We start from the raw sequence: 109,971 nt of genomic DNA on the forward strand, positions 1-109,971 counted from the left end.
AGCCGATCTGGAGGAAGACGACTCCCGCCTTCAGCCAGGGGTGGGCGATCTGCGGGAACCACTTCGCCAGCAGTCGGGTGGAGACGACGCAGGACGCCAGGTGGGCGAGCAGGTAGAGCAGGATGTGCTCGCGCATCCAGGGGGTGTTGGCGTAGTAGGTGTCCAGGTCGTAGATGCGCGGCACGGGGGCGTCGGCCAGTGCGAACGTGGCCCACAGGGCGACGACGACGCCCGCGTACGCGGCGTAGAGGCGGCGGATGGTGCGCTGCCGTCGCGGCGAGGGCGCCTCCCGCCAGCGGATGATCATGGCCAGGCCGGTGGCGCAGGACGCGGTGAGGAAGGAGTACGCCCACGGGGAGGCGATGTTCGGGACGCCGGTGAGCCGGTTGAGGCGGTCGATGTTGGCGGGGGTGATGACGACCAGGACGGCGGTGGCCCACAGCAGCAGCAGTGTGGTGGCCCGCACCTCGGGGTCGCGCCAGGCGCGCAGGAAGGTCGGCGCCCGGGAGAAGAGCGCGATCGCCAGCAGCACGGTCGGGACGGCGTAGGGGATGTGGAAGTGGGGGATCATCCGAGGATGCGTCCTCCGCGGTTGAGGAGCGACAGGTTGATGCGCCCCTCCACGGTGGCCGCGCTGACCGGTCCCGCGGCGTAGCGGCCCGTCATCCAGGTGCGGACCTCGCGGCCGAAGAGCAGGCCGAAGGTCTCGGCCAACGCCTCGTGGTCGTCGGCCGAGTCGGCCCGGGCGGCCGCCGTCACCAGGGCCGCGCGGGGGACCTCCGCCGCGGCCAGGATCTGCTCCGCGGCCCGGCGCACCGCCTCGCGCGACCGGCCGTCCGTCAGCGCCCGGGCCGCCGCCGGTGACGCGACGTCGTGCGCGCCGCAGTGGCCGCACTCCTCGTGCCACAACTCGTGCCCCAGGATGACCAGTTGCGCCTCGGGGACGGTGGCCTCCTCGACGACGATGATCGAGCGGTCACCGCAGTCCAGACGCAGGCCGGAGACGGGGATGTCGGCGGGGAAACTCCGGAAGACCAGTTGCACGGGGTGGCCGACGCGCACGCTCATGGCGCGGCAGAACTCCCGCATGACCGCCATCGGTTCGGCGGGCCGGCGAAGCGACTTCGACGCCTCCCGGGCCAGGGCGGTGAGCAGGGACTTCATCGCCTTGGTGGTCATCGGCCGGTGTCTCCTTCCGGGGGCGGCACCGACCTCGGAACTCACGCCGTATCGGTTCATCGGAGTGCATCTGGCACCTTACGTGCCCCGCCCCCGTTCCGGCGATCGTTTCCTAGCCAAAAACGACCACAGGTGAAGGTGACCGCTCGGCAGGCGGCGGGTAGCAGAGCGGGGTTGAGCCGGAAGCGAAGGCGGGGCCGCTCGTTCCCGGCTCTGGCCCCGAGGACATACCGAGCGGTATACATGCCCCGTCGAACGCGTGAGCGGCCGTGCTGCGGGAGCCGGCGCCGCGCCGCGAGCGGACACGGCCGTGTCCGGTGCAACGGGGAGGATGCCCATGGGGATCGACGCGCGTGCGGGCCGAGTGACGAAAGGCCGCCGCCGGCGGGCCGCCGTGGGGGCCGTGCTCGGCGGCTGCGCCCTGGTCACCGCCTCGGTGACGCCGGCCGCGGCGCACGGCGGCGCCTCCGGCCGCGCCGAGCGGTACGTGGCGCTCGGCGACTCCTACACCTCGGGGCCGCTCATCCCCCGCCAGGTGGACGCGGACTGCGCCCGATCCGACCACGACTACCCCTCGATCGTGGCGGCGCGGCGCGCGACGGCCGGCTTCCGGGACGTGAGCTGCTCGGGCGCGACCACCGACGACATGTGGCGGGCGCAGGGCACGAACGGCCCCCAACTCGACGCGGTACGGCGGGACACGGACCTGGTGACCGTCCAGATCGGCGGCAACGACGTCGGGTTCGGATCCATCATCGCCACCTGCGCCCGGCTCGGCGCGCAGGACCCGGCGGGCGACCCGTGCCGCCGCTTCTACGGCGCCACGGGCCTGGACGAGCTGACGGTGACCGTCGCCCGCACGGCGCCGAAGGTGGACCGGGTGCTGCGGGCCGTGCGGGCCAGGGCGCCGCACGCCCGGGTGCTCGTCGTCGGCTATCCGGACCTGCTGCCCGACGACGGCGGCGGCTGCTTCCCCTCGGTGCCGTTCGCCGCGAAGGACTTCCCGTACCTGCGCGACACCGAGAAGCGGCTGAACCTGATGCTGCGCCTGGTCGCTGCGGTGAACGGCGCCCAGTACGTCGACACGTACGGTCCCACCCTCGGCCACGACATGTGCAAGGCCCCCGCCGACCGCTGGATCGAGCCCCTTCAGCCGGCCTCGCCCGCCGCCCCCGCACACCCCAACGCCCGGGGTGAGCAGGCGATGGCGGACGCGGTGCTGCGCACCCTCGGCAAGGGCCGCGGCCGCCGCTGACGGTGTCGCGGCCACCCCGGTACGCGGAAACGCGGTGTGCGGCGGGCCGGTCGGACCGGCCCGCCGCACACCCTCTCACTCACCGACCCGGGTCAGTGGGCGCGGCTCACGGGAACAGCGTCACCTTGGACGGCACGGTGTCCGTGCCGGAGGTGGGCGCCCCCGTGTCGTTGACGACGTGGGCGTACTGGCCCTTGCCGCCGAGGGAGATCACCTGGATGTCGTGCAGCTTGACACCGGACTTCACCGGCACCTGGAAGCCGTGGTGCTGGACGATCGACGGATCGGCCGTGAAGTTGCAGTAGCTGCCCAGGCCCCAGGCCTCGTGCTGGTTGACGGTGTCGGCGACCTTGTAGGCCGCGTAGCCGACGATGCCGTCGTGGGTGACGGCGGCGGCGTTCGGGACGTCGTAGGCCTTCTCGTTCTGGAAGAAGATGGTCCGGCCGCGCTCGCCGGCCCAGTAGACGTCGTACTTGTTGTAGTGCTCGACGAACAGGCCGGTGGCCAGGACGTCGTTGCCGTTGACGCGCAGGCCGTAGTCGGCGCGGTTGGTCTCCCAGCCGACGCCGTCGCCGTGGTCGGCGCGCCACAGCCAGGTGTGGTCGATGACGACGTTGTTGCTGTTGACGACGACCGAGTTGGTGGCGAGGCCGGGGCCCGCGCCGCCGATGCGCACGAACACGTCCTGCATGGTGGTGGGGTTGGCCGAGTGGTCGGCGGAGGAGCCCGGCGCACCGATCTGCAGGAGGGTGTCGGAGTTGGCGGCGCCCGCGTCGATCAGGAAGCCGGCCAGCTTGACGCCGTCCACGTCGGCGACGTGCATCGCGTCCACGCCGTGGTCGGGCACGATCGTGGCGAGGCCGAGACCGAGCACCACGGTGTTGGCGCGGGTGACGTTGATGGTCTGGTCGAGGTGGTAGACGCCCGGGGTGAACAGCAGGTTGAGGCCCTGGGAGAGCGCCTGGTTGATGGTGGCGGCGGTGGCTCCCGGCTTGACGACGTAGAACTGGTCGAGCGGCAGGGAGGTGCCGGCGTTGGCCGGCCAGGACACGCCGCGCGCGTTGGTGCGCTTGGCGGGCACGAACACCTTGTAGGCATTGCCGTCCAGGTAGAGGAACGGCTTCTCACGCGAGACGGGGGTGTTGTCCAGCGTGGTGTACGGGCCCGTGTCGAAGTTGGTCGCCGGGGCGCCCTGGACGCCGGAGAACGTCATGTTCCACACGCCGTTGGTCCAGCCGCCGACCGAGCTGTCGCGGGTGTACCACTGCTGCTGCGAGTACGGGCCGACCGTGCCGTCGATCTTGGAGTCGGCGATGTAGCCGCCGGAGGCCCAGCCGTAGCCGTTCGGGGCGAGGTTGAGGCCGCCCTTGACGTGGATGCGGCGGAACGGCGCGGCCTGTGCCACGGCCCACCGGTCGGTGCCGTTGGACGGGGTGATGGCCAGGTTCTCCGCCGAACGCCAGAAGTTCTGCGTGGCGTTGCCGTTGAACCAACCCGCGTCCACGGTGACGTCGCCGTTGATCTGGGTGTCGTCGGGGTTGAGACCCAGGCCGGAGATCGAGGTGTAGAAGCCGATCTGGGCGTTGATGCCGTTGTAGGTGCCCGGCTTGAGCAGGAACTGGTAGCGGCCGGAGCCGAACTGGTTGGACTCCTGCTGGGCGAAGACCTGGTCGAACTTCTGCTGGAGGTTGGGGGTGGAGGGGTCGACCACGATCACGTTGGGGCCGAGGTCGCCGCCGCCCTGGACCGGCCCGGTGGTGCCGGACGAGGTCGTGTGGACGGCGACCTCCCACAGCGAGTAGCCGTAAGCGGTGCCGCGGGCGGTGCCGTTGACGCGCACGTAGCGGCCCGAGCCGCTGACGTCGTAGGAGGCGGTGCCGCCCGTCGCGCCGGTGACGCTCTTCAGCGTGGTCCAGCTGCTGCCGTCCGCGGAGGCCTGGATCTGGAAGTCCTTGCCGTAGGCGGCCTCCCAGTTGAGGTCCACCTTGCACAGGTTCTGCACCGAGCCCAGGTCCACCTGCACCCACTGCGGGTCCGAGGCGGCGCTCGACCAGCGGGTGCCGGTGTCACCGTCGAAGGCGGCGGAGGCGGGGGTGCCCGCGTTCTCCGTCGAGGAGGCCGAGGCCGGCCTGCCCTTGGCCGCGTCGGCGCTGTCGCAGGAGCCGGTGGAACCGCCTCCGTTGCTGCCGCCGGCCGTGCCGAAGACCTGGAACTCCCAGAGGGAGTAGCCGTACTGGGTGGCCCGGTGGACGCCGTACATCCTGACGTAGCGGCCCTGGCCGGAGACGTCGAGGGTGTCGATGCCGCCGTCGCCGCCGGTGACGCTCTTCAGGTCGGTCCAGTTGCTGCCGTCCGAGGAGATCTGGACCTTGTAGTCCTTGCCGTACGCGGCCTCCCAGTTGAGGACGACCTTGGTGACCGTGGCCGAGGCGCCGAGGTCCACCTGGAGCCACTGGCTGTCCGTGGCGGCCGAGGACCAGCGGGTGCCCGTGTCACCGTCGACGGCGAACGCGGCCGGGGTCCCGCCGTTCTCGTTCGAGGACGAGGTGGCGGCCCTGCCCTGCGACAGCGGCGTCTCGGCCGCCGCCGCGGACGGGGCGTGGACGGGGAGGGTGATGAGCGCTGCCAGTGCGGCCAGCGCGACACCCAGGGATCTTCTTCTCATGGGGGTCCCTGCGGGTGCGGATGAGAGGGGTCGACGACGGACGCGCAGCCGGTGGGGAGGTACGGCTCAACGACGCGCGCCCGTCGCTTAGTTCACGTCTTGATTTAACTGATGAGACCTGTGGTGCGGCAAGCCTTCGGACAGGGGAATCTTTCAAGCCTTGACGAAGGGAGCCCCGCGCCGACCGTCCGGGGCGTTCAAAAGGTGACGTGAGCGGCGCGAGACGGATGAGTAGGGGTACTCATGACACCTGGCGCGAACACGAGGAACGATCAGGGCATGACGACGCCCAGAAGGACCCGGGCCGCGGCCGGTGCGCTGCCGGCGGCGGTGGTTGTGCTCGCCGCCCTGGCCGCGGGATGCGGGACCCGGCATCCGGACGAGGACGCGGGCGCTCAGGGCCCGTCGCGGACGTCCGTGGCCACGCCGACCCGGCCGGCCGACTTCCCGTGCCCGGGCGAGAGCCCCGCGCCGACGCCGTCGGCCACCGCGGCGGCCGACGCCGGGACGCCCCCGGACCACTACGCCGAGAACCACGGCTTCAGGGTGCCCATCGCCCTGCGCGGCCAGGCACGCTGCGCCGGGCTGGCGGCCGCCGCCCGGATCGAGAGGACCCTCCGACCACTGCGCGAGCGCGGCGACTTCGACCCGGAGCACACCCGCGCGGCGCTCGTCGGCCTCGGCTATCCGGACGGGAAGGTGAAGGCCTACCAGAACGGCGACCGGGCCGTCGGCTTCCTGATCGTCGCCCCCTCGATGTGCCTCGAAGGTTCGATGCGCCGCGAGGCCGCGCAGGCGGACGCGTTCGGCGGCTACCCCGACGGCAGCGACTGCGAACCGCCCCGGGGCGGCCACTGACCGCCGGGCCGTACGCACCACGGAGCGCGTACGGGTGCGGGGAAAGGAGAGTCGGGGGCCGGGCGCCACGGCCCGCCCCCGACCGCTGTGCGATCAGGCCAGGTCGAACCGGTCGAGGTTCATGACCTTGGTCCAGGCCGCGACGAAGTCCGTCACGAACTGCTCCTTGGCGTCGTCGCTCGCGTAGACCTCCGCGACCGCGCGCAGCTCGGAGTTGGAGCCGAAGACGAGGTCGGCGCGACTGCCGGCCCACTTGACCTCGCCGGTGGCCGAGTCGCGGCCCTCGAAGGTGGTCGCGTCGCCGGAGCTGGCCTTCCACTCGGTCCCGAGGTCGAGCAGGTTGACGAAGAAGTCGTTGGTCAGCACGCCGGGCGTCGTGGTGAGCACGCCGAGCTGCGAGCGCTGGTGGGTCGCGCCGAGGACGCGCAGACCGCCGACGAGGACCGTCATCTCGGGGGCGCTGAGGGTGAGCAGGTTGGCCCGGTCGAGCAGCAGGTACTCGGCCGGCAGCCGGTTGCCCTTGCCGAGGTAGTTGCGGAAGCCGTCCGCGGTCGGCTCCAGCGCGGCGAAGGACTCGACGTCCGTCTCCTCCTGCGCGGCGTCGACGCGGCCCGGCGTAAAGGGCACCTCGATCTCGAAGCCCGCCTCCTTCGCGGCCTTCTCGACGCCCACGCCGCCGGCGAGGACGATCAGGTCGGCGAGCGAGACCCGCTTGCCGCCGCTCTGCTCCGCGTTGAAGGACTCCTGGACGCCCTCCAGGGCGCGCAGCACCGTCGCCAGCCGGTCGGGGTCGTTGACCTCCCAGCCGCGCTGCGGCTCCAGCCGGATGCGGGCGCCGTTGGCGCCGCCGCGCTTGTCGCTGCCGCGGAAGGAGGAGGCCGCCGCCCAGGCGGTGGAGACCAGTTCGGTCACCGGCAGGTCCGTGGCGAGGATCTTCGCCTTGAGGGCCGCGACGTCGTCGGCGTCGATCAGCTCGTAGGTGCGCTCCGGCAGCGGGTCCTGCCACAGCAGCGTCTCTGCGGGCACCTCGGGACCGAGGTAGCGGGCGACCGGGCCCATGTCGCGGTGGGTCAGCTTGAACCAGGCGCGGGCGAAGGCGTCCGCGAACTCGTCCGGGTTCTCAAGGAAGCGCCGCGAGATCCGCTCGTAGACCGGGTCGAAGCGGAGCGAGAGGTCGGTCGTCAGCATCGTCGGGGCGTGCCGCCTGGCCGGGTCGTGGGCGTCGGGCACGGTGCCCGCGCCGGCGCCGTCCTTGGGCCGCCACTGGTTCGCCCCGGCGGGGCTCTTGAACAGCTCCCACTCGTAGCCGAACAGGGTCTCGAAGAAGGTGTTGTCCCACTTGGTCGGGGTGGGCGTCCAGGTCACCTCGAGGCCGCTGGTGATCGTGTCGCCGCCCTTGCCGGTGCCGTAGGTGCTGCGCCAGCCGAGGCCCTGCTCCTCCAGCCCGGCCGCCTCGGGGTCGGGGCCGACGTGGTCGGCGGGGCCGGCGCCGTGGGTCTTGCCGAAGGTGTGGCCGCCGGCGATCAGGGCGACCGTCTCCTCGTCGTTCATCGCCATCCGGCGGAACGTCTCACGGATGTCGCAGGCAGCGGCGATCGGGTCGGGATTGCCGTTGGGTCCTTCGGGGTTCACGTAGATCAGGCCCATCTGGACCGCGCCGAGGGGGTTCTCCAGCTCGCGGTCGCCGGTGTAACGCTCGTCGCCCAGCCAGGTCGTCTCGGGGCCCCAGTACACGTCCTCCTCGGGCTCCCACACGTCCTCGCGGCCGCCGGCGTAGCCGAACGTCTCGAAGCCCATCGACTCCAGGGCGACGTTGCCGGCCAGGATCAGCAGGTCGGCCCACGAAATGTTGCGGCCGTACTTCTTCTTGACCGGCCACAGCAGACGGCGGGCCTTGTCGAGGTTGGCGTTGTCCGGCCAGCTGTTGAGGGGGGCGAAGCGCTGCTGGCCGGCACCCGCGCCGCCGCGGCCGTCGCTGATGCGGTAGGTGCCGGCGCTATGCCAGGCCATCCGGATGATCAGCGGGCCGTAGTGGCCGAAGTCGGCCGGCCACCAGTCCTGCGAGGTGGTCAGGACCTCGGCGATGTCCTGTTTCACGGCCGGCAGGTCGAGGGAGCGGAACGCCTCGGCGTAGTCGAAGCCGTCACCGTAGGGATTGGCCACGGCGGGGTTCTTGGCGAGGATCTTCAGGTTGAGCCGCTCCGGCCACCACTGGCGGTTGCCGCCCCCCTGGGTGGGGTGCGGGGCGCGGCCGTGCGCGACCGGGCAGCCGCCCGTCCCCTCCGTCTTGGCGTCGGTGACGATGGCGTCGTGGTTCTCGGACATGTGCATCCTTCCAAGCGGGGCGGATCACGGTGCTGAGGAACTGCCGGCGGTGGCGCATCCGGGGCACAGGCCCCAGTAGATGACCTCGGCCTCGTCGATCGAGAAGCCGTGGTCGTCGGCGGCGGTGAGGCAGGGTGCGTCGCCGGCCGCGCAGTCCACGTCGGCGACGGCGCCGCACGACCGGCACACGAGGTGGTGGTGGTTGTCCCCTACGCGCCCCTCGTACCGGGCCGGACTGCCGGCCGGTTCGATACGGCGGACGAGTCCGGCCGCGGTGAGCGCGCGCAGGGCCTCGTACACGGCCTGCAGGGAGACGTGTCCGACCCGGTCGCGCACCCCGGCGGCGATGGCCTCGGCGTCGAGGTGGTCGCCCTGGCGGACGGTCTCCAGGAGGGCGACGCGGGCGGCCGTCACCCGCAGGCCCGCATCACGCAACTCCTGTGCGGGGGCGGGGCGCTGGGCTGCCGTCATGTGCCTGAACCTACCGTCCCAAACACGAGCTGTTCAAGAAAACGAACGGTGAAAGTCCGGGAAGAGGCCGGGGCGGCGGCAGGGCCCGTCGCGCCCCGGGGAGTTCGCCGGGAAGGGTGGCCGCGCACGAAAGCCGGCCGTGGCAGGTGCCCGCGAGGGGACACGTGCCACGGCCGGCGTGAGGGGCCACGGGGAAGAGGGCGGCGGGACGCCCGGGACCGCGCGGCGAGGGGCCGCGAGGATCGGGCGGCGGGGACGGCCTTACGGACCGCGCGCCGCGTGAAACCCGCATCGCCCGGACTGCAGTCCCGGGCCGCTCCGGAGGTTCCGCGCGGGGCCGTTTTGCGGTTCCGCGGGGGCGGGCCCCCTTCCGTCAGGTGCCGAGCGCCGCCAGCACCACCTGCTTGGCCTCGTCCTGGATCTGCCGGAGGTGGTCCGGGCCGCGGAAGGACTCGGCGTAGATCTTGTAGACGTCCTCGGTGCCCGAGGGGCGGGCGGCGAACCAGGCGTTCTCGGTGGCGACCTTGATGCCGCCGATCGGGGCGCCGTTGCCGGGCGCCTCGGTGAGCACGGCGGTGACCGGTTCGCCGGCGAGTGTGTCGGCGGTGACCTGCGCCGGGGACAGCCTGGCCAGGCGGGCCTTCTCCTCCCGGGTGGCCGGCGCGTCGATACGGGCGTAGGCGGGCTCGCCGAAGCGGGCGGTGAGCGCGGCGTAGTGCTGGGACGGCGTCTTGCCGGTGACGGCCGTGATCTCGGAGGCGAGCAGGGCCAGGATGATGCCGTCCTTGTCGGTGGTCCACACCGAGCCGTCGCGGCGCAGGAAGGAGGCGCCGGCGGACTCCTCGCCGCCGAAGCCGAGCGAGCCGTCGACCAGTCCGTCCACGAACCACTTGAATCCCACCGGCACTTCGACGAGCCGGCGGCCGAGGTCGGCGGCGACCCGGTCGATCATCCCGGAGGAGACCAGGGTCTTGCCCACCCCCGCCTCGGCGGGCCACTGCGTGCGGTGGGCGTAGAGGTAGGCGATGGCGGTGGCGAGATAGTGGTTGGGGTTCATCAGCCCGCCGTCCGGGGTGACGATGCCGTGCCGGTCGGCGTCGGCGTCGTTGCCGGTGGCGATCTGGAAGCGGTCGCGCTGCTCGATGAGCGAGGCCATCGCGTACGGCGAGGAGCAGTCCATGCGGATCTTGCCGTCCCAGTCCAGCGTCATGAACCGCCAGGTGGGGTCGGTGAGCGGGTTGACCACGGTCAGGTCGAGGCGGTGCTGCTCGGCGATACGGCCCCAGTACGCGACGGAGGCCCCGCCCAGCGGGTCGGCGCCGATGCGCACGCCGGCGTCGCGGACCGCGTCCAGGTCGAGCACGTTCGGCAGGTCGCAGACGTAGGCGTCCAGGAAGTCGTGGCGTCCGGTGCCCGGGGCGGCCAGCGCCCTGCCGTAGGGGATGCGGCGCACGTCCTTCAGCCCGGCCGCGATGATCTCGTTGGCGCGGTCCTGGATCCAGGAGGTGGCGTCGGAGCCGGCCGGTCCGCCGCTCGGCGGGTTGTACTTGAAGCCGCCGTCGCCGGGCGGGTTGTGCGAGGGGGTGACCACGACGCCGTCGGCCAGGGCCGAGGTACGGCCACGGTTGTGGGCGAGGATGGCGTGCGAGACCGCCGGGGTGGGGGTGTAGCCGTCCGCGCTGTCGATGAGCACGGTGACGTCGTTGGCGGCGAACACCTCCAGCGCGGTGACCTTCGCCGGCTCGGACAGGGCGTGGGTGTCCGCACCGAGGAACAGGGGCCCGTCGGTGCCCTGTGCGGCGCGGTACTCGCAGATGGCCTGGCTGGTGGCCGCGATGTGGTCCTCGTTGAACGCCGCGTTCAGGGAGGACCCGCGGTGCCCCGAGGTGCCGAACGCCACGCGCTGGCCGGGTTCGGCCGGGTCGGGGTGGAGCGCGTAGTACGCGGTCACCAGCCGGGCCACGTCGATCAGGTCCTCGGGCCCGGCCGGCTTGCCCGCTCGTTCCTGCTGCATGACAGCCACTCCTCGCATTCGATCGTGATTCCGCTCGCGACCTCATCTTCCCCCGGCGCCGGGCGGCAGGCGCACCGGTGGGCGGCTGAGACGAGGCGCACGCACGGTGTCACTGAGGTTCTCGGATCCGGTGGCTGCCCTGGCACCGGCGGACCCTGGTCCTCGACGCCCTGGAACACCTCCACGGCACGGCCCTCGGAACCGGCGCCTGAGCGGGTCGGTCACCCGCCGGTCCCGGCCCCCGTACGAGACCCACGGCGTTTTCCGCCGGGGGCCGAGGGTACGCGGCGGGCATGGTCTCCCCTCCGGCTTCGGCGGACGGCTCCGAGGGCGCCACCGTCACCGTCCGGCCGTACGGCAATCCCCTGCCGCTGGGGCTCTTCTCCTTCGGCATCGGCATGGCGCTGACCGCCGGGGCGGCGCTCGGTGTGATCAGCGGCGACCAGATCCGCCCGATGGGCATCCTGCTGGCGGTCTTCGTCTTCCCGGTGCAGTTCCTCGCCGCGGTGATGGCCTTCCTGACCCGGGACACGGCCGCAGCGGCGGCGCTCGGGCTGTTCGCCACGTCGTGGGCGGGGCTCGGTGTGCTGCACATCGTCGCGCCCGCGCAGCAGACCGGCGTCGCCACCGGCATGTATCTGTGCGCGTTCGCCCTCATGCTGCTGCCTCTCGCCGTCACCGCGTTCCTCGGCAAGACGCTGCTGGGCGTGGTACTGAGCGTGTCGACGGTGCGGGCCACGCTGGCGGCGGCGTACCAGCTCGGCGCGCCGCACACGCTGGAGCTGGCCAACGGCGCCGTCTCGCTGCTGCTGGTGGCGCTGGCCTGTTACGCGGGCATCGCGTTCCTCGTCGAGGATCTGCTGCAGCGGACGGTGCTGCCGATCCGGCGGCGCGGAGAGGCCCGGCGGGCCATCGACAGCGATCTGGGCGACCAGCACAGCCGACTGCCCCGGGAACCCGGCGTCCGCAAGCAGCTGTGAGGCCGCCCGGCGCTCACCGTGCCGGGATCAGGACTGGGTGACCGCCACGGCGAGGAGCGCGGCGGCCGCGACGACGGCCAGGGCGGCGACCAGGAGCGCCAGGCAGCGGGTGCGCAACTGTCGGTAGCGCTCCTCGTACTCGCCGCGCAGCGCCCGGCAGCGGTCCGCGACGCGCTGGAGGTCCGCCTTGGCCCGGTTCAGGCAGTCGCGGACGTAGTGCTCCTCGATCTGCTCGCGCTGCGCGGTGGTCAGCCACTCCAGGGGCTCGGTGAAGGCGCGGGCCCGTTCCTCGGCCTCGGCGATCCGGGTCTGCCACAGCAGATAGCCCTCCACCTGGTTGACCATGTCCCCGGTCGGCTCCGTGCCCTGGCCGGTGCGGCCCGCCGCGTCCGTCATGCCGGCAGGCCCAGGTTCTCCTGCTTGTCCGTGAGCGAGACCTCGGGATGGTTCAGGTCGAACGCCGGGGACTCGCTCCGGATCACGGGCAGGGTGACGAAGTTGTGCCGGGGCGGCGGGCAGGAGGTCGCCCACTCCAGCGAACGGCCGTAGCCCCACGGGTCGTCGACGTCGACCTTGAGGCCGTACTTGGCCGTCTTCCAGATGTTGTAGAAGAACGGCAGCAGGGACATGCCGAGCAGGAAGGAACCGATGGTGGAGACCATGTTCAGCGCGGTGAAGCCGTCGGCGGCCAGGTAGTCGGCGTAGCGGCGCGGCATGCCCTCGGCGCCCAGCCAGTGCTGGACCAGGAAGGTGGTGTGGAAGCCGACGAACAGCAGCCAGAAGGTCGTCTTGCCCAGCCGCTCGTCCAGCATCTTGCCGGTCCACTTGGGCCACCAGAAGTGGAAGCCTGCGAACATCGCGAAGACGACCGTGCCGAACACCACGTAGTGGAAGTGGGCGACCACGAAATAGCTGTCGGTGACGTGGAAGTCGAGCGGCGGCGAGGCGAGCAGGACGCCCGTGAGCCCGCCGAAGAGGAAGGTGACCAGGAACCCGGTGGCCCACAGCATCGGTGTCTCGAAGGACAGCGAGCCCTTCCACATGGTGCCGATCCAGTTGAAGAACTTCACGCCGGTCGGCACCGCGATCAGGAAGCTCATGAAGGAGAAGAACGGCAGCAGCACAGCTCCGGTGGGGAACATGTGGTGCGCCCACACGGTCACCGACAGGCCCGAGATGGCGATCGTGGCGCCGACCAGGCCCATGTAGCCGAAGATGGGCTTGCGGGCGAAGACCGGGATGATCTCGGTGACGATGCCGAAGAACGGCAGCGCGATGATGTACACCTCGGGGTGGCCGAAGAACCAGAACAGGTGCTGCCACAGGATCGCGCCTCCGTTGGCGGGGGCGAACACCTGGGCGCCGAACTTCCGGTCCGCCTCCAGCACCAGCAGGGCGGCCGCCAGCACGGGGAAGGCGAACAGGACCAGGACGCTGGTGAGCATCACGTTCCACACGAAGATCGGCATGCGGAACATCGTCATGCCGGGTGCGCGCATGCTGACGATGGTGGTGATGAAGTTGACGGCGCCGAGGATGGTGCCGAAGCCGGACAGGGCCAGACCCATGATCCACAGGTCGCCGCCGATGTTGGGCGAGTGGTGCGAGTCGTTCAGGGGTGAATACGCGAACCACCCGAAGTCGGCCGCCCCGTCCGGGGTGAGGAAACTGGACACCGCGATCAGCGAGCCGAACAGGTACAGCCAGTAGGCCAGCATGTTCAGCCGGGGGAAGGCGACGTCCGGCGCGCCGATCTGCAGCGGCATGATCCAGTTCGTGAAGCCGGCGAACAGCGGCGTCGCGAACATGAGCAGCATGACCGTGCCGTGCATGGTGAACAGCTGGTTGAACTGCTCGGTCGACATGATCTGCAGACCCGGGCGGGCCAGTTCCGCGCGCATCAGCAGCGCCATGATGCCGCCGATCACGAAGAACGTGAAGGAGGTGATCAGGTAGAGCGAGCCGATCGTCTTGTGATCGGTGGTCGTCACCCATTTCACCACCACGGCCCCGGCCCGCAGGCGGCGACGGGGAGGACCGGCGGTTTCCGGCGCGGAGTGCTGCTGAACGTCTGTCATGCGGCCCGTGACACGCTTTCTCTGAAGTCATGGATGCGTGAGTTCCGCGGGGCTGCCCGCAGGGCTCCGCACCATCCTTGCGCTCCGTGACCTCGAAACAGCGCCGCGCTGTCGCCGAGATGGCCCAACGGCCGGGCGGAATGCACCCGGACGGCCTACTCCCGACGTGCCTTCGCCCGTGCCGCGGGACGTGCCGCATGCTCGGGCCGGACCGAGCAGGACGGGGTGATCCGCGCCCCCGGCACGGGGTTCCACTTCTTCGCCGCGGTCGCGGTGTTCGTCTTCGCCGCCGTGCTGACGCTCCCGCCAGGGGCGCCGCAGCCGGAGGGCTGGCGCTCCCGGCTCCCCGCTCCCGGATGAGGGACCGGACCCTGACGCCGCGTCAGGGTCCGGCCCCGACGTGTTTCGGGGTACACACAGGGATGTCACGGATAGTGACGGACTGATGACACGCGGCACGCTGGAGCCATGTTCGGCACCCACCCCGGCCGACGAGCCGGAACACCACGTCCTGAGATCCCGTCCGCAGCGCGCGAACTTATGATCAGCCGCCTGCGCGGCGCTCCGACCGCAACCACTTGCGCCTTTACGCAGTTGCTTCCCTGTACCCCCTCTGCGACGGAGGCATCCCTTGCGTATCACCGACATCCAGCGCTGCGAGGTCCGGCCCGGACGGCTCGTCGAGTGGACTCTCGATCCGGCGGCCGTCGAGGCCGCCACCGGCCTGCCCGACGACTCCCGGCCTCCCGCCTACATCCAGGAGTCGCACATCCGTACGGCCAGGACCGTGCGGGAGGACGGTCTGTTCGTGCCGACCTGGCTGGGCGCGGCGTTCGACCTTCCGGGCAGAGTCGATCTCGATGTGCTCGGCGAGGCCCTGCGCGGCTGGATGCTCCGCCATGAGACGCTGCGCAGCGGCTTCCGCTGGGCCGGCGACGACATGCGCCGCTTCACGCTGGACGCGCGGGACGTGGCACTGCACCGCGAGTCGGTCGGGGACTTCACCGACGCGGAGGCGCTGGTGCGCCACCTCGAGGACCGCTTCGACGTGACGGCGGACGCGCTGCGCTGGCCGAACTTCCTCTTCGCCGCGGTCGTCAGGGACGACGGCGCGAGCGTGTACATGGCGTTCGACCACAGCAACGTGGACGCGTACTCCGTGTACCGCATCCCGGCCGAGATCCACGAGCTGTACACCGCGGGCCTGGCGGGCGCGAGCGCCGAGCGCGGGCCGGTCGGCAGTTACGTCGACTTCTGCCGGACCGAGCGGGCCAGCGCGGACGAGATGGACGCCACCGACGAGATCGTCGGGCGCTGGCGGGAGTTCATCGGCCGCTGCGACGGCCGGCTGCCGAACTTCCCCCTCGACCTCGGGCTGGACCCGGAGGGGGAGCTGCCCCGGCAGAAGCTGATGCACGAGATGCTCGTGGACGCCGACGACGCGGCTGGCTTCGAGGCATACTGCCGGCCCTTCGGCGGGAGCCTGGTCGGGATCCTGGCGGCCACCAGCATGATCGTCCACGAGATCGGCGGCCAGCCGGTCTACCGGACGGTCGTCCCGTTCCACACCAGGAGGAAATCCCAGTGGATGGATTCCGTCGGCTGGTACGTCGGCGGCGCCCCCGTGGAGATCGAAACGGCCCGGGCGTCCGACTTCCAGTGCCTGCTGCGGGTGGTGAGCGATCAGCTGCGCGCCAACCGGCCCCTGTCCCGGATGCCGCTGGCCCGGGTGCTGCGCCTGCTCGGCGCGGACTTCCGCCCCACCTCGCCCGATCTGTACTCGATCGTCTCCTACGTCGACGCGCGGGCGGTCCCCGGCTCCGAGCGCTGGACCGAGCTGAAGGCGTACGGCCTGATCAGGGTGTCCTACGGCGACCAGGTGTGCGCGTGGGTCAACCGGCTGCACGAGGGACTGCAGTTCGCCAGCCGGTACCCGGACACCGACATCGCGTACAAGAACATGCAGCTGTACGTCGAGCAGCTGCGGGAGGTGATCGTGTCGGTGGCCCGCTCCTAGACCCCGTCGTCCATGGTTTCGTCGAGTGCCAGCAGGGCGTCGAGTCCGGGGAAGGCCCGGTCCGCCGCTCCGCTGGTCCCGGGCAGCGCCAGCTCGGCCCAGATCACCTTGCCCTCGGGGGTGTAGCGGGTGCCCCAGCGTTCGGTCATCCGCGCGACCAGGAACAGACCGCGGCCGCCTTCCTCGGTGGTGGCCGCGTAGCGCAGGTGCGGGGCGGTGCTGCTGCCGTCGGAGACCTCGCAGATGAGGGTGCGGTCGTGGATCAGGCGGACATGGATCGGCTCGGAGCCGTAGCGGATGGCGTTGGTGACGAGTTCGCTCAGGACGAGTTCGATGCTGAAGGCCAGTTCCGACAGGCCCCACTCGTCGAGCTTCGCGCAGGCGGCGGCGCGGGTTCCCGCGACGGCGGCGGGGTCGGGCGACACGTCCCAGTCGGCGATCCGGTCGGCCGGCAGCGCCCGGGTGCGGGCGACGAGGAGGGCGACGTCGTCCTTGGGCCGGGCGGGCAGCAGCGCTTCCAGGACGGCCTGGCAGCTCTGCTCCGGGGGCCGGCCGGGGTGCCCGGCGAGGGCCTGGCGCAGCAGTTCCATGCCTTCGTCCAGGTCGCGGTTGCGGTCCTCGATGAGGCCGTCGGTGTACAGCACGAGCTGGGTGCCCTCCGCCAGCTCCAGTTCGGCGGTGCGGAACGGCATGCCGCCCAGGCCCAGCGGCGGCCCGAAGGGAAGGTCGGGGAAGGTGACCTCGCCGTCGGGGGCGACCAGGGCGGGCGCCAGGTGTCCGGCGCGGGCCATGGCGCAGCGGCGGGTGACCGGGTCGTAGACCGCGTAGAGACAGGTGGCGCCGACGACGGCCGCGGCGGCCTCGGTGCTGGCCTCGTCCTGGTCGATGCGGCCGGCGAGGTCGTCGAGGTGGCTGAGGAGTTCATCGGGGGGCAGGTCGAGGGTCGAGAAGTTGTGCACGGCGGTGCGCAGCCGGCCCATCGTGGCGGCCGCGTGCAGACCGTGGCCGACCACGTCTCCGACGACCAGCGCGACCCGGCCGCCGGGCAGCGGGATCACGTCGAACCAGTCGCCGCTGACGCCGGACTGGGCGGGCAGATAGCGGTAGCCGGCCTCGATGGCGCTCTGCTCGGGCAGGGCGCGGGGCAGCAGGCTGCGCTGGAGGGTGACGGCGAGGGTGTGCTCGCGGGTGTAGCGGCGGGCGTTGTCGATGCTGACCGCGGCGCGGGCCACCAGTTCCTCGGCGAGCGAGAGCTCCTCCTCGTCGAAGGGGCCGTGTTCCTTGGAGCGCCAGAAGTTGGCCATGCCGAGGACGACGCCGCGGGCCTTGATCGGGGCGCAGATGAGGGAGTGGACGCCGTAGTCGATGATCTGCTGGGAGCGTTCGGGGTCCTGGACCTGCCAGCCGGGGGCGGAGGAGAGGTCGGGGACGAGTTCCAGGCGGCCGCTGCCGTAGCCGCGGGCCTGGGGGGTGGAGGGCAGGAAGTCGATGAGCCGGCCCCGCTCGTAGAGCGGGTGGTCCTCGCGGATGCCGTGCACGGCGATGCGGCGCATACCGGTGGCCGTTCCGGCCGGTTCCTCGCCGTGCAGCACGCCGTCGGCGAGGTCCACGGTGACGAAGTCGGCGAAGCGCGGGACGGCGACCTGCGCGAGTTCGTCGGCGGTGCGGACCACGTCGAGGGTGGTGCCGATGCCGAGCCCTGCGTCGTAGAGGAGCTTGAGGCGCTCCCGGGCGACCTCGGCGCGGCCGGAGACGGCCTGCAGCTCGGTGGAGTCGCGCAGGGTGACGACAGTGCCCTCGGGGCCGCCGTCGCGGTCGGTGGGCCGCTGGTTGACGGCGAGCAGCAGACCGCCCGCGAGGTGCACCTCGTCGGTGGCCTCGCGGCCCGAGGTGAGCAGTGCGGCCATCTCGGGTTCGAGGTCCGGCAGCTGGGCCACATGGCCGCCCTCGGCGCCGGCGGGCAGGTCGAGGAGTCGTTTGGCCTCGTCGTTCGCGAGCAGCAGCCGTCCGTCGCCGCCGACGATGAGCACTCCTTCGCGCACGGAGTGCAGCACGGCGTCGTGGTGGTCGTACATGCGGGTCATCTCGTCCGGGGCGAGGCTGTGGGTCTGGCGGCGCAGCCGCCTGCTCACCAGCGCCGTCACGGCGGTGGCCACGCCGAGGGCGCAGGCCCCGGCGGTCAGGATGATCGGTATCTGCCGGTCCACCTGGCTGGTCACGTTCCTGACCTTGAGACCGGCGGAGACCAGGGCGACCACACGGCCCCCGGAGTCCTCGACGGGGACGACGGCCTGCACTTCCTGGCCGAGCGGTCCGTGGACGCTCTCGGTGTAGACCTTCCCGGCGAGGGACGGCCCGATGGTGCCGACGAAGCGCTTTCCGATGCGGTCGGGCAGGGGGTGGGTGTACCGGATGCCGTGGGTGTCCATGACCACGATGAAGTCGACGCCCGCGGACTTGCGGCCCGCCTCGGTCAGCGGCTGGAGCACGCTCGTCGGAGTGGGGGTTCGCAGCGCGCCGAGGATGCCCGGGGAGTGCGCGAAGGTCTCGGCGACGGCTATGGAGCGGCGCTTGGCCTCGTCACTGGTGTCCCGCTCGGACTGCAGAAGGAGGGCGAAAACGGCGCAGGCCACCAGCAGGACCACGAGGGCCACCTGGAGGATGAACACCTGTCCGGCGACACTTCGCGGACTCTTTCCCACCAGCGACCGCCCCGATATCCGTCGAAGACGGTCAAAACGGTCTGCCATCCGGCCTTTCTAGCATCCATATGCCCCCGTCGTCACGGCCTCGGTGAATCCTCGCTGGTAGGAGCGCTTCCGCCGAGAGGTCGACCGGTACGCCTCGGCCCGTCACAGGAAGCACCGGCCGGACGGAGAAGGCATCGCAGACGTCATCGCCGTCGGGCCCTGGCGAGATCAGCGAGAGGCATGCGCCGCAGTGTCGCACGCGGGTCGGACAGGGCCGTCCAGTGCGAAGGGGCCGCCCGCCGCGAAGGCCAGTGCCGCGAAGCGCTCCCCCATGCGGCGGTGGGTGGCGGCGTCCGGGTGGAGTCCGTCGGGCAGCGGCAGTTCGGCGGCGTCGGGTTCGCCGTACAGCTCGCGGCCATCGAGGTGGTGCAGATACGGGTCGTCGACCGCGCGCTGCCGCACGATGCGGGCCAGTTCGTCGCGGATGACGGCGAGGGTGAGTTTGCCCGCCGCGCGCTCGGCCGGATCGCCCGCGGCCCGGAACCGCAGCCGGCCGGCGGCCAGGGCGGTGAGGTCGGGCACGCTGGGGCCGGGGGTGTCCTCGTGCAGGGGGCACAGGATCGGCGAGACGACGAGCAACGGCGTCGTGGGGTGGCCTTCGCGGACGGTGTCGAGGAAGCCGTGGACGGCGGGGCCGAAGGCGCGCAGCCGCATCAGGTCGGTGTTGACCAGATTGATGCCGATCTTGAGGCTGATGAGATCGGCGGGAGTGTCGCGCAGGGCGCGTGCGGTGAACGGGTCGAGCAGGGCGCTGCCGCCCAGGCCGAGGTTGACCAGGTCGACACCGGCGCGGGCGGCGGCGAGCGCGGGCCAGGTGGTGGTCGGGCTCGCCGCGTCGGAGCCGTGGCTGATCGAGCTGCCGTGGTGCAGCCACACCCTGCGACCCCGGTCCGGCACGGGTTCGACGGGGGCGTCGGTGCGCAGGGCGACGAGTTCGGTGGTCTCGTTGTGCGGCAGCCAGATCTCGACGTCCTTCTCCCGCTCGGGCAGGCCGGTGAAGCGGAGGGTGCCCACGGGGCCGGGCCGGTGTTCGGCGCTGCCCGTGGCCATGTCGAGGAGGAGGGTGTTGCCGCCGGTCACGCTGCCCTGGCCGGCCAGGCGGCCGTCGACGAGCAGGTCGTAGATCCCGTCAGGGCGGGGCGGGGCGCCGGTGTAGAGGCGCTTGGTGGGGAGGGTGTCCAGTTCGACGGCGGTGGCGCGGGTGCGCAGGACCAGTCGTACGCCGGAGGGCTGGCTCTCGGCCAGGGCCAGTTGGCCGTCGGCGCACTGGGCGCGGGCCCGGGCGGGCAGCCGGTGCGGCAGGAGGCCGTGCGCGGTGCGTTCCAGGTCGAGGGCGCCGCGCAGCAGGTCGGCGGTGAGGGGGGTGGTGACCCAGTCGGGTCCGGGTCGCGGTGCGCTGGTCATGGTCTTCCTGTTGCGGGTCGGGCGGGTGGGGGCGCGGTCGCACGGGTGGGGCGTGGTCCGTGCGCCGCCGCGGTGGTTCAGGAGGCGGGCGCGCCGCGCAGCAGGGCGTCGAGGCGGTCCAGTATCCAGGTCCAGGTCTCCCCGGGGTCAGGGGCGCTGTGACTGAAGCCGCCTGCCAGTTCCAGGCTGATGTAGCCGTGGAAGACGCTGCCCAGCAGGCGGACGGCGTGGGTCTGGTCGGGTTCTGCCAGGTCGTAGCCGCGCAGGAGCGCCCGGGTCATCTGCGCGTGGCGCACTCCGGCGCTCGCGGCGGCGGTCTCGTGGTCGAGCGGAAGCCGGGCGGCGGCGTAGCGGCCGGGGTGATGCCGGGCGTAGTCGCGCAGGACGTCCGCGTAGGCGCCCAGGGCGTCCTTCCCGGCCCGGCCGGCCAGGGCGTCGGCGGCGCGGTCGGCCAGTTCCTCCAGGGCGAGCAGGGCGATCCTGGTGCGCAGGTCCTGGGAGTTCTTCACGTGGGAGTACAGGCTCGCCACCTTCACGTCGAAACGCCGGGCGAGGGCCGAGACGGTCACCTGGTCGAAGCCGACCTCGTCGGCCAGTTCGGCACCGGCCCGGACCAGACGGTCGGTGGTGAGTCCAGCACGTGGCACGGCGCATCGATCCCTTCTGACTTTCCTGAAGGGATTATGCGCTTTCCTAAAGGTATTAGGCAAGTCGGCCGGTGCGTGCGCGGTCGCGGCCCGCCTCCCGCTCCTCAACGGGCCGTCTCTCGGCGGCCCGCTCCCTCAGCGGGCCGCCTCCCGACGGCCGTCGTCCGGCCGGTCAGGCCGCGGGCGATGCGGGTGGCGGCGAACTCGGCGCCCGCCACGAAGCGCATCATGGGGCCGAACATCGGGGCGGAGAGGGACCCGGCGAAGTACAGGCCGGACACGGACGACTCGAACGAGCCGGACAGGTGCGGCGCTTTCGAGCCCCGTACGAGCCGCAGCGCGCCGCGTACACCCGGCGTAAGGAACGGGACGGCGTCGAGGTCGAGCCGGTAGCCGGTGGCGGCCAGCACATGGTCGGCGGTGACGCTCTCCCGCGCGCCGCCCGGTCCGGCCAGCTCCAGCCGGACGGCGGAGCCGGCCGCCTCGGCCCGGACGACCCGGCACGACGTGCGCACCGCCACGACCCCCTCGACCCGGTCGCGCAGCCACCACCCGCCCGAGGGCCGGAGCGCCCGCCGGAACAGCAGCAGCCGGGCGGCCGCGGGCAGGCGACGTACGCCGCCCGGCGCCCCGCAGACCCCGGCGAGGATCCAGCCCGCGCCCAGCGGCGAGGCGGGCCGTACGACGCGGTAGGGCCAGGGGCGGGCCGGTCCCGGAGTCGTCCCCCACCGCAGGTCGCGTTCCCGCACCAGCACCTGGGTCTCGGCGCCGGCCTCGTGGAGCAGGGCCGCGCTCTCCAGGGCGGACTGGCCACCGCCGACGACGGCGACCCGCCGGCCCGCGTACCGGGACAGGTCGATGTGCTGGCTGGTGTGCGACACCAGGGCGTCGACGCCGGGCCCGTCGGGCGCGAGCCGCCGCAGGCGCCCGGGGATGTGGGCCAGGCCGTTCAGCCCGGTGGCCACGACGACGTCCCGGGCGGCGAACTCCTGCCCGTCGTCCAGCCGTACGGTGAACGCGCGCCCGGCCGCCGCCCGGTCCACGGCCGTCACCCGGGCCGGCTCCACCTCACCGACGTACCGCTTCTGGAACCACTGGCCGTAGCGGACGAACACGTCGCACGGGATCGGAGTCAGCTCGGTCAGCTGCGGTTCGCCGTGCACGCGCAGGAAGTCCGCCAGGCGTCCGCCGGGCTCCGGGACGGACAGGTCGACGGCGTTCGGGGTCGACTTCAGGAACATGCCGGTGGCCATGGCGTGCCGCCAGCTGCCCATGACCTCGCCGAACACCCGGACGTCGAGGCCCGCGGCCCTGAGGTGCGCGGCGATCGACAGTCCGTACGGCCCCGCGCCGACCACCACGACCGGGAGCCGCGACGGCCCGGTGGACGTCTGCTCGCGGGACGTGCGGCGTCCCGGAAGCGGCTGCGTCATGCATCCCCCCGACTGCTCCCCCCACCGCCTTCCCCAAGGCGGCGCGGCACTTCGGGACGGGCACGGCGGAACAGCGCCGCCGCGCGCCTCCCCCCTCCGCCGCTCAGTGTTACCCATCGGGCCCCGCGGGGATGCGATATCGGGCGACGTTGCCAAAAGATGGTCGAAACGTGGAGCGGCGCACGCCTCGGGGCGCTCCCGCGTCACCGCCGGCACGCCCGCCACTCCCCCGCCCGGCGCGATCCGCCGTCAAGGGCAGCACGCACGGGGGGACTTCGGGAGGCGTGCTCGGCTCGATCGCTGTACCGGGCCCGCGCGGGCGCCGGGCGCCGGCCCGGCGGACAGTGGAGAAGGCCTGTCCGTCGCGGACATCGCCCGGACGGACAGGCCTTCACGCCATGGACGGCTAGCGATCCGTGGCGGCGGGAGAACTGACGGCGGGTGGTGCGGTCATCAGCTTCCCGAACTGGGCCATGCAGGTGGAACAATGGCCGGCCCGCTGTGCGCTCGCCCCGTCGACGCGTTGGCCGAGCCGCTGGCCGCACAGCGTCCTGGCCGTGTTCTTGGCCATGACGTGCCACACCAGCGCGCCGCCGGGCTTTTCGACACCAGCACACATTTCATACATGATCGGCTCCCTTGATGGACGCCTCTCTGACTCCAGGAGACACCCGGTCAGCCGCATCCACGCTGCCACGGACAGCCATTCGGGTGACGGCCGTCGGCCCGGCCGACGGCCGAACGGCCCTGGAGCGGTGGAATCATGGGGCCCATGCGAAATAGGGGTGCGATGCGGACAGCGGCTCTGGTGGCCGTGTGCGGTGCGGTCACGATGTCCCTGGCGGGCTGCGGCGGCTCCGGACACAAGGACGTGCGCGGGGCGGGCGACGGCGGGAGCACCGACGACGCGGCGCCGCGCAGCACCGCCCGGAAGCAGGTGCCCGGGATCGGCGGCCGGCTGTGGCGACGCGTCCCGGCCGGCACCCGCCAGATCGTCGCCGTCTACGGCACCGGCCCGGACTCCCCCGTCTCCACCGTCGAACTCTTCGTCAAGCAGGGCTCCACCTGGAAGCGCACCCAGTCCTGGCCGGCGCACAACGGGCGCAAGGGCTGGACGACGAACCACCACGAGGACGACCAGCGCAGCCCGGTGGGGGTGTTCACGCTGAGCGACGCGGGCGGTGTGCTGGCCGATCCGGGCGCCAAGCTGCCGTACACCCATTCCGAGGCGTTCCAGGCGCCGCACTACTGGAACAAGGCCTACTGGCACGACTTCGACTACGTCATCGCCATCGACTACAACCGGGTCAAGGGGACTTCGCCCTATGACCCGACGCGGCCGCAGGGGCAGACCAAGGGCGGGAACATCTGGCTGCACATGGACCACGGCAGCGGCACCTCGGCGTGCGTGTCCGTGTCCAAGTCGGCGATGCGGACCCTGCTGCGCACGCTCGATCCGCGGCAGCACCCGGTCGTGGTCATGGGCGACCGGCGCGACCTCGCGGCCTGACGCCCCGTCCGCGCCCGGGAAGGCCCCTTCCCCTCCTCAGCGGCGGTTCCACCCGGGCGTCCGCGGCGGTCCGCCCCGTGCTCCTCGCCGGACCACGGGGCCAAATCGTTCGCCGGATCACCGGTGCGCCCAGGCCGGACCACCTGTTCGTCCTCGCCGTAACTAGCGGGAAGCGCCTCCCGCAGGGCCGCCGTCCGGGTCTCCCAGGAGGGCGACGCGGGCGATGACGCGCTTGCCCACCGGCTCGCGCCGTACCTCGAACGCCTGGACGACGGCCATCACGATCTCCAGACCGTGCTGGCCGACCCGGCCCGGGTCGGCGGCCCGGGCCACGGGCAGCACCGGGTCGCTGTCCCAGACCGCGATCTCCACCGCGTCACCGTCGACCGCCAGGTCCAGCAGGATGGGCCCGGAAGCGTATTTGCGTGCATTGGTGACCAGTTCGCTGACCACCAGCTGGGTCAGGTCCATGGCCCGGTCCGGGACCGGCAGCCCGTGCTCGGACCGCACCCGGGTCAGAAATTGGGCCGCGAGACGACGGGCTTCGGCGATGCACGTGCCGTCCCCGTCGAGGGCCGCCGCTGTCCGTATCACGTCAGCATCCGAAGCCCTTCTCCCACCGCCGAGGAGGACGGATCGCATGTCCACCGCATTCACCACCCTGTTCACGGGGCTGCATATACCCCTGTTCCGCAAACCCACGCCCCCTCTTTTCCTGTCAGCTGCGTCACACCCGTCCCGGCGCCGTCCGGCCGCGCACCAGACCGGTTCACACCGCGTCGAAGGCGGGTCCGGGGGTAGACGCGGTCCAGTCGCAGACGACAGGAAGGGCACACAGTGGACGAGACGTCGCTCCGGGCGGTGGGCTGGGCACGCTCACTGCCGTTGGACAGCGAGGTGAAGGCGGCCCGGGACTGGGCGCGCGGCCACCTGGAGGCCCTGGGCTGGACCCGCACCGCGCCGGAGACGGTGGACGCGGTGCTCCTGACCGTCTCCGAGCTGGTCACCAACGCGCACCGGCACGCCCACAGCAGCGCGCAGCTGATCCTCACCTGGGACAACCGCTGTCTGCACATCGCCGTCCACGACGCCTCCAGCGAGGTGCCGGCGCCGCGCGCGCCGGACACCGAGCGGCTGGGCGGCCGGGGCATGTTCCTCGTCGACGCCCTCGCCGACTCGTGGGAGACTCGCCACTGTCCGCACGGCAAGACCGTCGTGGCCTGCTTCCGCCCTACGGCGTGAACCCCCGGCGGCCCCGGGGCCCCCTCCCGCGCGTCCCGGAGCCCGTCCCGCGCGGATCCGGTCCTCCCGTCCACCAACCGGACACTCCGACGACAAGGTGCCGGATGCATCTAACGTCTGAGGCGCCGGCCGGACGAGGGTCCGGTGCGCGTCGAAGGGAGTCCGGGACATGGCCGAGGGGACGACGGAGAGGGAGCCGGTGCAGCTCGGGACCGTCGTGTCCCTCCAGGACGTGAGCGTGCGGCGGTTCACCAGCGACCAGGTGATACTGGACGGCGTCGACTGGACGGTCCGGCCCGGCGAGCACTGGGCCCTCCTCGGCGCCAACGGCGCGGGCAAGACGACGCTGCTCAGGCTGCTCGGCGCGCTGATGCACCCCACGACCGGCGCCGTGGAGGTGCTGGGCGGCCGGCTCGGCCGGATCGACGTGCGCGAGCTGCGCGCCCGGATCGGGCACGTCACGTCGGCTCAGCGGGTGCCGCAGGACCTGGCCGCGCACACGGTGGTGCTGACCGGCCACACCGGCACGGTGCAGCCGCTGTGGAAGACGTACGACGACGAGGTGCGGCAGCGGGCCCACGAACTCCTGGCCGAACTGGGGATCAAGGAGCTGGCGGACCGGCCCTACGGCGTCTGCTCCGGCGGGCAGCGGGCCCGCATCCTGATCGCCCGGGCGCTGATGGCCGAACCGGCCCTGCTGCTGCTCGACGAGCCGTTCAACGCCCTGGACCTGCCCTCCCGCGAGGATCTCGTCGAGGCGATGCACCGGCTGGCCGGGGGGCGGCCGCACCTGGCGACCGTCACGGTCACCCACCACCTGGAGGAGCTGTTCCCCGCCGTCAGCCATGCCCTGCTGCTGCGCGAGGGGCGGATCCTGGCCCGGGGGCCGGTGGCGGAGGTGCTGACCGGGTCCTGGCTGACCGCATGCTTCGGGCGGCCCATCGCGGTGAACCGGCACGAGGGCCGCTGGTGGGCGTACTCCGCGCCGCAGGCCTGACGGCGGACGGGCCGGCGCAGGACGGCGGGTAGGCCCGTACGTGGCGCAGCGTGGCCGAAAGCGGTTATCCACTACCGGCAGTAACGTGATCAACTGCGGTACCAGGCGCTCCCTGCAACGGATTTGAGCGCCTCGTGTGCCGTTCGATCACCCCGTGCGAGGAATTCCATGCCGTCCCAGAGCGACGCTCTGCAGCAAGCGCATTCCGACTACCAGCACCACATGCGGACCTGCCGCCAGTGTCACGCCGACGGCGTGCCGTGCGCCGTGGCCAAGCACTTGATGCGGGTGTTCAACAACGCCCGCAGGAGCGCCGCCCGCACCGACTGAGAACGGTCTCCGGCCGGTCGCCACGGCCGCCCTCGGCGACCGGCCCTCGCTGCCGGGCCCCGGCGAGCAGGCGCCCCCGTCCCCCGACGGAGCCCCGCCGGTGGACGGCGGCCATCCCGGACATCCCCGTCGGCGGCGGGACTGCCGCCCGACCGGGTGAGTGTGCCCGGCGACGGAGGGGTGTCGCGGGAAATCGGGCGTCGTGAACATCGGACGCGCCGCCCCGGTTCTCCCACATATCGTCACAAAACGTGTGTTATTCAGTCATGCACACACATACGCGGCGCACCTTGCTCAGTGCCTCGATCTTGGCTGCCGGTTCGGGACTCCTGGGCGCCTGCTCCGGGTCCGGCTCCTCCTCGGAACCGGGTCCGCGTTCGGGCACCACGGACGGTCCGGGGGCCACCGGCCGCCGCTTCGTGCCGAAGGGACCCAAGGGGTATGTGAACCCTTCCGACCCGGAGGTCCTGGCCGCCGAGAGGCAGCGCGGCGCCGGAGCGGTGCGCAAGTACCGGTTCACCGCCGCTGAGACCTCGCTGGACCTCGGTGGACGCACGATCAGGACCTGGGCGTACGACGACGTCGCGCCGGGCCGGGTGGTCCGGGTCACCAAGGGGGACGTGCTCGACCTCACGCTCGCCAACCACCTGCCCGTGCCGACGACTCTGCACTCGCACGGGGTGCGGCTGCGCTGCGACATGGACGGCGTGCCGGGTCTCACCCAGGAGGGGATCAAGCCGGGGACCGAGTTCACCTACCGTTTCGCCGTCTCCCACCCGGGCACGTATCTGCTCCACTCGCACGAGGGCATGCAGCTGGACCGCGGCCTGTACGCCCCGCTGGTCGTGGACGATCCCCGGGAGCCGCTGAAGTACGAGAAGGAGTGGATCGTCGTCCTGGACGACTGGGTGGACGGGGTGGACGGCTCCGACCCGGACGCGGTGCTGGCCCAGTTGCACGGCGGCAAGCGTCCGCCGATGAGCATGGAGATGAGCGGCGGCGGCGAGCACCCCTCCATGGACGTCCACGCCTCCGGCGGGAGGGCCGCTCCGGTGCGGGCCGCGTCCGGTGGTCCCTCGCGCGTCCTGCACACGTCCTCCAGCGAACTGCTGCACGGCATGGGCGGCAATGTCGACCACCCCTACCACCTGATCAACGGCCGTCTGCCGAGCGCCCCTTCGGTGTTCAGGGCCAAGCCCGGCGACCGCGTGCGGCTGCGGTTCGTCAACGCCGGCGCGGACACCGCCTACCGGGTGTCTCTCGGCGGCCACCGGATGACGGTGACCCACACCGACGGCTACCCGGTGGAACACCACGAGACGGACGCCCTGCTGATCGCCATGGCCGAGCGTTACGACGTGATCGTCACCGTCAAGGACGGAACGTTCCCTCTGGTGGCGCTGGGCGAGGGCAAGGGGACCAAGGCGAGGGCGCTGGCCGTGCTGCGCACCGACAACGGCAGGAGCCTGCCCTCACCCTCGGTCCACCCCGCCGAGCTGGACGGGCTGCTCGTACCGGCCAGGAAGCTCGCGCCGGCCGAGTCGGTGGCCTTCTCCGACCGCCACCCCGACCGGGAGATCCGGATCAGGGCGACCGGCAACATGAAGCGGTACAACTGGCAGTTCGACCACCAGTCGTACTCCACCGAGCACCGCCACCCCGTCCGGCAGGGCGAGCGGGTGCGGGTCACGCTCATCAACGGCACCGACATGTGGCACCCCATCCACCTGCACGGCCACACCTTCGCGCTGACCGGCATCGACGACGTGGGCACCCGCAAGGACACGGCGATCGTGCTGCCGCACCGCAAGCTGGTGTTCGACTTCGACGCCGACAACCCGGGCCTGTGGATGCTGCACTGCCACAACCAGTACCACTCCGAGTCCGGGATGATGACCATCCTCGGCTACCGCAAGTGACCGGCGCACGACCATGCGGCGGCCCCCGCCCGGAAGGCGCGCCCCGTCACCCCTTCGGCGGGCTCCGGCGCGCGGTCGGCCCGCCACCCCTTCGATGCTGGCGTGGGGGAGCTGACCGCCGTCCCCGGACGGCCGCCGCGCCGGCGGCCGCCGGGACCTGGCCGCTGAAGGGCGGGTCGCGCCGATGAGGCTTGTCGTCGATCTCAACAGGTGTCAGGGGTACGCGCAGTGCGCCTTCCTCGCGCCGGAGGTGTTCACCATGCACGGCGAGGAGTCCCTCGTCTACAGCCCCTGGGCCGGCGACGAGCACCGGGAGAAGGTGGCGCGCGCCGTCGCCGCCTGCCCCGTGCAGGCGATCACCGCGGACGGGCTCGACGGTGCGGCCGGGGCGCCCGCCGGGGCGGGGCGGGCGGCGTTCGATGCCCGCTGAACAGTTCCACGAGTGGCTGCGCCGTGAGGGCCGCATCGTCGTCGTGGGCGCCTCGCTGGCCGGTCTGCGGGCCGCCGAGACGCTGCGCGCCGAGGGCTTCACCGGCTCGCTGACCATGATCGGCGACGAGCCGTACGAGCCCTACGACCGGCCGCCGCTGTCCAAGGCGGTGCTGCTCGGCATGTCCGCGCCGGACCGCACCGATCTGCCCCGCCGCCGTGACATCGACGCGATCTGGCGGCTCGGGGTCGCCGCGACCGGCCTCGACCTGGCGAACCACCGGGTGCGCCTCGCCGACGGTGACGAGGTGCCCTACGACCGGCTCCTGATCGCGACCGGGGTGCGCGCCCGGCCCTGGCCGAAGGAGGAGGAGGCCCAGCTCGACGGCGTCTTCACGCTGCGCACCCGGGACGACGCGGTCCGGCTGCACCGGCGGCTGAAGGCCGGGCCGCGCCGGGTGTTCGTCATCGGCGCCGGGTTCACCGGCTCGGAGATCGCCTCCGCCTGCCGGGACCAGGGCGTCGCGGTCACCGTGGCCGAACGCGCGGACGCCCCGCTGGTGGGCGCGCTCGGCGGGGTGATCGGCTCGGTGGCGGCGGAGCTCCACCGCGACAACGGGGTGGATCTGCGCACCGGTGTCATGGTCACGGGGCTGGAGGGCGACTCGGTCGGCCGGGTGCGGGCGGCGCATCTGTCCGACGGCTCCGTGGTGGACACGGACGTCGTCGTGGTGTCGCTCGGCGCGACCCGCAACACCGAGTGGCTGGCCGGTTCGGGGCTCGGGGCGGGGCCGCGCGGCATCGCCTGCGACGCGGGCTGCCGGGCCTTCGACTTCCGCGGCATCGTCACCGACGACGTGTACGTGGCCGGCGACGTGGCCCGCTCGCCGCATCCGCTGTTCGGCTACCAGTTCCTGTCGCTGGAGCACTGGGGCAACGCCGTCGCGCAGGCCGAGGTGGCCGCGCACAACATGATCAGCGCCAGCGCCGACCGGCGCCCGCACATCTGGGTGCCCGCCTTCTGGTCCGCGCAGTTCGGCGTCAACATCAAGTCGGTGGGCGTGCCGTCCATGGGCGAGGAGATCATGATCACGCAGGGCTCCCTCGCCGAGCGACGGTTCGTCGGGGTGTACGGCTACCGGGGCCGGGTGATCGCCGCGGTGAGCTTCGACAACACGCGGTGGCTGGAGTTCTACGAGGGACAGATCGAACGGGGTGCGCCCTTCCCGGTGGAGTACCCGACGATGGACCGCCGGCCCGAGGGCCGCCGTCCGGTGTCGGCCGACTTCCCCGACCCGTCCCTGCCGACCCACGGCCCGACCGTGACCCTGAGCGGCTACTCCCCCACCGACCGCCGCCTCGTCTTCACCCCGGCCCGCCACTGACCGGTTCTCCGGCTCCGGGCCAGGGCCCGGAGCCGGAGAACCGGTCCCTCATCGGCCGGCCGCCGTGCCGCACGGCTCCCACCGCTTCCCCTCCGGCCCGACTCCCCCCACGTCCAAGGACCCGTCATGACGCACGCCTCGCTCCTGCGCCGGATCACCGACTACGCCAGCCGCGCCGACCCGTACCCGCTGTACGAGGAGCTACGGAAGACCCCGGTGCTGCACGAGGAGGAGGGCGGCCCGTACGTCATCAGTTCGTACTACGACATCAAGGGGCTGCTCCACGACCCGCGGATCAGCTCCGACGCGGCCAACGCCACCGCCGCCGACGACGAGTTCTCGGCGCCGGAGGCAACGGGGCTGCCGCCGAGCTTCCTCAGGCTCGACCCTCCCGAGCACGACCGGCTGCGCAGGATCGCCAACAGCTCCTTCGGGCCGCCGCACTGCCCCGGCCGGCTCGACGGCATGCGCGGCGAGCTGCAGGCGATCGTCTCCGAACTGCTCGACGGTCTCGTCGGCGCGGAACGGATCGACGTCGTGGACCAGTTCGCGTATCCCTTCCCGGTCACCGTCATCTGCCGGCTGCTGGGGGTGCCGCGCGAGGACGAGCCGCGGTTCCGCGCCTGGGTCGATCCGATCGTGGCCGGTCTGGACCCCGGCAACCGCGCCGACCCGGACACGGGGCCCAAGGCCGCGCAGGAAGCCCGGGTCCAGCTGGGCATGTACCTGGCCGAGCTGGTGGAGGAGCGCACCCGTGATCCGCGCGACGACATGCTGTCCGACCTGGTGTCCGGGCACGGGCCGGACGGCGCGATGTCGATGATGGAGGTGCTGAGCACGTCGGTGCTGCTGCTGATCGCCGGGCACGAGACGACCGTCAATCTGATCACCAACGGCATGCTCACCCTGTTGCGCCACCCGGACTACCTGGAGCGGCTGCGCGCCGATCCCGGACTGTCCGTCAGGATCGTCGAGGAGCTGCTGCGCTACGAGCCGCCGGTGCAGTTCGTGCCGCAGCGCACCTGCATCACGGACATCGAGCTGCGCGGGGTGACCATCCCCAAGGGCTCGCGGATCTGGCTCGTCCTGGCCGCGGGCAACCGGGACCCGGAGCGGTTCGCGGACCCGGACCGGTTCGACCCGTACCGCGAGGACATCGAGCACCTGGGCTTCGGCAGCGGCATCCACAGCTGCTTCGGCGCGCCGCTGGCCCGGCTGGAGGCGCAGATCGCGCTCGCCGAGCTGGCCCGCCGGCTGGTCGCTCCGCGCCTGGTCGAGGATCCGCCGCCGTACCGCACCAACGCGGTGCTGCGCGGGCCGCGCCATCTGAACGTCGAGGTGGACGGCGTGCTCCCTTGAGACCGTGTGCGGTCTTGGAGGGCGTGCTTCCCCGGACCGGCGGCCGGTCCTGCTCGGGAGCGGTGACCGGTCGCGCAGCGTGAGGATGCGACTACCTCGCAGAAATTCCTAGACATCTTAGAAAAATCGGACAAAATGGTGTGCATCCCCTTCGCGACTTCAAGGAGCCGCCCCCGTATGGCGTACGGAGCCCACCACAGCCCCACCCCGCCTCCCCACCCCGATCTGGGCCTGGCCCGTGACTGCGAGCACTGCCTGGGCTGGGGCACCGTCATCACCCGTGACGGCGTTCATGAGCTGTGCGACACCTGCCAGTCGACCACGGACGGTGACGAATTCCCCCCGTCCCCTCCTCCCCACCGGCGTCTCCCCGGCTGAGCCGGGCACTGCTCCGGTCGAGTGGTGCGTCGCCCTGCTCGGTCGTAGCGTCGTTACAGAGTCAGACGTCGTCGGCCGGGAGTGAACATGGGCAGACACACAGTGAGCGCAGCGGTCACACTCGGTGCCACCGTCCTGCTCGGCGCGGGCGGCCTGGGAACGGCATCCGCCGCACCCGGGGCACCGGCTTCACCGGCGGTAACGAACCCCGCGCATCGGCAACCCGGACAGTCCGTCCTCGTGGACTGCTCCATGAAGTCGCAGGTGCGCCCCGACACGTTCATCCTCGCCTGCGGTGACGGCAACAGCCGGCTGGTCTCGCTGCACTGGACCAAGTGGACCGGCCGGACCGCGGTGGCCAGAGGCGTCAACGCCGTCAACGACTGCAAGCCGTACTGCGCGGCCGGCACGTTCCGCTCGTATCCGGTCGTCGTACGGCTGGAGAGTCCGCAGCCCTGGGAGAAGGACCCCCAGGTACGGCAGTTCACCCGCCTCAGCCTCGTCTTCACCGGCACCAGGCCCGAGGGCTACCAGCGGGTGGTGACCTACCAGTTGGGCGACTCGGCGAGCGCGCCGCAGCGCACGGGCAACTGAGCCGGAACACGGGTGCCCGCGCGGTGTGCGGGCGCCCGTCGGCGTGAAGCGCCCCACCACCACCGCCGCCCCACCTCGACCAAGGGAGCGTCCGGTATGCACTCGATCACCAAGGGCCTGCTGGCAGGCGCCGTGGGCACCCTCGCCCTCGACGTGGTCACCTACGGCGACATGCTGCTGCGCGGCCGGCCGTCCAGCGGCATCCCGGCACAGGTCGCCGACCGTCTCGCGCGACGCGCCGCGGTGCCGCTCGGCGAGGGCGGGGAACGGGACGCGCGCACCCAGGCGGCCGGCGCGCTCATGGGGTACGGCACCGGGGTCGCGGCCGGAGCGGCGTACGGACTGCTGCGCCACGGGCGGCCGCCGCTGCGCGGTGCGCTGGCCGGACCGCTGCTCGGCGCGGCCGTCATGGCGGGCGCCAACGTCCCCGCCGCCTCGCTCGGACTGACCGACCCCGCCTCGTGGGACACCGCGTCGTGGCTGTCCGACATCGTCCCGCACCTGGTGTACGGCCTGACGACGGCCGCCGTGTACCGGGCGCTCGGCTGAGGACGCGCCATGCAGCGCATCGGAGCCGAGGAGGAGTTCCATCTGCTGGACGCGGACAGCGGACTGCTGGTGCCGCGCGCCCGGGCCGTGCTCGCCCTGCTGCCCGGCGGCTCCTTCACCTCCGAGCTCCAGCAGACGGTGGTGGAGAGCAACAGCGGGGTGCACGAGAGCCTGGAGGCGCTGCACTCCGACCTCGTCGCGTCCCGCCGCCGGCTGGACGCGGCGGTCCGCGCCCTCGGACTCGCGGCGGCGGCCGCGGGCACCGTGCCGCTGGCCGCCGTGGGCAGCGCGCACGTCACCCCCGATCCCCGCTACCGGCACATGACCGACGAGTACCGCAGGGTCGCCGACGAGCAGCTCATCTGCAGCGCCCAGGTGCACGTCGACGTGCCCGACCGGGACACGGCCGTACGCGCCATGTGCCTGGTCTCGCCGTGGCTGCCGCCGTTGCTGGCGCTGTCGGCCAGCTCACCGTTCTGGCTCGGCACGGACACCGGTTACGCCAGCTGGCGCACGATGCTGTGGCAGCGCTGGCCCACCGCAGGACCGGCCGGCTGCCACCGTGACGCCGCCGACTACGACGCGACGGTCGGCGAACTGGTCCGTTCGGGTGTCATCAGCGACGCCGGAATGGTCTACTACGACGTCCGGCCCTCCGCGCACCAGCGCACGCTCGAGCTGCGGATCTGCGACGCCTGCCCGCGCGCGGAGACGGTCGTGCTGGTCGCCGGTCTCTTCCGGGCCCTCGTGCACGACGCCTGCGTCCGGCTGGCCCGGCGCGAGGTCCCCGCCTGCGACGGCCACCACGAGTGGCTGCGCGCCGCCGCCTGGCGGGCCGCCCGCTCCGGCCTCGAAGGGCCCCTGGTCGATCCGCTCACCCGGCGCGCCGTCCCCGCCCGCGCGGCCCTGCTCGGCATGCTGGCGAGGCTGCGCCCGGCGCTGGAAGCGTCCGGCGACTGGGAGACCGTGCACGGGCTCCTGGAGCGGGCACTGGCCGAGGGCAGCGCGGCGCACCGGCTGCGCCGGACCGCCGGGCACGGGGGCCTGGCCGCCGCGGTGCACCTGCTGGTCGCCGAGACCCGCGGCGCCGCGCCCGGCGGGCGCGGCGCCGGGCCACCGGACCGGGCGATGCCCGGGTCCTCGTCACAGGTACGTCCGGGGAGCGGTCATGTGGAAGCGCGGAAAGCGGGGCCGGAGGCACGGAGGACCGGCTGAACCGGTGGGGCTGGAGCTGTGCGACCTGTGCGGCATCACGTTCCCGGCCGACCGGGCGGTGCGCGGCTGGGTGCCCGACTCCTCGGCCGCCCACCCCACCGACGACTGGTTCGACGGGCTGCGCCGGGTCACCGCCTGCACCGAGGCGCACTTCGCGGCGGTGCGGGAGGCCTACCGGCTGCGCCCCTTCGTGCGGGAGGAACTGTGGGCCGCGAAGATCGAGCGGGAACTGACCGTCGGCACACCCGTGCTGACCATGGGCCAGCTCGGCTGCCGCACGGGGCTGCACGAGCCGGAGATCCGGCGCGCCATCGCCTGGCACAACGCGCACCTGCACCACGGCGACCGGGAGTGATGTCGCCGGGGGTGCGGCGCCAGGGCGCGGGCGGCCACGGCGCCGCACGATTGCAGACGGTCTCAGCGCAGGGAGTCCAGCAGCGTCCGGCAGGCTTCGGCGCAGCGGCGGCATGCCTCGGCGCACACCGCGCAGTGCTCATGGTGCCCCGCATGCCGGGCGCACTGGCCGGCGCACGCCTCTCCGGCCGCCGCGCAGGCGGCCAGGACGTCGAGGGCGACGTCGGCGCCGTAACCCGTGTGGCGGGACAGGATGCGGGCGGTGGCGTCGCAGATGTCCGCGCAGTCCAGACAGGCGCGGATGCAGGCGCGCAGATCGCCGACCGTGTCCTCGGCCAGGCAGGCGTCGGCGCACGCCGTGCAGGCCTGGACGCAGTCCAGACAGCGGTCGATGCAGTCGGCGAGCGCCGCCCGGTCGGCGGCGCCGAGATCGGCGGGACAGGCCTGGAGCATGTCCGAGGTGACGGTCATCCACCACTCCTCGTTCGGTTCTCGCGCCTCCGGCGGAGGCGCGCGGGCGTCCCGGGGGGTTTCCGTCCGCACCACCGCGAAACCGCGCCGGGCGGCGTTCACCCGCATGGGGCAGTCGTGGCGCGGTTTCGGGCGCGCGCGCACCGGGCACCCGTGCCAGGCTCGTCGACGAGGAGGCGGCACGGGGTCCGCGCTCGGGGTGCCCGCCACCTGGTCCCCGCCGGGCGGGACCGCCCCGTAAGGACCGCCGGCTCCGGTCGCCCGTCTGTTCCTCGGCCGGTTCGGAGCGCGGCGGGGCACAACCGGGCCGTGGCGGCAGCTGAGCTGGGAGGTCGGAACATGGCCGAGGGCAACACGACGGCGGCACGGGCGGGCGGCGGCGATCCGCCGCCCCCGTCGCGGAACCTGCTGTACGGGCCGCAGCCGAACGTCGCCGCGGCCGCCGGGCACCCCGACCCGCCGCCCCGGATGGGCTTCTTCACCGACACCTCCGTGTGCATCGGCTGCAAGGCGTGCGAGGTGGCGTGCAAGGAGTGGAACTCCGTGCCCGAGGACGGCCTGGAGCTGACCGGCATGTCCTACGACAACACCCAGGGGCTGGGCGCGGACACCTGGCGGCACGTGGCGTTCATCGAGCAGCGCAAGCCGCTCGGCGGTCAGGACAGCGGCGTCGGGCACGAGGGTTTCGACGCGTTCGAGGCCGCCCGGAACCTGGGCCGCACTTCCGGCTCCCCCGGCCCAGGGGCGACCTCGCCGCCGCCCGGTGGCGCGCCCGCGGGCGCGCCGGCCGGGGAGATCTCGCCCCTGGCGCCGGACGGGCGGACCGAGCTGCGCTGGCTGATGGCGTCCGACGTGTGCAAGCACTGCACGCACGCGGCCTGTCTCGACGTGTGCCCCACCGGGGCGCTGTTCCGCACCGAGTTCGGCACGGTGGTGGTGCAGGAGGACGTGTGCAACGGCTGCGGCTACTGCGTGCCCGCCTGTCCCTACGGCGTCATCGACCAGCGCGAGGAGGACGGCCGGGTCTGGAAGTGCACCCTGTGCTACGACCGGCTCGGCGTCGGCATGGAGCCCGCCTGCGCGAAGGCGTGCCCCACCGACTCCATCCAGTTCGGCCCGCTGGAGGAGCTGCGCGAGCGGGCTGCGGGCCGGGTGGCACAACTGCACGCGGCGGGCGTCGCCGACGCCCGGCTGTACGGCGAGAGCCCGGACGACGGGGTCGGCGGCGACGGGGCGTTCTTCCTGCTGCTCGACGAGCCCGAGGTCTACGGCCTGCCGCCGGACCCGCAGGTGACGACCCGGGACCTGGCCTCGATGTGGCGGCACGCGGCGACGGCCGCCGTCACGCTGGCCGCGCTGGGGGTCGCGAGCTTCGTCAGGAGGCCCCGATGAGCGGATCGGACGTCACCCGCGAGGGTGTGCAAGGGGCGCGGCCGGGGCGGGACGCGCCGGTGGGCGCCTCCGCCGGGCGCCGCAGGCGCCGGCGCGGACGCGGACGCGGCGAGCAGCCGATGGTGCCCGAGGCACGGTTCTCGTCGTACTACGGCAAGCCGATCCTCAACAAGCCGACCTGGAAAGCGCTCGACATCGCCGGCTATCTGTACCTCGGCGGGCTCGCCGGGGCGTCGTCGCTGCTGGCGGCCGGCGGCCACGCCACCGGCCGGACGGGGCTGGCGCGGGCGGCGAAGCTGGGGGCGGCGAGCGCCATCACGCTGTCGCTGGGCGCGCTCGTGCACGACCTCGGGCGGCCGGCGCGCTTCGTCAACATGCTCCGCGTCTTCAAGCCCACCTCGCCGATGAGCATGGGGTCGTGGCTGCTGGCCGGATACGCCCCGCTGACGATGGCAGCGGCGGCGGCCGACGTCGTGGGCCGCTACCGCCTCGTCGGCGCGGGCGCCACGGCCGGGGCCGCCGTACTGGGCCCGGCCGTGGCCACCTACACGGCCGTGCTGCTCGCCGACACGGCGGTGCCGTCCTGGCACGAGGGCTACCGGGAGCTGCCGTTCGTCTTCGCGGGTTCCGCGGCAGGTGCGGCGGCCGGTCTCGCGCTGGCCTGCGCGCCCGTGGCGCAGATGGGGCCCGCCCGCAGGATGGCGGTCCTGGGCGCCGCGCTGGAGACGGCCGCCTTTCAGCGGATGAAGCGCGGGATGGGGCTGAGCGCCGAGCCGTTCGAGCAGGGCAGGGCGTACCGGCTGCTGCGCGCGGCCGAGTCGCTGACGGCGGGCGGCGCGGCACTGGCCGCGTGCGCGGGGCTCCGCCCCGGCCGGGCTCTCGCGGTGACCGCCGGGGCGGCACTGCTGACCGGCTCCGCCGCCCTCCGCTTCGGCGTGTTCCACGCCGGGGTGGCCTCGGCCGAGGATCCGAAGTACACGGTCGTACCCCAGCGGGAGCGGCTACGGACGGGCACGGGCTGACGCCCGGGGAGAGCGGGGTCGTGGGCGGCGCAGACACGGGGCCGGGGGCGCGGTGTGGCGGGCCGCCGGTCACCCCGGCGCGGTCTGGTCCGGCCGTGTGACCGGTGGTTTCGGCGCCGGTCCGCCGGGTACTTCGGGGCAGCGCGGCGTACGGGAGCGGGAGGAGGAGGTGCCGGGAGTGACCAGTCGTAGTCAGGTGCGGCGGCTCCTCGCGGACGGTCTCGGCTACGAGGAGGCCGGGCGGCGGCTGGGTGTGCCCGCGGGCAAGGCCTTCCTGATCGCCACCGGTCTGCCCGCCGACGGCGGCGGCACCCCCACCACCGCCGAGCGGCACCGGCCGGGCATGCCCGGGCGATCCACCCAGCACCTGGCCGGCCCGCCCGCAGTGAATCCCACGAGCGACGACACGACGAGGCACTGGCTGAGGCGGCGCGCGGTCGCCGACGTCCAGATGCGCCGGGCCGCGCGGGGGCACGGCGTCGGCCCGCAGGGCGAGCGCGCGCCGGACGGCGTCCGTGACCTCACCGACGTCCTCACCCACGACCACGACCGGCTCACCGCGCTGGTCAAGCAGTTGCAGACCCTGCCCGGCACCCGGCAGGGCGCCACCGAGGCACAGCGGCGGCGCAGGCGCGCGGTGGTCGATGCGCTCGCCGAAGCGCTGGCGAGCCACGTACCGGCCGAACGGCGGTGGTTGTGGCCGCTCGTGCGCGAGACGCTGGGCGGCGGCGACCGACTGGCCGACCGGGCCCTGGAGCAGGACGACGAGGGCGCCGACGCGCTCGCTGAGCTGCGCCGCACGCCGCCGGACGGCGAGGACTTCGACGCCCTGGCCGAACGGGTCGGAGGTCAGGTGCGCCGGCACGTCGCCTTCGCGGATGCCGTGTTCGCGCGGCTGCGCCAGACTGTGCCGCAGGACGTGCGCGAACGCCTCGGCGCCGAGGTCGTACGGGCCTGGCGGGACGGGCCACCACCGCCCGGCGCGCAGGAAGCTCCGCCGTAGGCCGCGAGACCCCGCCCCGCAGGCCGGCAGGCACCCCACAGACCCCGGCGGCGGCCCCCGCGAGCCGCCGCGCAGCGAGACCGAGCAGCACCCGGAAGGGCTCATGTCATGGGCGTACGCACCTGGATCGACTCCTGGCCGGTCTACCGCCAGCTCAAGGGCACCGATCCCCTGGGCCGCGGGGCCGCCGCCAAGAGCGGGCCCACCTCGCGGCTCACCCCCCGGGTGGCCTCGGCCGACCGGGTGGTCAAGTCGGTCTGCCCGTACTGCGCGGTGGGCTGCGGCCAGAACGTCTACGTCGAGGACGGCCGGGTCACCCAGATCGAGGGCGACCCCGACTCGCCCATCTCACGCGGCCGGCTGTGCCCGAAGGGCTCCGCCAGTCTCCAGCTGACCACCGGCGACGCCCGCGAGCGGTACGTCCTGTACCGGCGCCCGTACGGCGCCGAGTGGGAGCGACTGGACCTGGACACGGCGATGGACATGATCGCCGACCGGGTGATCGACGCCCGCCGCGCCGGCTGGCAGTGGGACGTGGACGGCGTCCGCACCCGGCGCACCCTCGGCGTCGCCAGCCTGGGCGGGGCGACGCTGGACAACGAGGAGAACTACCTCATCAAGAAGTTGTTCACCGCGCTGGGAGCGATCCAGATCGAGAACCAGGCGCGTGTTTGACACTCCTCCACCGTTCCCGGTCTGGGAACCTCGTTCGGCCGCGGCGGCGCGACCACCTTCCAGCAGGACCTGCAGAACTCGGACTGCATCGTCATCCAGGGCTCGAACATGGCCGAGTGCCATCCGGTCGGGTTCCAGTGGGTGATGGAGGCCAAGGCCCGCGGCGCGAAGGTGATCCACGTCGATCCGCGGTTCACCAGGACCAGCGCGGTGGCCGACGTGCACGTGCCGCTGCGCGCGGGCTCGGACATCGCCTTCCTCGGCGGCATCGTCAACTACGTGCTGAGCCACGACAAGTACTTCCGCGACTACGTGGTGGCCTACAGCAACGGCCCGATGGTGCTGGGCGAGGACTTCCGCGACACGGAGGACCTCGACGGCGTCTTCTCCGGCCTGGACCCCGAGGGCCGCACCTACGACAACGGCACCTGGCAGTACGAGGGCATGGAGGTGCAGGCGCCCGCCGGCGAGCGCGACCAGGAGTACGAGAAGCGCACCGGCGGCGGGAGTTCGCTCAGTGAGGCGGGGCGCGGCGAGGCGCACGGCTCGGGCGGTGCGGACATCGGTGCGGGCGAGCCGGAACGCGACGAGACGATGACGCATCCGCGGTGTGTGTTCCAGGTGCTCAAGCGGCACTACGCCCGCTACACGCCCGAGATGGTGGAGCGGATCTGCGGGGTGCCGCAGGACCTGTTCCGCCAGGTCTGCGAGCTGGTCACGGAGAACTCCGGGCGCGAGCGGACCACCGCGTTCGCCTACGCGGTCGGCTGGACCCAGCACACGGTGGGCGTGCAGTACATCCGGGCGGCGAGCGTGCTGCAGACCCTGCTGGGCAACATCGGCCGGCCGGGCGGCGGCATCCTGGCGCTGCGCGGGCACGCCTCCATCCAGGGCTCGACCGACATCCCCACTCTGTTCAACCTGCTGCCGGGCTACATCCCGATGCCGCACGCGCACCAGCAGGAGGATCTGGACTCCTTCGTCCGGGCGGAGGCAGCGGGCAAGGGCTACTGGGGCGAGATGCGCTCCTACCTGGTGAGCCTGCTCAAGGCGTACTGGGGCGATGCCGCGCGGCCGGACAACGACTTCTGCTTCGACTACCTGCCGCGGCTGACCGGCTCGCACTCCACCTACGAGACGGTGCAGGCGCAGCTGGAGGGAACCTGCAAGGGCTACTTCCTGCTGGGCGAGAACCCGGCGGTGGGCTCGGCCAACGCCAAGCTCCAGCGGCTCGGCATGGCCCGGCTGGACTGGCTGGTGGTGCGCGACTTCTCGCTGATCGAGTCGGCCACCTGGTGGAAGGACGGCCCGGAGATCGAGTCCGGGGAACTGCGCACCGAGGACATCGGCACCGAAGTGTTCTTCCTGCCGGCCGCCGCGCACACCGAGAAGGACGGCAGCTTCACCAACACCCAGCGGCTGCTCCAGTGGCACCACCAGGCGGTCGAGCCGCCTGGCGAGGCGCGCAGCGACCTGTGGTTCACCTTCCACCTGGGCCGAATCATCCGGGAGAAGCTGGCCGGGTCCCCCGATCCGATGGACCGGCCGGTCCTCGATCTGACCTGGGACTACGCCACCAAGGGCGAGACGGCGGAACCGGTGGCGCAGACGGTGCTCGCGGAGATCAACGGCTATGACGCCGAGGGCCGGCCGCTCAGCTCCTACGAGCAGCTGAACGACGACGGGTCGACGGCGTGCGGCTGCTGGATCTACTGCGGCGTCTACGCCGACGACGTCAACCAGGCCGCCCGCCGCAAGCCCGGCAAGGAGCAGAACTGGGTGGCGAACGAGTGGGGTTGGGCCTGGCCGGCCAACCGGCGCATCCTCTACAACCGGGCCTCGGCGGACCCGGACGGCAAGCCGTGGAGCGAGCGCAAGGCGCTGGTGTGGTGGGACGCGGAGAAGGCCGAGTGGACGGGCCACGACATCGCCGACTTCGCCAAGGACAAGTCACCGCACCACCGGCCGCCGCCGGGTGCGAAGGCGGCCGAGGCGCTGTCGGGCACGGACGCGTTCGTGATGCAGGCCGACGGCAAGGCCTGGCTGTATGTGCCCTCGGGGCTCACCGACGGCCCGCTGCCGGCCCACTACGAGCCGCAGGACTCGCCGTTCCCGAACCTGCTGTACGGACAGCAGCGCAATCCGGTACGGCATCTGATGCCGTCGGGGCCGGACAACCGCTACCAGCCGAGCGGCGGCGAACCGGGTACGGAGGTGTTCCCGTTCGTGGCCACCACCTACCGGCTGACCGAGCATCACACGGCGGGCGGCATGTCGCGCTGGCAGCCGTACCTGGCCGAGCTGCAGCCGGAGTTCTTCTGCGAGGTGTCGCCGGAGCTGGCCGCCGAGCGCGGCCTCGAACACACCGGGTGGGCGACGATCGTCAGCGCCCGCGGGGTGATCGAGGCGCGGGTGCTGGTGACCGACCGGATGACGCCGCTCAGGGTGCACGGCCGGACGCTGCACCAGGTGGGGCTGCCCTACCACTGGGGTCCCAACGGCTACAGCACCGGCGACGCGGCGAACGAGCTGGTGCATCTCTCGCTCGACCCGAACACCCACATCCAGGAGACGAAGGCGTTCGCCGTGGACATCCGGCCGGGGCGGCGGCCGCGCGGTCCGGCCGCGCCCGCGCTGGTGCGGGCCTACCGGGCACGGGCGGGCATCGACGAGTACACCGGCACCGAGATGTGAGACACCCCGGCGCCGGGTGTGCGCGCCGGTGTCACCTGAGGACGACCGAGTGCGGTCCGCGCGGCACGAGTTCGCCGATCACCGGGGCGCCGGGGATCTCCCCGGCGACGAGCAGCCCGCCGGAGGTCTGCGCGTCGGCCAGCAGCAGCCGGGTGTCGGCGTCCGTGCCCCCGAAGTCGGTGAACGGCGCGACCCAGTCGAGGTTGCGCCGGGTGCCGCCGCTGACATAGCCGTCGCGTACGGCCTCGCGGGCGCCGTCGAGGTAGGGCACGGCGGCGGTGTCCAGCACGGCGGTGACGTCCGAGGCGCGGGCGAGTTTGTGCAGATGACCGAGGAGACCGAAGCCGGTCACGTCGGTCGCGCAGCTCGCCCCGGCGGCCAGCGCCGCCTCGGCGGCGTCCCGGTTGAGGGCGACCATGGTGGCGACGGCCTGCTCGAAGCGTTCGCCGGTGGCCTTGTGCCGGTTGTTCAGGACGCCCAGGCCGAGGGACTTGGTCAGGGACAGGGGCAGCCCGGGCCGGCCCGCGTCGTTGCGCAGCAGCCGGGCCGGGTCGGCGAGCCCGGTGACGGCCATGCCGTACTTGGGCTCGGGGTCGTCCACACTGTGCCCGCCGCCGATGTGGCAGCCCGCCTCGGCGGCGATCTCCAGTCCGCCGCGCAGCACCTCGCGGGCCAGCTCGAACGGCAGCACCTCGCGCGGCCAGGCGAGCAGGTTGACGGCGACGACCGGGCGGCCGCCCATGGCGTACACGTCGGACAGGGCGTTGGCGGCGGCGATGCGGCCCCAGTCGAACGGGTCGTCCACGACGGGGGTGAAGAAGTCGGCGGTGGACACCAGCGCCTGTGCGGGGCCGCCTTCGGGCGCGGGCAGGGCGACCACGGCCGCGTCGTCGCCGGTGGCCAGCCCGACGAGCAGCGGGGTGTCGGTCGAGGGCGCCGGCGGCGCGGCCAGCGAGCCGAGCACGTTCTCCAGCTCGCCGGGCGGGATCTTGCAGGCGCAGCCGCCGCCGTGGGCGAACTGGGTGAGCCGGACGGGGGCTTCGGGAGTGGCGGGGGTGACGGTCATGCCGGGTCTCCGTGGGGGTCGGGGGGGGCGTCGGGTAGCCTGGCGGGCGGTGGAGGCGTGTGGGTGCCTGGTGGCCCTCCCGGTCTTCAAAACCGAGGTGCCCGAGGATCTCGGGCAGGCGGGTTCGATTCCCGTCCGCCTCCGTCCGCCCGCTCGGACCGGCAGCGTCTGCGCCGGTCGTCCACCCGCTCGGTCAGACCGCGGGCGTCGAGGAACTCCAGCAGCGGTACGGCGACCCGGCGAGTGGTGTCGAGGGCCTTGCGGGCCTCGCTCAGGGTGAACGGCTGCGGCAGCTCGCGCAGTACGGCGGCGGCCCGGGCGTCCGCACCGGGCAGCAGCACGACGGCGTCGCCGATCCGCAGCAGCGCACCGGCGGCGACGGCGGCGGCCAGCGCCTTGCGGTGCAGGCCGAGTTCGGCGAGCCGGTCGGCGTCGGGCGCCTGGAACGGCGCCTTCTCCAGCTCGTCCCGTACGGCGTCCACGGCGGCGCGCAGGGGCGGCGGCAGGGTGGGGGCGGTACGGTCCGGTCCGTACAACCGGCCGCGCCGGTGAAGGAGTTCGTCGGTTCCCGGGGTGCGGGCGAGGGCGTCGACCAGAGTGCGGTCGGGCAGGTCCAGCAGCCGCCGGGCGGCCTCGGCGGGCAGGCCCGGTTCCAAGGGGTGGGCCCGCGCGTACCGCTCCACCTCGGCGGCGAGGCGGGCACGCAGCCGCGTCCAGTGGTCGGGGTCGGCCAGCCAGTCGCCGGCGACGGGCTCGACGAAGGCGGGGATGCCCATCGCCAAGAGGTCCGCGCCGCGCACCAGTTGGCGGCGACGCAGTTCGGCCGCGGCGTCCGGGCGGCCCGTCATCGTCGCGAGTTCCGTCGCTCTGGCCCGGCCCGCGCCGCGCCGGGTCAGGCCGGGCGGGCGCACGTCGAGCACGGTCGCCGCCGAGGGCGGGCGGCCGCCGCCCGGTTCGCGCAGGACGGCCCGGTCCCCGACGCGCAGCGGCAGCCGCCGGTCCAGGGTGAGCCGGGCGGTGTCCTCGCCGAGGGGCCGTACGGTCACCGGCACGGCGGCCGCGCCGATGTGCAGGCTCACCCGGCGGGGCAGGTCGGCGGCCGGTTCCCCGGTGACGCGGACGTCCACGACCTCGGTGAGCAGCCAGCGGTCCGGGGCCAGCAGGACGTCCCCGCGGCGCAGTACGCCGTCCGCGACGCCGTGCACGTTGACGGCCACCCGTGCCACCGCGCGCACGGCCGTCCGCTCCCGCTGGAGGCACTGCAGTCCGCGCACCCGCAGCGCCGTGGAACCGTCGCCGGTCACCAGCCGGTCGCCGACGTTGAGGACCCCCGCGCCGAGGGTGCCGGTGACGACGGTGCCGTGGCCGCGCACGGTGAAGGCCCGGTCCAGCCACAGCCGTACGTCCGCGTCGCGGTCCGGTTCGGGCAGGGTCCGGGCCAGCCGGGTCAACTCCGCGCGCAGGGCGTCCAGTCCGGTCCCGGTCACGGTGCTCACCGCCACCGACGGGACGGCGCCGAGCGAGGTGGCGGCCAGGCGGCGCAGGGCGTCGGCGCGCACCGGTTCCGGGTCGGCGAGGTCGCTGCGGGTCACCGCGAGCACGGCGTGCCTTACGCCGAGGGCGTCCAGGATCGCCAGGTGTTCCTGCGACTGGGGCTGCCAGCCCTGGTCGGCGGCCACCACGAACAGCACGGCGGGCACGGGCCCGACCCCGGCGAGCATGGTGGCGACGAACTTCTCGTGGCCCGGCACGTCCACGAAGGCCAGATGCTCGCCGTCCGCGTCGGGCCCCGTCCACACGAAGCCGAGGTCGAGGGTGAGCCCGCGCCGCCGCTCCTCCTCGTAGCGGTCGGGTTCCATCCCGGTCAGCGCCCGGACCAGCGCGGACTTGCCGTGGTCGACGTGCCCGGCGGTGGCCAGCACCCGCATACCGCTCACCTCGGTCCGTCCGCCGCCGGCCGGACGGCCAGCACGGCCTCGGCGAGGCGCGCGTCGTCCTCGGCGGGCACCGCGCGCAGGTCCAGCAGGCACCGGCCGCCCTCCAGCCGTCCGACCACGGGGACCGGTCCGGTGCGCAGCGCGGCGGCGTACGGCTCGGGCAGGGCGAGCGCCGCGCTGGGCAGGGTCACTCCGGGCGCGCCGCCGCCGCCCACCGTGGCGGCGCAGGCGACGGGCCGTACGTCGACCCCGGCGGCGCCCAGTTCGGCGGCGAGCCGTTCGGCGCGGTGGGTCAGCTCGCGCGGGTCGGCGGTCAGGGCCTCGGCGGTCGGGGTGGCCGGGCCGGTGAGGGTGGCCTCCAGGGCGGCCAGGGTCAGCTTGTCCACCCGCAGCGCGCGGGCCAGCGGATGCCGGGTCAGGGAGCGGACGAGGTCCTCGGCGCCGAGGAGCAGGCCGCACTGGGGCCCGCCGAGCAGTTTGTCGCCGCTCGCGGTCACCAGGGCGGCGCCCGCGCGCAGTTCGGTGGCCGCGTCGGGCTCGTCGGGCAGCAGCGGGTGGGGGACGAGCAGCCCGGAGCCGATGTCGACCACCAACGGCACGCCGAGCGAGGACAGTTCGGCCGTCGCGGGAGTGTGGGTGAAGCCGGTGATGCGGAAGTTGGAGGGGTGCACCTTCAGGACGAACCCGGTGTCGGGGCCGATCGCGTCGGCGTAGTCCGCGGCGCTCGTCCGGTTGGTGGTGCCGACCTCGTGGAGCCGGGCGCCGGTGGACACCAGCAGATCGGGCAGTCGGAAGCCGTCGCCGATCTCCACCATCTCGCCCCGGCTGACGACGATCTCCCGGCCGGCGGCGAGCGCGGTGGCCGCCAGGACCAGGGCGGCGGCACCGTTGTTGACGACGTGAGCCGCGTCGGCGGCGGGCACCCGGGCACGCAACGCGTCCAGGGCGCTGCGGCCGCGGCGGGCCCGGGCACCGGTCGCGAGGTCCAGTTCCACGTCGGTGGGCCCGGCGGCGTCCCGCACCGCCCGCCGGGCCGCCGGGGACAGCGGCGCCCGGCCTAGGTTGGTGTGCAGGAGGACCCCGGTGGCGTTGATCACCGGGCGCAGCCCGCCGGCCGTGCGGGGCAGCAGGGCCACCGCCGTGTCGGCGACCTGCTCGGGGGCGACGGCACCGTGCCGCGCCCGCTCCTGCGCCTGCCGCACGGCCGTCTTGACCACGTCGGGCCCGAGCCGTGCGGCCTCCTCGGCCAGGCGCGGATCGCGCAGGAGGGCGTCGGTACGGGGGATGCGGCGGCGCGCGTCGGGGGGGCGCGGGCCGCCGGTTCCGGAAGTGTCGCGGGAGGCGGACCGGTCGGGCGTCCCTGAGATTCGCCCGGCCGGGGGCGGGCCGTCGGATTCCGGGGTGTCCCGGGAGGAGGCTCGATCAGCCGTCCCCGAGGTTCCCCCGGGTGGGCCTTCGGTTTGCGGGGTGTCACGGGGAGCGCGCCGGCCGGTGGTCCCCGGGGCGCCGGGCGGCGTGGGCCGGGCGGCAGGTCCCGGGGCGTCCGCCGCCAGGGACGGGGCGTCGGTCCCCGGGCCGGGGACGGCCGCGTGGGCCGGGCCGGGTCCGGATGTCCCCGTGCCGGACGCTTCCGTACCGGATGCTTCCGAGCCGGATGTGTCCCTCGTCGCCCGGCCCGCGACCCGCTGGTCCACGCAACCCCTCCGTTCCGAGCCCTGCCCATGGCCGTCCAAGCGTGTTCCATCGTCTCGCAGCGCCCGCGGCCGTCCGCACGACACGCCGGTACCCCGACGGGGACCGCCGATGCGTACGGAGCCGTCAGCGCTCGTTTCGGGATGTCGGGGGCGGGAACCCGCGCGGGCGCCGTCCGGCGCGCCTTTGCCCCGGGCGTCGGCGGCGACCGTGACCGCCGGAGCGGAAGAGGTGCCGGGGTGGACAGTGACCGCCGGCCGCCGGAAGGGTCCGGCGCACCCCGCCGGACCCGCGCGCGCTGGGTCTTCGACGGCTTCATCGCGGGCATGGGCACCGCGTCCGGTACGCGTCTGGTGCTCGGTCACTGGACGGACTCGCCGTTCGGGCCGGTCAGCGATGTGATGCTGGAGCGCCCCGACGGCCATCGCGTCCTGCTCGCACCCGACCCGCGCACGGCCGATTTCATCGCGGACACCTATTCCTTCGACGAGGTGCGCGTGGAGCCGGTCGCGGTACGCATCACGGCGGGCTGCTGGACCGTCAGCTCCAGGTCGCTGAGCCTGCGCTTCGTCACCGGGCGGCGCGGGCCCCTGGGCCTGCTGCTGAGCGCCGTCCCCCGGTTCCTGGCCGTACGTCCGTGGTGGATCGCCCTGGTGGACCGCCCGGCGCGGGTGCTGCGCGGCGTCCGCACGCGCGGGAGCGCGGGCGGCGGCCGTCGGGAGTGGTACGGCGCGCGGGACCTGCGGCCCGTCGCCTCTGTCACGGCCCGCTTCGAGGGCGTGGACCTCGGCCCACTGGCCCCGGTCGCGCCGGCGGTGCGGTTCGGGTTCGGTTCGACCCCGCGCGGGCCCTGCGTCGTCCGGGTCACCACCACGGTGGAGGGGCCGGGCACGACGCGGGGCCGTGTGGGAGCACCGTCGCCGCGGGGCCGTCAGTCGCCGAGCAGACGGTTGAAGAAGGACCGGTAGCGGCGCAGCGCCCTGCGCAGTTCCTCGGTGTCCGCCCGCTCGCCCTGGCTCCACTGTCCCTCCAGCTCCTGCTTGTGCTGGGCGAAGGTGGTGGTAAGGGTGCGGATGACGTCGGCGACCAGGGTGTCGGCGCTGTGCACGGCCTCCCTGGGGTCGTCCACGAACTTGCTCTGCGTCTCGCGCCAACGATCGCGGAAGTTCCGCTCGTCACCCGCCTCCAGCAACCGGGGGACCTCGTCGTCGGCGTCCTCCGCGGGCTTCGCGTCAGCCGTGTGTGCCGTCCCGGCGATGCCGGTCGCGGCGGTGGCGCCCGCGGTGCCCGCGCTGCCGGTGGGGGCGCCTGCAACGCCCGCGCCCTCGAGGGCGTCCGGGGCGGTCGCGGCCCCTGGGGCGGTCCCGGCGTCGTCCCTCGTTCCCGGGTCCTTCGAGGATCCGGCCGTGTCGGCCCTCTCGGTCGCACCGGTCGTCCGCGCCGGAAGCGCCGGGTCGGACTGCGGCTCCCCGGTGGTGCGGGCCGGGCGGCTCGGATCGCTTCGGGCCGGGTCCTCGGTGGTCAGGTCACCGGCGAGGCGGTGCGGTTCCTTGTCGCTGTGCATGGCGTTCCCCTCCCTGCCGGGACGACGACGTCCCGGCGAGCGGCTGATGGCGGTGGCGGCCGAGGTCCGCGGTCTGCTCCCCCTCGGGCACTGCTTCGCCTGCCCGCCGCACGCCGCGTCATGCGCTTGCGCGCCCGTCCGGTCCGTCGTACGCCCGTCCCGCGTCCCCCCGCGCGACGGACCGGCCGGCGTGGCTTCCCGGGGGCACCGCCGCGCCGCGGTTCCCCGCCGGGAGAACGGCAGTTGAAATAGTTCCCGCCACAAGATGCCGACCGGCGAAGCGGCGACTAGCGTCTATCAGTGAGAGCCGCAACCGGGGCACGCCCCGTCCGGCGAGGTCTCCACCGAGGGGCCCGTAGCCGCAGCGCCGGCCCGTGGAAGCGACGCGGGCGGCGTGGACGGTGTCGGAGACCGAGACGTGCTTCTCACAGCCGGCGGCTCCAGACCGCGCCGCACCATCCCATCCGGCGAGCGCGGCCATCATCCTCGCGCCGCTCTGTCGCGCGAGACGATGGAGAAAGGTATTCCCATGCGAGCACAGCGCGTGAAGCGTCTCTTCGCCGTGTCCGCAGCCGGCATCGTGATGGCCGGCGGCGCTGCGATCGGCGCGGCGGGGACCGCATCCGCCCATGAGTCGGGCTACGACTCCAACCATCACTCCGGATACAGCCGCGACTGCGGCGGCGGCTGGTGGGACGACTGCGGCGGCGGCTACGGCGACCGCGGCGACCACGGCGGCTACGACAATGGCGGACGTGGCGGAGGCTACGGCGGCGACCACGGCGGCGGCGACCACGGCGGCGGCGGCCACGGCGGCGGCGACCACGGCGGCGGCGACCACGGCGGCGGCGGCCACGGCGGCGGAGGCCACGGCGGCGGAGGCCACGGCGGCGGAGGCGGAGGTCGCTGAGGCCCCTGACCGAAATCACTGGAACCACGGCGTGCGGTCCGGTCACCGGTCCGCACGCTGTGGCGTTGGCAGGCCTCTGCCCGGGCCGGCACCTGCCGGGCCGAAGCCAGTGGGACTACAGCCCGTACAGCGGCCGGCTCAGCCGGCCGCGCCGTCCACGCGAAGGCGTACCTGTTCCTCCAGCCGGCGCAGGCTGCCGTCCAGGGCCTCGCGGGCGGCCCGCTCACCCGGGTCGTGACTGTCGTCGAAGAACGACAGGTGCACGGTGACCTCGCTGGCGCCGCTGCCGATGCCAGCGACCTGGAGCCAGCCGGCGTAGCTGCCCTGTTCCCGGGTGCCCCATTCGATCCGCATCTGGTCGCGCTCGGCGCGCATCAGGGCCGAGATGTCCTGGTCGGTGTGGTCCTCGTGCACCGTGACGGCCGGTAGGTCCCCGGCGTGCACGTGCAGGTCGTCCGGCAGCCAGGCGTCCAGCCGGCGGACGTCCGTGGCCTGGTCGAAGACCTGCTCGGGCAGTGCGGGCATCGTGCGTGAACGTTCGTACTCGGACATCGCGGCACCGTTCCTCACGCTCGGGAGTGGTACCAGGGACGCGTGCCCCTTCTGCCGCCCCCGAAAAGCCCCGTGCGTGGCCGCCGCCCGTGCCTCAGGCGGCCCCGTGCCGCGCCGCGGGCTCGCGGTCCGGCGGCGGACCGGTACGCAGCGCGCACAGCACCGCCCAGGCGACGGAGACGAAGGGCACCGCCACGATGGCGCCCACCACACCAGCGACGATACTGCCCGCGATCACGGAGACCGCGACGACGAGCGGGTGCAGCCGGACCGCCCAGCTCATCACCAGGGGATGCAGGACATGGCCTTCGAGCTGGCCGATGACGACGATCAGGACGATCACGGCCAGCGCGGTGAGCGGACCGCGTCCCGCCAGGGCGACGACGGTGGCCACGGCGAGCGCGATGGGGGATCCGATCAGGGGCACGAAGGCGGCGAAGAACTCCAGCAGGGTCAGCGGCAGCGCCAGCGGCACCCGCAGCAGCGACAGGGCCACGCCGACGAGCACGGCGTTGGTGGCGGCCACGATGAAGATGCCGCGCGTGTACCCGGCGAAGGCGTGCCAGGCGGCGGCGCCGGCCCGGTCCCAGGCGGGTCGGGCGCCGGCGGGCAGGAACTGGTCGCGCGTCCAGCGCCACAGGCGCTCGCCGGAGTGGAGGAAGAAGACGGAGGAGAAGAGGGCGAGCACCCCGGCGGTGACCAGTTCGACGAGTCGGCCGATGCCGCTGACGGCGCTGTTGAGCAGACTTTCCCGGTGCGCGGAGAAATAGGCCGGCAGCTGGTTCTGGAGGTGGGAGAGACGGCCGGGGCTGATCCGGAACGGCGGGCGTTCGAGCCACTGCTCGATGCGGTGGACGCCGCCGCGCAGCTCGTCGGCGAGCCGTGCCGACTCCCCGGCCACCGCGTTGCCGACGAAGGCGAGCAGCGCCATCAGCAGCAGGAGGCTGCCCACCAGGGAGACGGCGACGCACAGCGGGCGGGGCAGCCAGCGGTTCAGGAGGTCGGCGAGGGGCCGCAGTACGGAGGTGACGACGAGCGCCACGAACAGGGCGACCGCGATGAGCTGGAATCGGCCGAGGACGGTGAAGACGCCGTAGACGGCGATGCCGACGAGGATGAGGCGCCAGGCGTAGGCGGCGGCGACGCGCAGCCAGGGGACCGTGCGTTCGGCGAGCGGGTGTTCGGCGGCGGGGGCGGGGGGCAGGACGCGGGCGCGCGGCGGCAGGGACCGGGAGCGCGCCGGCCGGCTGCCGAGCACGACGCCGCCCGTCCGGCGTCCGCGGTCCCGCCCGTCCGCCGGAAGGCCCGGCCCGGTCGCCGGACCGCCCGCATCCGTCACCGCGCCTCCCGTTGCCGCCCGCTCGTCATCTCCTACGCACGGTACGGGCCGAGCACCCGCGGCCCGGGTGCAACGCGCCCGGTCACGGGGCGTCCGGGGCTTCCGGCGGCCCGTCCGGCGCAGCCTCCTCCGGGCGAGCACAGGGGACGCGGCGGCTCGTCCGGCCGGTGGCGGGGCGCCACGACGGCGACCTGGTGCGCGGTGCGCGGTGCGCGGGCCAGCGTGTCACGGCGGCCGGATGCGCTGACGCGAGGCACCGGGGCGGTGGCTGACGCACAGGGGCGAGGTGTGCCAGGGCGCGGGCGTCAGGGCGCGAGTTCCTCCAGCAGTTCCGGGCCGTTGTTGTGGACGTCGTTGACGGCCGTGGAGACCGGGCGTGCGGTCAGCCGGCCGTCGGCCGGGGGGCTGAGCAGACGGCGCAGTTCGCCCGGGTCCTGACGGCGCGGGTCGAGCCAGCCGGCGTAGTGGTCCGGGGTGAGGGCGAGCGGCATCCGGGGATGCACGCGGCCGGCCGCGTCGGTGGCGTCCGTGGTGATGACGGTGCAGGTGGTCAGCCAGGCGGCCGGATCGTCGTCCCGGGTCACCGACGGATCGCGCCAGTACTCGTAGAGCCCGGCGAGCGCCATGATCCCGCCGTCCTCGGGATGGACGAAGTACGGCTGCTTGCGCGCCCGGCCGGAGCCCTCGGCCTTGACCCGCTGCCACTCGTAGAACCCGTCGGCGGGCAGCAGGCACCGGTGCCTGGCGAAGGCCCGGCGGAAGGCGGGCTTCTCGTGCACGGTCTCCACCCGGGCGTTGATCAGCCGCGAACCGATCTTCGCGTCCTTCGCCCAGGACGGCACGAGTCCCCAGCGCAGCGGTCGCAGCTCACGGTGGACCGCGCCCGGCTCCTCGCCCTCGCGCGGGGCGTGCTCCAGTACGGCCCACACCTCGTCGGTCGGAGCGACGTTCCAGCTCGGCCCCGGCGCGGCGGGCGCGTGCCACTCGGCCGCACCGAAGTGCCGGGCCAGCTCATCGGGGCTGCGGGTGGAGACGTAACGGCCGCACATGGGGCCAGGGTGCCACGGCCGGCGGTCGCGTCGCGCGAGGAGACGTCCGGCGTCGTGCCGTGCGGGCCGCCGTCCGGGGAGCTTCGGGCCGACCGGACCGACCGATCACGGGAAGGTCACGAACGTACCGGACATTCCTCGCCCGAACCTTCACATGAGGCACACACGTTCGCTAGGTTGCCGTCCGGGCCGCACGATCGTCTCCGGCGAACCGCGCCGGGTCGGCGGCCGGCCTGACGGTCGGCCTCGCAGGGCGGCCGACGGAAGGAGCACGTCTTCCTTGGCGCCGGAACGAACCTCTCGCCCGGAGGGCATCAGTGTGCCGGGCCCGCGCGACTCGGCCCGGCCACCGGCCGCGGGCGACGACGGCCCCAGCCCGGCCGAGGTACGGCGGCAGGTCAGCAGCCTCTACGACCGGGCCGAGGCCGCGACGGGGAACTACAACGCGACCCGCGCGATGAGCAGGAGCGGCGGGCGGACGCGGTCCGGCCCGTCCTCGCGCGGCGCCTCCCCCGGGCAGTCCGATCCGGCGCTGGACGCCGTCGCCCGGCGGTGGTTCGACGCGGCCCGCGCGCAGTCGGGGCCGTCCGTCCCGGCGGCCCTGCCGCCCGGCCGCCGGCCGCGGCCGGGCAAGGCGCGTCCGGCGGGGGCGAGGGGGGACGCGGCGCGGCCCCCGGCCGGTGAGGCCGTGCTCACCCGCCTGGACGCGGCCCCGGCGCGGCGGGAACTGCCGGCCGGCATGCCGACGACCGCGCGGATCCCCGAGCTGACGGCAGGCCCGTCCGCACCGACGCCCCCACCCCTCTCCCCCACCCGCCCGGAGCCGAGCGCGGGGGCGTCCCCGGGGACGCTGCCTGACGCAACGCCGGCAGACCGCCCGACGGCTCGATTCCCGGGAGCCGACGCTCCGGTGGCCTACGGCCCGGACACTGCCGGTCCGGTTGCTGATGGTCCGGTTGCTGATGGTCCGGTTGCTGATGGTTCGGCCACCGCTGGTCCGGTGGGACCCGGTACGGCGGGAGGGGCCGCGGCGGCGTTCGGCCCGACCGACGGTGACAATCCGTCGAGCACCGCTCCGGCCACGGGCGGCCCGCCGGCGCTCGGCGAGGTCTTCGCGGACCCCGTCCTCGGGAACCTGGGGTTCGCAGGCCCCGTACCGGCGGCTCCGCAACCCGGGTTCCCCGGCTCCGGAAGACTGATCCCCGAGGCCCCAGGAGTCGGGAGCGCCGGCCTCGGGGCCCCGGGCCTCGGCGGCCCGGAGCCCTCCGGCGTCTGTGCCCCCGGCGGGCCGGTCGCCGCGGCTCCCGGGTACCCCGCGGTCTTCGCCTCGCCCGGCGGCGGTGGTCCGGTGTCCGCCGGTCCCGCACCCGGTGAGGCGGTGGCGGGTGCGTTTCCCGGCGGGCCGCTTCCGGTGCCGCCGACGCCACCCGCCCCAGGTCCCGCACCGGCCGGCACCGCGCCCACCCCGTTCGGCCGGTCCCGGCAGCCGGTGTCGGGGGCTGTCAAGGAGCGGTCGCGGCGGAAACTCCTCCAGGCCCGTGAGCTGCTGTCCCGGCAGGGCACGCCGCCGTGGCAGAGCCGGTACCCGACTCCGGGAGAGCCCACCGCCCCTCTCCCGCCTCCGGTGCCCGGAGGGCCCATCGCCCCGGCCGCCGAAGGGACGTTCACGGAAGCCCAAGCCCCGGACGCCGGGGCCGCGTACGCGGGCAGGGCCGCGCGAGCCCTCGGCTTCGCCCGGGCGCAGATCGGCCGGCCGTGCGTCCAGGGGGCCAGCGGGCCGGGGTCGTACGACTGCTCCGGGCTCACCCTGGCCGCCTGGCGGACGGCCGGGGCGGCGCTTCCGCGCACCGCGCAGGAGCAGGCCGGCCACGGCACGCAGGTCCCGCTCACCGGACTCGAACCCGGCGACCTCGTCTTCTTCCACGCCGACGCCGGGCACGTCGGGCTCTACACGGGCGACGGCACGATCGTGCACGCCCCGGGGCCGGGAGCGACCGTACGCGAGGAGTCGGTCTTCTTCGCCGGGGCACAGGCCATCCACAGCGCACGGCGGCCCGCCTGAGCGTCCCGGCACCCAGCCGCCCCGGGCCCTGTCCGCCCAGGCGCGCGGAGCGGACGGCTCGCGTCCGCCCAGCGCCCCTTGCGGCCGACGCTACGCGTGCTTGCGGCCCACGCCCGCGTACACCCAGTACCGGGACGGGTTGTCCGGGACCTCCTCGGCCCGGTCGGGGCGCCACAGCGGGACGTAGACGAGGCCGGGTTCGGCCAGCTCGAAGCCGGTGAACAGGGACTCGATCTCGGCGCGGGAGCGGGCGGTGACCGGAGAGGTGGCCCGGTCGCGGTAGAGCTGCCCGACGGCGGCGGCGGTGTCCGGCCGGTCCTCGTCGGTGGCGTGGGTGAGGGCCAGCCAGCCGTCGGCGGGCAGCGCCTCGCGGAAGGCGGCGACGATGCCGGCCGGGTCCTCCTGCGGGGTGATGAAGTGCAGGATCGTGATCATCAGGACGGCGACCGGCTGGTCGAAGTCGATCAGTTCACGCAGCCGCGGCGCCGCGAGTATCCCCGCGGGGTCGCGTATGTCGCCGGTGACGATCGTCGCGTCCGGGTTGTCGGCGAGCAGCGCCTCGCTGTGCGCGACGGCCACCGGGTCGTTGTCGACGTAGACCACCCTGGCGCCCGGACAGGCGGCCTGGGCGACCTCGTGGACGTTGCCCTGGGTGGGGATGCCGGACCCGAGGTCGATGAACTGGCGGACGCCCGACTCCACCAGGAACCGCACCGCGCGCCCCAGGAAGGCGCGGTTGGCGCGGGCCAGCGTGCGCACCTGGGGGTCGATGGCCGTGAAGGCCGCCACCGCCTCCCTGTCTATCGCGAAGTTGTGCTCCCCGCCCAGCATGGCGTCGTACATGCGGGCCACACTGGCCTTGCCCGGATCCACGACCTGCGGCAGACCGTCCCCGTCCGGCATGACAACTCCCCTGAAGTCCGGTGACCTTGACTGTGACTGGGCATCATATAGTTGCCCCCAGCACACGCCACCGTCTCCGTCACCGACCGGCCCGACCTTCCCCCCCATCTCCGCACCGACCCCCTCCGCCGCTACCCGGCCCCACCCGGAAGGCAACGACCCTGCGGAACACAGAACGCAGTGAGCCGAGCGAGCCGCCCGGCCCCAGTGCCGCCGCCCGTGCGCGCGACGGCGTCTGCCTGGTGGCACCGCAGCGCCGCCGCGGGTACTTCTCCCCCGCGGCCGACGCCATCGGCTCCGAGCTGGACCTGGAACTGACCGGCCGTCATGTCGTCCACGCGCTGGCGCCGGCCTTCTGCGACGCGGCCTCGGTGTACCTGCTGCAGCGCTGGCTCCTGGAGGAACAGGCGCACCGGGCGGCCGATCCGCCGCAGATCGAGGCGCGCCGGCTGGCCCTGCGCATAGGGGCGGACGCCGCCGAGGACTGGGAGCCCCTGCTGCCGGTCGGCGAGGTGCTGGTCTTCCCGCGCGAGACGCCGTACGCCCGTGCCCTCGCCACCGGGCAGACCCAGCTCCTGGACGGCATGGACGGGCACACCTTCGAACGGCTGCGCAGGGCCGGTCCGAACGACAGCGGGGTGAACGCCCTGCTGCGCAGCGCCTCCTTCCTCATCGTGCCGTTGCGGCTGCGCGACACCGCCGTCGGGTTCATCGCCTGCACCCGCGGCCCGGACAAGGGCGGCTTCACCCGCCGCGAGGCCGTGGCGGTCGAGTCGCTCGGCGCCCGGGCCTGCGTCGCGCTCGACAACGCCCGGCGCTACCAACGCGAGCGGCGCACGGCGCTGGCCATCCGGCGCAGTCTGCTCCCCGAGACCGGCCAGACCTTCGAGGGCTGCCGGGTCGCCCACGGCTACCGGCCCGCCGGCCAGGACAACGTCATCGGGGGCGACTGGTACGACGTGCTGCCCCGGTCGGGCCGCCGGCTCGGGCTGATCGTCGGCGACGCGATGGGGCACGGCCCGGAGTCGGCCGTCGCCATGATCCAGCTGCGGACGGCGGTGCGCACACTGGCGGCGCTGGACACCGGCCCGACCGAACTGATGCGACGCCTCGACGCGGTCGCCGGGGACACCCCGGGCGCCTCCTTCGCCACCTGCATGTACGCGGAGTGGGACGCGGAGCTGCGGACCTGCACCTTCGTGGGGGCGGGCCATCCGCCGCCGCTGGTGCGCGGGTACGGGGGCGCGGCGCTGCCGGTGGAGCTGGCCACCGCCGGGCTTCCCCTCGGGCTCGGCCCGGGCCGCTACGAGCCGACCGTGCTGCACCTGACCGAGCCGACGCTCGTGCTGCTCTACAGCGACGGCCTGGTGGAGTCCCGGGCCAGCGACATCGACCAGGGCATCAGCCGGCTCTGCCGGGCGCTGGACACCGGAGCCGACGGGCTTCCGGACCCGGGGCGCCCGGACGCCCTGCCGTCGCTGTGCCGGCGGCTGCTGGCGGACCCCGGGCCCGACGGAGTCCGCGACGACCGCACCCTGCTGCTGGCGGAGCTGACGCCGGGGAAGAACTGAGCGCGGCGACCGACCGGGCCGCTTGTCGGACGAACGGCAGGGGCCGTTCGGGCGCTGTCCTCACCTGATGCGGTGAGGGAGGCGGCCGGAGGCGTACACAGGGGGCGCGCACACCGTTACTCGGGCATGGACAGCACTTCTCGCGCGACGTCTCGCGCCGCCCTGCCCCCGACGCCTCCGGGCCGGGCGGCCGCGCACCGGCCGCATACGGATCAGCCCGCCGCACCGCTGCTGCGGCCCTGGGGCGCCGGAGCCGGCGGCCTCCTCCCCCCGCCCGGAGCAGCCGTCGTTCCGGCGGTGCCGGTGCCCCGCGGGATCCCCGGCCTGTGAGGGGGCGGTCGGCATGAGGGGCGAGGGCTCGCGGAGACGGTGCTCGGGAGGTTCGCCCATGGGGCCGCGGCGGGGCCGGGCGGCGTGCTCGTCGTGACGTCGGGGCGCGGGTGAGGGCCCGGCCCCGCGCGGGCGCGGGCACCGGTCGCTCACGGGGTGGTGACGGCGAGGTCACGATGGCGGACGAGGGCTTTGCCGAGGCGGCGGCCCGTCGTTGAGGGCGGCATGGAGAGGTGGGAGGACGGCGGCTGTCCCTGGTGCCGCTCGCTGCTCGGTCCTGCTCAGGGCACGTCCCTCACCGGCCCGGGCGCCCGCTGCGGAAACGATCGTGCAGAGGCCCGGCGTGCGGGGCCGGGGGCCTGGCTGGAGCGTGCGTACCTGGTCATGCCGCCCATGGCGGCGCTCACCGCGGTGGCCGCGCTCATGCTCACGGTGACGCCGGCGGCCTGACGGGGCACCGCCCCGGACGGCGGGCGGTCCCTCGCCACGCGCCAGCCGCCCGGTCGGCCCGGGCGCTTCTCCCCGCCGCCGCCCCGGTCCTCGCGAACCCTGCCATCATGGTCACCCGGCCCACTGGCCCTGGCCAGGTGTTCACGAGAAGTGAGGAAAGAGTGGCAGAGACCGAGGGAGCGTCGGCAGCCGACCGGCTGCTGATCACCCGTACCACGGCCGAGGACGGCACCTGCGTCGTGACGCTCGTGGGCGAGGCCGACCTGGACAGCAGCGCGCGGCTGCGGGAGACGCTGCTGTCCTGCCTGACGGCCGCGCCCGCCACGGTGGCCGATCTCGGCGGCCTGACCTTCATGGACTCCAGCGGCATCAACGCGCTCATCTCAGCCCACCAGGCGGCGCAGGCGTCCGGGGCTCGGCTGTCGCTCGCGGCGCCCCGCGAGGCGGTCCTGCGGGTGCTGGAGCTCGTCGGCCTGGACACGCTCATCCCCTGGTACCCGACCGTCGAGGCGGCGCTCGCCGCGTGACGGCGACAGCACGGAGGGGCCCGGACGGCGTCGGGCACACGCGCGGGGCCGACCGACCACGGAGGTCACGGCCGCCCCGCGCGGGGCGGCCGACGGCGCCCTGCCCGCCGGGCCCGCTCCGGACGTCAGCCCGTCTTGCCGCGCCCGGACAGCGCGTCCCTGATCCGGTCGACCATGCCCGTGCCGGGCGCCAGGAGCCTGTTGCCGGGCGGAGTGTCGGGGGCGGCGGGGTGCGGGCGCGTCGGCGCTGTCTTCTTCGCCGAGCGCACCTTCTCGCCCAGCTCCTCCAGGTCCTCCGGGCGGGCGGCTTCCCGCAGCCGGGGAAAGAGGTTCTGCTCCTCGTCCGTGACGTGCTCGCGGATCTCCCGCATCAGCCGGCCCATGAACTCGTCGAACCGGGGGTCGTCGGCCCCGCAGCCCTCCAGTTCCTTCATGGTCCGCTCCGCCTCGGAGTGGTCCTCGATCTCCCGGTCGGCGATCTCGTCGCCGTCGTGGAGGTACTGGCGCACCGCCGGGTACAGGTGCATCTCCTCGGCCACGGAATGGCGGACCAGTTCGATCGTGGCCTGGTCGGCGAGGTCCTTGCGCCGTTTGTCGCCCACGGGGAGGGCCTCGATCTGCGCGAAGATCTCCTCCACTTCGCGGTGGTCGGTGGTGAGTTCCTGGATGACGTCTCCGCCGTGTCCCATGGCAGGGCACTCCTTGTCAGTTGTCCGGTTGCCCGGTTGTGCGGTTCCGGCGCTGTCCGCCGGTGTGCGTTCGGTCGTTCGCCGTGCTTCGTTTCCTCGTTCGTCGCGGCGTCGTTCGCCGTGCGTCGTCCCGTCGTGCGCCCGGTGGACGGTCCGTGGGGCGCCTTCGGGGCGTCTTCGGGCGGTCAGCGGCGGGAGCCGCCGGCGCCCGCCGTGGCCGCGGTGGGTTCCGCACGCGGCTCCGGCGCGCGGACCCCGCTGATCACGAAGCCGCTGCGCGGGCGCGTCGGGACGCGGCGCAGCGGGATCCGCAGGTCCTGCTCGGGCACCTCGTACTCCAGGCGGGCCAGCCGCACCGCCAGCGTCTCCAGCAGGCCGAGGACGACGCCCTCGCCGGGGCAGCGGTGGCCGGTGCGCGGGTCGCCGCCGCCCTGCGGGACGAGTTCGTCGCGTTCGGCCGGGTGCTCCACGAAGCGCTGCGGGCGGAAGGCGTACGGGTCGCCCCACAGGGCCGGGTCGTGGTTCTGGCCGTACACGTCCAGCAGGACCATGCCGCCCTCCGGGACCGACCGGTCGTGCCAGGACAGGTCCCGGGCGGCCAGGCCGCCGAGGAACGGGGCGAACGGGTAGAACCGGCGCACCTCGTGGGCGAACGCGGTGGCGTACACCGGGTCGCCGTCGCGCAGCCGGTCCCGCACGCGGGGCCGGCGGTGCAGGGCGTGCGCGGCGAAGGCCACGAACCAGCTGACGGCCACAGTGGGCCGGACGACGTTCAGCAGTTCCACGGCGGCCAGCTCGGGCGACAGCGGTCCACCCGGGGCCTCGCGGTGCGTGGCCACCCGCTCCAGCATGGAGCCGGGCTCGGCCGCGCTACGGCCGGAGCGCACGTCGCGTACCAGGCGGGCCAGTCGGCCCTCCTGGCGGCGCCGGGCGCGGCGGGCCCGCCAGTGGCGCGGTCCCGGCGTGGCGAAGCCGTCCACCATGGCGATCAGATCGCGGGCCACGGCCTCGGCCTCGGCGTCCGGCAGCGAGATGCCGGCCCAACGGTACGCGCCGCGGGTGAGCACCACGGCGGCCTCGTCGAACAGGACGGCCCGCGGGCGCCGCGACCATCCGGCGACGGCCTCGTCCCAGGCGGCGCCGACCTGTTCCACGACACCCGCGACGCGGTCCGCCTGGAGCAGCGGCAGGAACAGCGTCTTGCGCGCGCGGTGGGCGGTGCCGTCCAGGGTGTGCACCGCCCCGTGGCCGAAGAGGGTGGCCTGCACGGGGCCGGGGATCGCGCCGTGGCGGCGCACGTTGCGCTCGTCGTAGAAGAAGCGCACGGCGTCCGGACCGCGCACGGCGAGGACCGGCTTGCCCAGGAGGCGGGTGGTGACCACCGGCTCGCCGCTCTCGCGCATGCGCTGCGGCAGCCATCCGTAGCCGCCGGCGAGGAGGGCGAGCGTCTGGTCGGACAGCGGGTGCGGGGGGCGTCGTTCGGCGTCCATGCGGGTGCGGGTGCCCCGGGGCCGGAACCTGGAACCTGCGGGCCGTTCACGACGGAGGCGGCGCGCCGTGCCGTACGGCGCGCGCCCGGCCGCCCCGGCGTCACGAGTGGGCGGCGCCGACGCGGACCGCAGCGGCACCCCCGCTTCACCCGGTCGGCTCGATTGCATGTGTCCGGCCCGGGAACCCGGTCAGCGCCGCACGTCCCCTCACCTCTGGAGAGGCCATGAGTCTGCTGCGTCTGGCCGGTCGTCCCCTGCTGGCGTCGATGTTCGTCGTCGGAGGCATGAACTCCGTGCGCAGCCCCGGAGCGGTGGCCCCGCTCGCCGAGCCCGTCGTCCAGCGGATCAGGGAACGGGTGCCGGTCCTGCCGGAGAGCACCGAGCAGGTCGTACGGCTGAGCGGTGGCGTCCAGGTCGCCGCCGGCGTCATGCTCGGCCTGGGGCGCGTGCCCCGGCTCGCCGCCCTGGCCCTGGCGGCGACCCTGGTGCCGACCACGCTGGCCGCGCACCGCTACTGGGAGATCGACGACCCCGGCGAGCGCGCCCAGCAGCGCATCCACTTCTTCAAGAACCTCTCCATGCTCGGCGGTCTGCTGATCGCCGCCGACGACACCGGCGGAGCGCCTTCGCTGCTGTGGCGCGGCCGGCACTCGGCGCACGAGTTGCAGCGCCAGGCCGCCGTGATGGGCCGTACCGTCCGCGCGACCGCGCGTCCGGCCGCCGTGGCCGGCGGCATCCGGGCCAAGCTGCCCTGCTGACCGGCCCCATCCGCCCGAACGGTCCGGTCGGCCGACGGAGAAGGACACCGAGACACATGAACGACGAAGGACGCGCGGGCACCCTGTTGCCCGGGTTCGCCGGGCCGAGCGGGCACACCCTGCTCGGCATCTACCTCAACGACCATCTGGCGGGCGCCACCGTGGGCATGGAGCGCTCCCGCCATCTGACGACGTCCTGTCGGGGCACCGAGATCGGCGACGCGATGGAGCCGATCACCGCCGAGATAGCCGAGGACCGCAGATCCCTGCTCGCGCTCATGCGCACCCTGGATCTGCCGGTGCGGCGCTACAAGGTGTACGCCGGGCGGCTCGGCGAGCGGGCCGGGCGGCTCAAGAGCAACGGCGCGCTGATCCGGCGCTCTCCGCTGAGCACGCTGGAGGAGCTGGAGCTGCTGCTGATCGGCGTCCAGGGCAAGGCCTGCGCCTGGGAGGTGCTGCGGGGGCTCGCCGAGCGCGACCGGCGGCTCGACGCGGCGCAACTCGACGGCCTGCTGGAGCGTGCCCGCGCACAGCTCCGCACCATCGCGGACCTGCGGCTGCGTCAGGCGGAGCTGACCTTCCGCGCCCCGTGACCCCGGGCGCGCCGCGGGCGGTCCGACGTCCACCGCGTGCGCCCCGCGGCTCGGCGTACTGGCCACTGCGTGTGGCCCACATCCATTGCTCGTCCTTGGTTCTACAGGCCAGACTGATAAACCTATTGTTATGACGTGGACGTCGATGAAGCCGTGACAGCGCGCTCGGCGCGGCCGCCGGGCCCCGGGTACAAGTGGGTGGCGCTGTCCAACACCACGCTCGGGGTCCTGATCGCGACGATGGACGCCTCCATCGTGATCATCTCGCTGCCCGCGATCTTCCGCGGCATCGGCCTGGACCCGCTCGCCCCGGGCAACATCGGCTATCTGCTGTGGATGATCCTCGGCTATCTGCTGGTCTCCGCCGTCCTGGTGGTGGTGCTCGGACGGCTGGGCGACATGTTCGGCCGGGTGCGCATCTACAACCTGGGCTTCCTGGTCTTCGCCTGCGCCTCCGTCGCGCTGTCCCTGGATCCGTTCCGGGCCGGCGCGGGCGCGCTGTGGCTGATCCTGTGGCGGATGGTGCAGGCCTTCGGCGGCTCCATGCTCACCGCGAACTCGGCCGCCATCCTCACCGACGCCTTCCCGGCCCGGCAGCGCGGGATGGCCCTCGGCGTCAACCAGATCACCGCGCTCGCCGGGCAGTTCCTCGGCCTGCTGGCGGGCGGTCTGCTCGCCGCGGTCGACTGGCGCGCGGTGTTCTGGCTGAGCGTGCCCATCAGCGTGACCGGGACCATCTGGTCGTATCTCAGTCTGCGGGAGACCTCGACGGGTCGGCGCGGCCGGATCGACTGGCCCGGCAACGCCACCTTCGCCACCGGCGCCGGGATCCTGCTCGCCGCCCTCACCTACGGCATCCAGCCCTACGGCGGGGCCGCGACCGGCTGGGGCAACCCGTGGGTGCTCGCCGGTCTCTCCGGCGGCGCCTTCCTGCTCGCGCTCTTCTGCCTGATCGAGAGCCGGGTCGCCGAGCCGATGTTCCGCCTGGGGCTGTTCCGGGTGCGGGCGTTCGCCGCGGGCAACCTGGCCGCGCTGCTGACGGCGATCGCGCGCGGCGGGCTCCAGTTCATGCTGATCATCTGGCTCCAGGGCATCTGGCTGCCGCTGCACGGCTACGACTTCGAGGACACCCCCCTGTGGGCCGGGATCTTCATGCTCCCGCTGACCGTCGGGTTCCTGCTCGCCGGACCCGTCTCGGGCTACCTCTCCGACCGCTTCGGAGCCCGGCTGTTCTCGACGACGGGACTGCTGCTGGTCGCGGCCTCCTTCGCCGGTCTTCTCGCGCTGCCGGTGGACTTCGCGTACGGCCCGTTCGCGGGGCTGCTCCTGCTGAGCGGGTTCGGGCAGGGCATGTTCTCGGCGCCCAACACCTCCTCGATCATGGGCAGTGTGCCGCCGGAGTACCGGGGCGTGGCCTCGGGAATGCGCTCCACGTTCCAGAACTCCGGCACCGCCCTGTCCATCGGGGTGTTCTTCTCCCTGATGATCTCGGGGCTGGCCGCCTCGCTGCCCGCGGCGCTCGGCGACGGCCTGGAGGCGCACGGGGTGCCGTCCGGGGCGGCCGAGCAGGCGGCCTCGCTGCCGCCGGGGAGCACGCTGTTCGCCACCTTCCTCGGCGACAACCCGATCGAGCACCTGCTCTCCGCCGGCGGCACGCTGGATCAGCTGTCCGCGCCGCAGCGGGCGACGCTGACCGGGCACGCCTTCTTCCCGCGGCTGGTGTCCGGTCCCTTCCACCACGGGCTGACCGTCGTCTTCGGCGTCGCCGCCGCCATGGCTCTGGTCGCCGCCTTCGCCTCCGCGCTGCGCGGCGGCCACCGGCGGCTGCCCGACACGGCCAGGCGGGGACACGCGCCGGTGCCGTCGGGCCCGGCGCAGCGCGCGGGCGCTCCGCGTGACGGGGAGACGGCGCCGGACCGCGCGTCGGACGGGGGTACGCCGTCCGAGGCGGCGTCCGCGGCCACGACTGCCCCGGCCGGGGCTCCCCCGGCGAGGACGCCCGCCGTCAGGGCGACCGGCGAGGACGGTGACGAACCGTCCGCTGGCACGCCGACGGGGTCCCCGTCCGTCGGACGGGGACCCCGCTGAGAGGCGTCGTGTGAGAGGTGCCGCGCGGGACGGCCGTCAGGGCTTCCGCGCGACGTGTCCAGGCCGTCGCCCGGACCCTGTCCGGAGCCGCCTCACGGCTTGAAGGTGTCCTTCGCCTTCTCCTTGGCCTGCCGGGCGTCGCCCTTGGACTTCTCGGCCTGGCCCTCGGCCGTCATGCGCTCGTTGCCCAGCGTGCGGCCGATCGTCTCCTTGGCCTTGCCCTTCATCTGTTCCTTCTTGGCCTTGCCCTTTTCGTCACCAGCCACTGTCGCTCACTCCAAGCCGCAATCGACGTCGGTGTTCACGGCGTCGGGTGTCCGGTGCGGCGTCCGGCAAACCCGCGATCCGGCCGCCGTTGCCCGCATGAGCGCCCGGGGTACCCGGCGCGCAGCAGCCGGGAAGGAGCGTTGCCATGCCCGAGACCCTCACCGTCGACGCCCGCGAGCACGGCCTGGCCGGCGACGGGGTGACCAACGACCAGCCGGCTTTGCAGCGCCTGGTGGACGAGCTGGGGGCGGCCTGCGCCGCCGACGGGCGGCCGCGGGTGCTGCGCGTGCCGGCCGGTACCTATCTCATGCGGGACCGGCCCACGCTCTGGCGCAGCGGCGTCTCGCTGATCGGCGCCGGGCGGGGCGCCACCCGCTTCGTGCTGGCCAATCCCGGCGCGCGGACGACGCCGGTGCCGCTGGCCTGGTTCACCGCCGCCCAGCACGGCGCGGGACGGGACAACTTCCTCGCCGACCTCACCTTCGCCCACTTCGAGATCGACGGCTCGGGCGTGCAGACCGAGGAGTACGACGTGCTGGCCAAGGGGCTCGGGATGCAGTACGTGCTGCGCGGCCGGTTCAGCGACCTGTACATCCACGACACCGCGGCCACCGGTTTCGGCTGCGACTTCCTCCAGGACACGGTCGTCGAGGGGGTGCTGGTCGAGCGGTGCGGGCGGCAGGACGGCGGCGGGCAGATGGGCGGCGCGGGGATCGGTATCGGCATCGGCGGCTGGGGGCGCGTCGAGCGGCTCACCGTCACCGCGTGCACCGCCACCGGCAACGGCACGAACGGGATCTTCCTGGAGCTGCAGAACAAGGACTGGCCGCTGACCTGCGGCATCCGGATCACCGCCTGTCACGCCGAGGGCAACCGGTTCGGCATCTCCGACTGGGGCGCGGACGGTCTGCTGGTCACCTCCTCGACCATGATCGGCAACCATGAGGCCGGGTTCGACGTGTCCTCGCAGGGCACGTCGAAGATCGGCGGCCGGGGCGGCATCGTGACCGGCTGTGTGATCGACGGCAACGTCCGCGACGGGGTCGGGCTCGGCAACACGCCGGGACCGTACGCCCTGCGCGGCAACCGGATCAGCGAGAACGGGCGGTACGGCTACTGGGAGCACAACCTGGCCGGCGGTGACGAGGAACCGGCCGTGGACATCGTCCTGGAGGCCAACGACATCCGGGACAACGCCCTGGACGGCGTCCGCTTCGACGCGGCCGTGCGGGACGCGGCGATCGTCGACAACCGCATACGCGACAACGGCCGCCGCCAGGCGGGCGCAGCCTCGGGCGGTGGCCCCGGAGTGCGCTGTACGGCGCTGTCCCTGACCGACGACCACGCCGACTGGCCGCCGGACGGGCACCGCGGCAAGGAGGTGACCGTGGGCGGGCAGAGCGCCGTGGTCACCCGCAACTCCGCGACCGAACTGACCCTGGCCCCGCGCCGGCCCGGCGCGGACACCGCCTGGTGGGACGGTGTGCCCGAGCCCGGGGCCCGCTACGAACTGCCGCCCACCGTCGCGGTGCGGGCCGGGCTGGCCGTCGACGGCACGGTGACCCGGGCGTGGCTGGACGGCAACAGGATCGGCGACGACCAGCCCGTCAGGACACAGACGCACGGCCTGCGCATCACGCCGTCCGGGACCTGGACCGACTGCCGGGTGTTCGACAACGACCTCGGCGGAAACGCCGTGTCGGCCACTTGCTTCGAGGCGCCACCGGCCGGTGGCCGGTGGCGCCACAACGACGAGTAGAGCGGGTGGAGGGCGACCGTCATCCGCCGTTCGGCCGGGTCGCCCCCCGTTCGGCCTCCCGGCGCCGGCCCTCGCGGCCCGGGGCGGCGGGGGCCGGCCGGTCCGCGGGGCCGCCGACGCGGTCGTGGCGCAAGTCGGCGAGCGCGACCGCGAGGGCCGCCAACAGGGCCACGAGCGCGGCGCCCACCGACAGCGCCACCGCCTCGCGGTAGTCGCGGCCGGAGAAGGAGAGCACGGTGTAGAACAGGCCGGGCAGGGCCGCCGTGCCGATCGCGCCGCCGAGGCGCTGCCCGGTCTGGAGCGCACCGCCCGCCGCCCCGGCCATCCGCACCGGCACGTCCCGCAGGGTCATGGTGACGTTCGGGGAGATCACGCAGCCGCTGCCGAGGCCGCCGACGAACAGGGCGGGCGCGGCGAGCCAGGTCATCACGCCGGCGGGCGCGGACCACAGGATCCAGGCCGCCGCACCGAGGCCCGCGACCACTCCGACCAGCCCGCACAGCGTGAGCAGCCGGCCCAGCCGCTCCACCAGCCGCCCGGAGAGCACCGCGCCGGCGGCCGAGCCGATCGCGAACGGCGTCACGGCGAGGCCCGAGCGCAACGGCTCGTAACCGAGGCCGTTCTGGAAGAACAGCGCGAACACCAGCCAGACCCCGCTGAACCCGACGAAGTACAGCGTGCCCACGGCCGTTCCGGCGGCGTAGCCGCGGGTGCTGGTGAGCAGCCGGGGGTCCAGCAGGGGCTGGCCTTCGCGGGCCGCGACCCGCGCCTCCCAGCGGGCGAAGGCGGCCAGCAGCACCAGGCCCACCGGGAACAGCCACCACAGCCGGCGCAGTCCCCCGCTCTCGGCGAACACCAGGGGCAGCATCAGGGCGAGCACCCCCACGCCCAGCAGGGTCACGCCCGGCAGGTCGAGCCGTTCCCGGCGGCCGGGGGCGACGCGGGGCAGCAGCCGCAGCCCGAGCAGCAGCGCGAGGACGCCGACGGGCACGTTGACGTAGAAGATCCAGCGCCAGCCCTGGGCGCCGTGCGCGAGGGCCAGGATGAGGCCGCCGGTGACGGGGCCGACCGCGCTGGAGACGCCCACCGTCGCGCCGAACAGGCCGAAGGCCCGGCCGCGTTCCGCGCCGCGGAACATCTGCTGGATCAGCGCGGAGTTCTGCGGCGCGAGGCAGCCGGCACACGCCCCCTGCGCGAGCCGGGCGGCCACCAGCCATCCGATGGTGGGCGCGGCACCGGCCGCCGCGCTGCACAGCACGAAGCCGGCCAGGGCGCCCAGGAAGATCCGGCGGCGGCCCATCGCGTCGCCGAGCCGGCCGGCCGGCACCAGGACCAGGGCGAACGCCAGGGCGTAGCCGGAGACCACCCACTGCACGGAGGCCGCCGAGGCGTCGAGGTCGCGCTGCATCGAGGGCAAAGCCACGGCGACGATGGTCACGTCGAGCAGACTCATGAACCCCGTGGCCAGGGTGACCCACAGGGCCTTCCAGCGCCGGGGGTCGGGGGCGCCCGCCGGCCGGCCGCCGGATCGGTCCGGCCGTGCTTTGCTGTTCACGAACGCTCCTCCCGGTCGCGGCCCGAGCACACGCCGGCCGTCGCGGCCGTGCGCCGAATGGCGCGTTCCCCCAGGGCGCCGGGCGGAACACCTCGATCACACGATCGTCCTCCCCCACGATCGTCGCTTCCGGCGGCCGGGGCCACTTCGGCGACCGGGCGGCCTCTCGCCCGTCCGGTCGGCTTCGGACGGTGAACACCGGGTAGCCGTAGCGAGGTCAGAGAGCACGAACCACGACGAGCGGCACAAAACGGTACTCCTATGATCACCCCTCTGGGTAAGAAGGCGCCGGACGGGCGCGAGCGGAACCGGCCCGCCGCCGCGCTGCGCTACGGGGCCGCCTGGGTGGCCGGGGCCGCCCGTACCGCCGACGCGCGGCGGGCCGTGCACGCGTTCCTCGCCCTGGCGGCGCGGACCGCCCACGCCCCGGTCACCAGCCGGGCCGAACAGGACGCGCAGCTCGTGGTGAGCGAGCTGGTCGGCAACGCGCTGCGGCACGCGCCGGGACCGTGCGGTCTGCTGCTGGAGCTGTCCGAGGACCTGGCCCGGCTCGGTATCACCGTCTGGGACAGCTCCCCCGCGCTGCCGCTGGTCCACGAGCGTGACGGGACCCGTGTCGGCGGGCACGGGCTGTTCCTGGTGCGCTCGTGCAGCCGGGCGCTGAGCACCGTCCCCCGGCCGAACGGCAAGCTGGTCACCGCCGAGGTGGCCTTGCGGTCCCTGTAGGCGAAGCGGCACGGGCGGCGGCCGCGGTGACCTGCCGTGCCCGGGCACAGGGCAGTTCCGACGCGTATGGACGTCTCCCGGCGCGGGTACTCCGCACGGCGTACGCCTACGGCGAAGAGACACGCACACCACGGACGGGCCGCGCCCGTCGGGCAAGGAGGAGCCCCATGGCCGCCTTCGACGACGCCCTCGACCTGCACTTCATCGGCACCGCGACGGTCCTCGTGCGCTACGGCGACCTCACTCTCCTGACGGACCCCAACTTCCTGCACCGGGGCGAGGCGGCACACCTCGGGTACGGGCTGGTGAGCCGACGCGTCACCGAACCGGCCGTGGACGTCGCCGACCTGCCCCGCCTGGACGCGGTGGTCCTCTCCCATCTGCACGGCGACCACTGGGACCGGCGGGCGCGAGGACGACTGGACCGCTCGGTGCCGATCGCCACCACGCCGCACGCCGCACGCCGGCTCAGCACCTGGCAGGGGTTCCACCGGGCGGGTGGTCTGCGCACCTGGGAGAGCGGCGTGTTCCGGCGCGGCGGGTCCCAGGTGCGGGTGACGGCGCTGCCCGGCCGGCACGCGCTGCAACCGGTGCTGCGGCGGCTGCTGCCGCCGGTGATGGGCGCCATGCTGGAGTTCGGCCCGACCGGTGGCCCGGTGCGACAGCGTCTGTACCTGTCGGGCGACACCCTGCTGTACGACGGCCTGGACGAGATCGCCCGCCGCTTTCCCACCGCGGACCTGGCCGTGCTGCACCTCGGCGGCACCCGGCTCCCCGGCGGCTTCGTGGTCACCATGGACGGCGCGCAGGGCGCCGAACTGGCCCGCCGCCTCGACGCCCGGCGTGTGATGCCGGTGCACTACGACGACTACCGGGTCTTCCGCTCCCCGCTGAGCGACTTCCTCGCCGAGGCGCGCCGGCTGGGGCTGGCCGAGCGGCTGGTCCACTGCCCGCGCGGGCAGCACGCCCGGCTGCTGCCACACGCCGGCCGCGCCACGGTCCACTGACCCGGCGGAACCGCCCCGGCGGCCCGGCGGTCGGCCCCCGACCGGACAGGCAGGGGCTGCCGGACGGCCGTGAAGGTGTTTTCCTCGTCAGGTGAAGGCAACTCGGCCCGCGCACCCGCCCGGGACTGTCCGCCCGGCCACCTCCCGCCCCACGCAACCGGAGTTCCGGATGACCACCTCACCGCACCGGCCGCCCGGCCCGGGAGCCGCCCCGCGCATCGGCCTGCTGGGCTCCTACGGCGGCTACAACATCGGCGACGAAGCCATCCTCCAGTGCGTCCTCGGCTGTCTGCGCGGGCACCGGCCCGAGGCGCGGCTGATCGTCTTCAGCCGCGACGCCGAACACACCCGCGCGCACCAGCCGATGGCCGACGAGGTGGTGCCCTGGGAGGGCGTCCCGCAGAAGCAGGTCGCCGACGTGCTGGCCGGGCTGGACCTGCTGGTGCTCGGCGGGGGCGGCATCCTCTACGACGGCGAGGCGCGCCGCTATCTGAAGCTGGTGCGCGCGGCGCAGACGCACGGGGTGCGCACGTTCGCCTACGCGGTCGGCGCGGGGCCGCTGCACGAGAGCGACGACCGGGAGGCGGTGCGCACCGTGCTGGCCGACATGGACGAGGTGGTGGTGCGCGACCAGGAGTCGCGGCTCGTCCTGGAGGAGGTCGGCGTCGAGCGGGACCTCGTCGTCACGGCCGATCCGGCGCTGCTGCTGCCGCCCGAGCCGTTCACCGCGGAGATGATGCGCCAGGAGGGCGTGCCGGCGCACGCCCGGCTGGTGGGGATGTCGGTGCGCGAGCCGGGGCGGGCCGCGGAGAAGCTGGACGAGGGCGACTACCACGCGCTGCTCGCGGACGTGGCCGACTTCCTGGTGCGGCGGCTGGACGCCCATGTGGTGTTCATGCCCATGGAACGCCACGACGTCCGGCACGCCCATGCCGTGCTGTCCCGGATGACGGCGCCGGACCGGGGCCGGATCCTGCACAGCGCCTACACGCCCGGGCAGGTGCTGGGGCTGATGAGCCACCTGGACCTGGTGGTGGGCATGCGCCTGCACTTCCTGATCTTCGCGGCCGTCTCCGGGTTGCCCGTGCTGCCGCTGCCGTACGCCGGGAAGGTGTTCGACTTCGCTCGCCGACTGGGCGCTCCGGCGCTGGTCGGGGTGGCCCGTGAGCAGGTGGGGCTGCTGCTGGCGGAGGTGGACCGGCTGTGGGACGAGTTCCCGCAGCGCCGGGTGGACCTCGGCACCCGGGTCCGCGAGCTGCGGGAGCTGGCCGCGGAGACCTGCGCGCGGTGCGGGGCGCTGCTGGACGACATGGACCGGCGGGCGGGACGCCCCGTTCCGCCCCGGACCGGATCCGCCGGCCGCGAGGACGGGGACGGAGACGGGAGCGAAGGCCGCGCGGAACCGTCCGGCCCGGCCGGGGACATCGTGGCGTCCGCCGGGGAGACGGCCGGCGGCGCGGCCGTGGCGGGCTCGTACGGGCCGGAGCTGCTCGGCACGGCGGCCGAGGGCGGCGCGGCCGGCGGCGGGCGGGACGTCTGATGCCTGTCCTGCGCCGGCCCGGGCAGCCGCGGACCGTGGGCCTGCCGCCGCGCACGGCCCAGCACGCGGGCCGCACGGACGTGCTGGTGGTGGGCGGCGGACCGGCCGGGACCGCCGCCGCGTGGGCGGCGGCCGGCGCGGGCGCCGAGGTCACCCTGGTCGAGCGGTACGCGTTCCTCGGCGGCAACGCCACCGTCGCGCTGGTGATGCCGCTGATGTCGTTCCACAACGAGCACAAGCAGGCGGTGTTCGGCGACGACGGCGCCCGCGACCGGCTGCTGCCCGCCGACCACGGCGAGGGCGAGCCGGTGGTGGCCGGCTTCCTGTGGCGGCTGCTGGACCGGCTCGCCGCGTGCGGGGGCTGCATCCCGCCGTCCCTGGAGACGGGCTACACCGTGCCGTTCGACCCGGAGCTGTTCAAGCTGGTGCTGCTGGACCTCATGGACGAGGCCGGGGTGGAGATGCTGTTCCACTCGTTCGCGTCCAGCGCGCTGCCGCTGGAGGACGGCTGGCGGGTGGTCTTCGAGACGAAGTCGGGGCCGGTGGTGATCGACGCGGGCGTGGTCGTGGACGGCACCGGCGACGGCGACGTGGCGGCCGCGTGCGGGGCGCCGTTCGAGGTGGGGCGCTCGGAGGACGGGCTGGTCCAGCCGATGACGCTGATGTTCCGGATGGCCGACTTCGCCCAGGAGCACTTCAGCCGGTACGTCCACGAGCACCCCGACCAGTGGCGGGGCGTGCACGGGCTGTGGGATCTGGTGCGGGAGGCGACGGAGGCGGGCGAGCTGCGGCTGCCGCGTGAGGACATCCTGTTCTTCGGCACGCCGCACCCGCACGAGGTGGCCGTCAACAGCACCCGCGTCACCGGCGCGCTCGGCATCGACGTGTGGGACCTGAGCCGGGCTGAGTGGACGGCGCGGCGCCAGCTGGCCGAGATCGACCGGTTCCTGCGCTCGCGGGTGCCCGGCTTCGAGACGGCGTACGCGGTGCAGAGCGGCACCCAGATCGGGGTGCGCGAGACCCGCCGGGTGATGGGCGACTACCGGCTCACCGGCTACGACATCCTGGACGCCCGGTCCTTCCCGGACGTCGTCGCGCACGGCGCCTACCCCATCGACATCCACAACCCGGAGGGCAGCGGTACCGTGATCAGGCGCGTCCCGCGGGGCCGGTTCTACGACATCCCGCTGCGCTGCCTGCTGCCGTCCGGGCTCGACCGGCTGCTGGTCGCCGGGCGGTGCATCTCCGGTTCGCACGTGGCGCACTCGTCGTACCGGGTGATGCCCATCGCGATGGCGACCGGCCAGGCGGCGGGGGTCTGCGCCGCGCTGGCCGGCCGGCTGGGGCGCGTCCCGCGCGAGGTGCCGTACGCCCTGGTGCAGCAGGAGCTGGCCCGGCAGGGGGCCCGGCTGCGGCTGCCAAAGGGCGGGCGGGGCGCCGTTCAGAGCGTGTAGGCGTCGGTGTCCAGATCGCGCCGCCCGCCGCGCAGCTCGTAACGGGCGCGCAGCACGGCGGCGGCCTTCTCGCGGGGCACCGCGACCAGCCCGAAGTGCTGCCGGGCGTACTCCAGGACGTCGTCGACGGTCACCCGCCCCCGCGCGGCGCGCCCGGTGCGGCCGGGCTGCCCGTCGGCGAGGGCGCGGCGCCGGGCCGTGATGGCGATGTCGGCGGCGACCCCCAGTTGCGCCCGCACGTGCCGGGCCTGCCGTGCCGCCCGCTCGCGCGGCGACCGGCCGCCGAGGCGATGGACCAGACGTCTCATCCCAACCCCCTGTCCGTACGGCGCCGCGCCCCGGACGCGGGGGCGCGGCGCGCTGCTCGTCGTGTCGGGCGGCGGTTACCCCGGCCCGCGCCGATCAGGCCTGACGGCCGGGGTGGGGGCGCCGGGAAAACTCGCCGGGAAATAATGAGTGTGAGGTTTCGCGACGGGGGTAGACGCTGCGGAGTCCGCCCGTGATCACGGGGCGGGCACGGCAGGGAAGACGCATCGGCTGGCAGAGGAGGACCGCACGATGGCGGTGACCACAGAGGTGAAGGCGACTCGGGCTCGCACGGAGCTGCCGGAGGTGGCCGACCCCTCCCAGGTCGCGCCGACCGACGCGCGGGCACTGTCGCGGGTGTTCTTCGACCGGCTGGCGCACCTGGAAGAGGGCACGCACGAGTACCAGTACGCCCGCAACACGCTGATCGAGATGAACATGTCCCTGGTCCGCTACGCGGCCGGCCGGTTCCGCAGCCGGGGCCCGCAGGAGATGGAGGACATCGTCCAGGTCGGCATGATCGGGCTGATCAAGGCGATCGACCGGTTCGAGCTGGCGCGCGAGGTGGAGTTCACCTCCTTCGCGGTGCCGTACATCGTGGGCGAGATCAAGCGGTTCTTCCGGGACACGTCGTGGGCCGTGCACGTGCCGCGGCGCCTGCAGGAGGCGCGCGTCGAGCTGGCCAAGGCGACGGAGGAGCTGAGCAGCCGGCTGGGGCGCAAGCCCAGCACCAAGGAGCTGGCCGAGCTGATGAACCTCCCGGAGAACGAGGTCGTCGACGCGATGGTGGCCTCCAACGGCTACACCTCCGCCTCGCTGGACGCGGCGGTCAGCGGCAGCGAGGACGGCGAGAGCATCCTGGCCGACTTCATCGGCGCCGAGGACATGGCGATGGAGCTGGTGGAGGACGTCCACAGTCTGGCCCCGCTGCTGGCCGAGCTGGACGAGCGGGACCGGCAGATCATCCACATGCGGTTCGTGGAGGAGCTGACCCAGGCGCAGATCGGCGAGCGGCTCGGCATCTCCCAGATGCACGTCTCGCGGCTGCTGAACCGGCTGCTGGCGCGGCTGCGGCAGGGTCTGCTCACCACGCGCTGAACCCGCCGCGTGAGCTGAGCCCTTCGACGAGGGCCGGGCGCCGCCGTTCCTGGGGAGGTGGGCGGTGCCCGGCCCTTTCGCGTGCCCGGCCGCGGGCCGCGCCGGTCAGCGGGCGACGACGTGGCGTTCGTCGGGGACGCAGTGGGTCATGGTGAGGCCCTCGACGTCGCGCGGCGGGTTCTTGCCGAGGTCGGCCAGGCGCTTGCGGTCCTCGTCGGTGAGGTCCTGGCCGGGCAGCGGCTCCAGGTGCGCCACGTCCTCGGGCGAGATGCCGAGGCCCTTGCCGACCCGCAGCCCGAGGTCGTTCTCGACCATCAGGAAGTGCCAGACCATGCGCTCGCGCACCGGACGGTCGCACTGGGAGAGCTGGTCCACGAAGTTCTTCACCAGGTCGTCGCGCTCCCAGTCCTCCAGCAGCAGATAGCGCTGGCCGGCCTGGAGGTAGTCGTTGGCGCGCGGGATGCGCCTGCGGGTCAGCCGGCCGCGGATCTCGGGGCCCTGCTCGTCGTGGCGCGGGAGCGGGGCCTCCTGGAGGCCGCCGGTGATCGACGGCTCGTAGTTGACGATGGGGTTCGCCCCGCCGCCGTCGATGTGGTACGTCATCTGGCCGTCGCGCTGGTTGGTGTGCACCGGCGCGTTCTTCGGCTGGTTGACCGGGAGCTGGAGGTAGTTGGGGCCGACCCGGTAGCGCTGGGTGTCGCTGTAGGAGAAGGTCCGGCCGACCAGCATCTTGTCGTCGGAGAAGTCGAGGCCGTCCACCAGTACGCCGGTGCCGAAGGAGATCTGCTCGTTCTCGGCGAAGTAGTTCTCCGGCATCCGGTCGAGGACCATCCGGCCCACGGGCCTGGGCGGGAAGTCCTGCTCGGGCCAGGTCTTGGTGTCGTCCAGCGGGTCGAAGTCCAGCTCCGGGTGGTCGTGGTCGTCCATCATCTGCACGAGCAGTTCCCACTCGGGGTACTCACTGCGCTCGATCGCCTGGTACAGGTCCTTGGTGGCGTGGCCGAGGGACTCCGCCTGGACGTTGGCGGCGTCCTCCTCGGTCATGCTGCGCACGCCCTGTTTGGGCATCCAGTGATACTTGACCAGGACGGTGCGGCCCTCCTCGTCCACCCATTTGTAGGTGTTGACGCCGAAGCCCTGCATGTGCCGGTAGTCGGCGGGGATGCCGCGCGGGCTGAACAGGTTGACCAGCATGTGCATGGACTCGGGGGTCTGCGACATGAAGTCGAAGATCCGGCGGGGCTGCTGCTCGAAGGTCACCGGGTCGGGCTTGAGGGCGTGGATGACGTCGGGGAACTTGATGGCGTCCCGGATGAAGAAGACGCCGAGGTTGTTGCCGACCAGGTCCCAGTTGCCGTCCTCGGTGTAGAACTTCACCGCGAAGCCGCGCGGGTCGCGGGCGGCTTCGGAGGAGTCGCGGCCGCCGATCACGGTGGAGAAGCGGACGGCGACGTCGGTGCGCTTGCCGCGCTCCTGGAACAGCTTGGCCCGGGTGTAGCGGCCGATGGGTTCGTCGCCCCAGGCGCCGTACGCCTCGAAGTAGCCGTAGGCGGTCACGCCCCGGGCGTGCACGACGCGCTCGGGGATGCGTTCGCGGTCGAAGTGGCTGATCTTCTCCAGGAACTGGTAGTTCTCCAGCGTGGCCGGGCCGCGGGCGCCGACGGTGCGCTGGTTCTGGTTGTCGTGGACGGGATGGCCCTGCCGGTTGGTGAGGACCTTCCGGTCGTCGCCCGGGGCGGCGCCCCTGCTGGATACGTCCGTCATGGCCGTGGACTCCTTCGACTTCGACTCGTCCTGCGGTTGCGGCGCGGATCGCGGGCCGCGCGGCACTCGCCGTCCGGCGCGGTGCGGCGGTCCGGGCACCGCCGGATACCCGGCTTGCCCCGTCTCACGCGGATACGACCACCTTCGCACCCCTCGGCTGCCGCCAGCGGCCGGGGTTAGGCCGAACGGCGCGCCGGCCCCCGGCCGGGGTGCTGGGTCCACAGCCGCCAGGCCGACCACAGCCACAGGGTCCCGAAGGACGCCAGCAGGGCGAGCAGGACGAGGACCTGCCGTACGTCGGCGTCATGGCCGAGGACCGCCGCGACCAGCGCCACGGTCCACAGGCCGGTGCCGGCCGCGTACACGTCGTACAGCCGGCGCAACCGGACCGCGGCCGGCGGGGAGGGAGCCACCTCAGAAGTCATGCGCAGCCGGTTACCCCGCCCGGCCGTCGGTATGACCGTCCGGCCCTTCCGGGCGGGCGAGTTGGGGCGTCGTGCCGGCCGGAGCGGTGGCGGGCTCCTCGCCGGCGAGGGTCTGCTGCGCGTGCGGGACGACGCGGGTCAGGCGTACGACGCCCCACAGGATGAGGCCGGCGCCGCACAGTTCGGGGATCAGCCAGATGCCGGTGCGGATGTGCTCCTCGAAGAGCAGGACGCCCAGCAGCAGGCTCACGGTCGCGTCGCCGATGGTCAGCGCCGGCTGGGAGGCGGCGAGCGAACCGGCCTGGAGGGCGTTCTCCAGCAGCAGCAGCGAGGCGATGCCGAGGACGGCGAACCCGTAGGTCTGCCAGGTGACGAGGAAGACGGCGAAGCCTTCGGTCTCCAGGGTGGCGCTCGCGGACTTCAGCATGGCGGCGGTCAGCGCGTTGCCGGTGGCCGCGGCGGCGGCGAGCACGGCGGCCCGGAACAGCGACGAGCGCGACGCGCGGGCGAGGACGACGGCCGCGGCCATCACGCCGAGGCCGACGGCCAGCGCGGGCATCCAGCGCACCATGGGCGCCTGGTCGTGCGAGCCGGACGGGTCGGCGGCGACCAGGACCATCGCCAGGCCGCCCACCATGGCCCCCACGGCCCACCAACCGGGGGCCGGCAGTCCCCGGCGCATGAGCAGACCGGCGATGAACAGGGCGAACGGCAGTTCCATGATGAACAGCGGCTGCACCAGCGCCATCGGGCCGTTGACCAGCGCCAGCGCCTGGAACATGGCGGAACACACCACACCGGCGATGCCGGCCAGCCACACCGGGTGCCGGGCCAGGGCGAACAACAGCCGCAGGCCGCCGCCGGCCGGTACGGTGGCGGCGGCCTTGCGCTGGCAGGCCGTGCCGACGGCGTTGCTGGCGGCTCCGAGGAGGGCGAAGCACGCGGCCAGTCCGATCACAAGCCCACCATGCCCGACCGGACGCGTCCCGTCCTGCCGGCACGTCCGGAGGGCGCCCTCCGGACGGCTCGCCGAGACCCATCACCCGACCTTTGACAACCCATAACCTCGCCTTATGACCTCATAGACGGGACCCCGGTACCGACTAAGGCTTGCCTCAGTTTAGGGTTGCGGTCGAGTCGTCCGCCGCTCGAAGGGAACCTGATCATGCCGCGCCCCCTGCGGGTAGCCATCGTCGGAGCCGGCCCCGCCGGCATCTACGCCGCCGACGCCCTGCTCAAATCCGGCGTGGCCGCCGACCCCGGTGTGTCCATCGACCTCTTCGAGCGGATGCCGGCGCCGTTCGGCCTGATCCGTTACGGCGTCGCGCCCGACCACCCCCGGATCAAGGGCATCGTCACCGCGCTCCACCAGGTGCTCGACAAGCCCCAGATCCGCCTGTTCGGCAACGTCGACTACCCGAACGACATCGGCCTCGACGACCTGCGCGCGTTCTACGACGCGGTGATCTTCTCCACCGGCGCCACGGCCGACCGGGCGCTGCCGATACCCGGCGTCGGCCTCGACGGCTCCTACGGCGCGGCCGACTTCGTCTCCTGGTACGACGGGCATCCGGACGTGCCGCGCACCTGGCCGCTCACGGCCGAGAAGGTCGCGGTGCTCGGCGTCGGCAACGTCGCCCTCGACGTGGCCCGCATCCTGGCCAAGACGGCCGACGAGCTGTTGCCCACCGAGATCCCGCCGAACGTGTACGAGGGCCTGAAGGCCAACAAGGCGCTGGAGATCCACGTGTTCGGCCGGCGCGGCCCCGCGCAGGCGAAGTTCAGCCCGATGGAGCTGCGGGAGCTGGACCACTCCCCCACCATCGAGGTGATCGTCGACCCCGAGGACATCGACTACGACGAGGGCTCGATCGCCACCCGGCGCGGCAACAAGCAGGCCGACATGGTCGCCAAGACCCTGGAGAACTGGGCGATCCGCGACATCGGCGACCGGCCGCACAAGCTGTTCCTGCACTTCTTCGAGTCCCCGGCCGAGATCCTCGGCGAGGACGGCAAGGTGACCGGGCTGCGCACCGAGCGCACCGAGCTGGACGGCACCGGGAACGTGAAGGGCACCGGGACCTTCAAGGACTGGGACGTCACCGCGGTCTACCGCGCCGTCGGTTACCTCTCCGACCGACTGCCGAAGCTGCCGTGGGACGAGGCCTCGGGCACGGTGCCCGACGAGGGCGGCCGGGTCATCGGCGAGACCGGCGAGCACGTCCAGTCGACGTACGTCACCGGCTGGATCCGGCGCGGTCCGATCGGCCTGATCGGCCACACAAAGGGGGACGCCAACGAGACGGTCGCCAACCTGCTGGACGACCACGCCAACGGCCGCCTGCACACGCCGGCCTCCCCCGCCCCCGAGGCGGTCGAGGCCTTCCTCGCCGAGCGGAACGTCCGCTTCACCACCTGGGACGGCTGGTACCGCCTGGACGCCGCGGAGAAGGCCCTGGGCGAGCCCGAGGGCCGCGAGCGGGTGAAGATCGTGGAACGAGAGGAGATGCTGCGCGCCAGCGGCGCGTAGCCCCTCCGGGGCAGCCTGTGCCGCCCCGCGCTGTGCCGCGCCCCGCTCTCGTCGCCGCCGCCCCGGCCACGCGCCGGGAGCGGCCGAGCGCGGCCGGGGAACTCAGGCGCCGCCTCCCGGCCTGGCGCGTCCGGCGCGGGACCGACGGCCGCGCGTAGGCCAGGCGCGGTACGACCGCCGCGCGCGAGCGCGCCACCCGCCTCCACCCGGGGCCTCGACCTCCGGCGGAGGCGGTCGCGTCTTCCCGCTCCTCGGACGCCGTCCCTCGCGGGGCGGCGGGAGCACCGGTGCGGCGCCCTCGGCGAGCGCGGGCCCCGCAGGAGGCCGGGTGGACACAGCATGCGTCCCGGACCCGCCCGGGCACCCCGGCGGAAGCGGCCGCCCGTACTCGTGCCGCGGCACGGACGGAAGCAACACCGCCGCGACGCCCTCGCGGGGCGCGGGCCCTGGGGGGCCGGGCGGGCGCGCCACGTATCCCGGAACCCGCCCCGCCCGACACCCGGCGGAGCGGCCGCGCACCGAGCCCGGCGCGCGCTCCGCGCTCGGTCGGCAGGCGCTTCGGGTGCGGCGCGCGCGCAGGCCCGTGTCGCCCGCGCGGCGGAAGCCGGATCGCGGTGTCCGCGCGGCGCCGACGGGATCCCGGCTCGCCGGCGCCGCCGCGTGGCGGCGCCGAACCCGCCGCGTCCGCCACGCGTGTTTGGCCGCTGGGCGGACACCCGGAGTGCATGAACCGTCTGCACCTTCCCGGTCACCGGGACCACTCCACCGGCAAGGACGCCCGCAAGCGCGGCGAGGACGACGGGCGGGAATACGCGCGCGGCGCGCACGAGGCTCCGGACGCGCGGGAGAAGTCGCCCGAGGAGTTCGGGCCGGACGCCGCGGCCGAGCGGGACGCCCCCGACTCGCCCACCGAGCTGCCCGGCCGTTCGTGGCTCGCGGTGCTGCGCCGGGTCGTCGCCGAGTTCAAGGACGACGAGCTGACCGACCGGGCCGCCACGCTGACGTACTACGGCGTGCTCGCGCTGTTCCCCGCGCTGCTCGTGCTGGTCTCCCTGCTCGGCATCGCCGGTCACTCGGCCACCCAGCGGGTCCTGGACAACCTGCAGAAGCTCGCGCCGGGTCCGGCCCGGGACATCATCGTCAACGCGGTGCACCAGCTGCAGAACAGCGCCGGTCTGGGCTCGGTGCTGGCCGTGGTGGGCGTGCTCGGCGCCGTCTGGTCGGCGTCCGGTTACGTCGCCGCGTTCATCCGCGCGGCCAACGCCGTCTACGACGTCCCCGAGGGCCGCCCGGTGTGGAAGGTGCTGCCGCTGCGGGTGGCGCTGACGGTCTCCCTGATGCTGCTCGCCGTCGCCAGCGCGCTGATCGTGGTCTTCACCGGCAGCCTGGCCCGCCAGGCGGGCACCGCGCTCGGCCTCGGCGACGCCGGGATGACCGTGTGGTCCATCGCGAAGTGGCCGGTCCTGGTCGTCCTGGTCACGATGATGATCGCCCTGCTGTACTGGGCCACCCCCAACGCCCGGGTCCGCGGCTTCCGGTGGATCACCCCGGGCAGTGTGCTCGCCCTGGTGATCTGGCTGGCGGCCTCGGCCGGCTTCGCCTTCTACGTCGCCAACTTCGGCTCGTACAACAAGACGTACGGCGCACTGGCCGGTGTGATCATCTTCCTGGTCTGGCTGTGGGTGACCAACCTGGCCATCCTGCTGGGGCTGGAGTTCGACGCGGAGATGGCGCGCCAGCGCGTGATCGACGGCGGGCACCCGGCGGACGAGGAGCCCTACGTGGAGCCCCGTGACACCCGCACCTGGGACGAGCAGGACCAGCGTCGCATGGAGGACGGCTGCTGAGCCCACATGGCCGCGGGGGCGGCGGGTACCCGGACGGCATGACTGGACACAGCGACACCCCCGGTCCCGAAGAGCCGCGCGGCGCCGAACGGCGGGAGACCGGGCAGAACGACATCGAACGGGACCAGGAGGAGCGCGCCGCCTCCCGTCCGTTCAGTTATCCGTATCCGGAGCGGCACGCGGGCGTCCGCGCCACCCGGCACATCTCGCGCGAGCAGGCGGACGCGGACAGCACGCCGGGCGTGCCCGGCGGCTACGGCACCACCAGCGGCGGCCAGCCCGGCGCCCGCAGCGGCGTCCACCCGGGCCGTGACGACGGCTCCGAGGAGGCCGGCTACCCCGACACGATCGCGGGCGGCGAGGCGCGCCCCGAGGACGCCGAGGAGCGTCCGTAGGCGACGACTCCGTACGAACGAGCCGTGCCCCCCGTGGCACGGCTCGTTCCACGTCCGCGCACCGGGCGGGCGTGAGCGGTCCCGGACAGGGAAGCAGGGACGAACCGAACAGAGACCGACGAACCCGTACGGGAGGAGAGGAACCGTGTCGCGAGTACGGATCGCCACCGCCGTCGCCACGCTGAGCCTGGTGTCAGGGGTGAGCGCCTGCGGCAACGGCTCCGGGAACGGGACGGACCGGGACGGCGCCGCGGGTGCGGGGTCGAACGCGACCCCCAGGGCGCAGGCGGTCCAGGACGCCTACCGGAAGACCGTGGCCGCCGACAGCGCGCGGATGACCGTCACCAGCGAGGCCGTCGCCGAAGGGCAGAAGGTGACGGCGTACGGGGACGGCGTGGTGGACCTCGAAAACGGCGCCAGCCGGATGACCGTGACCTCGCAGGGCAGCAGGATCGAGCAACGCGTCGTCGACGGCACCCTCTACCAGAAGCCGTCCGGCTCCCAGCGGGCCGGGTTGCCCGGCGGGAAGAGCTGGATGCGCGTCGACCTGGAGCGCCTGGCCCGCTCCGGGTCCGCCGGCCGCACCCGGGCGAGCGACCCGGCCGAGCCGATCGGTTACGTCAAGGACGTGCGGGCGGCCGACGTCACCCGGGTCGGCGAGGAGACGGTGGACGGCACGGCCGTGACCCGCTACCGGGTGAAGGTGCCCGTGTCGGCGCTGGCCAAGGGCGGCGCCGCCCAGGCCGCGGAGCTGAGCCACCAGCTCGGCAGCGCGACGCTGCCGGTGGACCTGTGGCTGGACGGCCAGGGCCGGATGCGGCAGGAGCGGGTGCGGATGAGCCTGAAGCCGCTCGCGCAGCGCGCCCCGGGCCGGGAGGACACGCGGGTGACGAGCACCACGGTGCTGAAGTTCTCCGACTTCGGCACGGACGTCAACGTGACGCCGCCGCCCGCCGCCGACAGCGCGGACGTCACCGACAGGCTGCTCAAGAGCGGCACGAGCACGGCACGGACCGGCTGACCTCGGGCGCGGCCCGGCGGACGGAGCGTCGGCGGCCGGACCGCTGCGGGCGCGCCGGGACGCGGCGGCGTGCGACCCCCGGGCGAGAGATCATGATCCGCTACCGTGATACTGGCAGTCGTACGCCGTCCCCGCCCGCAGATTGGCCCATGTCGAACTCTTCCTCACCCCGTCCCGCGGCTCCGCCCACGGTGTGGTCGGCGCGCGGCCGCCACACCGGCCCGGCCGCGGCGGACGTCGTACGGCGCCGGCTGGAGCAGCTCACGGCCGAGGGCGGGCTGCACAGCCATCTCGAACCGGACGACGCCCGGCCCGACGACGACCACGTCTTCGAGGCCCGCTGGCTCGCGCCCGGCGAGGTGACCGTACGCGCCCGGCTGGCCCTGTCGCCGCAGCGCGGCTCCGCCCTGGACCAGGAGTGGGTGCTGATCGCCGAGGCGGAGCAGCCCTGGGACGCCCGGTGGCCCTCCCCCGCGACGATGTTCTGGCCACGGGACCCGGGTTCGGGCTGGGACCGGGAGAGCGGCACCGGGGCACGTCTCGGGGACGCCACGCCGCTCCCGGAGGACGACAAGGAGCTGCGGCGGGTGCTGCGGCACGCGGTGCGGGACACCTGGTGCGTCCACCTCGTGGTGCACGAGGCGATGACGCCCGACGCGCGCGGCAGGGAGGCGCTGGTGCGGCTGCTGCCCGAGGGGCTGAGGCACCGGGTCGTGGAGCACCGTGCCGCCCCGCACCGGCTGCGGGCCGTCAACTGGGTGCTGGACGACTTCGGCGCCCGGGTGCCGCGCGGCGGCGCGGTCGTCCTGCCCGGCGCGGCGGCCGGCGCCGACTACGACGCGGAGGACTTCTCCGTACGCAGCGTCTTCCTGGACGGTTCCGAGCCGGTGGAGGTCCTCGACGCGGTCACCCGGTTCGCCGCACTGCCGCTGCCCCTGCCGGACGGCGGGGAGGCCGCGCTGGCCGCGCTGCGCGAGCAGTGGCACCTGATGACCATGGAGGAGGAGCTGGCCCGCGCGCGGGAGCTGGTCGCGATGTACGCCGAGGCGCTGGACGCGATGACCAAGTCCCGCGATCTGTACCGCGAGGCGGCCGAGCGGGCCAACGAAGCCCTCGCCGTCTACCGCGAGGCGGCCGGCGCGCCGAGCGCGCTGCCCGTGCCGAAGCCGGGCCGCGGCTCGGCGGGCTCGCCGTTCCAGCAGCTGGCGCGTGGTTTCGGACGGCTCCGCAGCTCGGCCCTGTCCCTGCGACCCGGTGCCGCCGAGCCCGGGCCGGCCGCCGCCCTCCCCGCGGCCGGCGCACGGCGGGAGCCTTCCGTCCCGCCGCCCCCCGGTCCCCCGGCTCCTCCCGGTCCCCCGCCGGACGCTCCGGACCCGCGCCGGACCGAGGACTGAAGTCCTCGGTCCGGCGCGAGTCCCGCGTGCCGGGACGTGTCAGCCGCCGCAGGCTGGATACGCGGTCTGTCCGTACACAGCGGCACGGCACGTCGGGAAGGTCATCCACGCCATGGGCAGCGAAACACACCGTTCCGTGACGACGCTCCGCGTCAACGGCAAGCCCCACACCCTCGTCCTGGACAACCGGCGCGTCCTGCTGGACGTCCTGCGCGACGACCTGGACCTCACCGGCGCGAAGAAGGGCTGCGACCACGGCCAGTGCGGTGCCTGCACCGTGCTGGTCGACGGGCGCCGGGTGAACAGCTGTCTGCAGCTGGCGGTCGCCCTGGACGGCTGCGAGGTCACCACCGTGGAGGGCCTCGCGGGCGACGGGGAGGAGCTGCACCCGCTCCAGCACGCCTTCCTGGAACGGGACGCCTTCCAGTGCGGCTACTGCACACCCGGCCAGATCTGCTCGGCCGTCGGAGCGCTCGCCGAGGCCGCCGCCGGACACCCCTCGCACGTCACCGATCCCGCCGCACCGTCCGGTCGGCCGGTCCCGCTCGACGCGGACGAGATCCGCGAACGGCTCAGCGGCAACCTGTGCCGGTGCGGCGCCTATCCGCGCATCGTCGAGGCGGTCGAGGACGTGATCCGGTGAACCCGCTGGGATATGTCCGCGCCACCACCGTCGAGGAGGCCGCCGAGGCCTGCGCCGCGCACCCCGGCGCCCGCTACCTCGGCGGCGGCACCAACCTGGTGGACCTGATGAAACTGGGCGTCGAGGAGCCCACCCTGCTGGTGGACGTGAACCGGCTGCCGCTGGACACGGTGGAGGAGTTGCCGGACGGCTCGCTGCGGGTGGGGGCCCTGGTCCGCAACAGCGACCTCGCGGCGCATCCGCTGGTCCGCGACCGCTACCCGGTGCTGTCGCAGGCGCTGCTCGCGGGCGCCTCCGGCCAGTTGCGCAACGCGGCCACCACCGGCGGCAACCTGCTCCAGCGCACCCGCTGCCAGTACTTCCAGGACCTGTCCAAGCCGTGCAACAAGCGCGAGCCCGGCAGCGGCTGCGGCGCCCGGGAGGGCGTGCACCGCGACCACGCGGTCCTCGGCTGGTCCGAGCAGTGCATCGCCACGCACCCCTCCGACATGGCCGTGGCCCTGGCCGCGCTGGACGCGCGCGTGGAGCTGTACGGCGAGCAGGGCGCCCGCGGCGTCCCGGCGGCCGAGTTCCACCGGCTGCCCGGGGACAGTCCGCAGCAGGACACCGTGATCCGCCCCGGCGAGCTGATCACCGGCGTGGTGCTGCCGGCCGCGCCCGCCGGACTCCCCTCGGCCTACCGCAAGGCCCGCGACCGGGCGTCGTACGCCTTCGCCCTCGCCTCGGTGGCGGTGGTGCTGCGGGTGGCCCGGGGCACGGTCGAGCACGTCGGGCTCGCCTTCGGGGCGCTGGCCCACCGGCCCTGGCGGGCGGTGGAGGCCGAGGAGGCGCTGCGGGGCGGGCCCGCCACCCCGGCCGCGTTCGAGGACGCCGTCGACCGGGAGCTGGCCGCGGCCCGGCCACTGCGGGACAACGGCTACAAGGTGCCGCTCGCCCGCGCCCTCGCCGTGGACGTCCTGACCCGGCTCGCGGCGACCGCCGACGCCTGACCTCCGCCCTGCCCCCCTTCCGCCAGGACCCGAACCGTCATGTCACAGGAGGACTCCATGGTCGCCACCGCAACCGCGCTGGGCGCTCCGGCCGAGCGTCGGGAGGGGCGCCTGAAGGTCACCGGCGGCGCCCGTTACGCGGCCGAGCACCCGCTGCCCGGCCGGGCGCAGGCCTGGCCGGTGCCGGCCTCGATCGCCCGGGGCCGGGTGACGGCCGTCGACACGACGGCGGCCCTGGCGATGCCGGGCGTGCTCGCCGTGCTCACCCATGAGAACGCACCCCGGATCGCCGAGCCCGACGACCCGATCCTCGCCGTCCTCCAGACCCCCGAGGTGCCGCATCGGGGCTGGTTCGTCGCCCTGGTGGTGGCCGAGTCCCTGGAGGCGGCGCGGGCCGGCGCGGCGGCGGTCCGCGTCGAGTACGCCGAGGAGCCGTTCGACGTCACGCTGACGCCGGACCACCCGGACGCCTACGAGCCGGAGACCGCCAACGGGGGCCACCCGGGACGCCGCGAGCACGGGCATCCCGAGAAGTCCTTCGACGCGGCCGATGTCCGTCTCGACGTCGCCTACCGGGTCCCGCCGCTGCACAACCACCCCATGGAACCGCACGCCAGTACGGCGCAGTGGACGGCGGACCGGCTGACGGTGTACACCTCCAGCCAGGGCGGCAGCGATGTGCGCGACGCGCTCGCCGCGCTGTTCGAACTGCCCGCGGAGCGGATCACGGTCGTCTGCGAGCACGTCGGCGGCGGTTTCGGCTCCAAGGGCACCGCGCGCCCGGACGTCGTGCTCGCCGTGATGGCCGCCCGCTCGACCGGCCGGCCCGTCACCGTTGCGCTCCCCCGCCGCTGTCTTCCCGCGGTGGTCGGCCACCGGGCGCCCACCCTGCACCGGCTGCGGCTGGGCGCCGCGTCCGACGGCCGGCTGACCTCGCTCACTCACGAGGTCGCCACCTGCACCTCGCGCATCAAGGAGTTCGTGGAGCAGGCAGCGGTGCCGGCCCGCGTCATGTACGCCGCGCCGAACAGCCTCACCACCCACCGGGTGGTCCGGCTCGACGTGCCCTCCCCCTCGTGGATGCGGGCGCCGGGCGAGTGCCCCGGCATGTACGCGCTGGAGTCCGCGATGGACGAGCTGGCCGAGGCGCTCGGCATGGACCCGGTGGAGCTTCGCGCCGTCAACGAGCCCGACCGTGAGCCGGACAGCGGCAAGCCGTTCAGCAGCCGCCACCTGGTGGAGTGCCTCCGGGAGGGCGCGCGGCGCTTCGACTGGGCGCGACGCGACCCGCGGCCGCGTGCGCGGGCGGAGGGCCCGCTGCTCCTCGGGACGGGCGTGGCCGCGGCCACCTATCCTGTGCTGGTGCAGCCGTCCACCGCTCAGGCCCGGGCGCTGCCGGACGGCACGTTCGAGGTGCGGGTCAACGCCACCGACATCGGCACCGGGGCGCGTACGGTGCTCGCGCAGGTGGCGGCGGACGCGCTCGGCGTGCCGCTGGAGCGGGTGCGGATCGAGGTGGGCAACAGCGATCTGCCGGCCGCGTCGCTGGCCGGCGGCTCCTCCGGTACCGCGTCGTGGGGCTGGGCCGTGCACGAGGCGTGCGTCCGGCTGGCGGCTCGCCTGGCCGACCACGCGGGCCCACCGCCGGGCGCCGGGCTCAGCGCCCGCGCGGACACGGCGGGCCAGGCGGACGCGGAGAGTTCGTACGCGCGCCACGCCTTCGGGGCGCACTTCGCCGAGGTGGGCGTGGACACGGTGACGGGCGAGGTGCGGGTGCGCCGGATGCTGGGCGTCTTCGCGGCCGGGCGCATCCTCAACCCGCGCACCGCGCGGTCCCAGTTCGTCGGCGCCATGATCATGGGGCTGGGCATGGCGCTGACCGAGACCAGCACGATGGACGCGGCGTTCGGCGACTTCGCGGAGCCGGACCTCGCCTCGTACCACGTGCCCGCGCACGCGGACGTGCCGGCGATCGAGGCGCACTGGATCGACGAGGACGACAGCCACCTCAACCCGATGGGGAGCAAGGGCATCGGCGAGATCGGCATCGTGGGCGCCGCCGCGGCCGTCGGGAACGCCGTCCACCACGCCACCGGGATCCGCTTCCGCGAACTGCCGCTGACGCCGGACCGGGTGCTCGAGGCGCTGGCCGGCTGACGGTCGCTCCGCCGGCCGGCCGACGCTGCTCGTGCGGCTCGCGCCGGGCTCAGCCGCCGGGCCGCGGCGTGGGGTGCCGCTCGGCGATGTGCACCATCAGCAGCAGGGAGAGCGCGGCGAGCGAGGCCAGCGAGGCACACACGGCGGTGAGCCCCGCGCTGGCCGGCGGGGCCACCGTGATCGACAGGGCCTGCGCCAGCTCCCGCGGCGCGAACCGGCCCTCGACGTACCCGAGCCCGGCCAGCACCGCCGGTACGACCGAGCCGGCGACCAGCACCACCACCCCGGCCCGCACCACCAGCGCGACGGCCAGCGCCCCGCACAGCCCGGACGCCAGCAGGGCGAGGACGTAGACGGGCAGGGGCGCGCCCTCCCGGCGCAGCGGGAAGTGGGCGGCGGCGCACACCACGAGCGCTGCTGCGGCGACCCAGCCCGGCCAGAAGGCCAGCCGCGCGGCCACCCGCCCGGCGACTTCGGCGCGGAGGGGCCCCGGGGCGCGGTCCTCCCCCGGCGGCCGGGGTCCGGCGCCGGGCTCGGCACCGCGGACGCCGGTGGGGCCGGTCATCGGCTCCTCGCCCGGCGGGAACTGCTCCTGCCGGGCGCTCGACTCGCCGGAGGGGTCCCGGGCGAGCCGTCCGACGAGACCGGCGGCGAGCGCGTCGGCGCTGCGCGCCCCGACCGCCGCGCGGACCGCCGGGGACCGCTCCAGCAGGGTGACGAACCGGAGGACATCCTCCGGGGGCCACTCGGCCACGGCAGCCCGCGACGGCCCGGAGGCCGTTGCGGGGGCGGCGCCCGGGGCCGGAGCGGACGCCGAGGACGGACCGGGGGTCACGGCCGTGCCGGGGGCCGCCGGGTCCGGGGCCGGGGCCGGTTCGCCGTCCGCGTGTTCGCCCTCTCCGTCGCCCGCCGGCCCACCGGGCGGACCGGCCCAGGGGGCCTCCTCGGCGACGACGACGGACAGGTTCGGCTGGGGTGGTGAAGAGCGGGTGGTCATCAGGGCTCCAGGGCAGGGATGCGGCCGCTCCTGCGCCCCCGAAGTGCGACACGCGACTTACCCTGACCATTACTAGAGCGGGCCGTACCACACCGCCACCCGGGCGCGGCGCGGGAGTGACCGGCCGCCGGGCGGCAAGAAGCTGGGGGACGGGAACCCTCACGGACGGAAAGGGGAGCGGACCCGTGGACTCCACCTCGAAGGTGCTCCTCCTGGCCGGTGCGGCGGCGGCCGCCGTCCTCGCCGTGGCCGCCGTGCTGCTGATCCGGCTCGTCCGGGCCCGGCGGGACCTGCGCCGCGCGGGGCTGCCGACCGGGCCGCGCTGGGTGTTCTGGGGGGCGATCCTCTACTTCGTCCTCCCGTTCGACGTGCTGCCCGACCCGGTGTACCTGGACGACATCGGCGTCCTGCTGCTGGCGCTGCGCACGCTGCACGGCGCCGTCGGCCGCGAGACCGCCCTGCCGGCGCCCCGGCCGGGCCGTTTCGGCTTCCGAAGGCAGCCGGGCGCCGACGACTACGCTCCGTAAGGAAACCATTCACCCGTTCGATTCGTATAAGGGTCGGGAACCCGAAACAAAGTCAGCGGGCCAAGCGACGCCGCAAGGACGACCACCGCTTGATCGCGGCTGCACCGACAGGGGAGAGACGATGCAACCGTTCGCGCTCAACTACGCCCGGCCCGCCGTGGACAGCGAGGCCGTGCTCCCGTACGTCTACGACGATGGACTTCAGTTGAACGTGCTCCTGGACGGCCGGATCGCCGCGACCGACGCCGCGCTGCTCAGGGAGCTGGGCACCACGACCTCCACAGCGGGCTCCAAAACACACTTCGACGACTGAACACGGCCGGCGACGATGACCGTACTCATCCTCACCGGCGAGGAGGACGTGACGGCGGACATGGTGGTGGTCCGCCTGAACGCCGCCTCGGTGCCCGTGGTCCGGCTCGACCCGGCCGATCTGACCGCGGGGGTCGCCCTGTCGGGCGAGTACGTGCACGGGTCGTTCCGCGGTCATCTGTCCGCCGGGGGACGGCTGGTGAGCGTCAGCGGGCTGCGCTCGGTCTGGGTGCGCAGACCGGGTGCGCCGGCGGCCCGGGCGGCGCACCCGTCCCCCTGGCTGACCGAGGAGGCCGGACAGGCCCTGTACGGCATGCTGCGCGGCTGCGAGGCGCGCTGGATGAACCATCCGGACGCGGCCCGGCGCGCCCGGCACAAGCCGTGGCAGCTGCGACTGGCCCAGCGCTGCGGACTGCCGGTGCCCGCCACGATCGTCACCACCTTCCCGCAGGCCGCGCGGGAGTTCGCGGCGCGTTTCCCGGACCTGGTGGTCAAGCCGGTCTCCGGCGCGCATCCGCAGGAGCCGCCGCGGGCGGTGCCCACCAGCCGGGTCGCGCCGGACACGGATTTCGCGGCGGTCGCCTACGGCCCGACGCTGCTCCAGCGGCGGATCGCCAAACGCGCCGACATCCGGCTGACCGTGGTGGGCGAGCGGCTGCTGGCCGCCCGCAAGGAGACCCCGGCGGACGCGGACCCGGACGAGGTGGACGTGCGGTTCGCCACCGCCGCCGCACCGTGGCTGCCCGTCGACGTCCCGCCGCGGACGGCCGCCGGTGTGCTCGCCTATCTACGGGCGGCCGAACTGGCTTACGGCGCTTTCGACTTCGCGGAGGACGGCGACGGGACCTGGTGGTTCCTGGAGTGCAACCAGTCGGGGCAGTTCGGGTTCGTCGAGGTGGAGACGGGACTGCCGATCGCCCGCACCATCGCCGAGTGGCTGTCCCGCCCCGCGCCGCGGGAGCCCGGGTGCGCGGACGACCGGCGCCTGACGGCTCCGTGACGCGGCCGCGACCGGTGGCCCGCTCCCCCGGCGGGTTCGGCGCGCCGGGCGGCGGCGGTGCGGCTGGAGGGTGCGGGACGTGGGCGGAGCGGTGGAGGCGGGTCGTCCATGGCCGGATCACGACCATGGGCCGGCCGGCGTCCCGGCACGCGGTGCCAGGCAAGGGCCGGCCCCGGATCCCCGCGTCCGTCCGGTGGGCGCCGTCACACGGCCAGCGACAGACCGCTGTCCCCGTCGGCGTCCGGCACGGCGCCGGCGGTGCGACCGGCCGCGAGGAGCAGCGCGTCGGCCCGGTCGATGGCCTCCTCGACGCCGGTGGCGCCCATCATGACGCACAGGGTGTAACTGACGTCCTCCAGCTCCCGAGCCGTATCGGCCCGCTCCCTCTCCGCCTGAGCGATCTTCAGCGATGCGTACCGAGTCAGCAACGTCCTGACGACCTTCGGGTCCGGTACCAGCACGGAGCGCCCCTCTCTCGAATTTTTTCTGCGTATGCCCCAGGCACGCCGTGCCATGCACGCCGACCGCCTCGCGGCAGGTGATTGACCGGATTCAGTCGGTTTCCGGTGGTTCCGTATCGGTCGGGCCGCGCCGCCCGGATGCGGCGGCGGTCACCGGCGGCTGCCTCCGGAACCGCTGCTCGCGGCGGCACGGCGCTCCCGCGCGGTCATGCCGCCCCAGACGCCGTCGTACTCCCCGTGGCGCAGGGCGAACTCACGGCACTCGCGCAGCACGGGGCACCGCCGGCACACGGCGCGGGCCTGTTCTATCTGGCGCAGCGACAGCGCGCCCTCGCCGAGCGGGAAGAACAGCTCGGGGTCCTCGGAGCGGCATGCGCCGCGCTCGCGCCAGTTCACGGTCGCCGCCCCTCCGCTCCGGACCGCACCCGCGCGGTGGCCCGGCCCGTCGCCGCGGGTCCGGCACCAAGGGCGCGGAGCGCGGTGCGGTCCTGCCGCCCGCCGGGCTGGATTCTCTGGGGGACACTCACCGCAACCTCCGCAGAACACTCGGCCGCACATGCCCGGGCAACCCCCGTGCGCGGCGTCAGGGCGCCGCACGACCCGGCAGAGGTATCCGCAATATAGGTGCTTTTCGGGCGTTCGGCCAAGATTGGGCGAACGGCGCGCACGACGGACACCGAAGAACGCGGCGTCAGAAGCCCACGACGGCGGAGGGCTTGCGTCCGGCAGGGCGTTCGGACGGTGAATTCTTCGTACGCGTGGCCGGATTCGCGCGGTCGACCGACGTCCCGGCGTGCAGCGATCCGGCGGGCGCCGGCTCCGCCCGCCGGACGGCGCGTCAGGCCACCTGCCCGCCGTGCAGGGCCGTGTACGCCCCGCCGCGGCGCAGGAGTTCCTCGTGCGTGCCGATCTCCTGGATGCGGCCGTCCGCCATCACCACGATCCGGTCCGCGCCGCGCACCGTCGACAGCCGGTGCGCCACCACGAAGGTGGTGCGGCCGCGCAGCAGCCGGGCGAGGGCCTGCTGGACGAGCGCCTCCGAGCGGGTGTCCAGCGCGGAGGTCGCCTCGTCCAGGACGAGCACCTTCGGGTCCCGGATCAGGGCACGGGCGATGGCCAGGCGCTGGCGCTGGCCGCCGGAGAGCCGGGCACCGCGCTCGCCGACCAGGGTGTCCAGGCCCTGCGGCAGCCGCTCCACGAACTCCAGCGCGTTGGCGTCGCGCAGCGCGGCCCGCACGCTCTCCTCGTCGGCGTCGTCCATGCCGTAGACGACGTTCTCGCGGACCGTGCCGTCGAACAGGATCGACTCCTGCGGCACGACCGAGACGAAGCGCCGGTAGGTGCGCAGGTCGAGGGTGCCCATGTCGGTGCCGTCGAGCAGCAGGCGGCCCGCAGTGGGCCGGATGAAGCCGATGACGAGGTTGAGCACCGTGGACTTGCCGGCGCCGGAGGCGCCCACCAGGGCGATGGTCTCCCCCGGCGCGACCGAGAGCGTGAAGTCGCGCACTGCGGGCCGCCCGTGGTCGTAGGCGAGGTCCACGCCTCGGAAGTCGACGGCCCCGCGCACGGCGGTGACCTCCGCCTTGCCCTCGTTGTCCTCCAGTTCGGGGGCCTGGAGGACCTCGCCGACCGACCGGACGGACTCCAGGCCCTTGGTGATGACGGGGGCCAGGGAGGCCAGGGTGGTGGTGGAGTTGGTGAGGGTGGTCAGGAAGGCGCTGAGCATGACGACGTCGCCGGGGGTGACGCCCCACACGCCGTAGTAGGAGGCCAGGGCGGCGCCGGCGAGGACGGAAACGCCGACGACGTTGAGGACCACCCAGGCCAGCGAGCCGAAGCGGCCGTTGACCAGGTCGAGGCGCAGCCCGGAGGTGAGCAGCCGGTGCAGGGTGCCGTCCATGCGGCGCAGCGCCTTGCCCTCCAGTCCGTGGGCGCGGGTGACGGGAATGAGCCGGGTCATCTCCGTGACCCGGGAGGAGAGGGTCTCCACCTCGTGCCGGAAGTGCTCGTTGTGGGTACGCAGCCGGGCCCTGAGCCGGGCTACGACGAACGCGGCGGCGGGCACGACGACGAGGAAGACGGGGAGGAACTCGGGGGTGCGCACCGCGATGACGGCGAGGCCGCCGACGAGGACGGTGAGCGCGCCGAGGCCCTGCTCGGCGGTCTGCTGCACCATCTGCTCCACGGTCTCCACGTCCCGCACCACCTTGGCCTGGAGCACGCCGGCGCTGACCCGCGAGTGGTAGCCGATGGAGAGCTGCTGCATCCGGGTGCACAGCGCGGAGCGCAGTCCGGTGCCCATCCGGCGCACACTGCCGTAGAGCAGGCGGACGTAGAGCAGGTGCAGGGGGTAGTTGACCACCAGGACGAGCAGGATGAACCCGGTGCTGATCCACAGCCGGGTGATGGGGCCGTGCTGGACGACCGTGTCGATGAGGGCCCCGGTGATCAGCGGCAGCAGCCAGATCGGGCTGTGCTTGACGGTGAAAACGCCCGCCGCCGCGGCCAGCCGGGCGCGGTCGGCGCGCAGCAGGTAGGCAAGGGTGCGGACCGGGTGTTCGTCCCGGTAGCTGTGGTCGAGCGGTCTTTCCGGCGACGCCATCGGCGGATCCCCTCCCAGCTGCCGTGGGGACGGGCAAGCGCTTGCACCGTCCGGGAGGGACTACATCACGTCCGGTGGCCCGCTGTCCGGGGGGCGTCCGGTGTGCGAGACGGGCCTACTCGGCCAGGGCGTCGGCCAGTTCGGTGGTGGCCCGCGCGATCTCGCCGTCCGGTTCCGTCAGCAGTGTGTCCAGGGCGCCGCGCCGGGCGCGAACCGCCTGCCGGGCCCGCAACTCCCACACGGCCGGGTTCTCCCGGTGGTTGAGGAGTTTGGGGTAGACGGCGGCGACGGACTCCCACTGCCGGGCGTCGGCGATGCTCTTGAGCAGCTGGATGATCTGCGGCCGGCACGTGACGTGCGGCAGTTGGGCCAGCTCCCACAGGAACGGGACGGTGGCGGCGGTCGCCTGCTCGACGACGAAGCCGTACTGGCAGATGCGCTCGCGCAGTTCCTCCAGGGCTACCCGGGCGGTGGCGGCGTCGCCGCGGGCCACCCGGCGCAGCAGGTGCGGGATGGCGGCGGCCGGGCCGGTGGAGTCCCTGATGTCGCTCCAGGGCACCTGCCCGAGACCGGCCAGCGGCGCGGTGGCGGTCGCGCCGGTCGAGGGGTCGGTGCGCTGCGTGCTCGGCTGCTTGGTCGGTGCGGTGGGCATGGCGTCGGGCCTTTCCGCGGCGGTCTATGGGGGGTGGGCGGTGGTTCAGTGATGCGGATGCCGCGAGCCGGGTGCGCCGTCGCCGGTCCGGCGTGGGCGGACGGCGGGCGCACTCGGCCGCGTCTTCCCGCGGGCAGCGGGTGGGCGCGGTCCCCGGCGGGGTGCGGTGTCGGAGAGGGCGGCGTGCGCCGCGGGCGCCGTCCCGGCGGCCGGGCCGCCGGTTCCGTGCGTCCGCGAGGGCGTGGCCGTGACCGCTCCGTGCGGTGCGGGCGACGAGCTCACCGGTGAGAGCACGGCATCTCCCTGTTGACCTGATGCAATGTCAATCTGCCGCGCCGACCCGGGGGTTGACGCCCTCGCTATTATCCACCCTGTCAGCGCCCGCGTGCAATTGCACGCGAAATTTCTCGTGAAAGTGCGCGGGAAGGGGAAGACTCCGGTCGGGCACGGCCGGTCTTCGACCTCGGGGCCGGGCCACCTCACGACGGTACGGAACAGCAAGGAGACTGCGGTGCCACCAGTGCGCAACGGAGTGCGGGCCAGTTCGTTGGACGCCCGCTGGATCAAGAGCAGGCACAGCAACGCCGAGGGCAACTGCGTGGAGGTCGCGGCCCTGACCGGCGGGGACATCGCCATGCGCAACTCCCGCGACCCCGACGGCCCCGCGCTCGTGTACACCCCGGCGGAGGTGGCCGCGTTCGTGGCGGGCGCCAAGGACGGGGAGTTCGACCACCTGCTGTGAGGCCGGCGGCGGACATCCGCCCGCACTCCCCAACAGGCCGCGCAACAGACCGATTTCGGCCGACGGACCTGCCCTGTGACGGACCGGTGCGATAGTCTTTGCCGTACGTCTGTCGGTCCACCGGGGAGTCAGGATGTCCGCCGAGCAGCATCGCCTCTCCCGCCTCGAACCGTATCTGGAGCGGTCCGAACCGGCCCCGACCCTGCTGAAGCTGCTGGTCGGCGTGCAGTTGGCGGGATTCCGCGAGGACGCCCGGATGTCGCAGGAGCAGGCGGCGCGCGCACTCGGTTTCAGCGCCGCCAAGCTCTCCCGCATAGAAGCGGGCAAGGGCCGCCGCCCTCCGGCCGAGGGTGACGTCCAGGCCCTGCTGCGGCTGTACGGCACCAACGACTACGAGGCGTCGGTCCTGCTCAAACTGTTGCGCCGCGCCGGTGAGCCCGGCTGGTGGCAGCGCTACGACAAGCGGCTGATGCCCGAGTGGTTCGACCGGCTGGTCGGACTCCAGGAGGCGGCGGCCGCGATCCGCACCTTCGAGATCCAGTACGTCCCCGGGCTGTTGCAGACTCGCGACTACGCCCGTGCGGTGGTGGAGCGCGGCCTGCCGACCGCCACCGCCGGCGAGGTGGAACGCCGCGTCGAACTGCGCACCCGACGAACCCAGTTGCTGACCAGACCGGAGGCCCCGCAACTGTGGGCGGTGGTCGACGAGTCGGTGCTGCTGCGGGTGCTCGGCAGCCGCGAGATCATGCGGGACCAGCTCGCCCACCTCATCGAGATGGCCCAGCTGTCCAATGTGACGGTGCAGATCGTGCCGCTGGACGCGACCAAGGCGTCGGCGCCCGCCATACCGGTCACCTATCTCCGCTTCGGCGGGTTCGACCTGCCCGACGTCGTCTACCTGGAGCACATCAGGAGCGCCCAGTTCCTGGAGGACCGGGACGAGACGGAGGAGTACCGGATCGCCCTGGACCGGCTGGCGGACGAGGCGCTGACACCCACCGAATCACTGGATCTGCTCCGCCGGACGAGGAAGGAACGCTACCCGGCGTCCTGAGCCGAGGTACGCGACGCCGGGCACGCGCACGCCCCTCGCAGGACCACCACCGGTGATCCGGAGGGGCGTTGCCGCGTCGGCGGGCCGCGGTGCGACTACCGGACGACGCCTATGCCGCCGAACTCCACCCACTCGTGCGTGAGCTGACGGGGGGCCACCTCCGTGTCGGGCCGCCAGGTGGAGACCTCCACCAGCCCCGGATCGAGGATCTCCAGCCCCTCGAACCACTCGGCGACGTCCTTCTCCTGCCGGACCCGGCCCCAGTGGCCCTGGGTGGCCTGGTCCATGAAGTTCGTGACGAAGTCACGCACCTCGGGGTCCTCGCTGACCAGTTGGCACATGAGCATGATGCTGCCGGGCGCGAGCCGGGAGCGGACCCGCTCCACCACCGCGAGCGGTCCGTCGGTGTCGCTGTCCGGGATGCAGTGGAAGACCGAGTTGAACAGCACGGCCACCGGCTGCGAGAAGTCGATCAGCCGCTCCGTGTCCGGGTGCCCGAAGATCTCGTCGGTGCTGCGCATGTCGGCGTGGATGACCGCCGTGCGGTCGTCCTGCTGAAGCAGGGCCCGGCCGTGGACCAGCACCATGGGGTCGTTGTCCACGTAGACGACGTGGACGTCCGGGTCGACGCGCTGGGCGACCTGGTGCACGTTGTCCTGGGTGGGCAGACCGGAACCGTGGTCGAGGAACTGCCGTATGCCGTACTCCTGAGTGAGCGTGCGCACGGCCCGCTGCAGGAAGCGGCGGTTGTTCAGGGCCAGCCGCCGGGTGCTGGGGACGACCTGGTCGAGTTCCTCGCACGCGGCGCGGTCGGCGGCGTAGTTGTCCTTGCCGCCGAGATAATGGTCGTACATGCGTGCTGCGGTCGGCACATTCTGGTCGATATGCGTGGACAACTGGTTCTCCGCAGGCATCCGTCCCCCAGATTCGCCGAAATCACCGCACCGGCCACGGGCGGGTCCGATAGAGATTACATCTTATGGAACCCGATTTTGCCCGAACCAGACCATGGGCAGGGGCAGTTGGCGAACTCCCGGTCGACATGGGCGATCGTCACGAATTCTTCACTTCGCCGAGCCCATCAACGGACGGGTTCGGAGCACCCGCCTCCTGGAGTCGGACAAGGGGGCGTCGTGGTATTGGTCGCTGTTCTGTTGCTGCCCCTCGTCTCCGTGCTCCTTGTGGTGATGGACCGTATCGAGGAACGCGTGTTCAGGCCCGCGCAGGAACGGGGCCGGCACGCCGGGCACCGCAGGCATCTGCGGCTGATCCCGGGCGGTCGCCGGGGTACCGCACCGGACGCGGGCGACTCGGCGGCCATCTCACCGGACGAGCGACGGCGGGCCGCCTGAGCCGTCGTACGCCCCGGAGACGAAGGGGGCGGTCCGGACGGCTTCGTCGTCGGCCCGGAACACCGCCCGCTCCCGTACGAAGCCGTTCGACCGTGGCCACATGTGCCGTTCCTCCATGGACATGCGTGTGGCCGGGTCGATGGGTTCGGCCCGGCCACACGTCACGGTGTTCCAGCGGAGGCGTCATTGTGACGCGCTCATGACATTCAGGCGTGGCGGTGCGTGCTGCGGTTGCCCGTGACGAGCCGGTACAGCACCAGCAGGATCAGCGAGCCGACGATCGCGGCGACCCAGGTGGACAGCTCGAAGAAGCCGTCGATCGAATCGACGCCGAATATCACCTTGCCGAGCCAGCCGCCGAGGAGCCCGCCCGCGATGCCGATCAGCATCGTGATGATGACGCCGCCCGGGTCCTTCCCCGGAAGGAGCAGCTTGGCGATGGCGCCGGCGAGCAGACCGATCAGGATCCAGGCGATGATGCCCACTTTTCCTCCACAAGGCATTGGCGGTATGTGCTTTACCGGATGCACGGATCGGGCGGCGGCAAACCTCCCCCGCGGCGATTCGGGTACGGGCCGCCCGCGTTTCCCGGAGCCGCCGGCCCGGCGTGCGGGACGGGGGCCGTCGTAGCAGCGTGGTGGTGTGCTGAAGCTGCCTGTCCGGGTGTCGCACCGCGACCCGCACCGGCGGGGCTGGCTGCGGGGCGCCCCGCCGCCCCGCTGGGTGCGGGTATTGCCCGTCCTGCTGGTCGTCGCCGTGTGCGTGGCCACCCTGGTCAGCCCCAGCCGGCTCGACATCGGCTTCCTGCTCGGCGCCATCCCGCCGCTGGCCGTGCTGTCGTACGGGCCGCTGGCGACCGCGCTGCTCGGCTCCGCGGTGGTGGTGCTGCTGAGCGTGCCGGCCTTCGGGCTGGACCATCCGGGCAACACCGACCTGGAGACGGTCGGCTTCGTCGCCCTGCTGAGCGTGTTCCTGTCCTTCGTGCGCAGCCGCCGCGACGCGCAACTGGACCTGGAGCGCACGGTCGCCGAGGCCGCGCAGCGGGCCGTGCTGCCGCCGCTGCCCGAGCGGGTCGGGCCGGTGTGCTGCGCCGGCCTGTACCGGGCGGCGCAGCGTGGGACGCTGGTCGGCGGGGACTTCTTCGACGTGCGCCAGGGGCCGCGGGGCGTCCGTGCGGTGATGGGCGACGTCCAGGGGCACGGGCTGGCGGCGGTCTCCACCGTCGCCGCGCTGCTCGGCGCCTTCCGCGAGGCGGTGCTGGACCGGCCGGACGTGACGGCCGTCGCGGGCGCGCTGGACCGGCGGCTGGTGATGGACTCGGCGGAGGTCCGGCACGCGGAGCTGTTCGCGACCGCCGCGCTGCTGGAGTTCTCCGCCGACGCCCGCTCGGTGCGGATGGTGACCTGCGGTCATCCGCCGCCGATTCTGTTGCGGGACGGCGCGGCCACGGAGATCGGAGTCGCGCCGTGGACCCCGCTGGGGCTCGGCCTCTCGGAGGGCGCCCCGCACCCGGACGGCCACACCGTTCCGCTGCGCCCCGGCGACGTACTGTTCCTGGCCTCCGACGGCGTCACGGAGGCCAGGGGCCCCGGCGGGGAGTTCTATCCGCTGCTGGACCGGTTGCCCCCTCTGGCGGGCGGCGCACCGGCCGCCCTGGCCGACCGGGTGCTGGCCGACCTCCTGTCCTACTGCGGGAGCGTCAACGACGACGTGACGATGCTCGTCCTGACCCCCTGCCCGCCACCGGACGGCGAGTGACCGTGGCGGCGCGGGCGCGGCGCGGCCGGCGCGTTGCGGAGCCGCCGCCCGGGCGGGCGAACGGCCGACGCCCTCCGCGACCGGTCCGCGCCCGGGCCACCGGGACGGCACGCCACAGCCGCCGGACCGGCTCCGTGCGGAACGCGCGCACCGCGCGGGGCCCGCTGGGGTGAGCCGTACGCGTGGAGCACCTGGAGCCGTACGGGTAGGCCGGCACGGTCCGCACGCACCGGATGCCGCAGGCCGTACGGGTGGGCCGCCCCGATCCGCACCGGCAGGCCACCATGGGCCGGGTGGTCAGGCCACCGGGGTGCAGCCTGCGGCGCAGAGTTCGCCGTGGGCGGGGGTCGTGCAGGCGGCGGGAGCGGCCGGTGCCGGGCGACGGCCCGGGACCGGCATGAAGGTGACGGGGACGGTGCGCCGCGCGCCCGCGCCTGCGCGCCGGGCCCTGCGGCCGCGCAGGACGGCTCCGGCGCCGATCGCGCCCGCGACCAGGACGCCACCGATCACGAGCGCGCCCCGGGCGCCCGCGGTCTGCATCAGCAGACCCAGCAGCGGAGGACCGACCAGGCTCCAGCCCGTGCCGGCGGTACGCCACACGCCGAGGACGCGGCCGCGCAGGTGCGCCGGCGGATCGGTCTGGAGCACGGTCGTGCCGGCCGTGTCGGAGACGGACTCCACCACGGCCATCGGCGCGACGAGCAGCAGCAGGACCCACAGGCTCGGGGACAGACCGGCCCCGATCTGGAGCACGGCGCCGGTGGCGGCGAGCGCGCCGACCAGCCGGACCGAGGGGCTGCGCAGCCGGCCGGCCAGCACCGCACCGGCCACGCCGCCCACGGCCAGCACGGTGGAGACCGTCCCGAAGGCCCCGGCGGCGCCGCCCAGCGGCCCGGTGACCAGGACGGCCAGGGTCAGGCCGTAGTTCCGGCCGAAGACGCTGCTGAGCGCGGTGATGCCGGCCAACGCGACCAGGCGCGGGCGGCGCAGGAAGAACGCGAGGCCGTCGCGCGCCGCGGTGCCCCGCCGTTCGGGCGCCGGGCCGGCGGTCCGCTCCGTCGCTCTCCGGGACACCGGAGTCTGTTCCCCCGCGGCGGGGTGCGGGCGCAGGAAGGGGATCACCGCGGCGACGGCCAGGAACGACACCCCGTTCGCGACGTACGCCGCTCCGGGGCCCCACCAGCTGACCACCACACCGGCCAGCGCGGTGCCGCCCACCCGGCCGGCGCCGCTCACCACGGAGCCCAGCGCGATCGACGAGGCCACGTCCTTCGGCGGGACGAGGTCGTTGCCGAACAGGGCGCAGGCGGGCGCGTCGACGGTGGCGACGAGGCCGGTGACGGCCCCGAGCGCCATGAGCACCGGCACCGTCAGATGACCGGTGAGGACGAGTGCCGCGGTGAGGAAGCCGACGAGGGCGAGGAGGGCCTGGCTCACCGTGGCGGTGAGCCGGCGCGGCCAGGCGTCCACCACGGAGCCGCCGAGGACGCCGAACAGCAGTCCGGGGGCGGCCTGCACGGACAGTGACAGGCCGGTCGCGGCTGCGGAGCCGGTGAGGTGGAGCACCAGGAGGTTCTGGGCGGTCAGCTGCATCCAGGTGCCCGCGTTGGACACCAGATTGGCGGCGGACCACCAGCGCATGCCGGTGTGGCGCAAAGCGCGCCACGGGGCGCGGTCCTCGCCCGTCGCCGCACGGCGTTCGGGGCGGCGGGGCGCGGGCGGGGACACCCGGCGACGGCCCGAGGTGGCGGGCGGGGCCGGGGAGACAGGGGTGGAGGAAGCCACGGGAGGTCGCTTTGCGTGAGGGGCCGGACGGCGTGCCGTGCTGTGCCGCCAGAGGCGGCTCGACGGTGAGACGTGGCCGGGCACAGCGGTTGCCCATCTTCACAGAAGTCCCGGGGCGGTGGCGGCACGAGCCCCGTCCCCGGGTCCCGTGACCACCCCAACCGGTCCCGCGCGCAAGGGAGTCGGCGGTGCGGTGGTGTTCCTCACAGGGCGGCCGCCGACGGCCTCCGGGACACCGCGGTGCGCGGCCTCCGGGACGGTGCCACGCGGCTTCCGTAGCGGTGAGGCGCAAGCCTCCGGGGCGGCTGCGCCGTGCGGCCCGCCCGGCACGGTGGGCGCGCACCGTGCGGGCTGGAGGCCGGGCCGGTCCCCCGTTCCGGTCCGGCCTCCGCGCGCGGCTCGCGGACTGCGTCCGCGGCCCGTCGAACCTACGTGCCCCGGGAAGCCGTCGGTACCGCGCCGATGCCCTTTCGGGCAGCCGGAGGACTCACTCGTGCACAGGTGAGTCCGCAATGCCCTCATTCATGTCCGCGCGCGGACGGGCGTCCAAGCGGGCCGGGACCGCCTCGCGGCCACCCGTCCAGGGCGGGCGGTTCGAGGTCGCCCGTGGCCAGATGGGCCAGGACGACCTCGTACAGATCGCTGCCGCCGGTGAGCAGGCGGCGTTCCAGGACGGGTTCCACGCCGCGTACGTGCTCGCGCACGGTCTGCGCGTGGACGCCGAGCCGGTGGGCGGCGCGTTCGGCGTTGCCGCCGGCGGCGATCCAGGCGCGCAGGGTGCCGCGTACGTCGCGGGTGTCGGCGGCCAGGCGGCCGAGCAGTTCGTGCGCCCAGGTGCGCAGCGCCGCGTCGGCCAGCAGGTCGGCGAGGCGTACGCCGCCGTCCGGCGGGGCGGTGGCCGGGGCGGGGCCGTGGACCGCCTCGGTGTTCAGGGCCAGGTGGACGGCGGCCCGGACGGTCAGCTGGGAGAAGTCGGCGCTGAGGAAACGTTCCACCCGCTCCATTCGGGCCCGTACGGTGTTGCGGCTGACACCGAGGATCTGAGCGGTGCTCACCGCGGTGAACTCCAGCCCGAGCCGGGTGGTGGCGACCAGTTCGGCGCGGGTGTGGTGGGGCAGGGCGTCCAGCGGGCGCAGCAGCCGGCCGGACCAGGCGCGCAGCGCGCCGGGGTCCATCAGACGCTCGGGGTGGGTGCGCTCGGCGTAGACGGCGGTGCCGTCGGGGCGGACCCGGGCGAGCGCGAGGGCGCTGACGGCCTGCCCGTACGCCGTGGCGGTCCGGGCGAGGGTGTGCCGGGTGCTGCCGCCCAGGTAGGTGTGCGGGCGGGTGCCGACCAGCGAGCGCAGGGTGCGTCCGACGGTCTCGGCGGGGGCGACGACGATGACGTGGCCGTCGACGGCGGGGCAGCGGACGACGAGGGCCTGCCGGCCGGTGGCGGCCAGGCACTCGGCGGTCAGCCGCTCACGCTCGTCGGGGTGGACCTCCACGACGTAGACGGTGGCGGTGTCGGTGTCGAGCAGGCCCGGCCACAGACCGGCCGCCACCCGGCGGGCGGAGACGGTGTCCTCCACCATCAGCAGTTGCAGGACGGCCAGGCGCAGCGCGGAGGCGGCCTGTTCGAGGCGGCGTCCGGCCGCGGCGTTCGCTTCGGCCCGCAGCAGCAGTTCGATCACGGCCGCGGTACGGCTGAGCAGTTCGGCGGCCGGCCGGTCGAAGGGTGTGGCGCGGGCGACGGCCAGCACACCGGCCGGGGGTGCGTGGGGGCGGCCCACGCACACCGCGTGGACGTGCCGGCCCCGGTCCTGGAGGGCGGCGGAGGCGAGCCGTCCGGCGAGCAGGTCGGTGATCAGAGCATCGGCCAGGAGTCCCGGCTCTCCGGCGAGGGGGGTGCCGGCGCCGTCCAGGAGGCAGGCCGTGCCGTGCACGGCGTCGGCGAGCCAGGCCACGACCTTGCGTACGTCCCGGCCGCCCGGCCGCAGCTGGTCCAGGAGTTCCTCGGCCCGGGCCGCCGACGGGCTCAGCGGACCGTGCGTCACGGTGTCCCGATCCTCTCGGCCGGCCATCTCAGCCCTCTCCTCTCTCCCGGTGCCACCGGCACTGACCTCGGTCTTTACGGTCGAGGACGTTATCAGTGACGCGCGCGGCGGGGCGGGACCGGGCAGATGGCGGCGCGGTGCGCGCCGCCCGAGGAGGGATGGCGGCTTCGCCGGCGGGTCACGGGGGGGGGAGGTGAGCGGCCGGCGAAGCCGCGCGTCCGGTGCCGGGGGGAGAGCTCCCGGACGCTGTACACCTCTGGTTCCCCGGGATGCGCGGAGTAAGCCCACGGATCCGGAACGGGTTCGCGGCCCGCCGGTGCGGCACGCTCCGCGCCGGTCCGCGCCGCGCGGCGTTCCGCCGGGGTACGGCATAAGCTCGGCGGATGGCGAAGTACTTCGACATTCATCCGGACAACCCCCAGCCGCGCGCCCTGCGCCAGGTGGCCGACAGCCTGCGCGAGGGGGCGCTGATCGCGTATCCGACGGACTCCTGCTACGCCCTGGGCTGCCGGCTCGGCAGCCGGGACGGGGTGGAGCGGATCCGGGCGATCCGCCGGCTGGACGACCGGCATCACTTCACCCTGGTGTGCGAGGACTTCGCACAGCTCGGCCAGTTCGTGCGGATCGACAACGACGTGTTCCGCGCCATCAAGGCGTCCACGCCCGGCAGTTACACCTTCATCCTCCCGGCCACCCGGGAGGTGCCGCGGATGCTGCAGCACCCGAAGAAGAAGACGGTCGGGGTGCGCATCCCGGACCACGCGGTCGCGCGGGCGTTGGTGGCCGAGCTGGGCGAGCCGCTGCTGTCCAGCACGCTGCTGCTGCCCGGCGAGGACGAGCCGATGACCCAGGGCTGGGAGATCAAGGACCGGCTCGACCATGTGCTGGACGCGGTGGTCGACTCGGGCGACTGCGGCACCGAGCCGACCACGGTCGTCGACTTCTCCGGCGGCGAGGCGGAGATCGTGCGGCGCGGCGCGGGCGACACCTCGCGGTTCGAGTGAGGCCCCCGCCGCACGCGGTCCGGGCGGAGCCGCGTGCGGCGCCCGCCCCGGCGGTGAATCGCCTCCCCTACGCGGAAGGGCAGTTGACACCGACCCGCCGCAACCGGGCGGCACCGTAGTTGTTACGGTGCACGGCGTGTCCGACTCCTCACGCGATACCGTCGAAGGCGCCGGCTGGAACGCCGCCGAACGCGGCGAGTACCGGCTGCTGCTGCCCGGCCGGGTCGAGAAGCTGTCCTGGCTGAACCCCCGGACCCTGTGGGCCGCCCGCAACGGCGTGGTCGCGTCCTGGTTCGGCGACCCCACGGGGCGTACCCGCAGCCGCTGGGCGGCGCGGCAGGTGGCGGCCGGCGCCCCGGCGGACCGGGTGATCCGCCGCTCCGAGGGGGACCGATTCTCCTTCATGGTCCTCGGGGACACCGGGGAGGGCGACGAGTCCCAGTACGCTGTCGTCCCGGGCTTCCTGAAAGTGAGTCAGGACACGTCGTTCGCCGTGATAGCCAGCGACGTGATCTATCCGGTGGGCAGCGCGGACGACTACGGCACCAAGTTCTTCCGGCCGTACCAGGACTACCCGGCCCCGGTGTACGCGGTTCCCGGCAATCACGACTGGTACGAGGACCTGGCCGGGTTCATGCGCGTCTTCTGCGACGACGCCCCGTCGCCGGAGCCGGAGCCGGAGCCGAGGCCCCGCCCGCTGACCCGGGCCTGGCTCCGGGCGCTGCTGTGGCACCGGCCCCGCCCGGCCGACGAGGCGGCCTTCGCCGAGGCGCGGAAGCTGCGGGCAGCGCCGGGTCAGCAGGCCGTACAGCCGGGCCCCTACTGGGCGATCGACGCGGGCCCGGTACGGATCGTCGGCATCGACACCGGGCTGCTCGGGACGCTCGACGCCGAACAGGGGGCGTGGCTGCGGGAGGTGTCGCGCGGTCCCCGGCCGAAGATCCTCGTCACCGGTTCGCCGCTGTACGTGGACGGCGAGCACCACCCCTGCCCCATCGAGGGCGGCGGCACCGTCGACGACGTCGTGCGCGACCCGGCCCACCGCTACGTGGCAGCGATCGGCGGCGACATCCACAACTACCAGCGCTATCCGGTGGAGGTGGACGGGCGGGTCGTCCAGTACGTCGTCTCCGGCGGCGGCGGCGCGTTCATGCACGCCACGCACACCATCCCGCGGGTGTCGGTGGCGAACGTGACGGAGCGGGAGTTCCGCTGCTACCCGCTGCGCGGCGACTCCCTCGCCTTCTACAGCCGGCTCTACGGCCGCCGGCTGCGGCTGCCCCGCTTCTTCGCCCTCACCGAGGCCGAGGCGACGGCCGTGGTCGCCGAGCGGCTCGGCGTCCCGCCCGTCCGGCCGCGGACCGGGCCCGTCCGGGTCACCCGGCGGATGCGCCTGGTGGCGAGCCTGCTGGGCGCGGGCCGGCGGCCGGACCGCAACAACCGCCTCCGCCTGCCGGTGCGCAAGCTCTACACCCGGCTCTTCTCCCCCGGCTCGGCGACCTACAGCCCGCCGTTCTTCAAGTCCTTCCTGCGGCTGGACGTCACTCCGCAAGCGGTGCGGCTGCGCTGCTTCGCGGCGACGGGCGCCCGGGCGCAGGAGGTCGATCCGCCCGTCGAGGACGAGGTGGTCATCCCGCTGGTCTGACCCGGGTCACCACTGCCCCGGCGTACTGCCGGTGACCGGGGTGGAGGCCGTGCCGTCCACGCCGGCCGGCACGTCGCCGGCCAGCATCACGCGGTGCATGACCCGCGGGTGGTCCAGGTGGGCGTTGTCGGACGGGGCCAGGTGGACGGTGGCGCGGTTGTCCCAGAAGGCGACGCTGCCCGGTTCCCAGCGGAAGCGGACCGTGTACTCGGGCCGGACCGCCTGTTCCAGCAGCATCTCCAGGATCGCCGCGCTCTCCGGGCGGGACAGGCCCTCGATCTGCTCGACGTAGTAGCCGTTGACGAACAGCACCCGCTCCCCCGTCTCGGGGTGGACGCGCACCAGCGGGTGCACGGTGGCGATCTGGTGGTCCAGCAGATGACGCAGGTAGGCGTCGTCGCCGGGGCGCGGCTGGTAGCCGACGCCGAGCCGGTGCTCGGCGCGCAGGCCGTCCACGAAGGCGCGCACCGGGGCGGACAGTCCGGCGTAGGCGGCGGCCAGGTTGGCCCAGGTGGTGTCCCCGCCGTACGGCGGCACGGTCTCCGCGCGCAGGATGGTCGCCGCGGGCGGGTCGACGCGGGCGCCGTGGTCGCAGTGCCAGCCGCGCAGCAGGGTGTGCCGGCGGCGCCGCAGCCATTCCTCGTGGTCCATCCCGTACCGGCCGCCCAGTTCCAGCCGGTCGGCGGTGGTCTCCACCTCGGGGAAGCCCGCCGGGGAGGCGCCGCCGCGCCGCCGCAGCACCACGGGGGCGCCGAAGCGGCGGGCGAAGGCGACGTGTGCCGCGTGGTCCAGTCGCTGCCCGCGGAAGAAGACCACCTTCCAGCGCAGCACCGCCGCGCGGATCTCGGCGACCACGGTGTCGTCCAGCTCCCCGGCCAGATCGACGCCGGTGATCTCGGCCCCGATGTGTCCGGCGACCGGCCTGACGTCGATCGCCGCCGGCCGCCCGTCCGCCGCCGCTGCCCGTCCGTGGGCCTGCGCCTGTGCCTGTGGTCCCGTGCCCGTCGTCATGTGCGCTCCGCTGGTCGTCCGTCCGGTGGCGTCGTCCTCCGCAAGATCGTGACAGCGATCGGGCCCGGGGTCGACAGGGCCTCGAGGCGGCCGCCGGCGCGTCGGCCGCCCTGCCGGGGGTACCCGGACGCGTCGGTGCACGCGGTGAGCGGAAGGGAGGCCCGGCGTGGGTGCGGACGACCGGCTGCGGGAGTACCGGGGCAAGCGCGACTTCGAGCGGACCAGGGAGCCGTCGGGGCAGCGTGCCCCGGCCGGCGAGGAGCCGCGGTTCGTGGTGCAGATCCATGACGCGCGCCGGATGCATTTCGACTTCCGGCTCCAGGTGGGCGATGTGCTGAGGTCGTGGTCGGTCCCGAAGGGGCCCTCCGACGACCCGCACGACAAACGGCTCGCGGTGCCCACCGAGGACCATCCGCTGGAGTACGAGCACTTCGAGGGCGTGATCCCGAAGGGCGAGTACGGCGGCGGCACGGTGATCGTCTGGGACCGGGGCACGTACGAGCCGCTGAGCCACGACCGGCGGGGGCGGCCGGTCGACTTCGCCGAGTCGCTGGAGCGCGGGCACGCCACCTTCCGGCTGCACGGCGAGAAGCTGCACGGCGAGTACGCCCTGACCCGCTTCCGCGACGGCCGTGGCGGCGAGGAGGAGGCGTGGCTGCTGGTGCGCAAGGGACCGGGCCGTACCGAGGCGCACGGCACCCCCGATCCGCGCCGGGCCCGCTCGGTGCGCACCGGGCGGACCCTCGCCCAGGTCGCGACGGAGGGCGGCGAGGAGTAGCCGCTCAGCGCGGCGCCAGCGGCTGCTCCCACCGGATGGTCCTGCCCCGGCCGCTCGGCCTGCTGCCGCAGCGCCGGGTGAGCTGGGCGACCAGGAGCAGTCCGCGGCCGCCCCCGCCGTAGGCGTGGGTGCGGCGCAGGTGCGGTGAGGTGGACCGTGAGGTCGAACGGGAGCCGGACACCTCGCAGCTGAGGGTGCGGTCGCGGACCAGCCTGAGCTGGACGGGGGGTCCGCCGTAGCGGACGGCGTTGGTGACCCGTTCGCTGACGAGCAGTTCGGTGACGAACGCGGTCTCCTCCCGGCCCCTGGCGGCCAGTCGCTCGGCGGCGGCCTGCCGGGGGCGGCCACGTTCGCGGGGTCCGGACTGATGTCCCAGGTGGCGACCTGGCCGGGGCCGAGGGCGGGTGCGGGCCAGCAGCACCACGTCGTCGGTCTCCTCGGGCGGGACGGGCTTCAGGACGCCGTCGGCCCGGTCCTCCAGCGAGCCGGCGGACGCGCTCAGGGCGCGGCGCAGTTCGCGGCGTCGGCGTCTTCGGCTCCGCCGTCGAGGGGCGCACCACAGCCCCTCAAGCGCGCGGGAACGGGCCGGGGCGCGTGAGCCGGCCGTCCGGCTCACACTCCGGTGCGGGCGTTCCTGGCGACGCTGCGGGCCCACAGGACCAGGGGGACCTGGAGGGGCATGCGGGCGAGGGCCGCGGCCTTCTGGGGCGCGGGGCGGTCGCGCCAGTCGACGGCCATCTGGATGTGGGCCGGGAAGACGCCGACGAAGAAGGCGGCCGTCGCGTGGGCGGCCGCCTTGCGGGTGCGGGGCAGGGCGAGGCCCGCCGCCAGCGCGAACTCGGCGACGCCGCTGGCGCGGGTCCAGGTGCGGGCGGATCCCGGCAGGAGGCGCGGGACGATCGCGTCGAACTGCCGGGGGATCGCGAGGTGGGCGACGCCGGCCGTGGCCAGCAGCCCGGCGAGCAGGAGCGGTGAACGTTCGGACCGGGGCACGGTACCTCCTCGTAGGGGCGCTGGGGGCGCGATCCTACTGGACGGTAGGCAAGAGCACGGGGTGACCGCCCGATCGGGCGAAAGTGGCCGGGCGGGGGCTTCACGCCGGGGCGCGCCGTCGAGATCTCAGCCGTGACCCTGCCGCTGATCGCGCCCATGCTCGCCACGCCCGGCGTCCTGCCGCCGGCCTCGCAGGACGCCCGCTGGGCCTACGAGACGAAGCAGGACGGCCAGCGAGCGGTGGCGTATCTGCCCGGCGACGGCTCGCTGGTGCTGCGGGCCCGCTCCGGCGAGGAGATCACCGCGGCCTACCCGGAGCTCGCCCCGCTCGGCGCGGCCCTCGGCACGACGCCGGCCGTCCTGGACGGCGAGGTCCTGGCCCTGGACGAGAGCGGCCGGGCCAGTTTCCAGCTGCTCCAGCACCGGATGGGACTCGCGCACTCCCCCGCCCTGGCGGCCCGCCGGGCGGCGCGGGTCCCCGTCCACATGGCGCTGTTCGACGTCCTGCACCTGGGGACGCGGTCGCTGCTCGCGCTGCCCTACGTCCGGCGCCGCGAGCGCCTGGAGTCGCTGGCCCTTCAGGGGCCGCGCTGGTCCACGCCGCGGGCCATCGTCGGGCACGGCGCCGAGGCCCTGGCCGCCACCCGCGAACACGGTCTGGAGGGGCTGGTGTGCAAGCGGCTGGACTCGGTGTACGAGCCGGGGGTGCGCTCGCGGGCCTGGATCAAGATCCGCAACATGCTCAGCGAGGACGTCGTCGTCGGCGGCTGGCTGCCGGGCAAGGGACGGCTGACCGGGCTGCCGGGCGCGGTGCTGGTCGGCCAGCGCGGGGGTGGCCGGCTGCGCTACGTCGGCAGCGTCGGCACCGGCTGGAGCGGGACCGAGCGGACCCAACTGGCCGGGCTGCTCGCGGCCCTGGCGACCGACGCCTGCCCCTTCGATCCCGTCCCGGCGGTGCGCGGCGCACACTGGGTGCTGCCCCGGCTGGTCGGCGAGGTGCGCTACAGCGTCCGCACCCGGGCGGGCCTGCTGCGCCAGCCGTCCTGGCTGCGGCTGCGCCCGGACCTCACGCCGGAGGAGTCGGCGGCAGATCTTCCCGGGGACACGCCGAGGTGAGGGCGCGTCAGGCGCGGGGCGCCGAACGGGTGAGCGGCGCCGGGAAGGGCGCCGACGGTCTATCGTGTCCCGCATGTCCGTGCCGGAACTGATCCGTATCGTCTCCCGCGACTCACCGATGGCGCTCGCCCAGGTGGAACGCGTCCGCGCCGAGCTGGCCGCCCTGCACCCCGGGGTGCGCACCGAGGTGGTGCCGGTCAAGACCACCGGCGACAAGTGGCTCGGGGAACTGTCGAAGGTGGAGGGCAAGGGGGCGTTCACCAAGGAGGTGGACGCCGCGCTGCTGGCCGGCGAGGCGGACCTCGCGGTGCACTGCCTCAAGGACGTGCCGGCCGACCGGCCGCTGCCGGCGGGCACCACGTTCGCCGCGTTCCTGAAGCGGGACGACGTCCGCGACGCGCTCGTCCATCCGGGTGGGCTCACCCTCGACGAGCTGCCGCCCGGCACCCGGATCGGCACCTCCGCGGTGCGGCGCATCGCCCAGCTGGCCGCGACCCACCCGCATCTGACCTGCGTGCCGTTCCGCGGCAACGCCAACCGGCGGCTGGAGAAACTGGCGGCCGGGGAGGCGGACGCGCTGCTGCTGGCGGCCTCGGGCCTGGAGCGCATCGGGCGGACCGACGCCGTCAGCGAGGTGCTGTCGCCGGAGACGATGATGCCGCCGATCGGCGCGGGCATCCTCGCCCTGCAGTGCCGGGAGGACGACAGCGAGCTGATCGGCGTGGTGAGCGACCTCGGCGACGCCGACACCTACCGGGCGGCCACCGCCGAACGCATGTTCCTGCATGTGCTGCAGGGGCACTGCAACAGCCCGATCGCCGGGTACGCGCAGGTCGACCGGGGCGGAGAGCTGTCGCTGCGGGCGTGTGTGTTCACGCCCGACGGCAAGACCCGGCTGAACGCGCACGAGTGGGCCGGCCGGCTGGACGCCGCCACCCTCGGCACGTCGGTCGCCGTCGCCCTGCTGCGGCAGGGCGCCCGCGACATCATCGACGGCATCCCGCACTGAGCGAGGGGTCGAGCCGAGCGCTGGGCCTCGGGACGCGAACGCCCGCCCGGCGGAGATCCGCGGGGCGGGCGTTCGTACGCGTCGGCCGTCGGGGGCCGGTGGGCGCAACGGGGTCAGCCGGTGGCGCCCGGTTCGGCCTGGTCGCGCAGGAAGTCGCTGATCTGGTGGGCCAGGGTGCCCTGTCCCGCGCAGCAGGGCGAGGCCGCGCCGACGGGTCCCTCCTGCACGCCGATGCCGCCGGACCACAGCCGCCGGCCGGTCCACTCGTCCTCGACGCGCAGCTGGACCTGGACGTCCACCTGGGAGAGGGCGGCCTCGGGGGCCGCCGCGTACAGCACCGCCGTGGCGCGGCGCAGCGGGTGGACGTCGTACCCCTCGATGAACTGGGAGTTGCGCCAGTCGACGAACGCGCTCTCGCCGTCCGGGCCGATCCGCACGTCGAGCTGGCCGTCCTCGAGGTGGATGCCGAGGGGCTGCGAGCCGCGGTTCTCGACGGTGACCCGGACGCGGAAGTAGGTCAGCCCCTCGGCGGCGTCGTCGCGTCCGCGCGGCGGCTCGGCCTCTTCCAGGCTGTGCACGCGGACACGCAGACCGGCGTGCTCGTCGTACTCCTGCCAGTCCCCGACCACGTTCGGCTCGTACACAATGCAACCTCTCGACTTCAGAGCTGCTTCCTATCTGTGGGCGAAGCGCACTGTCAAATGCGCGGAATGCGCCGTGGCCAGGTGATTCCAGCGCTTTGATCAACGATCAAGCCGTGCGCTGGAGGTATCCCCTGTCGAATGCCTCCGGAGGCTGCCGGAGGGGTGCCGCACGTCACGTCGGGCCGGATCCGCGGCGGGCCGGACGACCGGTTCGGCCGGCCGGGCCGCCGCAGCCGGTCAGCGGGCCAGCCGGCCGAGCAGGGCGGAGGCGGCCGCGATCCCGGCCGCGGCGGCCAGCACCAGGACCGCGAAGTCGGCCCCCAGGTGCCCCGGGGGGTGCCGAGGAGCAGTCCGCGCAGGGGACGGCCCACGACGGACCGGTGGTCCGCGCCGCCGGGAGCGCGGAACGCCTCGCGACGGCGCGCCCGTCCCCGGCTCCCGGCGGCGCGGAC

Annotated in this window: 99 protein-coding genes, 1 tRNA gene and 2 pseudogenes (1 of these 102 cut by a window edge); 58 read left to right on the forward strand and 44 right to left on the reverse strand. The window is 73.9% G+C overall.

Annotation, left to right across the window (positions count from 1 at the left end; all coding sequences use genetic code 11):
- Together AB0N63_RS12885 and AB0N63_RS12890 are read right to left on the reverse strand one after the other, a co-directional pair.
- Positions 1 to 571 carry the start of an MAB_1171c family putative transporter gene (locus AB0N63_RS12885; RefSeq protein WP_365527926.1) on the reverse strand. Its footprint begins 620 nt before the window's first position, so 571 of the gene's 1,191 nt are visible here — the first part of the coding sequence; its start codon is at positions 569 to 571; its stop codon lies beyond the left edge, outside the window.
- Positions 568 to 1,179, reverse strand: a complete 612-nt coding sequence (locus AB0N63_RS12890) for an ImmA/IrrE family metallo-endopeptidase (RefSeq protein WP_365527929.1) — start codon at positions 1,177 to 1,179, stop codon at positions 568 to 570. Before AB0N63_RS12890 ends, AB0N63_RS12885 begins: the two co-directional genes overlap by 4 nt.
- 337 nt (positions 1,180 to 1,516) lie before the next feature.
- Between AB0N63_RS12890 and AB0N63_RS12895 the strand changes: the two genes are divergently transcribed.
- Positions 1,517 to 2,434: an SGNH/GDSL hydrolase family protein gene (locus AB0N63_RS12895; protein ID WP_365527931.1), complete on the forward strand. Its 918-nt coding sequence runs from the start codon at positions 1,517 to 1,519 to the stop codon at positions 2,432 to 2,434.
- A 106-nt stretch (positions 2,435 to 2,540) separates the two neighbouring features.
- On the opposite strand, the gene AB0N63_RS12900 is transcribed toward AB0N63_RS12895, so the two are convergent.
- Positions 2,541 to 5,099, reverse strand: a complete 2,559-nt coding sequence (locus tag AB0N63_RS12900; RefSeq protein ID WP_365527934.1) for a discoidin domain-containing protein — start codon at positions 5,097 to 5,099, stop codon at positions 2,541 to 2,543.
- Positions 5,100 to 5,378: 279 nt separating this feature from the next.
- On the opposite strand from AB0N63_RS12900, the gene AB0N63_RS12905 reads away from it, so the two are divergent.
- Positions 5,379 to 5,957, forward strand: a complete 579-nt coding sequence (locus AB0N63_RS12905; protein WP_365527937.1) for a hypothetical protein — start codon at positions 5,379 to 5,381, stop codon at positions 5,955 to 5,957.
- 93 nt (positions 5,958 to 6,050) lie between these two features.
- On the opposite strand, the gene katG is transcribed toward AB0N63_RS12905, so the two are convergent.
- The 3 genes from katG to pgm all read right to left on the reverse strand — a co-directional run bounded on the left by katG (position 6,051) and on the right by pgm (position 10,767).
- Positions 6,051 to 8,282 carry a catalase/peroxidase HPI gene (katG, locus tag AB0N63_RS12910; RefSeq protein WP_365527939.1) on the reverse strand — a complete coding sequence of 744 codons (2,232 nt, stop codon included), beginning with the start codon at positions 8,280 to 8,282 and terminating at the stop codon, positions 6,051 to 6,053.
- A gap of 24 nt (positions 8,283 to 8,306) precedes the next feature.
- Positions 8,307 to 8,753, reverse strand: coding sequence for a Fur family transcriptional regulator (locus AB0N63_RS12915; protein ID WP_365527941.1), 447 nt, complete (start codon positions 8,751 to 8,753; stop codon positions 8,307 to 8,309).
- 373 nt (positions 8,754 to 9,126) lie between these two features.
- On the reverse strand, positions 9,127 to 10,767 hold the full coding sequence (pgm, locus tag AB0N63_RS12920) for a phosphoglucomutase (alpha-D-glucose-1,6-bisphosphate-dependent) (RefSeq protein WP_365527944.1): 1,641 nt from the start codon (positions 10,765 to 10,767) through the stop codon (positions 9,127 to 9,129).
- A 293-nt stretch (positions 10,768 to 11,060) separates the two neighbouring features.
- Between pgm and AB0N63_RS12925 the strand changes: the two genes are divergently transcribed.
- On the forward strand, positions 11,061 to 11,747 hold the full coding sequence (locus AB0N63_RS12925; RefSeq protein WP_365527946.1) for a GPR1/FUN34/YaaH family transporter: 687 nt from the start codon (positions 11,061 to 11,063) through the stop codon (positions 11,745 to 11,747).
- A 27-nt stretch (positions 11,748 to 11,774) separates the two neighbouring features.
- Here the strand turns inward: AB0N63_RS12925 and AB0N63_RS12930 are convergent, their stop codons facing one another.
- Positions 11,775 to 12,143 carry a cytochrome C oxidase subunit I gene (locus AB0N63_RS12930; RefSeq protein WP_365527948.1) on the reverse strand — a complete coding sequence of 123 codons (369 nt, stop codon included), beginning with the start codon at positions 12,141 to 12,143 and terminating at the stop codon, positions 11,775 to 11,777.
- Complete coding sequence (gene ctaD / locus AB0N63_RS12935) at positions 12,140 to 13,825, reverse strand: cytochrome c oxidase subunit I (protein WP_365527950.1); 1,686 nt, start codon at positions 13,823 to 13,825, stop codon at positions 12,140 to 12,142. Before ctaD ends, AB0N63_RS12930 begins: the two co-directional genes overlap by 4 nt.
- 225 nt (positions 13,826 to 14,050) lie before the next feature.
- Between ctaD and AB0N63_RS12940 the strand changes: the two genes are divergently transcribed.
- Positions 14,051 to 14,185 carry a hypothetical protein gene (locus tag AB0N63_RS12940; RefSeq protein WP_365527952.1) on the forward strand — a complete coding sequence of 45 codons (135 nt, stop codon included), beginning with the start codon at positions 14,051 to 14,053 and terminating at the stop codon, positions 14,183 to 14,185.
- 271 nt (positions 14,186 to 14,456) lie between these two features.
- Positions 14,457 to 15,842 (forward strand): condensation domain-containing protein, encoded by a 1,386-nt coding sequence (locus AB0N63_RS12945; protein ID WP_365527955.1) that lies wholly within the window; start codon positions 14,457 to 14,459, stop codon positions 15,840 to 15,842.
- On the opposite strand, the gene AB0N63_RS12950 is transcribed toward AB0N63_RS12945, so the two are convergent.
- The 5 genes from AB0N63_RS12950 to AB0N63_RS12970 all read right to left on the reverse strand — a co-directional run bounded on the left by AB0N63_RS12950 (position 15,839) and on the right by AB0N63_RS12970 (position 22,704).
- Positions 15,839 to 18,592 (reverse strand): SpoIIE family protein phosphatase, encoded by a 2,754-nt coding sequence (locus AB0N63_RS12950; RefSeq protein WP_365527958.1) that lies wholly within the window; start codon positions 18,590 to 18,592, stop codon positions 15,839 to 15,841. The two genes, AB0N63_RS12945 and AB0N63_RS12950, sit on opposite strands and share 4 nt — an antisense overlap.
- Before the next feature lie 168 nt (positions 18,593 to 18,760).
- On the reverse strand, positions 18,761 to 19,996 hold the full coding sequence (locus tag AB0N63_RS12955; RefSeq protein ID WP_365527960.1) for a GDSL-type esterase/lipase family protein: 1,236 nt from the start codon (positions 19,994 to 19,996) through the stop codon (positions 18,761 to 18,763).
- A 77-nt stretch (positions 19,997 to 20,073) separates the two neighbouring features.
- Positions 20,074 to 20,643, reverse strand: coding sequence for a TetR/AcrR family transcriptional regulator (locus AB0N63_RS12960; protein WP_365527962.1), 570 nt, complete (start codon positions 20,641 to 20,643; stop codon positions 20,074 to 20,076).
- A gap of 104 nt (positions 20,644 to 20,747) precedes the next feature.
- Positions 20,748 to 22,076 carry an FAD-dependent oxidoreductase gene (locus AB0N63_RS12965; RefSeq protein ID WP_365527965.1) on the reverse strand — a complete coding sequence of 443 codons (1,329 nt, stop codon included), beginning with the start codon at positions 22,074 to 22,076 and terminating at the stop codon, positions 20,748 to 20,750.
- 406 nt (positions 22,077 to 22,482) lie between these two features.
- On the reverse strand, positions 22,483 to 22,704 hold the full coding sequence (locus AB0N63_RS12970) for a hypothetical protein (protein WP_078512231.1): 222 nt from the start codon (positions 22,702 to 22,704) through the stop codon (positions 22,483 to 22,485).
- Positions 22,705 to 22,866: 162 nt separating this feature from the next.
- On the opposite strand from AB0N63_RS12970, the gene AB0N63_RS12975 reads away from it, so the two are divergent.
- Positions 22,867 to 23,586: a hypothetical protein gene (locus tag AB0N63_RS12975; protein WP_365527969.1), complete on the forward strand. Its 720-nt coding sequence runs from the start codon at positions 22,867 to 22,869 to the stop codon at positions 23,584 to 23,586.
- A gap of 162 nt (positions 23,587 to 23,748) precedes the next feature.
- Here AB0N63_RS12975 and AB0N63_RS12980 read toward each other — a convergent pair whose 3' ends face one another.
- Positions 23,749 to 24,228 (reverse strand): ATP-binding protein, encoded by a 480-nt coding sequence (locus AB0N63_RS12980; RefSeq protein ID WP_365528161.1) that lies wholly within the window; start codon positions 24,226 to 24,228, stop codon positions 23,749 to 23,751.
- Between the two features lie 195 nt (positions 24,229 to 24,423).
- Here AB0N63_RS12980 and AB0N63_RS12985 point away from each other — a divergent pair, with 195 nt between their 5' ends.
- The 12 genes from AB0N63_RS12985 to AB0N63_RS13040 all read left to right on the forward strand — a co-directional run bounded on the left by AB0N63_RS12985 (position 24,424) and on the right by AB0N63_RS13040 (position 34,338).
- Positions 24,424 to 24,828 carry an ATP-binding protein gene (locus tag AB0N63_RS12985; protein WP_365527971.1) on the forward strand — a complete coding sequence of 135 codons (405 nt, stop codon included), beginning with the start codon at positions 24,424 to 24,426 and terminating at the stop codon, positions 24,826 to 24,828.
- Positions 24,829 to 24,997: 169 nt separating this feature from the next.
- Entirely contained in the window at positions 24,998 to 25,825 is an 828-nt protein-coding gene (locus AB0N63_RS12990; RefSeq protein ID WP_365527974.1) for an ATP-binding cassette domain-containing protein, read from the forward strand.
- A gap of 168 nt (positions 25,826 to 25,993) precedes the next feature.
- Positions 25,994 to 26,155 carry a hypothetical protein gene (locus AB0N63_RS12995; protein WP_365527975.1) on the forward strand — a complete coding sequence of 54 codons (162 nt, stop codon included), beginning with the start codon at positions 25,994 to 25,996 and terminating at the stop codon, positions 26,153 to 26,155.
- A gap of 266 nt (positions 26,156 to 26,421) precedes the next feature.
- Entirely contained in the window at positions 26,422 to 28,074 is a 1,653-nt protein-coding gene (locus tag AB0N63_RS13000) for a multicopper oxidase family protein (RefSeq protein ID WP_365527978.1), read from the forward strand.
- A gap of 184 nt (positions 28,075 to 28,258) precedes the next feature.
- Complete coding sequence (locus AB0N63_RS13005; RefSeq protein WP_365527981.1) at positions 28,259 to 28,504, forward strand: ferredoxin; 246 nt, start codon at positions 28,259 to 28,261, stop codon at positions 28,502 to 28,504.
- Complete coding sequence (locus AB0N63_RS13010) at positions 28,494 to 29,888, forward strand: FAD/NAD(P)-binding oxidoreductase (RefSeq protein ID WP_365527983.1); 1,395 nt, start codon at positions 28,494 to 28,496, stop codon at positions 29,886 to 29,888. The genes AB0N63_RS13005 and AB0N63_RS13010 overlap by 11 nt, the downstream gene beginning before the upstream one ends.
- Positions 29,889 to 30,014: 126 nt before the next feature.
- Complete coding sequence (locus tag AB0N63_RS13015) at positions 30,015 to 31,247, forward strand: cytochrome P450 (RefSeq protein ID WP_365527985.1); 1,233 nt, start codon at positions 30,015 to 30,017, stop codon at positions 31,245 to 31,247.
- A 177-nt stretch (positions 31,248 to 31,424) separates the two neighbouring features.
- Positions 31,425 to 31,625 carry a hypothetical protein gene (locus AB0N63_RS13020; protein WP_365527988.1) on the forward strand — a complete coding sequence of 67 codons (201 nt, stop codon included), beginning with the start codon at positions 31,425 to 31,427 and terminating at the stop codon, positions 31,623 to 31,625.
- A 252-nt stretch (positions 31,626 to 31,877) separates the two neighbouring features.
- Positions 31,878 to 32,219, forward strand: coding sequence for a hypothetical protein (locus AB0N63_RS13025; RefSeq protein ID WP_365527990.1), 342 nt, complete (start codon positions 31,878 to 31,880; stop codon positions 32,217 to 32,219).
- 96 nt (positions 32,220 to 32,315) lie between these two features.
- Positions 32,316 to 32,768, forward strand: coding sequence for a hypothetical protein (locus tag AB0N63_RS13030; RefSeq protein WP_365527992.1), 453 nt, complete (start codon positions 32,316 to 32,318; stop codon positions 32,766 to 32,768).
- Between the two features lie 9 nt (positions 32,769 to 32,777).
- A complete protein-coding gene (locus AB0N63_RS13035; protein ID WP_365527995.1) occupies positions 32,778 to 33,983 on the forward strand; it encodes a glutamate--cysteine ligase in 1,206 nt (401 codons plus the stop codon).
- Positions 33,937 to 34,338 carry a hypothetical protein gene (locus tag AB0N63_RS13040; RefSeq protein WP_365527998.1) on the forward strand — a complete coding sequence of 134 codons (402 nt, stop codon included), beginning with the start codon at positions 33,937 to 33,939 and terminating at the stop codon, positions 34,336 to 34,338. The genes AB0N63_RS13035 and AB0N63_RS13040 overlap by 47 nt, the downstream gene beginning before the upstream one ends.
- A 62-nt stretch (positions 34,339 to 34,400) precedes the next feature.
- Here the strand turns inward: AB0N63_RS13040 and AB0N63_RS13045 are convergent, their stop codons facing one another.
- Positions 34,401 to 34,808 carry a four-helix bundle copper-binding protein gene (locus AB0N63_RS13045; protein ID WP_365528000.1) on the reverse strand — a complete coding sequence of 136 codons (408 nt, stop codon included), beginning with the start codon at positions 34,806 to 34,808 and terminating at the stop codon, positions 34,401 to 34,403.
- A 468-nt stretch (positions 34,809 to 35,276) separates the two neighbouring features.
- Here AB0N63_RS13045 and AB0N63_RS13050 point away from each other — a divergent pair, with 468 nt between their 5' ends.
- The 4 genes from AB0N63_RS13050 to fdh all read left to right on the forward strand — a co-directional run bounded on the left by AB0N63_RS13050 (position 35,277) and on the right by fdh (position 41,594).
- Complete coding sequence (locus AB0N63_RS13050; protein ID WP_365528164.1) at positions 35,277 to 36,200, forward strand: 4Fe-4S dicluster domain-containing protein; 924 nt, start codon at positions 35,277 to 35,279, stop codon at positions 36,198 to 36,200.
- On the forward strand, positions 36,197 to 37,222 hold the full coding sequence (gene nrfD, locus AB0N63_RS13055; RefSeq protein ID WP_365528002.1) for an NrfD/PsrC family molybdoenzyme membrane anchor subunit: 1,026 nt from the start codon (positions 36,197 to 36,199) through the stop codon (positions 37,220 to 37,222). The genes AB0N63_RS13050 and nrfD overlap by 4 nt, the downstream gene beginning before the upstream one ends.
- Before the next feature lie 178 nt (positions 37,223 to 37,400).
- On the forward strand, positions 37,401 to 38,225 hold the full coding sequence (locus tag AB0N63_RS13060; protein ID WP_365528004.1) for a hemerythrin domain-containing protein: 825 nt from the start codon (positions 37,401 to 37,403) through the stop codon (positions 38,223 to 38,225).
- Between the two features lie 108 nt (positions 38,226 to 38,333).
- Positions 38,334 to 41,594 carry a formate dehydrogenase gene (gene fdh, locus AB0N63_RS13065; protein WP_365528007.1) on the forward strand — a complete coding sequence of 1,087 codons (3,261 nt, stop codon included), beginning with the start codon at positions 38,334 to 38,336 and terminating at the stop codon, positions 41,592 to 41,594.
- A gap of 31 nt (positions 41,595 to 41,625) precedes the next feature.
- Here the strand turns inward: fdh and selD are convergent, their stop codons facing one another.
- Positions 41,626 to 42,660 carry a selenide, water dikinase SelD gene (selD, locus tag AB0N63_RS13070; protein WP_365528009.1) on the reverse strand — a complete coding sequence of 345 codons (1,035 nt, stop codon included), beginning with the start codon at positions 42,658 to 42,660 and terminating at the stop codon, positions 41,626 to 41,628.
- A 51-nt stretch (positions 42,661 to 42,711) separates the two neighbouring features.
- On the opposite strand from selD, the gene AB0N63_RS13075 reads away from it, so the two are divergent.
- A tRNA-Sec gene (locus AB0N63_RS13075) sits at positions 42,712 to 42,804 on the forward strand.
- A gap of 35 nt (positions 42,805 to 42,839) precedes the next feature.
- Here AB0N63_RS13075 and AB0N63_RS13080 read toward each other — a convergent pair.
- A pseudogene (locus tag AB0N63_RS13080) lies at positions 42,840 to 44,588 on the reverse strand (SelB C-terminal domain-containing protein); the annotation flags it as partial.
- A 5-nt stretch (positions 44,589 to 44,593) separates the two neighbouring features.
- Complete coding sequence (gene selA / locus AB0N63_RS13085) at positions 44,594 to 45,883, reverse strand: L-seryl-tRNA(Sec) selenium transferase (protein ID WP_365528167.1); 1,290 nt, start codon at positions 45,881 to 45,883, stop codon at positions 44,594 to 44,596.
- Positions 45,884 to 46,615: 732 nt separating this feature from the next.
- Here selA and AB0N63_RS13090 point away from each other — a divergent pair.
- A complete protein-coding gene (locus tag AB0N63_RS13090; RefSeq protein WP_365528170.1) occupies positions 46,616 to 47,257 on the forward strand; it encodes a hypothetical protein in 642 nt (213 codons plus the stop codon).
- Here AB0N63_RS13090 and AB0N63_RS13095 read toward each other — a convergent pair.
- A complete protein-coding gene (locus AB0N63_RS13095; RefSeq protein ID WP_365528011.1) occupies positions 47,221 to 47,853 on the reverse strand; it encodes a hypothetical protein in 633 nt (210 codons plus the stop codon). The two genes, AB0N63_RS13090 and AB0N63_RS13095, sit on opposite strands and share 37 nt — an antisense overlap.
- Positions 47,854 to 48,382: 529 nt before the next feature.
- Here AB0N63_RS13095 and AB0N63_RS13100 point away from each other — a divergent pair.
- Positions 48,383 to 48,763, forward strand: coding sequence for a hypothetical protein (locus tag AB0N63_RS13100; RefSeq protein WP_365528013.1), 381 nt, complete (start codon positions 48,383 to 48,385; stop codon positions 48,761 to 48,763).
- A gap of 138 nt (positions 48,764 to 48,901) precedes the next feature.
- On the opposite strand, the gene AB0N63_RS13105 is transcribed toward AB0N63_RS13100, so the two are convergent.
- The 3 genes from AB0N63_RS13105 to AB0N63_RS13115 all read right to left on the reverse strand — a co-directional run bounded on the left by AB0N63_RS13105 (position 48,902) and on the right by AB0N63_RS13115 (position 51,703).
- Positions 48,902 to 49,315 (reverse strand): SRPBCC family protein, encoded by a 414-nt coding sequence (locus tag AB0N63_RS13105; RefSeq protein WP_365528015.1) that lies wholly within the window; start codon positions 49,313 to 49,315, stop codon positions 48,902 to 48,904.
- A 94-nt stretch (positions 49,316 to 49,409) separates the two neighbouring features.
- Entirely contained in the window at positions 49,410 to 50,654 is a 1,245-nt protein-coding gene (locus AB0N63_RS13110; protein WP_365528018.1) for an AI-2E family transporter, read from the reverse strand.
- A 305-nt stretch (positions 50,655 to 50,959) separates the two neighbouring features.
- Complete coding sequence (locus tag AB0N63_RS13115) at positions 50,960 to 51,703, reverse strand: SOS response-associated peptidase (protein ID WP_365528021.1); 744 nt, start codon at positions 51,701 to 51,703, stop codon at positions 50,960 to 50,962.
- A 1,624-nt stretch (positions 51,704 to 53,327) separates the two neighbouring features.
- Here AB0N63_RS13115 and AB0N63_RS13120 point away from each other — a divergent pair.
- The gene (locus AB0N63_RS13120) at positions 53,328 to 53,765 is read left to right on the forward strand and encodes an NlpC/P60 family protein (RefSeq protein WP_365528024.1); all 438 of its coding nucleotides are present in this window, start codon (positions 53,328 to 53,330) and stop codon (positions 53,763 to 53,765) included.
- Between the two features lie 90 nt (positions 53,766 to 53,855).
- Here the strand turns inward: AB0N63_RS13120 and AB0N63_RS13125 are convergent, their stop codons facing one another.
- Complete coding sequence (locus tag AB0N63_RS13125) at positions 53,856 to 54,668, reverse strand: SAM-dependent methyltransferase (RefSeq protein WP_365528026.1); 813 nt, start codon at positions 54,666 to 54,668, stop codon at positions 53,856 to 53,858.
- A gap of 242 nt (positions 54,669 to 54,910) precedes the next feature.
- Here AB0N63_RS13125 and AB0N63_RS13130 point away from each other — a divergent pair, with 242 nt between their 5' ends.
- The 3 genes from AB0N63_RS13130 (at position 54,911) to AB0N63_RS13140 (ending at position 57,546) form a co-directional block, all read left to right on the forward strand.
- Positions 54,911 to 56,239, forward strand: a complete 1,329-nt coding sequence (locus AB0N63_RS13130) for a SpoIIE family protein phosphatase (RefSeq protein ID WP_365528029.1) — start codon at positions 54,911 to 54,913, stop codon at positions 56,237 to 56,239.
- A 555-nt stretch (positions 56,240 to 56,794) separates the two neighbouring features.
- The gene (locus AB0N63_RS13135; RefSeq protein ID WP_365528032.1) at positions 56,795 to 57,019 is read left to right on the forward strand and encodes a hypothetical protein; all 225 of its coding nucleotides are present in this window, start codon (positions 56,795 to 56,797) and stop codon (positions 57,017 to 57,019) included.
- A 161-nt stretch (positions 57,020 to 57,180) separates the two neighbouring features.
- Positions 57,181 to 57,546, forward strand: a complete 366-nt coding sequence (locus AB0N63_RS13140; protein WP_365528035.1) for an STAS domain-containing protein — start codon at positions 57,181 to 57,183, stop codon at positions 57,544 to 57,546.
- Positions 57,547 to 57,671: 125 nt separating this feature from the next.
- On the opposite strand, the gene AB0N63_RS13145 is transcribed toward AB0N63_RS13140, so the two are convergent.
- Together AB0N63_RS13145 and AB0N63_RS13150 are read right to left on the reverse strand one after the other, a co-directional pair.
- Complete coding sequence (locus AB0N63_RS13145) at positions 57,672 to 58,235, reverse strand: hemerythrin domain-containing protein (RefSeq protein ID WP_365528037.1); 564 nt, start codon at positions 58,233 to 58,235, stop codon at positions 57,672 to 57,674.
- A 185-nt stretch (positions 58,236 to 58,420) separates the two neighbouring features.
- Positions 58,421 to 59,725 (reverse strand): cytochrome P450, encoded by a 1,305-nt coding sequence (locus AB0N63_RS13150; protein WP_365528040.1) that lies wholly within the window; start codon positions 59,723 to 59,725, stop codon positions 58,421 to 58,423.
- Positions 59,726 to 59,949: 224 nt separating this feature from the next.
- Here AB0N63_RS13150 and AB0N63_RS13155 point away from each other — a divergent pair, with 224 nt between their 5' ends.
- The 3 genes from AB0N63_RS13155 (at position 59,950) to AB0N63_RS13165 (ending at position 63,164) form a co-directional block, all read left to right on the forward strand.
- Entirely contained in the window at positions 59,950 to 60,483 is a 534-nt protein-coding gene (locus tag AB0N63_RS13155) for a DoxX family protein (RefSeq protein ID WP_365528043.1), read from the forward strand.
- Positions 60,484 to 60,539: 56 nt separating this feature from the next.
- The gene (locus tag AB0N63_RS13160; RefSeq protein ID WP_365528046.1) at positions 60,540 to 61,076 is read left to right on the forward strand and encodes a hypothetical protein; all 537 of its coding nucleotides are present in this window, start codon (positions 60,540 to 60,542) and stop codon (positions 61,074 to 61,076) included.
- A 135-nt stretch (positions 61,077 to 61,211) separates the two neighbouring features.
- Positions 61,212 to 63,164 (forward strand): MFS transporter, encoded by a 1,953-nt coding sequence (locus AB0N63_RS13165; protein ID WP_365528048.1) that lies wholly within the window; start codon positions 61,212 to 61,214, stop codon positions 63,162 to 63,164.
- A gap of 92 nt (positions 63,165 to 63,256) precedes the next feature.
- On the opposite strand, the gene AB0N63_RS13170 is transcribed toward AB0N63_RS13165, so the two are convergent.
- Positions 63,257 to 63,430 (reverse strand): CsbD family protein, encoded by a 174-nt coding sequence (locus AB0N63_RS13170; RefSeq protein WP_078624809.1) that lies wholly within the window; start codon positions 63,428 to 63,430, stop codon positions 63,257 to 63,259.
- A gap of 146 nt (positions 63,431 to 63,576) precedes the next feature.
- Between AB0N63_RS13170 and AB0N63_RS13175 the strand changes: the two genes are divergently transcribed.
- Positions 63,577 to 65,190 carry a right-handed parallel beta-helix repeat-containing protein gene (locus AB0N63_RS13175; protein WP_365528051.1) on the forward strand — a complete coding sequence of 538 codons (1,614 nt, stop codon included), beginning with the start codon at positions 63,577 to 63,579 and terminating at the stop codon, positions 65,188 to 65,190.
- A 19-nt stretch (positions 65,191 to 65,209) separates the two neighbouring features.
- On the opposite strand, the gene AB0N63_RS13180 is transcribed toward AB0N63_RS13175, so the two are convergent.
- Complete coding sequence (locus tag AB0N63_RS13180; protein WP_365528053.1) at positions 65,210 to 66,745, reverse strand: MFS transporter; 1,536 nt, start codon at positions 66,743 to 66,745, stop codon at positions 65,210 to 65,212.
- A 261-nt stretch (positions 66,746 to 67,006) separates the two neighbouring features.
- Between AB0N63_RS13180 and AB0N63_RS13185 the strand changes: the two genes are divergently transcribed.
- The 4 genes from AB0N63_RS13185 (at position 67,007) to AB0N63_RS13200 (ending at position 71,472) form a co-directional block, all read left to right on the forward strand.
- Positions 67,007 to 67,471, forward strand: a complete 465-nt coding sequence (locus tag AB0N63_RS13185; RefSeq protein ID WP_365528056.1) for an ATP-binding protein — start codon at positions 67,007 to 67,009, stop codon at positions 67,469 to 67,471.
- Between the two features lie 167 nt (positions 67,472 to 67,638).
- The gene (locus tag AB0N63_RS13190) at positions 67,639 to 68,478 is read left to right on the forward strand and encodes an MBL fold metallo-hydrolase (RefSeq protein WP_365528058.1); all 840 of its coding nucleotides are present in this window, start codon (positions 67,639 to 67,641) and stop codon (positions 68,476 to 68,478) included.
- Between the two features lie 169 nt (positions 68,479 to 68,647).
- Positions 68,648 to 70,018 (forward strand): polysaccharide pyruvyl transferase family protein, encoded by a 1,371-nt coding sequence (locus AB0N63_RS13195; protein WP_365528060.1) that lies wholly within the window; start codon positions 68,648 to 68,650, stop codon positions 70,016 to 70,018.
- Positions 70,018 to 71,472, forward strand: a complete 1,455-nt coding sequence (locus AB0N63_RS13200; RefSeq protein WP_365528062.1) for an FAD-dependent oxidoreductase — start codon at positions 70,018 to 70,020, stop codon at positions 71,470 to 71,472. The genes AB0N63_RS13195 and AB0N63_RS13200 overlap by 1 nt, the downstream gene beginning before the upstream one ends.
- Here AB0N63_RS13200 and AB0N63_RS13205 read toward each other — a convergent pair.
- The gene (locus tag AB0N63_RS13205; protein WP_365528064.1) at positions 71,460 to 71,780 is read right to left on the reverse strand and encodes a hypothetical protein; all 321 of its coding nucleotides are present in this window, start codon (positions 71,778 to 71,780) and stop codon (positions 71,460 to 71,462) included. The genes AB0N63_RS13200 and AB0N63_RS13205 overlap by 13 nt on opposite strands.
- 250 nt (positions 71,781 to 72,030) lie before the next feature.
- On the opposite strand from AB0N63_RS13205, the gene AB0N63_RS13210 reads away from it, so the two are divergent.
- A complete protein-coding gene (locus AB0N63_RS13210) occupies positions 72,031 to 72,876 on the forward strand; it encodes an RNA polymerase sigma factor SigF (RefSeq protein WP_365528067.1) in 846 nt (281 codons plus the stop codon).
- A 105-nt stretch (positions 72,877 to 72,981) separates the two neighbouring features.
- On the opposite strand, the gene AB0N63_RS13215 is transcribed toward AB0N63_RS13210, so the two are convergent.
- The 3 genes from AB0N63_RS13215 to AB0N63_RS13225 all read right to left on the reverse strand — a co-directional run bounded on the left by AB0N63_RS13215 (position 72,982) and on the right by AB0N63_RS13225 (position 76,023).
- A complete protein-coding gene (locus AB0N63_RS13215) occupies positions 72,982 to 74,640 on the reverse strand; it encodes a catalase (protein WP_365528069.1) in 1,659 nt (552 codons plus the stop codon).
- 176 nt (positions 74,641 to 74,816) lie between these two features.
- Entirely contained in the window at positions 74,817 to 75,065 is a 249-nt protein-coding gene (locus AB0N63_RS13220; RefSeq protein ID WP_365528072.1) for a hypothetical protein, read from the reverse strand.
- Between the two features lie 10 nt (positions 75,066 to 75,075).
- Positions 75,076 to 76,023, reverse strand: a complete 948-nt coding sequence (locus tag AB0N63_RS13225; RefSeq protein ID WP_365528075.1) for a DMT family transporter — start codon at positions 76,021 to 76,023, stop codon at positions 75,076 to 75,078.
- A 207-nt stretch (positions 76,024 to 76,230) separates the two neighbouring features.
- On the opposite strand from AB0N63_RS13225, the gene AB0N63_RS13230 reads away from it, so the two are divergent.
- From AB0N63_RS13230 to AB0N63_RS13265, 8 genes are all read left to right on the forward strand, one after another.
- Positions 76,231 to 77,595, forward strand: coding sequence for an FAD-dependent oxidoreductase (locus AB0N63_RS13230; RefSeq protein WP_365528077.1), 1,365 nt, complete (start codon positions 76,231 to 76,233; stop codon positions 77,593 to 77,595).
- A gap of 725 nt (positions 77,596 to 78,320) precedes the next feature.
- Complete coding sequence (locus AB0N63_RS13235; RefSeq protein WP_365528079.1) at positions 78,321 to 79,442, forward strand: YihY/virulence factor BrkB family protein; 1,122 nt, start codon at positions 78,321 to 78,323, stop codon at positions 79,440 to 79,442.
- Between the two features lie 38 nt (positions 79,443 to 79,480).
- The gene (locus AB0N63_RS13240) at positions 79,481 to 79,837 is read left to right on the forward strand and encodes a hypothetical protein (protein ID WP_365528082.1); all 357 of its coding nucleotides are present in this window, start codon (positions 79,481 to 79,483) and stop codon (positions 79,835 to 79,837) included.
- A gap of 145 nt (positions 79,838 to 79,982) precedes the next feature.
- A complete protein-coding gene (locus tag AB0N63_RS13245) occupies positions 79,983 to 80,858 on the forward strand; it encodes a hypothetical protein (protein ID WP_365528085.1) in 876 nt (291 codons plus the stop codon).
- A 149-nt stretch (positions 80,859 to 81,007) separates the two neighbouring features.
- The gene (locus tag AB0N63_RS13250) at positions 81,008 to 82,252 is read left to right on the forward strand and encodes a hypothetical protein (protein WP_365528088.1); all 1,245 of its coding nucleotides are present in this window, start codon (positions 81,008 to 81,010) and stop codon (positions 82,250 to 82,252) included.
- Between the two features lie 112 nt (positions 82,253 to 82,364).
- Positions 82,365 to 82,895 (forward strand): 2Fe-2S iron-sulfur cluster-binding protein, encoded by a 531-nt coding sequence (locus tag AB0N63_RS13255; protein WP_365528091.1) that lies wholly within the window; start codon positions 82,365 to 82,367, stop codon positions 82,893 to 82,895.
- Positions 82,892 to 83,884: a xanthine dehydrogenase family protein subunit M gene (locus AB0N63_RS13260; protein ID WP_365528094.1), complete on the forward strand. Its 993-nt coding sequence runs from the start codon at positions 82,892 to 82,894 to the stop codon at positions 83,882 to 83,884. The genes AB0N63_RS13255 and AB0N63_RS13260 overlap by 4 nt, the downstream gene beginning before the upstream one ends.
- 57 nt (positions 83,885 to 83,941) lie before the next feature.
- A complete protein-coding gene (locus AB0N63_RS13265) occupies positions 83,942 to 86,041 on the forward strand; it encodes a xanthine dehydrogenase family protein molybdopterin-binding subunit (RefSeq protein WP_365528097.1) in 2,100 nt (699 codons plus the stop codon).
- A gap of 49 nt (positions 86,042 to 86,090) precedes the next feature.
- On the opposite strand, the gene AB0N63_RS13270 is transcribed toward AB0N63_RS13265, so the two are convergent.
- A complete protein-coding gene (locus AB0N63_RS13270; RefSeq protein WP_365528099.1) occupies positions 86,091 to 87,038 on the reverse strand; it encodes a hypothetical protein in 948 nt (315 codons plus the stop codon).
- Between the two features lie 185 nt (positions 87,039 to 87,223).
- On the opposite strand from AB0N63_RS13270, the gene AB0N63_RS13275 reads away from it, so the two are divergent.
- From AB0N63_RS13275 to tgmB, 3 genes are all read left to right on the forward strand, one after another.
- Positions 87,224 to 87,565 carry a YkvA family protein gene (locus AB0N63_RS13275; protein WP_365528101.1) on the forward strand — a complete coding sequence of 114 codons (342 nt, stop codon included), beginning with the start codon at positions 87,224 to 87,226 and terminating at the stop codon, positions 87,563 to 87,565.
- A gap of 121 nt (positions 87,566 to 87,686) precedes the next feature.
- Complete coding sequence (gene tgmA, locus AB0N63_RS13280; RefSeq protein ID WP_019980824.1) at positions 87,687 to 87,878, forward strand: putative ATP-grasp-modified RiPP; 192 nt, start codon at positions 87,687 to 87,689, stop codon at positions 87,876 to 87,878.
- Between the two features lie 15 nt (positions 87,879 to 87,893).
- Positions 87,894 to 88,877 carry an ATP-grasp ribosomal peptide maturase gene (tgmB, locus tag AB0N63_RS13285; RefSeq protein WP_365528104.1) on the forward strand — a complete coding sequence of 328 codons (984 nt, stop codon included), beginning with the start codon at positions 87,894 to 87,896 and terminating at the stop codon, positions 88,875 to 88,877.
- A gap of 203 nt (positions 88,878 to 89,080) precedes the next feature.
- On the opposite strand, the gene AB0N63_RS13290 is transcribed toward tgmB, so the two are convergent.
- The 4 genes from AB0N63_RS13290 to AB0N63_RS13305 form a co-directional block, all read right to left on the reverse strand.
- A complete protein-coding gene (locus AB0N63_RS13290; protein WP_365528106.1) occupies positions 89,081 to 89,338 on the reverse strand; it encodes a DUF5133 domain-containing protein in 258 nt (85 codons plus the stop codon).
- A 150-nt stretch (positions 89,339 to 89,488) separates the two neighbouring features.
- The gene (locus tag AB0N63_RS13295) at positions 89,489 to 89,734 is read right to left on the reverse strand and encodes a WhiB family transcriptional regulator (protein WP_365528109.1); all 246 of its coding nucleotides are present in this window, start codon (positions 89,732 to 89,734) and stop codon (positions 89,489 to 89,491) included.
- Between the two features lie 442 nt (positions 89,735 to 90,176).
- The gene (locus AB0N63_RS13300; protein WP_365528111.1) at positions 90,177 to 91,940 is read right to left on the reverse strand and encodes an ABC transporter ATP-binding protein; all 1,764 of its coding nucleotides are present in this window, start codon (positions 91,938 to 91,940) and stop codon (positions 90,177 to 90,179) included.
- A 115-nt stretch (positions 91,941 to 92,055) separates the two neighbouring features.
- Positions 92,056 to 92,592 carry a hypothetical protein gene (locus tag AB0N63_RS13305; RefSeq protein WP_365528114.1) on the reverse strand — a complete coding sequence of 179 codons (537 nt, stop codon included), beginning with the start codon at positions 92,590 to 92,592 and terminating at the stop codon, positions 92,056 to 92,058.
- Positions 92,593 to 93,103: 511 nt separating this feature from the next.
- Between AB0N63_RS13305 and AB0N63_RS13310 the strand changes: the two genes are divergently transcribed.
- Both AB0N63_RS13310 and AB0N63_RS13315 read left to right on the forward strand, forming a co-directional pair.
- Positions 93,104 to 93,334, forward strand: coding sequence for a DUF397 domain-containing protein (locus AB0N63_RS13310; protein WP_009193407.1), 231 nt, complete (start codon positions 93,104 to 93,106; stop codon positions 93,332 to 93,334).
- Positions 93,335 to 93,467: 133 nt separating this feature from the next.
- A complete protein-coding gene (locus AB0N63_RS13315; RefSeq protein ID WP_365528116.1) occupies positions 93,468 to 94,388 on the forward strand; it encodes a helix-turn-helix transcriptional regulator in 921 nt (306 codons plus the stop codon).
- 95 nt (positions 94,389 to 94,483) lie between these two features.
- Here AB0N63_RS13315 and AB0N63_RS13320 read toward each other — a convergent pair whose 3' ends face one another.
- Positions 94,484 to 95,302 (reverse strand): SAM-dependent methyltransferase, encoded by an 819-nt coding sequence (locus AB0N63_RS13320; protein ID WP_365528119.1) that lies wholly within the window; start codon positions 95,300 to 95,302, stop codon positions 94,484 to 94,486.
- A 219-nt stretch (positions 95,303 to 95,521) separates the two neighbouring features.
- Between AB0N63_RS13320 and AB0N63_RS13325 the strand changes: the two genes are divergently transcribed.
- On the forward strand, positions 95,522 to 95,740 hold the full coding sequence (locus tag AB0N63_RS13325; protein ID WP_365528122.1) for a hypothetical protein: 219 nt from the start codon (positions 95,522 to 95,524) through the stop codon (positions 95,738 to 95,740).
- A gap of 206 nt (positions 95,741 to 95,946) precedes the next feature.
- Here the strand turns inward: AB0N63_RS13325 and AB0N63_RS13330 are convergent, their stop codons facing one another.
- Positions 95,947 to 96,225, reverse strand: coding sequence for a GlsB/YeaQ/YmgE family stress response membrane protein (locus tag AB0N63_RS13330; protein ID WP_169438346.1), 279 nt, complete (start codon positions 96,223 to 96,225; stop codon positions 95,947 to 95,949).
- Between the two features lie 157 nt (positions 96,226 to 96,382).
- On the opposite strand from AB0N63_RS13330, the gene AB0N63_RS13335 reads away from it, so the two are divergent.
- Positions 96,383 to 97,498, forward strand: coding sequence for a PP2C family protein-serine/threonine phosphatase (locus AB0N63_RS13335; protein WP_365528124.1), 1,116 nt, complete (start codon positions 96,383 to 96,385; stop codon positions 97,496 to 97,498).
- A 297-nt stretch (positions 97,499 to 97,795) separates the two neighbouring features.
- Here the strand turns inward: AB0N63_RS13335 and AB0N63_RS13340 are convergent, their stop codons facing one another.
- Both AB0N63_RS13340 and AB0N63_RS13345 read right to left on the reverse strand, forming a co-directional pair.
- Positions 97,796 to 99,226, reverse strand: a complete 1,431-nt coding sequence (locus AB0N63_RS13340; protein WP_365528173.1) for an MFS transporter — start codon at positions 99,224 to 99,226, stop codon at positions 97,796 to 97,798.
- 575 nt (positions 99,227 to 99,801) lie between these two features.
- On the reverse strand, positions 99,802 to 101,346 hold the full coding sequence (locus AB0N63_RS13345) for a helix-turn-helix domain-containing protein (protein WP_365528127.1): 1,545 nt from the start codon (positions 101,344 to 101,346) through the stop codon (positions 99,802 to 99,804).
- 356 nt (positions 101,347 to 101,702) lie between these two features.
- On the opposite strand from AB0N63_RS13345, the gene AB0N63_RS13350 reads away from it, so the two are divergent.
- Positions 101,703 to 102,323 (forward strand): L-threonylcarbamoyladenylate synthase, encoded by a 621-nt coding sequence (locus AB0N63_RS13350; RefSeq protein WP_365528130.1) that lies wholly within the window; start codon positions 101,703 to 101,705, stop codon positions 102,321 to 102,323.
- A gap of 136 nt (positions 102,324 to 102,459) precedes the next feature.
- The gene (locus AB0N63_RS13355) at positions 102,460 to 103,968 is read left to right on the forward strand and encodes a metallophosphoesterase (RefSeq protein WP_365528132.1); all 1,509 of its coding nucleotides are present in this window, start codon (positions 102,460 to 102,462) and stop codon (positions 103,966 to 103,968) included.
- A gap of 6 nt (positions 103,969 to 103,974) precedes the next feature.
- On the opposite strand, the gene AB0N63_RS13360 is transcribed toward AB0N63_RS13355, so the two are convergent.
- Positions 103,975 to 104,979, reverse strand: coding sequence for a TauD/TfdA family dioxygenase (locus AB0N63_RS13360; protein WP_365528135.1), 1,005 nt, complete (start codon positions 104,977 to 104,979; stop codon positions 103,975 to 103,977).
- Positions 104,980 to 105,145: 166 nt separating this feature from the next.
- Here AB0N63_RS13360 and AB0N63_RS13365 point away from each other — a divergent pair, with 166 nt between their 5' ends.
- Entirely contained in the window at positions 105,146 to 105,757 is a 612-nt protein-coding gene (locus tag AB0N63_RS13365; RefSeq protein WP_365528137.1) for a DNA polymerase ligase N-terminal domain-containing protein, read from the forward strand.
- Between the two features lie 4 nt (positions 105,758 to 105,761).
- On the opposite strand, the pseudogene AB0N63_RS13370 reads toward AB0N63_RS13365, so the two are convergent.
- Together AB0N63_RS13370 and AB0N63_RS13375 are read right to left on the reverse strand one after the other, a co-directional pair.
- A pseudogene (locus AB0N63_RS13370) lies at positions 105,762 to 106,274 on the reverse strand (ATP-binding protein); the annotation flags it as partial.
- 95 nt (positions 106,275 to 106,369) lie between these two features.
- On the reverse strand, positions 106,370 to 106,750 hold the full coding sequence (locus AB0N63_RS13375; RefSeq protein WP_365528140.1) for a MauE/DoxX family redox-associated membrane protein: 381 nt from the start codon (positions 106,748 to 106,750) through the stop codon (positions 106,370 to 106,372).
- 132 nt (positions 106,751 to 106,882) lie between these two features.
- On the opposite strand from AB0N63_RS13375, the gene AB0N63_RS13380 reads away from it, so the two are divergent.
- Entirely contained in the window at positions 106,883 to 107,866 is a 984-nt protein-coding gene (locus AB0N63_RS13380; RefSeq protein ID WP_365528142.1) for an ATP-dependent DNA ligase, read from the forward strand.
- 73 nt (positions 107,867 to 107,939) lie between these two features.
- A complete protein-coding gene (gene hemC / locus AB0N63_RS13385) occupies positions 107,940 to 108,875 on the forward strand; it encodes a hydroxymethylbilane synthase (RefSeq protein ID WP_365528144.1) in 936 nt (311 codons plus the stop codon).
- Between the two features lie 113 nt (positions 108,876 to 108,988).
- On the opposite strand, the gene AB0N63_RS13390 is transcribed toward hemC, so the two are convergent.
- The gene (locus tag AB0N63_RS13390; RefSeq protein ID WP_365528147.1) at positions 108,989 to 109,519 is read right to left on the reverse strand and encodes a hypothetical protein; all 531 of its coding nucleotides are present in this window, start codon (positions 109,517 to 109,519) and stop codon (positions 108,989 to 108,991) included.
- Between the last annotated feature and the right edge of the window lie 452 nt (positions 109,520 to 109,971).

The sequence above is a fragment of the Streptomyces sp. NPDC093260 genome, from assembly GCF_040683715.1.
In the GTDB taxonomy this organism is placed as follows: domain Bacteria; phylum Actinomycetota; class Actinomycetes; order Streptomycetales; family Streptomycetaceae; genus Streptomyces; species Streptomyces sennicomposti.

Excerpts from the sequence above, each read along its gene's own strand:
- AB0N63_RS13255 (WP_365528091.1), top strand. The coding sequence starts at position 82,365 with ATGGGCAGCGAAACACACCGTTCCGTGACGACGCTCCGCGTCAACGGC.
- tgmA (WP_019980824.1), top strand. The coding sequence starts at position 87,687 with ATGCAACCGTTCGCGCTCAACTACGCCCGGCCCGCCGTGGACAGCGAG.
- AB0N63_RS13030 (WP_365527992.1), top strand. The coding sequence starts at position 32,316 with ATGCACTCGATCACCAAGGGCCTGCTGGCAGGCGCCGTGGGCACCCTC.
- AB0N63_RS13090 (WP_365528170.1), top strand. The coding sequence starts at position 46,616 with ATGGGCACCGCGTCCGGTACGCGTCTGGTGCTCGGTCACTGGACGGAC.
- AB0N63_RS13135 (WP_365528032.1), top strand. The coding sequence starts at position 56,795 with ATGGAGAGGTGGGAGGACGGCGGCTGTCCCTGGTGCCGCTCGCTGCTC.
- AB0N63_RS12895 (WP_365527931.1), top strand. The coding sequence starts at position 1,517 with ATGGGGATCGACGCGCGTGCGGGCCGAGTGACGAAAGGCCGCCGCCGG.
- AB0N63_RS13360 (WP_365528135.1), bottom strand. The coding sequence starts at position 104,979 with ATGACGACGGGCACGGGACCACAGGCACAGGCGCAGGCCCACGGACGG.
- AB0N63_RS13250 (WP_365528088.1), top strand. The coding sequence starts at position 81,008 with ATGTCGAACTCTTCCTCACCCCGTCCCGCGGCTCCGCCCACGGTGTGG.
- AB0N63_RS13305 (WP_365528114.1), bottom strand. The coding sequence starts at position 92,592 with ATGCCCACCGCACCGACCAAGCAGCCGAGCACGCAGCGCACCGACCCC.
- AB0N63_RS13160 (WP_365528046.1), top strand. The coding sequence starts at position 60,540 with ATGAACGACGAAGGACGCGCGGGCACCCTGTTGCCCGGGTTCGCCGGG.
- AB0N63_RS13265 (WP_365528097.1), top strand. The coding sequence starts at position 83,942 with ATGGTCGCCACCGCAACCGCGCTGGGCGCTCCGGCCGAGCGTCGGGAG.
- AB0N63_RS13025 (WP_365527990.1), top strand. The coding sequence starts at position 31,878 with ATGAAGTCGCAGGTGCGCCCCGACACGTTCATCCTCGCCTGCGGTGAC.
- AB0N63_RS13000 (WP_365527978.1), top strand. The coding sequence starts at position 26,422 with ATGCACACACATACGCGGCGCACCTTGCTCAGTGCCTCGATCTTGGCT.
- AB0N63_RS13205 (WP_365528064.1), bottom strand. The coding sequence starts at position 71,780 with ATGAGACGTCTGGTCCATCGCCTCGGCGGCCGGTCGCCGCGCGAGCGG.
- hemC (WP_365528144.1), top strand. The coding sequence starts at position 107,940 with ATGTCCGTGCCGGAACTGATCCGTATCGTCTCCCGCGACTCACCGATG.
- nrfD (WP_365528002.1), top strand. The coding sequence starts at position 36,197 with ATGAGCGGATCGGACGTCACCCGCGAGGGTGTGCAAGGGGCGCGGCCG.
- AB0N63_RS13005 (WP_365527981.1), top strand. The coding sequence starts at position 28,259 with ATGAGGCTTGTCGTCGATCTCAACAGGTGTCAGGGGTACGCGCAGTGC.
- AB0N63_RS13315 (WP_365528116.1), top strand. The coding sequence starts at position 93,468 with ATGTCCGCCGAGCAGCATCGCCTCTCCCGCCTCGAACCGTATCTGGAG.
- AB0N63_RS13105 (WP_365528015.1), bottom strand. The coding sequence starts at position 49,315 with ATGTCCGAGTACGAACGTTCACGCACGATGCCCGCACTGCCCGAGCAG.
- AB0N63_RS13350 (WP_365528130.1), top strand. The coding sequence starts at position 101,703 with ATGGCGAAGTACTTCGACATTCATCCGGACAACCCCCAGCCGCGCGCC.
- tgmB (WP_365528104.1), top strand. The coding sequence starts at position 87,894 with ATGACCGTACTCATCCTCACCGGCGAGGAGGACGTGACGGCGGACATG.
- AB0N63_RS13150 (WP_365528040.1), bottom strand. The coding sequence starts at position 59,725 with ATGGACGCCGAACGACGCCCCCCGCACCCGCTGTCCGACCAGACGCTC.
- AB0N63_RS13020 (WP_365527988.1), top strand. The coding sequence starts at position 31,425 with ATGGCGTACGGAGCCCACCACAGCCCCACCCCGCCTCCCCACCCCGAT.
- ctaD (WP_365527950.1), bottom strand. The coding sequence starts at position 13,825 with ATGACAGACGTTCAGCAGCACTCCGCGCCGGAAACCGCCGGTCCTCCC.
- AB0N63_RS12970 (WP_078512231.1), bottom strand. The coding sequence starts at position 22,704 with ATGTATGAAATGTGTGCTGGTGTCGAAAAGCCCGGCGGCGCGCTGGTG.
- AB0N63_RS12930 (WP_365527948.1), bottom strand. The coding sequence starts at position 12,143 with ATGACGGACGCGGCGGGCCGCACCGGCCAGGGCACGGAGCCGACCGGG.
- AB0N63_RS12890 (WP_365527929.1), bottom strand. The coding sequence starts at position 1,179 with ATGACCACCAAGGCGATGAAGTCCCTGCTCACCGCCCTGGCCCGGGAG.
- AB0N63_RS12980 (WP_365528161.1), bottom strand. The coding sequence starts at position 24,228 with ATGCGATCCGTCCTCCTCGGCGGTGGGAGAAGGGCTTCGGATGCTGAC.
- AB0N63_RS13115 (WP_365528021.1), bottom strand. The coding sequence starts at position 51,703 with ATGTGCGGCCGTTACGTCTCCACCCGCAGCCCCGATGAGCTGGCCCGG.
- AB0N63_RS13175 (WP_365528051.1), top strand. The coding sequence starts at position 63,577 with ATGCCCGAGACCCTCACCGTCGACGCCCGCGAGCACGGCCTGGCCGGC.
- AB0N63_RS12915 (WP_365527941.1), bottom strand. The coding sequence starts at position 8,753 with ATGACGGCAGCCCAGCGCCCCGCCCCCGCACAGGAGTTGCGTGATGCG.
- AB0N63_RS12965 (WP_365527965.1), bottom strand. The coding sequence starts at position 22,076 with ATGACGCAGCCGCTTCCGGGACGCCGCACGTCCCGCGAGCAGACGTCC.
- AB0N63_RS13095 (WP_365528011.1), bottom strand. The coding sequence starts at position 47,853 with ATGCACAGCGACAAGGAACCGCACCGCCTCGCCGGTGACCTGACCACC.
- AB0N63_RS13235 (WP_365528079.1), top strand. The coding sequence starts at position 78,321 with ATGAACCGTCTGCACCTTCCCGGTCACCGGGACCACTCCACCGGCAAG.
- AB0N63_RS13185 (WP_365528056.1), top strand. The coding sequence starts at position 67,007 with ATGATCACCCCTCTGGGTAAGAAGGCGCCGGACGGGCGCGAGCGGAAC.
- AB0N63_RS12925 (WP_365527946.1), top strand. The coding sequence starts at position 11,061 with ATGGTCTCCCCTCCGGCTTCGGCGGACGGCTCCGAGGGCGCCACCGTC.
- AB0N63_RS12950 (WP_365527958.1), bottom strand. The coding sequence starts at position 18,592 with ATGGCAGACCGTTTTGACCGTCTTCGACGGATATCGGGGCGGTCGCTG.
- AB0N63_RS13015 (WP_365527985.1), top strand. The coding sequence starts at position 30,015 with ATGACGCACGCCTCGCTCCTGCGCCGGATCACCGACTACGCCAGCCGC.
- AB0N63_RS12900 (WP_365527934.1), bottom strand. The coding sequence starts at position 5,099 with ATGAGAAGAAGATCCCTGGGTGTCGCGCTGGCCGCACTGGCAGCGCTC.
- AB0N63_RS13300 (WP_365528111.1), bottom strand. The coding sequence starts at position 91,940 with ATGGCGTCGCCGGAAAGACCGCTCGACCACAGCTACCGGGACGAACAC.
- AB0N63_RS13125 (WP_365528026.1), bottom strand. The coding sequence starts at position 54,668 with ATGCCGGACGGGGACGGTCTGCCGCAGGTCGTGGATCCGGGCAAGGCC.
- AB0N63_RS13010 (WP_365527983.1), top strand. The coding sequence starts at position 28,494 with ATGCCCGCTGAACAGTTCCACGAGTGGCTGCGCCGTGAGGGCCGCATC.
- AB0N63_RS13210 (WP_365528067.1), top strand. The coding sequence starts at position 72,031 with ATGGCGGTGACCACAGAGGTGAAGGCGACTCGGGCTCGCACGGAGCTG.
- AB0N63_RS13100 (WP_365528013.1), top strand. The coding sequence starts at position 48,383 with ATGCGAGCACAGCGCGTGAAGCGTCTCTTCGCCGTGTCCGCAGCCGGC.
- AB0N63_RS13155 (WP_365528043.1), top strand. The coding sequence starts at position 59,950 with ATGAGTCTGCTGCGTCTGGCCGGTCGTCCCCTGCTGGCGTCGATGTTC.
- selD (WP_365528009.1), bottom strand. The coding sequence starts at position 42,660 with ATGACCGTCACCCCCGCCACTCCCGAAGCCCCCGTCCGGCTCACCCAG.
- AB0N63_RS13270 (WP_365528099.1), bottom strand. The coding sequence starts at position 87,038 with ATGACCACCCGCTCTTCACCACCCCAGCCGAACCTGTCCGTCGTCGTC.
- AB0N63_RS13220 (WP_365528072.1), bottom strand. The coding sequence starts at position 75,065 with ATGACTTCTGAGGTGGCTCCCTCCCCGCCGGCCGCGGTCCGGTTGCGC.
- AB0N63_RS13035 (WP_365527995.1), top strand. The coding sequence starts at position 32,778 with ATGCAGCGCATCGGAGCCGAGGAGGAGTTCCATCTGCTGGACGCGGAC.
- AB0N63_RS12990 (WP_365527974.1), top strand. The coding sequence starts at position 24,998 with ATGGCCGAGGGGACGACGGAGAGGGAGCCGGTGCAGCTCGGGACCGTC.
- AB0N63_RS13190 (WP_365528058.1), top strand. The coding sequence starts at position 67,639 with ATGGCCGCCTTCGACGACGCCCTCGACCTGCACTTCATCGGCACCGCG.
- AB0N63_RS13320 (WP_365528119.1), bottom strand. The coding sequence starts at position 95,302 with ATGCCTGCGGAGAACCAGTTGTCCACGCATATCGACCAGAATGTGCCG.
- AB0N63_RS12955 (WP_365527960.1), bottom strand. The coding sequence starts at position 19,996 with ATGACCAGCGCACCGCGACCCGGACCCGACTGGGTCACCACCCCCCTC.
- AB0N63_RS13195 (WP_365528060.1), top strand. The coding sequence starts at position 68,648 with ATGACCACCTCACCGCACCGGCCGCCCGGCCCGGGAGCCGCCCCGCGC.
- AB0N63_RS13045 (WP_365528000.1), bottom strand. The coding sequence starts at position 34,808 with ATGACCGTCACCTCGGACATGCTCCAGGCCTGTCCCGCCGATCTCGGC.
- AB0N63_RS13240 (WP_365528082.1), top strand. The coding sequence starts at position 79,481 with ATGACTGGACACAGCGACACCCCCGGTCCCGAAGAGCCGCGCGGCGCC.
- AB0N63_RS13040 (WP_365527998.1), top strand. The coding sequence starts at position 33,937 with ATGTGGAAGCGCGGAAAGCGGGGCCGGAGGCACGGAGGACCGGCTGAA.
- AB0N63_RS13230 (WP_365528077.1), top strand. The coding sequence starts at position 76,231 with ATGCCGCGCCCCCTGCGGGTAGCCATCGTCGGAGCCGGCCCCGCCGGC.
- AB0N63_RS12905 (WP_365527937.1), top strand. The coding sequence starts at position 5,379 with ATGACGACGCCCAGAAGGACCCGGGCCGCGGCCGGTGCGCTGCCGGCG.
- AB0N63_RS12995 (WP_365527975.1), top strand. The coding sequence starts at position 25,994 with ATGCCGTCCCAGAGCGACGCTCTGCAGCAAGCGCATTCCGACTACCAG.
- pgm (WP_365527944.1), bottom strand. The coding sequence starts at position 10,767 with ATGCAGCAGGAACGAGCGGGCAAGCCGGCCGGGCCCGAGGACCTGATC.
- AB0N63_RS13200 (WP_365528062.1), top strand. The coding sequence starts at position 70,018 with ATGCCTGTCCTGCGCCGGCCCGGGCAGCCGCGGACCGTGGGCCTGCCG.
- AB0N63_RS13050 (WP_365528164.1), top strand. The coding sequence starts at position 35,277 with ATGGGCTTCTTCACCGACACCTCCGTGTGCATCGGCTGCAAGGCGTGC.
- AB0N63_RS13145 (WP_365528037.1), bottom strand. The coding sequence starts at position 58,235 with ATGGGACACGGCGGAGACGTCATCCAGGAACTCACCACCGACCACCGC.
- AB0N63_RS12975 (WP_365527969.1), top strand. The coding sequence starts at position 22,867 with ATGCGGACAGCGGCTCTGGTGGCCGTGTGCGGTGCGGTCACGATGTCC.
- AB0N63_RS13345 (WP_365528127.1), bottom strand. The coding sequence starts at position 101,346 with ATGGCCGGCCGAGAGGATCGGGACACCGTGACGCACGGTCCGCTGAGC.
- AB0N63_RS13215 (WP_365528069.1), bottom strand. The coding sequence starts at position 74,640 with ATGACGGACGTATCCAGCAGGGGCGCCGCCCCGGGCGACGACCGGAAG.
- katG (WP_365527939.1), bottom strand. The coding sequence starts at position 8,282 with ATGTCCGAGAACCACGACGCCATCGTCACCGACGCCAAGACGGAGGGG.